Origin of the sequence: Marinomonas fungiae, from assembly GCF_001418205.1 — a bacterium.
GTDB classification, from domain to species: Bacteria; Pseudomonadota; Gammaproteobacteria; order Pseudomonadales; family Marinomonadaceae; genus Marinomonas; species Marinomonas fungiae.
The window spans coordinates 57,672-173,014 of sequence record NZ_LIQF01000004.1; the positions used below are offsets into that span (position 1 = coordinate 57,672).

Genomic DNA, 115,343 nt, shown 5'->3' on the forward strand with positions numbered 1-115,343 from the left:
ACGTCGGTGCCTTTGGCGTAGATGTTGGTGTCGTGCAGGTTGATTTCACCTGTGATGCGACAGCTGTCTACCAAGTCATTCATACGGTTAAAGCAACGTAGTAGCGTGGATTTACCACAGCCCGATGGGCCGATAAACGCGGTTACTTTTTTCTCAGGGATGATCATATCGATCCCTTTCAGTGCTTCTTTGTCGCCGTAGTAAAGGTGTAAGTCTTTAACGGAAAGACAAACTTTTTCGTCTTCAATGCGCAGCGCCTGCTGGCTACGTTGCATTGCTGAAATATCAATTGAGTGTGTATTGGTTGCGCTCATAATCGTCTCTCTCCGCCGTCTTACATTTCCAGCGATTTGTATTTTTCACGTAGGTGGTTACGGATGGTTACAGCTGCCAAGTTAAGCAGTGCAATCACGATGACCAATAATAGTGCCGTCGCGTAAACCAATGGACGCGCCGCCTCTACGTTCGGGCTCTGGAAGCCCACATCATAAATATGGAAGCCCAAGTGCATGAACTTCTGATCCAAGTGGATGAACGGGTAGTTGCCATCCAATGGTAGCGATGGTGCCAGTTTTACCACACCCACCAGCATCAACGGTGCTACTTCACCGGCAGCACGGGCTACCGCAAGAATCACACCCGTCATGATCGCCGGGCTGGCCATTGGCAAGACCACACGCCATAAGGTTTCTGCTTTCGTCGCCCCTAGTGCCAAAGAACCTTCACGTACGTTACGCGGAATACGTGATAGACCTTCTTCTGTCGCTACGATAACCACTGGTACTGTTAGCAGTGCTAGCGTGATCGAGGCCCACATTAGACCACCCGTACCGAACGTCGGTGAAGGCAAGGCCTCTGGGAACAAGGCTTGGTCAATACCAGAACCTAGGAAGTAAACGAAGAACCCCAGACCAAAGACACCGTATACGATCGATGGTACACCCGCTAAGTTATTTACTGCGATACGGATAATTCGCGTCACAAAACCTTGTGATGCATATTCACGTAGATAAACTGCCGCGACCACACCAAACGGTGTTACGAGTACAGTCATCAGCAATACCATCATCACGGTACCGAAAATCGCAGGGAAAACCCCCCCTTCAGTGTTCGCTTCACGTGGTTCAGCCGTTAGGAATTCCACCACTTTAGAACCGTAGAAGCCTATCTTTTCTGCAATGCCCATGGCATTTGGACGATAAGCACGCACGATTTTCGCGACTTGTAGCTCATGCTCGCTGCCATCCATTACCTGCACAACAAACGTATCACGGTTGATCTCAGCGTATAGATCAATCAAGCGTTGTTGCAGTGCTTGGTACAAGGCATCTTGCTCAGCGCGCTGGGCATCGATATCCGCCATTTTTTCAGGCGTCAGAGCATTGTTCAGCTCTAAACGACGTTGCTCAAGACGTAGACGCTCTAGCTTGTAGTTGATCGAGCCGATTTCGTCTTTTTCCACTTCGTGAATGTCGTCGTAAATCGTTGTCGCTCGCTCAATACTTTTCTCAAACGCCGCCCAGGTTGCCAACGCAGAATCCGTTGGCGTTAGGTCCGACGTTTGTGCCACAACTTGACCGTTTTCCTTGACCGCTTTTAGATAGCCATACAAGTTACCCCACTCGTGACGCTCCGCTGCGAACAACATCTCCGGCTTCGTTACGTCCGTAAAGTACTCATCAATGATCCAACGGAAGTCAGAGCCGTACACATCACGGTTACCGGTTTTCATCAAGGAACGCATCATCATGTCATGATGATCTTCGACATTAATGCCTGCTTCGCGCAGCTGTGCCGCCGGTACTTCGGCTGACTCAACGCGCTCTGCTACCAAGGTGTAAGTAGGGTTACCTGGTAAGCTGTAAGTACCTTGGTTAATGTCTGCTGGCCAGAAGTGCCCTAGACCACGTACCGCGATCAAGGCCAATAGACCGATTACCATGATCACACAGATCGCCACCGCGCCTGCGTTTAACCATACCCATGGATCACCAGACTTCACCCACTGGGATACGGTTTGATTTTTTAATTTCAGTTCATTACTCATTACAGCGATCCGTATTTCTTACGTAGGTGCTGACGCACGGATTCAGCGATGGTGTTCACAACAAAGGTGAAGGTAAACAACACAAACGCGGCCAAGAACAAGATACGGTAGTGCGAGCTACCCACTTCGGATTCAGGTACTTCCACGGCCAAGTTGGCGGCCAGAGTACGCATCCCTTCGAAGATGTTGAAATCCATGATTGGCGTGTTACCCGTTGCCATCAACACGATCATGGTCTCACCGACCGCACGACCCATACCGATCATGATGGCAGAGAAGATACCCGGGCTTGCTGTTGGTAAAACGACGCGCGTCATGGTTTGCCAGTAGGTTGCGCCCAATGCGAGAGAGCCTTGAGTCAGTGCTTTTGGCACTGAGAAGATCGCATCTTCGGTGATTGAGAAGATCGTTGGAATCACTGCAAAGCCCATAGCAAAGCCAACCACCAGCGCATTACGTTGGTCGAAGGTAATACCTAGATCGTTAGTGATGAAGCCGCGGATGTTGCCGTCAAAGAAGCTCAATTCGATTACTGGGCTCATCGCTACACAGAACCAACCAAGTAGCACAACCACAGGGATCAGCAACATTGGCTGCCAGCCATCTGGCACCATAAAGCGGACACTTTGTGGCATACGTGACCAGATAAAAGCGAATAGCAAAATGCCAAGCGGTAATACGATCAAGATGCTGAACGCGGCCGCTAGGTTTTCTTCTAAGAAAGGTGCAAAGAATAGACCTGCTAGGAAGCCTAGGATAACCGTTGGTAGCGCTTCCATTAGCTCGATCACAGGTTTTACTTTACGACGCAAACCTGGCGCCATGAAGTAAGCCGTGTAGATCGCACCACAGATCGCCAATGGCACCGCCATCAACATGGCGTAGAACGCCGCTTTTAACGTACCAAATGCCAATGGCATCAAGCTGTATTTTGGTTCAAAGTCGTTGTTCGCCGCAGAAGACTGCCACGTGTACGTTGGCTCTTGGTAACCTTCGTACCACACCTTGCCCCAAAGAGAAGACCAAGAGACTTCAGGGTGTTCATTATCTACCGCGAAGAAATGCAGACCTTTAGCGTCTTCTAGTAATAGACCGTTGGCACGAGGAGCAAAACTGATCATGGTCGCGCTTGCGTCACTGATGCGCTCATCAATGACCTGACGGCTAGAGGTCGCATTGAAGATAGATACCACACCGCGATCATCCAGCGTTGCGAAACCTTTACGACGATGTTCCATCGCCATGTCCACTAGACCAGTAGGATGCTTCACATCACGAATGTAAGTTAGGTGCTCAACATTGTTCTCATCGCGAACGTTGAACCATTGGCTGACACGACCCGCGCTGTCTGCCACCATCACAGATGACTGACCGAGTAGGTAACGCATCGACACCAATTGCGCATTGCCTTCAACAAGATCAATTTGATCTTTTAGTGTCACATCGTCCAGATCACGTAGATCAAATTCAGACATTTCACCTAGTTTGTTGGCAACGTACAAATAACGCTGATCACCCGAAATTAAAAGTGAATGCGTACCGGCAACAAACGGGATTTCCGTACTGGTTTCCGTCAGTTCAACTTCTTCAGTAATGAAGTTTACATCTTTCGTCACACGCGTGACTTGCGCCTGCTGATCGCCAACTACGGCAATCGTCATACGCTCGTCGTTGTTACGGATGCTAAGATGACGCGGCGCAAACTCCGCTACTTGAATACCTTCTGTACCATAAGGGAATTCAATGCTTGGGGTGATTAAACGCTCGCCGTCCGGATAAGTGGTTTTATACACTTGCTGAGCTACCAACACACGACCATCTGCGTAAGCGAAGGCCATCATGCGGCTGGTATCAGATTCCAAAGCAAAGGCTGTCGGCTCACCCAGCGGGTTCGCCTCTTTTTTAATGACACGTCCATCTGCCATATTGAAGTAAATCATGTCGCCATTTTCAGCCACACGGAAACCGACTTCAGTTTGCTCTTCTGAAGTTAGGTATAGACTTTTACCAGACTCAGCAGCTGGTAAAGCGTAGCTGTCTTTCTGCTCAATACTGGCACCAGAAAATAGCGGTGCGACCTCGTACATTAAGTAGAAACATATCAGTAAGACAGCCAAGATCACACTGCTACCACCAATGGCGATGCCAATGCCTGCCGTACGGTCTTTTAGCGCACGAACTTTACGATGACGCTTTAAAGCTGGCGTATCGAAGTCTAGTTCGGGTATTTTTTGATCCGCTTTTGTACTCATCCGAATTCACTTTTTATGACATTTTTGTGACAGCTCGCGACGCAACAAAAGCAGGAGAGACTTAGTCCCCCCTGCTCGTTCGCATCCTGCAAGCTTTCCCTAATATTCAGTTCTTACTGAATACCTAGATCAGATAGGTATTTAGCAGACACTTTAGCTGGTAGTGGGATGTAGCCGTCTTTCACAACAACTTCTTGACCCATTTTAGAAAGAACCATCTTCACGAACTCACGCTCTAGTGGCGCTAGTGGTTTGTTTGGCTCTTTGTTTACGTAAACGTAAAGGAAACGAGACAGTGGGTACTTACCTGTTGCAGCGTTATCAATAGTTGCTTCAACTAGCTCACCGCCTTCTTTCTTCGCGATTGGTAGAGCGCGTACAGAAGAAGTTTTGTAACCGATACCAGAGTAGCCGATACCGTTTAGGGAAGTAGACACTGACTGTACTACTGAAGCAGAACCAGGCTGTTCGTTTACAGAGTTCTTGAAGTCACCTTTGTAAAGAGCGTGCTCTTTGAAGTAACCGTAAGTACCGGATACTGAGTTACGACCGAACAATTGGATATCACGACCTGCCCAAGCACCATCTAGGCCTGCAGCACCCCAGTTAGTGATGTCTTCACTGTGACCACCCTTACGAGTAGAAGAGAAGATCGCATCCACTTCTGGAAGAGATAGACCTTTGATTGGGTTATCTTTGTGTACAAATACTGCTAGAGCGTCGATTGCCACTGGGATTGCAGTTGGCTTGTAGCCGTATTTTTTCTCGAAAGCTGCGATCTCTTTGTCTTTCATCATACGAGACATAGGACCGAAGTTAGATGTGCCTTCTGTAAGCGCTGGTGGCGCAGTAGAAGAACCAGCTGCTTGAATCTGAATGTTCACGTTAGGGTAAAGACGTTTGAAGTCCTCTGCCCAAAGTGTCATTAGGTTCGCTAGCGTGTCAGAACCAACACTAGAGATGTTACCAGATACGCCACTTGCTTTAGTGTACGCTGGTAGGTTTGCATCAACGTCTGCCATTACGTTAGCAGAAACGCCTGCTAGGGTAGACACTGCTAGAGTAGCAACTAATTTTTTCATCACTTCAACCTCAATGGTTATCGTCAGTTTGGTATGAATCGAAATCTTCGTTTAAGAGACCAAATAAGCTCGTTCTCATTCGATGTTGAAGACTATAAAGAGCCTTTGTGACAAAAATGTTAAAGACTGAAATAAACTGAATATTTTTTCGTCACCCAAAAAGTCCTTCAAAAAAGTAGTCAAAGCCCACAAAACAGTGCCTTTATGTTGGAAATAGCGCACAAATATTCCCAATAGCAAGGATATCCAATAGACTGACCGCTCGGATTTACTCCGCCTTTCTATTACAAAAGCAAAAACAGTCTGTGGGTTATAAAATGCTTAACAAAATCATTTGTGGTGCCGAGGGCATCTCCACCGTTGTGGGGAGATGTGTTGCTTGGCTTACCCTTTTAATGATGTTGCTAACTTGTCTGATCGTAGTCTTGCGCTACGGCCTAGGAATTGGCTCCATCGCCCTTCAAGAGTCTGTACTTTACATGCATGCCATGGTGTTTATGCTCGGCGCAGCGTACACCTTTAAAGACGACGAACATGTACGAGTGGATGTGCTTTACCGTGATTTTTCACCACGCAAAAAAGCCTGGGTGAACATTCTCGGTGGCTTGTTCTTCTTGCTACCGTTTTGTGCCTACACGGCTTACATGAGTATTGACTACGTTGCAGCGTCTTGGCGTGTGCTGGAAACATCACAAGAGCCAGGTGGTCTTCCATTCATTTACCTTCTCAAAACCCTAATTCCCATTATGATGGCGCTGCTGATTATTCAGGGCATTGCCGACATTCTTAAGAACCTAGGTGTGGTATTCAATAAACAGCAATTAACGGAGGCACAATAAGGTGGCTGAATTTTTACCTTTATGGCTGTTCGCCGGTGTCTGTGTCTTCCTCTTGTTTGGTTACCCCGTGGCCTTTTCCTTGGGCGGTACCGCGTTATTATTTGCCGCCGGTGGCGCCATGTTCGGGACCTTTGATGCGGTGTTCCTAGAAGCGTTACCCAACCGACTGTTTGGTATCGTGCGCAACGAAACCCTGATTGCCGTGCCGTTATTCGTATTAATGGGTGTATTGCTGGAGAAATCGAAACTCGCGGAACGCCTGTTAGATTCCATGGCGATGCTATTCGGTACCATGCGTGGTGGTCTGGGCATTTCCGTGATCCTAGTAGGTATGCTAATGGCAGCCAGCACTGGTATCGTCGGTGCCACAGTGGTCACCATGGGCATGATTTCATTGCCAACCATGTTACGCCGTGGCTATGACCCGGCCCTAGCGACCGGCACCATTTGTGCCACCGGTACTCTGGGGCAAATCATCCCACCATCGATTGCTTTGGTATTGTTAGGCGACGTCATGTCGAACGCCTTCCAGAAAGCACAGCTGCAGATGGGCGTGTTCTCACCGAAAACGGTTTCTGTAGGAGACTTGTTTGTCGGCGCTTTGATTCCTGGCCTGATCCTAGTCGTTCTGTACATTGCTTATGTCGCAGTGGTGGCTTGGCTACAACCTCACAAAGCGCCAGCTATTCCAAAAGAAGAGCTACGTCGCGGTATCGATGACTCCTCGTTAGCGATGGAGATCATCAAAGGTCTATTGCCACCACTATTACTGATCCTAGCGGTGCTGGGCTCCATTCTAGGCGGTCTTGCAACGCCAACGGAAGCGGCGGGGGTGGGCGCCTTCGGTGCTGCGATCTTGGCTTGGACGTCGGGTAAACTATCACTGAACACCTTAAAAGAAAGTGTAATGTCGACTACCAAGGTGACCGGCATGGTGTTCATGATTTTGATCGGCGCCTCATTGTTCTCCTTAGTGTTCCGCGGCTTTGGTGGCGAAGAGCTGATTCATGAGTTCTTTAACCAACTACCGGGTGGTGTCATCAGTGCGGTCTTGATCGTGATGTTGGTGATGTTTTTACTTGGCTTTATCTTAGACTTCATCGAAATCACCTTCGTAGTGGTGCCCATTGTTGCGCCCGTTTTGTTGGCTATGGGCCTAGATCCAATCTGGTTGGGTATTATGATGGCGATTAACCTACAAACGTCATTCCTAACCCCACCATTTGGTTTTGCCCTGTTCTATCTTCGTGGTGTCGCGCCACCAGAGGTGAAGACTCAGTCGATCTACAAGGGTGTGATTCCCTTTATTTTGATCCAGCTGTTTGTCTTGGTATTGTTGTCCGTATGGCCTGACTTGGCGACTTGGTTACCAGAAGTGGTCTACGCAGACTAATAAAAAGGAGATGCTATGAAAGCGATGCAAGTGAACGATTATGGTCCAGCGAGCGATTTAACGCTGGTGGATGCGGACAAACCAACAATTAATGCTGACCAAATTTTGGTTCAAGTGGGCGCATCAGGGGTCAACCCCGTCGACACTTACATCCGCTCTGGCAGCAACAACTACACGGCGTCATTCCCTCATACCCCAGGCAATGACGGCGCTGGCACCATTGTCGAAGTAGGCGCTAACGTCGCCAACTTTCAAATTGGTCAGCGCGTTTACTTCTCTCGTAACCTCACGGGCTCTGCCGCTGAGTTTGCCGTGTGTCTTCCGACCCATACTTTTCCTCTGGCCAATGCCTTGAGCTTTGCCGAAGGTGCCTGTTTGGGTATTCCTTACACTACTGCTCACCGCGCGTTATTTGGCCGCGCCCATGCGCAAGCCGGTGACAAAGTGCTGGTGCACGGCGCTACCGGAGCCGTCGGTCTTGCGACGGTTCAGTTAGCGCTGGCAGCCGGTATGCATGTGGTAGCCTCTGCGGGTACCATCGAGGGCGCCAATTTGCTACGCGCTCAGGGCGTGCAAGAAATCATTATGCACAATCAAGAAGGCTATCTTGCCCCTTACCAATCCTTGCAAAACGGTTTCGATGTGATCATTGAAATGCTCGCTAACCATAACCTTGATCAAGACCTAAAGGCGTTAGCCTTTGGTGGGACTGTCGCTGTGATTGGTAACCGTGGCACGGTGGACATTAATCCGCGTGATTTGATGGCTCGTGATGCCGCCGTCATTGGTGTGGCGCTGGCAAACGCCAAGCCAGAGGAACTGGCGCGCATTGCCAAAGCCATGCTGCCATTGTTCGAAAAAGGGGTGCTAAAACCTGTGGTCCGTCGCGAATATGCGTTGAACGAATTGGCTCAAGCCCATGAAGATGTGCTTAAAACGGGCGCGCAAGGTAACTTGGTCGTCGTGCTTTAAAATACCTTAAGGCACTTATTCGAACGCTCAAAGAGGGTATTCTATCGAGGATGCCCTCTTTTCATTTATGAATGTCACATCACTTTCTACTACTCAATCTCGAATCGTCTCGCTATACTTCCTGTTTTATGCTGAGCAAAAAGTAGGCGATTTAATTGACCCATTCTGATTCCGATGTATTCAGCTTACCCAGCGTGGCCGACACTCACGACCACAATTATCACCAATTAGTGGTGGTGCTGGATGGCAATACCGACTTTGATATCGACAGCAAAGGTGGCCGACAAATGCGTTCGGGCAGCGGCTGTATCGTGCCATCGTCTGAAGGACATCAGTTTGTCGGTTTAGGCGATAACCGCATCATGGTCGTGAACTTACCTGTGCCACCGCAAAAAGCCATCACCGATGAAGAATACGAAGTGGTGTCACGTTTGTTTGATCAAGCGGCCTACTTTGAGTTGAATCCACGTTTACAAGTGTTAGCTTCCGCGCTATCGGGCGAATTACAGCAATACCCAGAAGACCCCCTGTTGGCCCGTGCCTGTGGCAACACCCTACTCAGCGCCATTCGTCACCAGTTATCCAGCCAAGACATCAAAGCCCGCGGCCAGCAATTGGATATCGAAAAACTCGACCAATTTATCGAGTTAAATCTCTCTAAGCGTGTACAAATCAGCCAGCTAGCGAACTTCTGTTTTTTGAGTGTCAGCCAGTTCCATGAGCGCTTTAAAGAACGCACAGGCATGACTCCGCATCAGTATCTGATTCGTAAGCGCCTCGAACGAGCACAATATTTATTACGTGAAGGCTATCCGCCTGTACAAGTGGCAGAAATGAGCGGCTTTTCCAGCCAAAGCGCCATGACCAGCACCTTTTCGCAGACTCTTGGTATTACCCCCCTGAAATACCAAAAACAATTTCGTGGTCATTGAGCCGCCTCGCTGACGTTTATTGGCTCACTTTCGCTGCGCCATGACGATGTCTCTTGGCTATCGGACTTTCTTATAAAAAATTCCGATGATTACGAAAGACGCTGTCACCCTACTGTCACTATATTTCCCTCATCTGTACGAAGATCGCTTTTGTTGCACAGCGACTGCTTGAGATTTGACCAAGCTTTGCAACACTTAATGCATGGCATCTTCAAGCACCAACAAACGGTTTATACGGAAACTAGGCTTTCCGGTTGTCGTGGGAGAATCCGACTATGTTTAATGCGCTAGAGGTTTTACAACCGACCATTCTTGAGCAACCGCTTGACTCTCTTTGGTCACGCATCTCTCCGCTATACAGCGTCAATGAAGAAGAGTGGCTGTCAGAACTATTGAAGTTGGCTGAGCCAAGCGAAGAGCAGTTAAAAGCCAGCACTGATGCAGCCACCCATCTGATCGAGCAGGTTCGCAAAGACGACGAATCCATGTCTCTGATCGACTCTCTCCTGCTGGAATACAGCCTTGATACCAAAGAAGGCATTCTGCTGATGTGTTTGGCCGAAGCCCTCATGCGCGTGCCAGACAAAGAAACCGCTGATGCCTTTATTAAAGACCGCTTGAGTGTGGCCGACTGGGCATCACACGCGAACAACTCCGAATCGTTCTTCGTTAATGCGTCCACTTGGGGTCTTTTGCTAACGGGCAAAATCGTTACCATGGACGAAACTAAAGATGGCAAACCTGCCAACTTAGTTAATCGCCTTGTAAACCGTATGTCGGAGCCGGTGATTCGTAAAGCGATGAACCAAGCCATGAAAATCATGGGGCACCAGTTCGTACTAGGCCGTTCAATCAGCGAAGCCCTTTCTCGCGGCAAAAGCTACCGTGACAAAGGCTACACCTACTCTTTCGATATGTTGGGTGAAGCGGCGCTAACGCAACAAGATGCAGATAAATACCTAGCTTCCTACATGCAAGCAGTGGAATCTGTTGGTCAAGACACTTACGGTAAAGGTCACCGCCCAACGATCTCTATCAAACTGTCAGCACTGCACCCACGCTACGAAGTGGGCTGTGAAGAGCGTGTTATGACAGAGCTGTTTGAAAGCGTTAAGCAATTGATCACTCGTGCGCGCGCGCTAAACGTGGGCATCACCATCGACGCCGAAGAAGCCGATCGTTTAGAGCTGTCTCTACACCTATTTGAAAAACTGTTCCGCGACGAATGTACCAAAGGCTGGGGGCTATTCGGCCTAGTAGTTCAAGCCTACTCAAAACGTTGTTTACCGGTGCTGAACTGGCTAGCAGCCTTGGCCAAAGACGTGGGCGATCGCATTCCACTGCGTTTGGTGAAAGGCGCTTACTGGGATTCAGAGATCAAACTGTGTCAACAGCGTGGCCTAAGCGGTTACCCTGTCTACACGCGTAAAGAATCCACCGACGTATCTTACTTGGCGTGTGCGAACTTCCTATTAAGCGCCCACACTCGCGAGTGGATTTTCCCACAATTCGCTAGTCACAACGCCCACACCATTGCGACCATTGCGACCATTGCTGAGAAATTAGGGGCAACCACTAGCCAATTCGAATTCCAACGTCTGCACGGTATGGGCGATGCGCTGTACAACCGTCTTATCAAAGACAAAGACGTGTGTGTACGTATTTACGCCCCCGTGGGTAGCCACAAAGACCTGCTTCCATACTTGGTTCGTCGTCTGCTTGAAAACGGTGCCAACAGCTCATTCGTTCACCGTCTAGTGGACGCACGTTGCCCAATTTCAGAACTAGTGGATCACCCTGTTACGACGTTGAAGAGCCGTAAGACGCTACGTAACCCATTCATCAATCTACCAAAAGATATGTTTGCAGATCGTCAGAACTCTTTTGGTCCAAACATTGAGATTGAATCTGAGTGGCAACCCTTTAAAGCGTCTGTTGATGCCTTTATGGGCCAAGAGACACAATGGACAGCGTACCCAATCGTGGCGGGCGAAAACTTGGCAACGGAGACCATCCGAACGGTCGCGAGTCCATACGATCACAGCCTAAGCGTCGGTAAAGTCTACTGGTCAACCACAGAGATTGTGAACCAAGCGATCGACAGTGCGGATGCCGCCTTCCCAGCGTGGTCACAAACCCCAGCGACGGAACGTGCAGCCTGCCTAGAACGCATGGCAGAGCTAATGGAACAGAACTACGCGGAGCTGGTCGCTATCTGTCACCGTGAAGCGGGCAAAACCATCCAAGACAGTATTGACGAAGTTCGTGAAGCGGTCGATTTCTGTCACTACTACGCGCAACAAGCACGTCAGAACTTTGCTGCACCAAAACCGTTTACCAACTACCTTGGCCAAACGCAGCAAGCACAACTGACAGGCCGTGGCGTATTTGCCTGCATCAGCCCTTGGAACTTCCCGTTAGCGATCTTTACCGGTCAAGTCGTTGCCGCACTAGTGGCCGGTAACACGGTCGTCTGTAAAGCCGCAGAGCAAACGTCAATCATCGCTTTCCGTGCGGTACAAATGCTACACGAAGCAGGCATTCCAAAAGACGTATTGCAATTCCTACCAGGTAACGGTGCGACAGTCGGTACGCCAATGACTCAGCATAAACGTATTGCGGGTCTAGCGTTCACAGGTTCCACAGGTACCGCTCAGCTCATTAACCGTACGTTGGCTGCTCGCGGTGTTGCGCCAGTGCCAGTGATTGCTGAAACCGGTGGCCAAAACGCTATGATCGTTGATTCAACGTCTCTACCTGAGCAAGTGGTGCGTGACGCTGTTCGTTCCGCCTTCGCTTCTGCGGGTCAGCGTTGTTCTGCGCTGCGTGTGCTATTCGTACAAGCCGATATTGCTGATCGTGTGATTCCAATGATCGCGGGTGCTATGAAAGAGCAAAGCGTTGGCTTGCCATATTTGCACGCTACCGATGTCGGGCCAGTAATCGATCAGAAAGCACAAAAGATGCTGCTTGATCACATCGAGGTGATGAAGAAAGAAGGTCGTTTAATTGCGCAATCGGCCCTACCAGAGTGGGCTGACAAAGGCACATTTGTGGCACCAACAGCTTTTGAAATCAGCAGTATTGACCAACTAAAAGATGAGAAATTCGGCCCGATCCTGCACGTAGTACGCTACCAAGCCAAAGATCTTGACCAAATTATCGATACCATTAACAACTCAGGTTTTGGTTTAACCATGGGTGTTCACAGCCGTAACGAAACCACTTGTGCGCACATCGCTCAGCGCGCTCGCGTAGGCAACTTGTACATCAACCGTGACCAAGTCGGCGCGGTAGTTGGTGTGCAACCATTTGGTGGCCAAGGCTTATCGGGTACAGGCCCGAAAGCCGGTGGTCCACACTACCTACCACGCTTTGCAAAAGAGCAATTGGTATAACACGGCTGAGAGGAGACACAGAACATGACTATCGTAAAACCAATTCAAATCGATGTGGCAAACCAAGTATTTGAAGCTTGGGACAAACTGGGTGTTGCAGGCCGTGCGGAAAAACTTGAGCAAGCCATTTACAGCCTGAACCATGAACAAGCGCAAATGGCGCGTTGGCAGCTTGCTAACGCGCGCCATGAAATCGGTGAAGCGTTGCTGATGCCAGGCCCAACGGGGGAAAGTAACGTCCTATCGACTCATGGTCGCGGTGCTTTTCTAACGGCTATTCAACCCGGGCTGACGAATGAGCAAGCGAACGTAGGCTTAATTGGCCAAATGTTTGCCGCACTGGTTGCCGGTAACCCAATCATTACCGTGGGCCCCGAAGGCCAAGCGTTAATGGATAAAATGGCAAAATACTTACCAGAAGGCGTGGTTCAAAACGTAGCGGAATCCGCCATGGATTCGATCATTGAAGCCACCGACCTTGCGGGCGTTGCGATTGTATGTGATGCCCAAAAAGCACAACAACTGAGCTTACAGTTAGCGCAGAAAGACGGACTATTGTGCCAGCTTGTCGAAGAAACCAACGTTGGTAGTCTCAGCACAATTGCTGCGCCCCACTACATTCTACGCTTTGTAACCGAGCAAACGGTGTCGACCAATACAACCGCTATCGGTGGTAATGCCACGTTATTGGAACTGGGTAGTAAGGCGGAATAGTGCCTTAGCCTACCGTAAGAGGTAACCCCTGAAATGGTTTAGGCTGTGGGTTTAAGGTTAAGGTCTCCACCTAGTCGCACCACGTCAGAATTGTTTCAGAGCTTTAAGCCTGCTGTCACGACTTCCTCCCTAACAGAGCGTGCAGCGGGCTTTTTTTTGTCTTTTTTAGGATTCAATGTCACTCATTCATCGTAATAGGCAAGGCAAACTCGGTTACGGCCCGTCATTTTGGCCTCGTACAGCGCTTGATCAACGCGCTTAAAGGATTCTTCTAGCAAGCTTTCTGAAGCTAACTGAATAACCCCAATGGACACCGTCATCTGCACAGGCTGACCTTTCAATGTCACCATTTGGTCAGGTATATACTGACGTACTCGCTCGGCAGCTTGTTTGGCATCGGCCAATTCGTGGTGAGGCAGTAACACATAAAACTCCTCCCCCCCTATGCGAAACACGCGCGCATCTGGCGGAATCGACCGCTCAATACACTCCACTAAGAATTTCAACGCTTCATCACCACCAGAGTGGCCAAAGCGGTCATTAATCGATTTAAAGTGATCAATATCGATGGTAAGTAAACTAGAGGAGTGGTGCATCTGCTGCGCTTTTTGCAACACAATACTGACAGCCAAATTAAACTCGCGTCGATTCCCCACCCCCGTAAGCGGGTCCGTTCGACTGGCTTGGTCGAGCTGGCGCATCAGACGATTGCGCTCCGTAATATCGAGCATGGCTCCCACTTGGCCACCTTTATCACCGTTTTCTTTAAAGAAAACCGCTTTATTAAACTCAATTTCAAACAGCTCGCCCTTGGCATTTTTTACTGCCGCTTCATAGACTTGGGTTCCACCTGAAGCCAACAGTGCTTGGTCAGCCTGATAGTAGACATCGGCCAATTCTTTCGGGGCAATGTCATACACCGAATGGTTAACTATCTTGTCTTTTGGGATACCAATAAAGTCACTAAAGGTTTGATTGCAACCGCGATAGACATGGAATTCATCCTTGTAAAAGATCGGTACCGGAATCGCGTCGAGCAAGGTTTGGAGAATATTTTCCTGTTGCGAGGGGTTGTTATTATGCCAAGAGGCGCGGGCATTTTCTGAAACAACCCAAGCAGCGATACGCGTCAAATCATCAAAGGCGGCACTGTCGTTTACCCCCTGAGCAATCCATTTCAAAGCCTGACTAAAATCCCAACGATCCAGCAAGATGAGCACTTTTCGTGCCGCCATATAGGGCACATCCTCGGTGTTCAAGTCTGATTCATGCAAGATGATCAAGCTAGAGACCGGTGTATCTTGCAAAGCATCGATCCCTTGCCAGCTAAATTTATCAGGAACACGGGACAGTAAGCTCGTTAATGACTCCTTCCATGGAGCAAGCGCTTTTGAATAATAGAGAATGGAAGGGGTCATAAGCAAAAAGCCTGAAATAAACTAAAAGAATAGCCTAAAAGCTCAGACCGTTCTGGTCAATTTATAAGCTGTTTAATAATGCGACCTGTGTGTAGCATTATGTTAAATAAGTTATAGCTAATGAAAACCCCGCATCAGCGGGGCCTCCATTGTCTTACTTAAGACTTGTGTCTATTCAGCATCACGAGCGTTGATGTAAGCGCGTTCTGATACCGCATGCCATTGCGATACTTTACCCAAGAAAGCTTTAAACGACTCGTATACTTTGTTACTCATCTCATCGTTTGCCGCTACGCCTTCCAGCGTTTCTTGAGACGCTTGTTTCAGCGCTTTTAAGACATCGTCAGGGAACGGACGAAGGTCAACATTGTGCTCGTTAACTAACGTTTGCAATGCATCGTTATTCAAGGCCGTAAACTCATCTAACATATCCTGAGTGGCTTGACGCGAGGCCGAGCGAACAATGGCTTGTAGGTCTTTTGGTAGCGCTTCAAAGGCAGTCTTATTGACCAAAAGCTCCATCTCAGAGCCTGGCTCATGCCAACCTGGGTAGTAGTAGTATTTGGCCGCTTTGTACAAACCAAATGCTAGGTCATTATAAGGCCCCACCCACTCTGTGGCATCGATCGTACCGGTTTGCAGTGCGGTGAAGATCTCCCCACCTGGCAAGTTGATCGGTGAGCCGCCTAGCTTCTCAAGTACTTCACCACCAAGGCCCGGAATACGCATCTTCAGTCCATTGAAATCGTCGAGCGAGTTGATTTCTTTATTGAACCAGCCACCCATCTGTACCCCAGTGTTACCCGCTGTCAAAGGAAGCAGGTTAAACGGTTCGTACACTTCTTCCCATAGCTTCATACCGCCGCCATGGTAGATCCAAGAATTGATTTCTTGCGCTGTCATCCCAAAAGGTACCGCGGTAAAGAACTGGGCGGCAGGAGCTTTGCCTTTCCAGTAATACGCTGCACCGTGGCCTAGCTCAGCAGTGCCTCGGGATACCGCATCAAATACTTCTAACGGTGGCACCAACTCCCCCGCCGCATACACTTTTACTTTTAAACGGCCGCCAGACATCTCAGTGATATTATTGGCTAAGTATTCCGCGCCAGTCCCTAGACCAGGAAAGTTTTTCGGCCAAGTAGTGACCATTTTCCATTCAATAGTTTCTTGTTTAGCCGGCGCCGCCGCTTGTGTTTCCGTACTGCTGGATTGCTCAGAACCACCACAGGCAACCAAAGTTGCCGCTGTGATCCCAGCAAGCGTCCACTTGCTAAAAGCTTTTGCGTTGATCATTGATGTATCCCTCAGAAAACTTATTACATTATTCTTTTTGTCAGTTCACGACTGGGTTGTCTTGGAGTGAATCGGCCACTCTCCACCGAGCAGAAGATCATATTTCTTCCGCATTGGTGATTAAGGATACTATGCTTTGCATTCCTAGAGCTCAACACCTAGCTTAAAAATTGGCCAAAAAAAAGCCTCTTAGTTCAATCACTAAGAGGCTTTCGTCTGATATCTAAAACCGGTTAGTCGCCAGCGCGGGCATTGATGATGGCACGCTCAGAGATGTCGCTCCATTTCATGACTTTTAGTTTGAAGTCTTTCATTGAGTCATACACTTTTTGGCTCATAGGATCGTTAGCCGCCACTTTGTCCATCACAGTTTCTGTTGACGCTCGGAATTCCGCTAACACATCATCAGGGAAACGCTTTAACACCACACCATGCTCGTTAATCAGCGTTTCTAAGGCACTGTTATTCATCGCCATAAACTCATCAAGGATATCGGCATTGGTTTGACGTGCCGCCGCACGCACAATCAACTGCAGGTCTTCTGGCAAGGCTTCAAAGGCGTCTTTGTTGACCACGGTTTCCAGTGCTGAACCGGGCTCTTGCCAGCCTGGGTAGTAGTAGAACTTCGCCGCTTTGTAGAGGCCAAAGGCTAGGTCGTTGTATGGGCCAACGAATTCAGTCGCATCGATGGTGCCAGTTTGCAGGGCAGTAAACATTTCGCTACCCGGCATGTTCACGACGGTAACACCTGCGTCCGCAAGCACTTCACCACCTAGACCCGGCATACGCATTTTCAGACCATCAAGATCCGCTACCGAGTTGATTTCTTTGTTAAACCAGCCACCCATTTGTGTACCAGAGTTACCCGATGCCATCGGAATGACATTAAACGGTGCATACACTTCTTCCCACAGTGCTTGGCCACCACCATGAGACAACCAAGCGTTCATTTCCTGCGCTGTTAAGCCAAAAGGTACGGTGGTAAAGAATTGCGCCGCTGGCACCTTGCCCTTCCAGTAGTAAGACGCACCATGGCTGATCTGCGCTGTGCCACGAGAAACCGCATCAAAAGCCTCTAGCGCTGGCACTAATTCCCCTGCGGCATACACTTTGACATGAATACGGCCACCTGACATAGCATTGATGCTTTCCGCTAGGGCTTCGGCACCAGTCCCCAATGCAGGGAAGTTTTTCGGCCAAGTGGTCACCATTTTCCACTCAATGGTTTCTGGTTTCGCCGGAGCGGCCGCTTGTGTTTGCGTATTCTCTGATGGTTCAGAACCGCCACAGGCAACCAAACTGGCTGCTGTGATGCCGGCAAGCATCCACTTGCTAAAAGCTTTTGCGTTGATCATGGATTTATTCCTTAGGAAGCTAGTTACTTTATTTTTGTCATTAAAACCGAAGTGCACAGAGTTGTTTCATGCTCTTAGGCAATGATTCTATGTCCAGCACATGGGGATTCAAGGATACTATGTTTTGAGTAGAAATTGCTCAACAACCCTATTAGCAATTGGTATAAAAAAGCCCCTTAATTCAAAGTATTAAGAGGCTAAGTGTCATTAACTTTTAATCCACTTTAGTCAGCGGATCGAGCGTTAAGAATGGCGCGCTCAGAAATATCACTCCATTGCATGACATTCTGTTTGAAGTCCTTCATGGAGTCATAGACTTTTTGGCTCAATGGATCGTTAGCCGCCACTTTTTCCATCACCCTCTGCGTCGATGCGCGGAACTCCGCTAACACATCATCAGGGTAGCGTTTTAGGATCACCCCATGCTCGTTAATCAAGGTGTTCAGCGCACTGTTATTCATCGCGGTGTATTCATCTAAAATGTCCGCATTGGTTTGACGAGCCGCCGCACGCACAATCAATTTTAGATCTTCAGGTAGGGCTTCAAACGCATCTTTATTGATGAATGTTTCAACCGTTGAACCAGGCTCTTGCCAGCCCGGGTAGTAGTAGTATTTCGCCGCTTTGTAGATACCAAAAGCTAAGTCATTGTATGGGCCGACGAATTCTGTCGCATCAATGGTACCGGTTTGCAACGCGGTAAACATTTCGCTACCCGGCATGTTCACAACCGTTACACCCGCATCCGCTAGCACTTCGCCGCCTAGACCCGGCATACGCATTTTTAGGCCATTAAGATCCGCTACCGAGTTGATTTCTTTATTGAACCAACCGCCCATTTGCGTACCCGTGTTACCCGCTGCCATGGGGATAATGTTAAACGGTGCATACACCTCTTCCCAAAGCGCTTGACCACCGCCATGAGATAGCCATGCATTCATTTCTTGTGCTGTTAAGCCAAAAGGCACGGTAGTAAAGAACTGTGCCGCAGGCACCTTACCCTTCCAGTAATAGGATGCTGCGTGGCCAATCTGAGCCGTGCCACGAGACACTGCATCAAAGGCTTCCAATGCTGGAACTAATTCGCCAGCGGCGTAGACTTTGACCTTAATACGACCACCAGACATAGCGGTAATGCTTTGAGCTAGGTGCTCAGCCCCCGTGCCCAATGCAGGGAAGTTTTTCGGCCAAGTGGTGACCATTTTCCATTCAATAGGCTCAACTTTCGCAACCGGTGCAGCCGTTTGATTGGATTCAGTTGAAGCCGTTTCATTGCTGCCGCCACAGGCAACCAAAGATAAAGACAACAAACCAGCCAGCGCTAATTTGCCGAAATTCGCGATTTTTTTCATTGTTTCCTCAGAAAGCTAGTTAATCACTGCTCACACTCTGACGGTATGAGGCAGATAAATTCGACGCGTTAAAAGCCTAATGCTTCAACACGAATTGAACGAGATAAACGGCGGTATTTTTGTTTTTGTAGGCGTTTGAATGACACCGGAATCGGTGCATGCGGGAATGGTATGCTGGTTTGTTGAGCAACTCAACGAAATTCTAAGCAGGCGTTAGAATTTCGTTGAATCAGGCCACTAAACGCCTAAAAACAGGCTTTTTTCGAGTAATAATGGCACTTTAACGCTTAAAACGGGCTGGTGTAATACCATGTAATACGCTCACCGGTTTGCGCCGATTGCTCGGCTAGCTTCATGGCATATACCAACTCACAAGCATGACGTTTGGACACTGGTGCTTCACCACGACCTTGGATGGCATCGGTCAGTTGCTGATAGAAATCCACATAACGACCTGCACTGATGGACTCCTCTAAAGCACTGATGTGATCTTGGCTCGGCGCATGGTAGCGTACGGCTTTTTGCTCAGAACTGGCAAAATCGGTTTGACCTGGTAGCTCTCCAGCACGCAAAGCATCTTCTTGTGCATCTAAACCATAACAATGCCAAGAGCCCCCATCAAAGCGCGCGTTGTAGCGACGCATTTCACCCGCTTCAAATAAGCTCGCACCCAGTCGCACCCGAGATTTACCGTACCCCAACTCAATTTCAAAGCTATCCGGTGCAGCGCCACCATCACGCAATGTATCTATATTGGCTTGCACCCAGTCAGGTATACCCAAAAGTGCTAGAGCTTGATCCATTACATGGGGGCCAAGGTCCCAGAAGATCCCAGTGCCGACTCCCGGCTGCTCGCGCCAACGCTCTTGCACCAACGGACGGAAGCGATCGAAGCGACTTTCCAACTGTTTCAATTGGCCCAGCTCACCCGTTTCGACCAGCTCTTTTAAACGTAGGAAATCACCATCAAAGCGGCGGTTTTGATAGACACTAAAGACCAAACCGTTATCGTAGGCAATACGGCACAATTCTTCGATTTGCTCAATTTCCGTCACCGATGGTTTTTCTAGCAACACATGCTTACCAGACTTGAGCGCTAATTTAGCTTGTGGGAAATGCAGTTCGTTGGGTGTGGTAATCACCACTAGATCGATCTCATCGCCTGCAATCAGCGCATCAGCGTCATTTACCACAGTCACATCCGGCCAGTATTGATGCACCTTCTCTGCACTGGAGGAGCAAATATACGACAAGGTCATCTCGTCCTGATGCGCCACAAATGGCGCATGAAACACGCGGCCCGATAAGCCAAACCCAATAATGCCAACTCGAATGCTCATAGTGCAGTCCTCTACTACGGTCTCTTTGCTACATACTAGCAGGGTTTTGGTTGCTGGAGCGGTAGAGGCGCAAATCAAACACAAGACCCAGCCCTAAGAAGCTTAGAGAATGTATTTTAAAACTTCTGTACGAGAGTCTTTTAATTTATCGATCATCCCCGCACTATGGTTATTCATTTAAAACTAAACAGGGTTTAATCATGGCCGGCACTAACCTACTTGCACTGATTGATGATATTGCCTCTTTATTAGATGACATCGCATTGATGTCGAAAGTGGCAGCAAAGAAAACCGGCGCGGTGCTAGGCGATGATTTGGCACTGAACGCTCAGCAAGTGACAGGAGTGAGTGCAGACCGTGAGTTACCTGTGGTATGGGCGGTAGCGAAAGGTTCGTTGATCAATAAACTGATCTTGGTTCCCTTAGCCTTACTTATTTCCGCCTTTGCTCCTTGGCTGATTACACCATTGTTGATGATCGGTGGCTTGTACCTTTGCTTTGAAGGCTTCGAGAAAATTCTACACAGCTTAACCCATAAAAAAGAGCACAGTGATCAGCTTAACCTACCAGAGGGTACAGATTTAGTGGCCTATGAGAAGGATAAAATCAAAGGCGCCATTCGTACTGACTTTATCCTTTCCGCCGAAATCGTTGTGATTGCCCTCGGTACGGTACAAAGCGCAGCATTTGTCAGCCAAGTTCTGGTGGTGTCTTTGATCGCCATAGTGATGACGGTCGGTGTTTACGCCCTCGTTGCAGGGATTGTAAAGCTCGATGACCTAGGGCTTTACCTCAGTAAAAAACACCAAGACGGCTTACTCAACACACTGGGCATGGGGCTGGTAACCTTCGCACCTAAGCTTATGAAAACTCTATCTATTGTTGGCACCATCGCGATGTTCCTAGTCGGCGGTGGCATCATTGCCCATGCTTTACCTCATATCGAAGCGCCATTAGAATCCCTACCACCCGCTCTCGAAGCGGTTGTATCAGGCTTAGTCCCTATGCTGATTAACTTTGGTATTGGTTTATTGGCTGGCGCCTTGGTGTATCTGGCGTGGAAATATATGGTGGGACCTTTGGTATCGCGGGCTCGCTAGACCTCAGATGGTCTGAGTCTTGTATTCAATTTGCTTGCGCCTGTCTCGTCTCATTCTTCGACACCGACGCGTCAGCGCAAATCAAACACAGGACCCAGCCCTAATTAGATTCGAGTTTTTTCTCTAAACAAAGCTGCTGATGTAGAAGATCTACCTCTTTTATGATTTGAGGTATCAATTTTCCTTGTCGGTCGTACTCTCTTTGAAGAAATGGAGTCACCGCGATCGAGGCATGCTTGCTATTCTTGTACGTAAAACTATCAAACATCCATGAGATCATTTCCTCAGGCGCTTTCCCAAAACTGCAAGTGATCATTGAAGGAACGTTTGCCCAATGCTTCGTATAGTTGCACCAGTCACATAGATATTGATAGTCATCACCAGATATGAACTCTCTTAGAAGCGACGCAAGGCAATTGTTACCTCTGCTGTCTAATTGCTTCAAGACGCTATCGAATTTGATAACGTTTTCATTACCTGACAGCGATAAACAAAAGAATACGGTAGTTATGAGAAGATCCGAATTGCTGTGTAACACACGCATCAACGCTCTCATATTAGCTTCGCAGGCTAATTTAAACGTTGCATATTCTTCATCGTGTTCACCAAAGGCTCTGCGTATAGCTCGAATGACCTCTTGCTCTGATGACTCGCTGCTGAGCTTTTCTAGATAGCCATTTTTAGACCTTTTCAGCTCATGGTAGTGATACCAACAAATGTCTTTATTAAGCTCTACTGACTGTAAAGCATTCCAAGCCTTGTCATAATGTTCAACATCTAAGCTTGTATAGAGTCTTTGTTGTAACGCAGTTATATCCCAAGCTATCACTTCAACTGACGTTGCCATTGCCTAACTCTCCTTATTAAAACCTTCCCGTTTGCCTGATTTGCGCTGACGTGTCGAAGCTGAGGAACGAAGCAAAGACGTTGCGCAAGCAAATCAGGTTACGGGAAGAGGTCACCCACTTACTGTGAATGACCACCTAGCAAAACCCGAAACTACAAAACCTCTAACTTAGCAAACGACAACACCAACCACTTGGTGCCGGCGTCGTCAAAGTTCACCTGAACGCGAGCCTGTGGGCCTTGGCCTTCGTAGTTCACCACTAAGCCTTCACCAAAGATCGGGTGTTTCACACGGTCGCCCATGGAGACATTGGTGTCCGGTACGGTATGCCCTTGCAGGATGTTTTGATTCTGACGCTGTAAGGTTGCTGAATAGTCTGGGCGCTGCATGGACACTGGGCGAGCCACTTGCGAGCGTAGACGCACTTCTTCCAAACACTCTTGTGGAATCTCGCGAATAAAGCGCGATGGGCTGTTGAAGGATTCCGAGCCATACAAACGGCGGGACTCCGCATAGGTGATGTAGAGCTTCTGCATGGCGCGGGTAATACCCACGTAACACAAGCGGCGCTCTTCTTCGAGACGGCCCGGTTCTTCAAACGACATACGGCTTGGGAAAAGGTTTTCCTCCACACCTGCGAGAAACACTAATGGGAACTCCAAACCTTTGGCGGAGTGCAAGGTCATCAACTGTACCGAGTCTTGGTATTCGTCCGCTTGCGCTTCACCCGCGTCTAAGACTGCTTGATCCAAGAATGCCATCATTGGCGAGCTAAATTCTTCGTCGGTTTCAAGCCAGTTAAAGCCGCTGGCCGCGTTGACCAACTCTTTTAAGTTTTCAACACGGGCTTCGCCCTTCTCGCCTTTTTCCTTTTCGTGATAAGGAATCAGGCCCGCTTCAGCAATGATCTGATCAAAGATATCGCCCAAACCAAGATCAGGGTTCTGTAAGGTACCCGCCATGCCTTGGATCAACTGCATAAAACCTTTGATAGCGTTGGCTGCACGGGCTGGCAATAAGCCATGGGTGACGATCTGATCTGCCGCTTGCCACATGGAGCAGCCTTGGTCACGGGCCATTTCTCGGATAGTACCAATGCTGCGCTCGCCGATACCACGCGTCGGCACGTTGATCACACGTTCCATGGCGCCGTCGTCGTTTGGATCGATGGCCAAGCGCGCATAGGCCAGAGCATTTTTGATCTCTAAACGGTCGTAGAATCTGTGTCCACCGTAAATGCGATAAGCAATCTGTTCCCTAACCAGCACTTCTTCAATCACTCGAGACTGGGCATTGGAACGATACAAGATCGCCATATCTTTCAAGGCGGTGCCGTCATCGCGCCACTTTTTGATGATTTCAATAATAAAACGTGCTTCGTCTTGCTCATTAAAGCCTGCGTAGACTGAAATCGGCTCGCCTTCACCGCTGTCGGTCCACAGTTCTTTACCAAGGCGATCGTCGTTGTTGCTGATTAAGCCGTTGGCTGCTTTCAGGATATGGCCTGTGGAACGGTAGTTTTGTTCTAGACGGATGGTATGTAAGTCTTTGAAGTGCTTAGATAAGTTTTGAATGTTTTCAATCTTCGCACCACGCCAGCCGTAAATCGACTGGTCGTCATCGCCGACCGCAGTGATAGTGCCAGTCTCGCCGACCATCAAGCGCAGCCAAGCGTATTGAATGGTGTTGGTATCCTGAAACTCGTCCACCAGTACATGCACAAAACGCTGCTGGTAGTGCTTCAACAATGCCGGTGTGGTAAGCATTAGCTCATGAGCGCGCAGCAATAACTCACCAAAGTCGAGCAAGCCATTTTTCTCACAGGCTTCTTCATAGTGGTAATACATCTCGCGCATTCCGCGAGAGAACGGATCATGACTGTCAGGCACATGGGCGGCGCGGCGACCTTCGTCTTTCTGGGCGTTGATAAACCAACACACTTGCTTCGGTGGCCAGCGGGTTTCGTCGATGTTCATTTCTCGCATGATGCGTTTCACCAGACGCTGTTGGTCATCACTGTCCATAATCTGGAAGTTTTCTTTGAGACCCGCATCACGCCAATGGGCGCGCAACAAACGGTGGGCAATACCGTGGAAGGTGCCGACCCACATGCCTTGCGGTGGCACACCAACCAATTGCTCAATACGCCCCTGCATTTCGCGGGCGGCTTTATTGGTAAAAGTCACCGCCATCAGGCTGTAAGGAGAGATTTCGTAGGCGTGCATCAACCACGCAATCCGATGCACTAACACGCGGGTTTTGCCGGACCCCGCACCCGCTAGAACAAGGCTGTTTTGCAACGGTGCTGCGACCGCTTCCCGTTGCTTATCGTTTAAAGCGTCGAGAATAAAAGAAACGTCCATTGGAACCCGCCAATAAAAAATTCATAAAAATTAGGTTGATTTTTGACCAGCTTTGTTTTTTTCTAACAGCTGAAGTCTTGATGTCTGTCTATTTTGACTTTTTTCACCTGTCGATGACAGTGATGTGTGCATTTCTGTCATCCGGAATGGACCTAAGAGGAAAAAACGATGAGTACGCCAGCGGAAATTGTTTCCGAAGTAAAAACGAACTTGTTATACGCTTCCATCAGCCTTAAAAAAGAGGAAAATGAGCGCAATCAAAAGGAAGACAGCGCACGCATGCTGAAAGCACGTCGGGCCATTGAAGCGTATTTAGAAGAAAAACGCTTACATAATGCGATAGCTGACGGCTGGGACGAGTAATCTCCAGCAACTAATTTTAACTGGCAGTCCCTTTGGTCATGCCAATGGGGCTGCTTATCCTCCACAACCTAGATCTCAGCTAAAGATCTGGGGCAGTGTGTCTTTTGCACCTCTTTTATCTCCCCGCCATTTGTCAACTTTGGTCGCATTTGGGTACAGAATGCCGTTGTTTTTATAGCGAACAACGCAACTCTGGAGTACCATTACGGCTGGTTTTTTTAACGTTAACGCATAATAAAAACAGTACTTATAACCCTTGCGGGGAGTCACCATGTTCGAAAACATTCAAGTTGCACCAGCTGATCCAATTCTCGGCTTAAATGACGCTTATCGTAACGAAACAAACCCAAACAAGATTAACTTGGGCGTGGGTGTTTACAAAGATGAGCTTGGCGCAACACCTATCCTAAAGTGTGTTAAGCAAGCTGAAGAGCACTTAGTTGCCTCTGAGAAAACGAAAAGCTACTTGAGCATCGAAGGTACTGAAGCGTACCGTAAAGCAGTGCAAGAATTGCTGTTTGGTGCAGACCACGATGTCATCACGAAACAACGTGCTCACACGGCGCAATCTCCAGGTGGTACTGGTGCGTTACGTATTGCGGCTGAGTTTATTAAAAAACATATGCCAGGTGCGACGGTTTGGGTCAGTAACCCAACGTGGGCAAACCACCAAGCGATTTTCCAATCAGTTGGCCTAGAAGTGGGCAGCTACGCATACTACGATGCGGCTTCAAAATCATTGGATTTTGAAGCTATGTTAGCAAGCTTGTCTCAAGTACCAGCGGGTGACGTAGTGCTATTCCACGGTTGCTGCCACAACCCAACAGGTATCGATCCAACTACTGAACAATGGGCGCAACTGGCGAAGCTTTGCAGCAAACAAGGTTTCTTGCCATTGTTTGACTTCGCTTACCAAGGCTTCGGTGCAGGTTTGGAAGAAGACGCAGCAGGTCTGCGCGTTTTCCTAGAGCAAGCACAAGAAATGTTGATCGCCAACTCATTCTCGAAAAACTTCGGTTTGTACAACGAGCGTGTGGGCGCCATCACTGTGATCTGTGAAACGGCAGAACATGCGGACGCAGCTTTCTCTCAAGTGAAGCGTTGCATCCGTGCGAACTACTCTAACCCACCATCACACGGTGCGGCAGTCGTCACTGAAGTGCTAACTAACCCACAGCTACGCAGCTTATGGGAAATGGAACTTCAAGCAATGCGTGCACGTATCCAAGAAATGCGTAGCCTATTTGTGAGCACTCTGCGTGCAAAAGGCGTTGAGCAAGACTTCTCATTCATTTCACAACAGAACGGTATGTTCTCTTTCTCTGGTCTAAACCCAGATCAGGTAGCGCAACTACGTACTGAATTCGGTATCTACATTGTTGGCTCTGGCCGTATCAGCGTTGCGGGTATGACGAAAGACAATATGGAACCACTATGTGAAGCCATTGCGAAGGTTCTTGCGAACTAAGCACTGATCGCTTAATAATGAAAAGCCAGCTAGGGGCATTCCTTAGCTGGCTTTTTTATTGCTCAAAACTTGGAGTCCATCATGACCGCTACGTTAATCTACTGCTATGACCCTATGTGCAGCTGGTGTTGGGGTTTTCGTCCAACTTGGATTGCTCTGCAAAAAGCTCTAGCGAAGCGTATTGATCGGGAAGAGTTGGTCATTCAGCCGATGCTCGGTGGCCTTGCGCCAGACTCTGATGTGCCCATGCCTGAAGCGATGCGTCAAAAGCTTGAAGCCACTTGGCAACATATCGCTAGCGAATTGGGTACAGAGTTCAACTATGAGTTTTGGCGCAGTACAGAGCCGCGTCGCTCCACCTACCCTGCTAACCGCGCTTGCCTCGTTGCCCGCGATAAAAACCTCGAAGTAGAGATGTGTCATGCAATCCAACAGGCCTATTACTTGTCCGCCAAAAACCCATCAGATCTCAATGTGCTAGCGGACTGCGCTGAGCAAATCGGTCTGAATCGAGAGGGTTTTCTACACAGTATGAACTATGTACAACAACAAGCCTTGCTCGAAAAAGAGGTCGAAAGCGCCCGTAATATCGGCCTTAATTCCTTTCCTTCCTTAGCTCTGCTGACTGGTGATGAGCTATTACACATCCCGATCAACTACCAAGACCACAAACCCATGTTGGCACTTATTGAACAACGCTTGAAGCAAGTGAACGATTGATTTATAAAGCTTTATCCAACGCTTCCAACAGCTGTTTCATGTCTTCCTGGCTGGTGTAATGTACAAACGACAAGCGCAGTACACCGGTCTTAGGGTCGACACCTAATGCCTCCAGTAAACGCACTGCGTAGAAGTTTCCGGCGCCACAAATAATGCCTTGTTTCACCAGCTTAGTAGCAAGCTCCTGGGGCGTTTGTTCTGTTCCCAACAGAGACACGGTCGCTGTACGTTTCCTAAAGTCTGATGGCCCCACTAAAGTGAGCTTTGGATGCTGTGACACGTAATCAAGCAACTGTGGTAATAACGCCGCATCCGCATCCTGTAACAACTTACGCACATTACCTGCTCTGGCACTGATGTCTTTACTGCGCTCGAAGTGATGATCGTGTAGACGGTCAAAATAATCGATAACCCCTCTTGCTGCAGCCACTTGAGCATGATCAGGGCCTGCAGGGACAAACCATTTATGACGATACTCGCCGTTAAAGTAATGGCCTTGATTACCAAGTATCAGCGCCATTTCTTGACGAACCACCATCAATCCTAGGTGAGGGCCGAAAGCTTTGTAGAGAGAGAACAAGTAGATATCTGCTCCAAGGTCTTTCACATCGGGAAAACCATGGCCTGCATAAGCAACGCCATCGACGACAGTCCACACGCCAGCTGCTTTGGCCTTAGCACAGATCTCTTTGACTGGATTGATATACGCCACCACATTGGAGCAGTGCGTAAAGGCCAATAGTTTGGTTTTCTCACTAAAAAGTGTATCCAATTCCTTTGGATCTAACTGGCCTGTTACGGTGTCCACGCGCCACTCTTTAATGCTAATCCCACGCTCTTGAAGACGACGCCACACTCCAATATTGGCTTCATGATCTTGATTGGTAACGATAATCTCATCGCCAGCCTGCAAAACATGGGCAAAAGCTTGTGCTAAGACATAGGTATTTTGTGAGGTTGAAGGGCCAAGATGAACCTCTTCAGGTAAGACATTCAGATACCCTGACAAACGATCATGAGATTCATCCATTTGTCGCCCCGCATCCTGCGACACTGGGTGTAGGTGATATGGCTGAATTTTATTTTGATGGTAGTAGCGATTGAGGTGAACAATCACCGGTAAACAAGCATAAGAACCGCCGGCATTATCAAAAAACGCCTGACCCGCTAAAGTCGGTTCATCAAATGCGGGAAATTGTGATCGTACAAACTGCAAATCCAATGCGGACATCTCGAGTGCCTCCTACCCTGACTTATGTTATTAAGCAGTATAGAAGGACTCGCGAAAAATGCCCGCACGTACACAGGAAAATCCATTTTAGAGCAAAGTGTTAGCTCTTAACCAAAATCGTGGTTAATGAGATCAAGCATTGGATTGTAGAGGGTTTTGGGGGGCTTCTCAGCCTCACTTTCGGACGCTTTTTCAGTGACTGATGTAAAACTGTTGTCCTGCTCATCTTTCGGCAAAGGCAGGTCTTCTTCTTTGATCATCACATCCTCCAGCTCAAAATCGCTCGGTTCAAGTAAGAGCCCCGCCTCTTCTTTTACTGGGTTGTCCGTGACCGTCTGTTCGATGTCTTCTGGAGTAGGTTGTGATGCCACGATAGGCTCCGCCGTCTCTGCAACGGTCAGTACAAATCGAGCCAGCTGCTGCGCTAGTGATTCAATACCTTCGTAGCTAACGTTGACCGCGAGCCATTGCTCGGCCTCCGGTTGAGCAGACAAAAAGTAACCTGGCACCACACCATGACGATGTTTTGCCAATAACTGGGTCAGTTGAGCTTCCGATAATGCCTGATTTAATTGCAGCCACAGTGTTAGCCCCCCTTTGGCGCTGGCAAAACGCACCGTCTCGCCTAACGCGTTTTCAAGAATACTTTTTGACTTCTCAGCAACCGACCAGATTTGACGCGCGCGACGCATTAGTGAGTTACGTTGTGATGATTGCAAAGCATCCATCAAGGCCTGTTGCTGCGGATCACTTAACGCCAGATCTGCACTTAATAAGGCGCCCTCCAAAGCTTGGTATTGACCAGGGAGACACCAAGCAGCGTTTCGATCCACGCCTTTAGACTCTACTCCGCCGATGTACACCACTTGGTTTTTCTCATCGAGTGATTTGTAAGTCATCAAGGTAGAGGATTTGTACCCTAAATGAGAGGTCATATCCCATTCAATGGCCGGAACCTCCAGCTGCTGTAGAATCGCTAACCAACGACGCAAGCTCAGGTTAGAGATTTCACTGCCACTTGGGAAAGCAAACTGACTTGGAAACACCACCATCTTGATGCTGTCATCCCGTAAACAACGCACTGCTTCGTCCAAATCCACACCACGCTCACCGGCGGCCAATGTATAAACATTGCGCCCTAAGCTGATCAGCGTTGAGGTCAGACGCGGATCACAGGGCGTGATCACCAACACCGCATCGCTCACTTGGGTAAGTGTCTGTATTGCTTGGGTGTACATGGCAAGAGGCGAACGACCTAACCAAATATGCGAGGGATGAACATTGATAGCCACTTTACGTAAGTGCTCACTGACGGCTTCGCGTACAGCTAGATGCCCCTTACCTAATACCGGAAGATCGGACTCGGAGAGATTTTGTACAGGATTCAGAAATTCATCGCTTTGATCCACCATGGCCGCACGGTGTGATAAGGCCGACCAAGCCATCTTCTTGCTCAACGGCTCACTAAATTGCGTGACACGATCCCCAGCCAGCAAGTGAGCGTGCTTCACCGTGGGTTTATGACACACGAAATAGCCTGACTTAGGACGCGACTCGATCCAACCTTCCTCAGCTAAAATTTCGTAACCGTGGATCACGGTATTGAGGCTTAATTCCAGCTGTTTAGCCAGTTTTCGCAGAGACGGCATTTTGTCCCCAGGGGTCAATGCACCTTGGCTCATTTGCTCTAAAAACCAATCCACTACGCCTTTATATAGAAAGTCCGCCACGGTCTCTGTACCTTTAATTTGGAAATCTTTACATTCTGTATGAACCTTAGCGAATCACGCTGAAATGACAAGTGTTTCACGACTGTTACATGCAATATTACTGAGATTCACTAAATTTAAGGTACAATTTAGCCCTATTTTCAGACCGTAGTGGACACCTAGCGTATGGCATTTGATGCAAACCGACTTCGAGAGCAATTTCCGATCTTAAAATTGGAGGCCAATGATCACCCATTGGTGTATCTCGATAACGCCGCCACTACGCAAAAGCCTCAGGCCGTTCTCGATGCCCTCATAGCCTATTACACAACCAGTAATGCCAATGTCCATCGTGGTGCTCATTATTTAAGTGACCGCGCCACGACGCAGTTTGAGCAGGCTCGAGATCGTGTGGCTCACTTTATCAATGCAGAGCAAGCAGACCATGTGATCTGGACCAAAGGCACTACTGAGTCCATCAACCTAGTCGCCTATGGCTTGGAATGGTGCTTGAAACCTGACGATGAAATCCTGATTACCAGCCTTGAGCACCACGCCAATCTCGTACCTTGGCAACAGCTGGCCTTTCGTACAGGTGCCCGTTTGCGGGTTTTACCTCTGACATCAAAAGGCGAATGGGAGCCGGAATACGAGCGCTATTTTAATGAACATACCCGTATCTTTGCCTGCACCCAGATTTCCAATGCCATTGGTGTGAAAACACCGATCAAAGAGATGCTGGCTGCTGCCAAAGCGGTGAATGCCTTTACTCTGGTAGATGGCGCGCAAGCGGTTGCTCACTACCCAATTGATGTTCAGGACTTAGATTGCGATTTTTATGTCTTCTCTGGCCATAAAATGTATGGTCCAACAGGGATCGGCGTGCTGTACGGCAAGCCGCATGCGTTAGAAGTCCTGACTCCAGTGCAAACAGGCGGCGAGATGGTGCGCCATGTGACTTACAACAGCACCGAATTCAATGTCTTACCGTATCGTTTAGAAGCCGGCACTCCCCATATTGAAGGTGTTATTGGCCTAGCGGCAGCCTGTGATTTCTTAACCTCACAAGATCGTGAAGAGATGGTCCAATGGGAGCAAAGGCTCGCTCGTTATGTCTACGATGAGCTGAAGTTTAACACCGCCATTGAAATCTACTCGCCAGCCAGCGATACCACCGTGGTGTCACTCAGCGTACCGGGTATTCATACCATGGACTTAAACGGCTACCTAGACAGCCAAGGGGTCGCCGTTCGCGCGGGCAGTCACTGTGCTCACCCATTGATGGCACAATTAGGCGTCAGCAGTACCCTGCGCGCATCCTTTGCTTGTTACAATACCCTCTCGGAAGCCCGCCGCTTCTGTGATGTTTTACTCGAAGCCATTGAGATCCTAGGTGATGACTGATTTAAACTGCGACGCCATTCAAGCACGACTACAAGCCTGCACCAGCAAAGAAGCGACCTTCAAAGAGTTAGTAAGTCTCAGCAAACAGCTAAAGCGCCTAACCGATGCGGATAAGATCGAAGAGAACAAGGTAAAAGGCTGTGAAAGCGCCGTTTGGCTGGTTGAGCATCAAAACAATGGCCTTTGCACCTTTCAAGCGGACAGCGACGCCAAACTGATGCGCGGTGTTCTTATGGTCATCCTGAGCTTAGTAAATGGCCACAGCAAAGCCGAACTACAGCAACGAGACTTAATCGCCGAGCTTAGTGAGTTTAACCTGTCTAGCTACCTCACCAGCTCGCGTACTAATGGCGTGCTAGGTATTTTAAAGCAGATTCAGGCAAACGATCCCTCCAACCTTTGAATGTAAAACATTGGTAAAAGCTATAGCTTTCTCTAAATATGGTGGGCTAACATTCGACGTGCTAATTTTTATATCTAATATGGATGTTGTATGAAAAAAACTGTATATGTCTCGGAAGACTGCCAAAATAACCCCGTCAAATTTCTTGCCGCCGTTACTGATTTAGAGAACCTGCTACCTCAACTAAATCAAAGAGATGATGCTGAGTAAATTACCGAACGTTAAGCCAAAAGAAAAGAATCGAGTATATGAGCTATGTGCGTTACCTTTCAGGTAACAGAGCTCTCGGAATAAAGTTTTATGAATTAGCTGCTCAGCAAGTAGCTCAACCTTTATGGTATGCTTGGTCTTTGACTGACGAAGAGCTTAGAGATTTACTAGCGATTAGTAAGAAGTCATCCTCTATTTTCTCGAATCTTGGATTTTCTCTTGTAGGTACTCTTACAGTCCAAAATGCATCTGAAACATTAATTGATGCTTCTAAAAAGGCTTTAAAAGAGCTATTTCAGACAAAGCTAAATCCACTTTAAATATTAACTTAGGCAATAAGATTGCAAAAGGTTCTGGCGCAGCCTTTGCCTACGTAACGATCATGGCAACACTTCTATATCATAGTGCCGAACATGATAAGTCAAGAGCCTTAAAAGAACTGATACAGAGAGGAATTATAAGGATATCGGATGTTTGAAATAGTCGATTTTTTAGTTTTGGTTTTATTTCTGGCATTCTCTCTATACAGTTTAAAAAAAGCTTATAGTCAAAGGAATTATATCTTCGGAGAAAATAAACCTGCTATTTCTCAAAAAATAATTTACTCATACTACTTTGGCTGGGCTATAGGTTTGCCTACAGGCTATTTATACCAACTTAATATTTTAGAGTGGGCTTTAATCGTTATTTTTATTACGGCATTTTTTTATTTTCTAATCTCTATTGCTTTATTTTTGAAGCATAAAACCACTGATTCCAAGCCCGATAAATAGCAATCCCGTAATTCGATTAATGAGTACGATATGGTGTTTCAATAGATGAGACACCTTATCAATCGCCGATGATATCAATACATGAATGATCAAGGTGATCGCTACCAGCTCGATGGTGAGCATAACCGCATATGCCGCGAAATGCTCATTTGAGGGAATAAACATTGGAAAGAGCGCCCCGAAGAATACTAAGGTTTTCGGGTTCATCAGCGAAATCAGTACGCCATTTTTAAAGCTGTAACCCTGTGCGGCAATGGTTATTTCACTTTTGGCATAGTACAGCGCCTTACATCCTAAATAAGCAATATAACCACTGCATAACCAGGTCATTACCTGAAACGCCATTTCACTGGAATGAATCACTGCTAACAGCCATGTATTGGCCAGTAAAGATGCCAACATAAGCCCTGTGGCAATACCAAAAATCACGGGCAAGGTACGGCGAAGATTGTGGTTAATGCTGTTACTGACCACCGCCAAACCACCAGGACCTGGGGAGGCAGCTGACGCCAAACAAACGGCTAAAAAGGCTAACTGACTTTCCATAACGCTCTCATTGATCGATTAAGACCATTAGGTTAAGCCGATTGCACACTCTTATCTTGTAAAAAATTGCTGTTGGTAGGCGCTTGGCGAAATACCCATGGCACTGACAAAGGCTTTGCTGAAGTGACTTTGATCGTGGAAACCACACTTTAGCGCCACATCCACAGCGCTGATACCGTGCTTAAGTTGCGCTCGGGCGTGATGTAAGCGTTGCTGGATTTGAAATTGATGCGGGGTCAGTTGGTAACGGCGTTTGAATTCTTTGATAAGATGGAACTTACTGATACCCGCCTGTTGCGCCACCGCATCCAGGGACAGTTTCTGGTCATAGCAATCGGCCAGTAAATCGCGCACCCATTCGATATTGGATTGTGCCTTGCTCAACGTCAGTGCCGCACTTTGCTGGCTTTCTTGTAGTAACAAGTTGACCAGCAGCATTTCCCAATGCTCTTCCACATCCAAGGCTTCAGAACCGTGGGTCAGCTTATCCAACAAGCCGCGCATCTGCAGACTGAGACGCGCATCGTTGATCACACTTTGGCGAAAGTAAGGCGTTTGTGCCGAGCCAAACAATAAGTGGTTGAGCGCTCTCATACGCTCTTCAGATGGATATAACGCACGATAACGCCAACCGTCCCCTTTACCCTTAGAGCCGGTATGCAATTCATCTGGCGCGACAATAGAGAGTTGCCTCGGTAGCGCATTATGGCTCTCACCACGATGACTAAAATGCATCACACCAGCATCCACTACAGAAATAACAAAGCCTGCGTGGGCATGCTTACCAAATACCGTTTCGGTAAACTGCGCTTCAATCATTTCCAAGCCGCCTAGGGGCTGACTGGTAGAAACGTTGCAGAATTCGTTGGCGTGCATCCGGCCTCCAAGATAGCGTTACGTAGACTTCACACTACCAGCTTACAAGACAAGACTCTTGTAAAAAATTGCTTAGGCTTGGTTGGCTTTTACTGCCAACTTTTCCAAGACACGCCCTACCGCGACAAAGCCAAAGGTTGCCGTGACGACGGTGCTGGAGCCAAAGCCATTTTCGCAGTTCATCTTAGTTTCTGTATCCCCTTTCTCACGGGTTTCGCACACTGTACCGTCTGTCTGTGGGTATTTCAGTTGCTCCAATGAGTACACACATTCAATTTCAAAGCGTTTTTTGGTATCGCGTGGGAAGTTGTAGTGACGACGTAGGTAGTTACGCAGCTTAGCCGCCAACGGGTCTTGCTCAGTACGAGATAGGTCAGCAATCTGGACTTTAGTTGGGTCGATCTGACCGCCCGCGCCACCGACCGTAATTAGCTTACGCTTGTTACGCTTACACCAAGCGATCATGGCCGCTTTTGGCTTTAGGCTATCAATGGCATCAATGATGTAATCAAACGGCTGATCCAATAGCTCAGGGACGTTATCGGTGGTGATAAAGTCTTCCACGCAGTGTACTTGGCAGTTTGGGTTAATCAGCTTAATACGCTCGGCCATGGCATCGACTTTGGCTTTACCAATGGTGCCGTCTAGGGCGTGGATTTGGCGGTTGATGTTGGTGACACAAACATCGTCCATATCAATCAGCGTGATCTGGCCAATACCCGAGCGCGCCAAAGCTTCCGCGCACCATGAGCCCACCCCACCAATACCAATCACGCATACGTGGGCTTGTTGGAAAAACTCATAGGCTGTTTGGCCGTAAAGGCGGGCAATACCGCCAAAACGTTGATCATCACTCACTCTTGAACTCCTTGCAGAATCTCACCGATAAGGCAGAATGGCTTACAATGTCAGATCTAGCTAACAACCGATTCCGTTGAGTCATAGCAGTACCGACCGACGGACATCCCTGTCCGTGACGGTCGGATCGCCCATCCATGGGCTAAGTACTTGCTTTGACTCAACTTCATCTAAGCTATGATCGAAGCATCGGCACCATGCCATGTACGACAACTTCTACATCTATACGATTAATTAGGGTCTATGCTGCATCAAGTCTTAGAACAACTCGGCCTTACCGAGCGTGAAACCACTCTTTATCAAACCTTGCTAAAATTGGGGCCGGCCTCGATTCGTGATATCGCTGAGCAATCCGGTGTAAACCGTGGTTCCGCCTACGAGTCTTTGAAGCAGCTGCAAAGCAAAGGGGTGGTGAGCTATTTCCCGAAAGGTAAACGCCGTTTCTTTATGGCGGAGAACCCAGAGATTTTGCTCAACCTCGCCGAAGAGCGTCGGCAAAACCTCGAGAAGACCATCGATTCGCTGAAGCACACCATTATTCCAAGCTTGGTACAGTCCCAGCCGACCTTCCATCACACCGATGTGCGTTACTATGAAGGGGATGATGGCATCGAATGGGTATTGCGCGATATTTTAAACGTGGTGTCTCAGCAAGACCATAAAGAATACTGTGTATTTTCTTCGAAGCCGATCCGTCCGTATCTGTACCGTCCGTTTCCGACCTATACCAAGCAACGGATTAAGCTGGGCATCAAGGTAAAGGTAATCGCCCTCGGTGACGGTGGTGAAGACGCGGAGCTATCAGAGCGTAAATGGATCAAAACCGAAGACAGTGTTGACGCCAGCTACATCGCTATCTATCCGCCGAAGTGTGCCATTATTTCTCTGGCGCGGGACAACTTCCCCTCGGCGGTGGTGCTTGAGTCAAATGATATCGCCAAAGCCCAGCAGATTATCTTTGATACCCTATGGCGACTGTTGTAAGGCTCCAAAAAAAGCCCGAGTAAAGACTCGGGCAACAGAGGAATAACACGGCTAGGCCATGTTGGTTTGCTTAAAACGCATGTTTGCTTTTTAACCAGCGAGTTTGTCGACAATAATGCCGCGCTCGGCCATCAGCTCTTGAATATCGTAGATGCTGTTCGGGTCATCAATGGTCGATGGAATGGTAAATTCTTCACCTGAAGCAATTTGACGCAGCAGTTTGCGCAAAATCTTACCTGAACGAGTTTTCGGTAAACGCGGCACGACCATGGCTATTTTAAAACAGGCTAATGCACCAATTTCTTGGCGAACTAGAGCAGTGAGTTCCTCTTGAACACTTTCTGCTCGATCTTCGTAGCCATTTTTAAGTAGCACCAATCCAAGTGGCAATTGCCCCTTTAGATCGTCATTAATACCAATCACACAGCATTCCGCCACGGCATCGTGCATAGCGACCACCTCTTCCATCTCACCGGTGGATAAACGGTGTCCTGCCACGTTTATCACATCGTCAGTGCGCCCCATGATAAAGACATAGCCATCTTCATCGATGTAGCCGCCATCGCCCGAAGTGTAGTAACCCGGATACACGTCTAAATATCCGGATTTGAAACGATCTATGTCTCCCCAGATGGTCGGTAAACAGCTTGGTGGCAATGGACGTTTCAGTGCGATACTGCCCTGCTCCATAGGAGGCATCGGCTCCCCTTGATCATCCAATACACAAACTTGGAAGCCTGGCGATGGCACGGTGGAAGAGCCCGGTTTAGCGATCTTCATTTCAAGGCCAATCGGGTTGGCACAAATCGCCCAGCCGGTTTCTGTTTGCCACCAATGATCAACGATGCATTTTCCCGTTACCGCTTTGGTCCATTCATAAGTGGCTGGATCAAGACGCTCGCCCGCCATAAAGATCACGCGTAGGCCAGCCAAGTCCTCTTTGTTAAGCAGCTCAGCATGAGGGTCTTCTTTACGTATCGCACGGAAAGCCGTTGGCGCAGCAAACAGAGTTTTGACATCGTACTCTTTGCAAACGCGCCAGAACTCCCCGGCATTGGGGGTCATAATCGGTTTGCCCTCGTACATCACTGTAGTGCAGCCATAGATCAGCGGGCCATAGACAATGTAGGAGTGCCCTACCACCCAACCCACATCAGATGCCGCCCAGAACACTTCGCCCGGGCTCATGTTGTAGATCGCTTGCATAGAGTAATTTAGGGCTACCGCGTGGCCGCCGTTATCTCGCACTACGCCTTTAGGCTTTCCAGTGGTACCTGAGGTATATAGGATATAAAGCGGGTCTGTGGCTTTTACAGGCGTACAGTCGCAGGGAACAGCCTCTTGGACAAAGTCGTTCCAATCATAGTCGCGACCGTCTTGTAGCTCAGCAAGCTGTTGCTCTCGCTGATACACAATACAGGCTGTTGGTGCATGTTCTGCTTGTCGTAATGCCTCATCCAAAAGTGGCTTGTAGGACACTATACGACAGACTTCGATACCACAGGACGCGGTTACGATGGCTTTAGGTTTGGCATCATCAATACGCACGGCCAATTCGTGGGCAGCAAAACCGCCAAATACCACGGAATGAATCGCACCCAGACGCGCAACCGCCAACATAGCAATCAAGGCTTGCGGGATCATCGGCATGTAGATGACCACCGTATCGCCCTTCTCCACCCCTTGTTGCTTTAAGGCACCAGCAAACAATGAAACTTCGTTCAATAGCTCTTGGTAACTGAAAGTTTTCTTGGTATTAGTGACAGGGGAATCGTAGATCAATGCGGCTTGATCAGCACGGCCATTAGCAACGTGGTGGTCAAGAGCCAAGTAGCAGGTATTCAGCTCACCGTCCGCAAACCAACGATCCATACCATGCTCGTCTTGTGAGAGCACGGTTTTAGGAAATGTAAACCACTCCAACGCTTGCGCTTTTTCACGCCAGAACGCTTCTGGCTCAGCGCAGGAGCGCTGATATTCTATTTGATATGACATGCAGGCAGACCTTTTATGTTTATTCTTTGCCAAACCCAGATTGTTGACAATCTGAAGCGTCAAAATCAAATATAGACGAAATATTAGCCAAAAAATCTAATACTAAAGGCTAATATTTGAGTTTTTTCTATTTTTTGTCGACAAAAAAGCCTTTTTTGCGACTTTGCTCAATAAACTTTATACGTGCCACGGCCTCATTAAGCTCTTTTAGAGCGCGCGTATGATCAAGCTCATTGCTGGAACTCCCTAAGTGCTCTTCTGCATGCTGCTTCGCTGCTAAGGCTTCTTCCATATCCAGTTCACCAGCACGTTCTGCAAAGTCCGCTAAGAGAATCACTTTGTGCGGCTGTACTTCCATAAAACCGCCAGAAATAAACAGAATCTCCTCGGAACCATCCTCTTTTACAAGGCGAGCACTACCGGTCTTCAACACCGTTAGCAGGGGGGCGTGACCTGGATAAATACCTACTTCACCAAACTCTGCTTTGACAACGACGTACTGCACGGGATTGGAATACAGCGTACGTTCTACGCTGACAATGTCACATAAAATGGTATGGCTCATGAATGCTCCCTTTCTTTAGGCTTCATAATCAATACGGTAGAGAAATCGAAAGATTTCCGACTTCACGACACGTTACAACAATAAAGTGCCAGCAATATGGATGCCAGCGCATTTAGATCAAAAACTTGAGACATAAAAAAAGCAGCCATAAGGCTGCTTTTTAAGGACTGAACGTCATTACTTAGTATGACGGTATTGTTGGATCGTACGTAGACGAGCTACGGCTTCCGCCAATTCAGCCGTTGCACGGCTGTAGTCCAGATCAGATTGTTGCTGATTCAACAGATCTTGAGCATGTTTCTGCGCTTCAAGTGCTGCTGCCTCATCAAGATCGTCCGCGCGAACAGCGGTATCTGCTAAGACAGTTACACGGTGTGGCTGAACTTCTAGGAAGCCGCCAGACACGAAGATAACTTCTTGATCACCGTTTTGCTTAATCACACGAACAGGGCCTGGTTGCAACGTAGTCAACAACGGCGCGTGACCTGGGTAAATACCTAGATCGCCATAACTACCTGCAGCCACAAGAGTCTCAACTAAACCTGAGAAGATCTCTTGTTCAGCACTTACGATATCGCATTGTACTGTAAAAGCCATAAGGAGCCTCTTTTAGTCAGGCTGTGCTGGTAAGTAAATATTACTTACCAGCAGCGCGCGTAGATTAAAGTTTCTTAGCTTTCTCAACCGCTTCTTCGATGCCACCGATCATGTAGAACGCTTGCTCTGGAAGCTCGTCGAATTCGCCGTTTAGGATGCCTTGGAAGCCACGGATAGTGTCTTTCAAAGAAACGTATTTACCTGGAGAACCAGTGAATACTTCCGCTACGAAGAAAGGCTGAGACAAGAAACGCTGGATCTTACGAGCACGGTTTACTGTCTGCTTATCTTCTTCAGATAGCTCGTCCATACCTAGGATCGCGATGATGTCTTTCAGCTCTTTATAGCGCTGAAGAACCATCTGTACGCCACGCGCTACATCGTAGTGCTCTTGGCCGATTACTAGTGGATCAAGCTGACGAGAAGTAGAGTCTAGTGGGTCGATCGCTGGGTAGATACCCAAAGATGCGATGTCACGAGACAATACAACGGTTGCATCCAAGTGCGAGAACGTTGTCGCTGGAGATGGGTCAGTCAAGTCATCGGCAGGTACGTATACCGCTTGTACAGACGTGATCGAACCAGTCTTAGTAGACGTGATACGTTCTTGAAGTACACCCATTTCTTCTGCAAGCGTTGGCTGGTAACCTACTGCAGATGGCATACGACCTAGCAATGCAGATACTTCTGTACCCGCTAGCGTGTAACGGTAGATGTTATCTACGAAGAAAAGTACGTCACGACCTTCGTCACGGAATTTTTCTGCCATAGTCAAACCAGTCAAAGCAACACGTAGACGGTTACCTGGTGGCTCGTTCATCTGACCGTATACTAGAGATACTTTGTCGATTACGTTCGAATCAGTCATCTCATGGTAGAAGTCGTTACCCTCACGAGTACGCTCACCTACACCAGCGAATACAGAGTAACCGCTGTGCTCGATCGCGATGTTACGGATAAGTTCCATCATGTTTACGGTTTTACCTACACCGGCACCACCAAACAGACCAACTTTACCACCTTTCGCGAAAGGACATACAAGGTCGATTACCTTGATACCTGTTTCAAGCAGTTCACTGCTGTTTGACTGGTCAGCGTAAGATGGAGCAGGACGGTGGATAGACCAACGCTCTTCTTCACCAATAGGACCTTTTTCGTCGATTGGGTTACCAAGAACGTCCATGATACGACCTAGAGTTTTTGTACCAACAGGTACAGACACTGCTTTACCAGTGTTTTGAACTTCTAGGTGACGTTTTAGACCTTCTGTAGAACCCATGGCAATAGTACGTACGATACCGTCGCCTAGCTGTTGTTGAACTTCCAACACCAGCTCTTTACCCTCGATAGTGAGGGCGTCGTATACTTTTGGCACGTTGTCGCGTGGGAATTCCACGTCGATTACCGCACCGATAATCTGTACGATTTGTCCGCTACTCATGTTCGGATCCTCTTAATACCTTGATACCTTAAACCGCTGCCGCGCCGCCAACAATCTCAGAAATTTCCTGAGTAATGGCTGCCTGACGTGCCTTGTTGTATACCAACTGCAATTCATTAATGATTTCGCCCGCGTTGTCGGTTGCGTTTTTCATTGCCAGCATTCGAGCGGCTTGTTCACACGCAATGTTTTCAACAACGGATTGGTACACCTGAGATTCGATGTAACGAACCAAAAGATCATTTAGGATCTCGACTGCATCAGGTTCGTAGATGTAATCCCAGTGGTGTTTCAGTTCTGCATTTTCTTCTGCTTTAAGCGGCAAAAGTTGCTCGACATTTGGTTTCTGAGTCATAGTGTTAACGAACTCGTTAGACACCAGTACTAGACGGTCGATGCGACCTTCATCAAACGCATCCAACATAACTTTCACACTACCAACCAAACGCGATGCTTCAGGAGCATCACCTAGGCCAGTAACGGCTGCAGCTACTTTACCACCGTAGTTTCTGAAGAAAGACACAGCTTTTGAGCCAACGGCACAGATCTCAACTTCGATCCCTGCTTCGACATATTGCTTCATGTCTTTAATCGCAGCTTTGAACACGTTAACGTTCAAGCCACCACACAAACCACGATCACTGGATACGATGACGTAACCAACTCGCTTGATGTCACGCTCGGTTAGGTAACGGTGCTTATACTCAGGATTCGCGTTAGCCAAGTGACCGATCACTTGACGAATGCGATCTGCATACGGACGAGAAGAGGCCATACGATCCTGAGCTTTACGCGTTTTACTTGCAGCAACTTTTTCCATTGCGCGCGTAATTTTTCGCGTATTGTTAATGCTCCCAATCTGAGCGCGTATCTCTTTTCCGACTGCCATATTAGACCTGCCCTTGTGAGAATGTTAATTCACAACCTGCAGAGATGATCGGTGGCTGGCGAACCAGCCACCCAATCATTACCAAGTTTGTGTCGCTTTAAACTTCTCGATCGCTGACTTAAATGTGCCGGCGATTTCGTCGTTGTAATTACCAGTTTTGTTGATGTCTTGCATCATGGCAGCGTGTTCGCTGTTGATGTAGCTCAAGAACGCTTTTTCAAAACTAGCAATTTTGCTTGTTTCAACATCCGCAAGGTAGCCTTCGTTGGCAGCGTAAAGGATTACGCCCATGTCACCTACTGACATTGGACTGAATTGTGCTTGTTTCATCAATTCAGTTACTTGCTTACCGTGCTCAAGTTGCTTACGAGTCGCATCATCAAGGTCAGAAGCGAACTGAGCGAATGCCGCCAATTCACGGTACTGAGCTAGAGCAAGACGGATACCGCCACCTAGCTTCTTGATGATTTTCGTTTGCGCTGCACCACCTACACGAGATACCGAGATACCAGCGTTCATTGCAGGACGGATACCTGCGTTGAATGAGCTTGTTTCTAGGAAGATCTGACCGTCAGTGATAGAGATTACGTTCGTTGGTACGAACGCAGATACGTCACCACCTTGAGTCTCGATGATAGGTAGAGCAGTCAAAGAACCTGTTTGACCTTTTACTTCACCGTTAGTGAATTTTTCTACGTAGTCAGCGTTTACACGAGACGCACGCTCTAGAAGACGAGAGTGCAAGTAGAAAACGTCACCTGGGTAGGCTTCACGGCCTGGTGGACGACGTAGTAGCAATGAGATTTGACGGTAAGCCCAAGCTTGTTTCGTCAAGTCATCGTATACGATCAACGCGTCTTCACCGCGGTCACGGAAGTATTCGCCCATAGAACAGCCAGAGTATGGAGCCAAGAACTGCATTGATGCAGGATCAGCGGCACCCGCTACGACAACAGTGGTGTATGCCATTGCGCCGTTTTCTTCAAGCTTACGTACTACGTTTGCGATAGTAGATTGTTTTTGACCGATCGCAACGTACACACACTTAATGCCAGAGTCTTTCTGAGCAATGATAGTGTCGATTGCTAGAGCCGTTTTACCGATCTGACGGTCACCGATGATCAACTCACGCTGACCACGACCGATTGGCACCATTGAGTCAATCGCTTTGTAACCAGTTTGAACTGGTTGATCAACGCCTTGACGCGCGATTACACCAGGTGCAACCTTTTCTACTGCGTCAGTTAGTTGTGCTTTAACAGGGCCTTTACCGTCGATTGGGTTACCAAGCGCGTCAACAACGCGACCTAGTAGCTCAGGGCCTACTGGTACTTCAAGGATACGACCAGTACATTTTGCTTTTTGACCTTCTACAAGGTCTTGGTAGTTACCTAGTACTACGGCACCAACAGAGTCACGCTCTAGGTTCAATGCCATACCATAGACACCACCAGGGAACTCAATCATTTCCCCGTACATTACGTCAGCTAGACCGTGGATCAATACGATACCGTCTGCAACGCTGACAATTGTGCCCTCATTCTGGGCATCTGAAGACACATCAAGTGATTCGATGCGCTTCTTAATGATCTCGCTGATCTCAGATGGATTCAGTTGCTGCATGCTAAATTCCTCAACCCTGGTTTCTTAGTTGAAACCTTAGGAGTTTATCGCTTCGGCCAGTTTCGCCAGTTTTCCGCGTACTGAACCGTCGATGATTAAATCACCGGTACGGATTACCACGCCACCAATAAGGCTTGCGTCTGTTTCACTGGTTAAATTGACTTTACGATCCAATTTTGTACCCAGTGAAGCGGCCAGTGTTTGTTCTTGTTCAGCTGTCAACGCAAAAGCAGAGGTAACAACTACATCTACTGCTTTTTCGTAGTTCAGTTTGAACTGTTCAAATAACTCAGAAATCGCTGGAAGAAGCGTTAGACGCTTATTCTCTGCAAGGCTAAGCAAGTAAGCTTTTCCTGCATCAGTGATGACTTCGTTACACACTTCCGCTAGAGCCGTTGCCTTCTCTTGCGCACTAAAAGCCGGGTTTTGAAGGGCTACGTGTAGCTTTGGCGCTTCTGTAGCAGTAGCCAATATGCTTAGCATATTGGCCCACTCAGCTACTTGGCCATTCTCACGAGCGACTTCAAAAGCTGCTTTGGCGTATGGTCGCGCGACTGTTTTTAATTCAGCCATAGGACCCTCGCTTATAGCTCTTTGGCGAGTTGTTCAACGATCTCGCTGTGTGCTTTTACGTCAACGCTGGCACCCAAAATCTTCTCTGCACCGCTAAGAGCTAGAGCTGAAACTTGTGCACGTAGTGCTTCTTTAGCACGTACAACATCTTGTTCAATCTCTGCTTGAGCCGCATCACGTAGGCGTTTGCCGTCGCTTAGCGCTTGCTCTTTTGCTTCATCAATGATTTGGTTAGCACGTTTGTTGGCTTGTTCAATAATCTCGGCCGCTTGTTCCTTGCTTTCACGTAGTGTCTTAGTCGCTTGCTCTTGAGCTAGCTCTAGATCACGTGAAGCACGGTTAGCTGCTTCCAAACCGTCTGCAATTTTCTTGCTACGCTCTTCGAGCGCAGCAATGACTGGTGGCCACACAAACTTCATGCAGAACCACACAAAAATAGCAAACGAGATAGCTTGGCCTATTAGTGTGAGATTAATATTCACGCAAATATCCTCGCTCTAGTCGTTCAAAATTAATAAATCACTTCAAAGTAAAGCGACGTATTAGCCAGCAACCTGAGCAATGAATGGGTTTGCGAAAGTGAAGAACAATGCAATACCAACACCGATCATTGTTACGGCGTCAAGAAGACCCGCTACGATGAACATTTTAACTTGCAGCATTGGAACCATTTCTGGTTGACGCGCAGCGCCTTCCAAGAATTTACCACCAAGTAGACCGAAACCAATCGCAGTACCTAGGGCACCTAGACCGATAAGAAGGGCTACAGCAACAGCGGTTAGACCAACTACAGTTTCCATTTTAACTCCTAATTTTCACAGTTTTTTAAGATTAAAGGTTTAAAAAAATCGTTATACAACGCGATCTTAGTGATCTTCGTGCGCCATACTCAGGTAAACGATTGTCAGCATCATGAAGATAAATGCTTGCAGTACGATTACTAGAATGTGGAAGATCGCCCAAGGCACAGACAGAGCCCATTGAATGCCCCAAGGCAAGATCGCGATCAAGATGAAGATCAATTCACCAGCGTACAAGTTACCGAAAAGTCGTAGCGCTAGAGAAACAGGTTTAGCCAATAGACCTACACCTTCAAGCAATAAGTTGAATGGAATCATCCACTTACCGAAAGGTTGCAGCGTCAATTCGCCAACAAATCCGCTCACACCTTTTACTTTGATGCTGTAGTAAATGATCAAAGCAAAGACAGAAATAGACATACCAAGAGTCGCGTTTAGATCTGTTGTTGGCACCACACGGAAGTACGGAACACCCAACAAAGACGCTAAATGAGGTAAAAAGTCGACTGGTACCAAGTCCATGGTGTTCATCAAGAACACCCAAACAAAGATCGTTAACGCCAATGGCGCAATGACTTTGTTCTTACCGTGGAAAGTTTCTTTGACGCTCTTGTCAACGAATTCCACCATCAGTTCAACGAAGTTCTGTAAGCCAGAAGGAGTATCAACCGATACTTTCTTCGCCGCTTTACGGAATAACCAAAGGAATAGGATACCTAGGCCGATCGAGAACAACATTGTGTCCAGGTGAATCGCCCAGAACCCCATTGCCGCAGCTTCTTCAGCACCGTGAGCAATGCCCCACGTACCATCAGGATGTTGACCATAAGTCAAATTCTGAAGGTGGTGCTGTATGTAGCCAGACGCTGTGAGATTTTCACTTGCCATATTTACATCCACACTCTTTCAATGATTAAAACCGTCCCCATCTACTACTTATACTTATCAGTACTTGAGCAGTAGCGGGCTGAGCCAATGGCTCAAAATTGCAATGCCGAAGCCAGCGAATAACGCGCCTGGGGCAATGGGCTTGAGTAAAATAAATACGGCAGCTAATAGAATAGCTGTCAGCACCAATTTGCCTGCTTCACCTCGGTAAAAGGACTTCACCACGTCTTTCGCGGCGCGCGTCCCAGCATGTCCGAATACTCGCCATGCCATGTAAAAACTGGGAAGTACGCTGGCCAAAGCCCCCGCTAAAAACGAGTAGGCGTATAGACCATCGTAAATCACATAAATTCCAGCGCTAAGGCAAAAAACTAGCACGAGTTGTATTGCAATAAAGCGAAACACAGCACGTTTTTTAGCGGCTAATAAAGCACTCGCCTTCAGCGGTTTGCTATGAGCCATCGAATTCCCCTAGCTTGATGCACCATTGCAAAGCAAAAAATACGCATACAATGTGATCAATTTTAAAATCCGACGCATTATATGGGTTCTGTTGAGAGGGTTCAATACAAACACGGTATAGAAAGTGCACTATTAGCCTAATGTCTAGTGAATTGGGTGACTAGCGCACCAAATTAGCAATTAAACGCCAAAAAGCTCACTCATCATGGCCTCTAAATGGGCCTGATCACGGTACTCGATGACCAATTTGCCTTTGCCTTTTGCACTCGGCTGAATCTTTACATTGGACTGAATCTTGTCCGAAATTTTCGAAGCATGAGAAGAAAAATCCGGCAGTGCTGGCTTTTCTATTCTTTCTTCTGGATTTTGGTAGGTTTTCACCAATTTTTCCGTTTCTCGAACGGACAAAGACTTGGTGATAACAAGTGATGCCGCTTGAGCTTGATGCTCAGCTTCAAGTGCTAGCAGGGCACGCGCATGACCCATTTCAATGTCGCCATGTTCCAATAGTCGACGCACATCGGGGGTGAGATTAAGGAGGCGTAAAATGTTGGCAACCGCTGAGCGAGATTTGCCCACCGTATCAGCCACTTGTTGTTGTGTTAGGCTAAACTCTTCTACCAGACGCTGCAGCGCCATGGCTTCTTCAACGGGATTTAAATCTTCCCGTTGAATGTTTTCGATCAGGGCCAACACGACGGCATCAGAATCTTCCACATGACGAATAATCACTGGCACCTTGTCTAAGCCAGCAATTTTCGCCGCTCGCCAACGGCGTTCACCGGCAATGATTTCATAGCGTTGCTCGGCAATAGGACGCACGACGATGGGTTGCATGATACCTTGGTTTCGAATCGAGTTGGCGAGATCGTCCAATTGATTCGGGTTCATATCACGACGCGGTTGAAATTTCCCTTTGCTTAGCCAGTCCACAGGCAAGTATGTTAATCCTTGAATCGTGTTCTCAGTTTTAACATTACTGCCTTCACCAGTCTCCATTGCATCCAGAGCTGGCGCCGCTTTAGGCGCTAGTAAAGCATCTAAACCGCGACCTAATCCGCGCTTTTTCATCGTCATTCCAATCAACCTTTATTGTGAATCGGGCATTACGCCGCCACGGCACGTTTACGAATAAACTCTCCGGCTAGGGCAAGGTAAGCCACTGCGCCACGGGACTGTTTTTCATAATGCAGTACCGGTAAACCGTAACTCGGTGCCTCCGCTAAGCGAATATTACGCGGAATCACCGTATCAAATACTTTATCGCCAAAATACTCGACCAACTGTGTTGATACATCGTGGGTCAAGCTAGGGCGCGGGTCGTACATAGTACGCAATATGCCTTCGATCGTCAGTGCTGGGTTTAATGCTGTGGAGATCGTCTCAATGGTTTGCAACAAGGCAGTCAAACCTTCTAAGGCATAGTATTCACACTGCACAGGGATCAGCACCCCTTGCGCCGCCGCCAAAGCATTCACCGTCAGCATGTTCAGTGATGGCGGACAATCTAGCAGAATGTAGTCGAAGTCATTCTCCACTTCATACAAACCTGCACGCAAACGCGTTTCTTTGCTTGGTAAATCCAGTAGTACAACTTCGGCCCCCGTCAGATCACCATTGGCTGGCAATACTGTGTAGCCCGCCGTTTCACTGTAGGTCATGACTTCTTTAACACCATGGGTACCGACTAACACATCAAACACAGACTTTTCGAGTTCTTCTTTGTGCAGACCGCTTCCTGTGGTTGCATTGCCCTGAGGATCGAGGTCAATCAAAAGCACTCGGCGCTTCATAGCACCTAATGAGGCAGCTAAGTTGACACAAGTTGTCGTCTTGCCAACACCGCCTTTTTGATTGGTCACTGCGATGATTCGCGCCATAGTTTTACTATCCTTTGCGGGTCATGATCACCATATGACGTTCTGCATCAATGGTGGGTACAGTCAATGGTTGAATCTCTTGTACCGTTACTGTGTCTGGTAGTTGTGCCAACTCATCATGAGGATACACACCTTTCATGGCTAAGAAATTACCACTTGCCGACGGTAATGGTAAGCACCAATTAATCATGTCTTCAAGAGAAGCAAAGGCACGGGATGTGACGTGGTCGTAAACGCCTTGATGGGCATGATTTTCAACACGCTCATTCGCCACAGTTACGTTTTTCAAGCCCATTTCCATTTTTACTTGAGTCAAAAAACGTGTCTTTTTGCCATTGCTATCCAGCAAGGTAAAGTCATGCTCTGGCAAACAGATCGCGAGCACCATGCCAGGTAGACCTGGGCCTGTGCCCACATCAATAACTTTCTTACCAGTAATGAAAGGAAGGGTCGCAAGGCTGTCCAGTAGGTGTAAAGACACCATTTTGTCCGCATCGCGAATGGCGGTCAGGTTGTACGCCTTGTTCCATTTTTCCAGTAAACCTAGATATTGAACAAGACGCTCAACCGTCTCATCAGAAAGCGAGATGCCCATATCGTCGGCACCTCGTTTGAGGGTATCAAAATAACTCACAATGATTCCTAGAAATGCATACTAATGGATGCTGATTCTAGGCACTTTTGCTGCTCATGGCACGTTTTTTCAAGTGAACCAACAGTAAAGATACGGCGGCTGGCGTAACACCTTGAATACGAGAGGCTGCCGCTAAGGTCGCTGGGCGCGCTTCCGTCAACTTTTGTTTTACTTCATTCGACAAGCCGTCAATCACCGAGTAATCAATGTTTGCTGGCAACGGCGTATTTTCCTGGCGGCGTAGACGCTCAATATCTTCCGCTTGACGAGAAATATAACCTGCATACTTCACTGAAATTTGCACCTGCTCTGCAACTTGCTCAGGTACAGGCTGTTCTGGGGCATTTTTCAAGTTTGCGACGTCGGCGTATTCCACATTGGGACGTTTCAATAAATCCAGCAAGCTGTACTCGTGGCTAATTGGCGTTTCCAATTTAGGATTGATCGCTTCCGCCTCAGGCGTATTTGGCACAATCCAAGAAGATTTCATGCGTTGCGTTTCTTTTTCGATGGCCTCGCGTTTCTCGCAGAATGCTGCCCAACGCTGCTCCGATACCAAGCCCACTTCATGGGCTTTTTCAGTTAAACGCATATCGGCGTTGTCTTCACGCAGAATTAAGCGGTATTCCGCACGGCTGGTAAACATTCGGTACGGCTCTTTGGTGCCCATGGAGATTAGATCATCTACCAGTACACCAAGATACGCTTCGTCACGACGCGGAGTCCAAGCGTCTTTGCCTTGGGCTTGCAATGCGGCGTTCATTCCGGCCAACAAACCTTGCGCCCCCGCCTCTTCATAACCCGTCGTACCGTTAATTTGACCGGCAAAGAACAGGCTTTCCATATGCTTGGTTTCAAGTGAGTACTTCAGATCTTGAGGGTTGAAGTAGTCGTACTCAATAGCATAACCCGGGCGTGTAATGTGGGCGTTTTCCAGTCCTTTCATGGAACGAATCAAATCTAACTGCACATCAAACGGCAAGGAAGTCGAAATACCATTCGGATAAAGCTCATGGGTGGTCAAGCCTTCTGGCTCAATAAACACCTGATGCGAGTTTTTATCAGCGAAACGTACGATCTTATCTTCGATCGATGGACAGTAACGAGGACCAATCCCTTCAATCACACCAGCATACATAGGTGAGCGATCCATCCCGGCACGAATAATGTCGTGAGTTTGCTCGTTTGTATGCGTAATAAAGCAGTTAATCTGCTGTGGATGCAGTGCCCGGCTGCCCATGTAAGACATCACCGGCGTTACATCATCACCAGGTTGGGTTTGCATCACCGAAAAGTCGACAGTGCGGGCATCGATACGCGGTGGGGTTCCGGTCTTTAATCGGTCAATACGGAATGGTAACGCACGTAATTTCTGTGCCAAGCCAATCGATGCAGGATCACCGGCACGTCCACCCGAATAATTCTGCATGCCAACATGGATAATGCCGCCTAGGAAAGTGCCGGTCGTCAAGACTACGGTTTTACCTAAAAAGCGGATACCACTTTGAGTCACGACGCCACGAGCAGCGCCCTCTTCGACAATCAGGTCTTCACAAGATTGCTGGAATAACCAAAGGTTTTCTTGGTTCTCCAACATATGGCGAATAGCAGCTTTATATAAAATACGGTCAGCTTGTGCACGGGTTGCACGAACCGCTGGTCCTTTACGGCTGTTTAGCGTACGAAATTGAATACCTGCCATATCCGTTGCCAATGCCATGGCTCCGTCTAAAGCATCAATTTCTTTAACTAGGTGGGACTTCCCAATACCACCGATCGCAGGGTTACAAGACATTTGCCCCAGCGTTTCAATATTGTGAGTAAGAAGAAGGGTTTTTACACCCATACGTGCTGCAGCAAGAGCGGCTTCGGTACCAGCATGGCCGCCGCCGACTACAATCACATCAAAGCGAGTTGGGAAATCCACACAAACCTCGGTAATGAATAAAAAACGAACAGTTGATTTAACAAGGGCGCTAAGTATATCGGGTAAATTTCAAATTGAAAGAGACGTTCCACCCCATTAACCCGGTCATCAAAAATAATATAAGAATGATATATAGTGTTTTTTTTATGTTTAAGTTATTTATATACCAAGCCATTTTCTGTGGTTAACTTTAAAAAATCATTATACATCATTGATTTATACACATAAGAACTTGTTAAGTACCCCCCTATATTCCTGTGATGTGGATAACCTAATCCTGTGAATAAAAGTGTTAGTTATACAGTCTCTATTTTTTGACTTAAAACTGTCCCAACCTGTGCAAAACTTCTTATGCACTTATTACCGATGTTATCAACAGCGATTTTTTAAATTTTACCTATGCATAACTATATGATTATGTTGATATTTTTATCTTTTTTTGGTTATTCATACAGGTAAAAATCCAAAATTTAATCCACAGATAAAAAGTTGGATTTTTTTCATGTTCTCGCTTTTTAATCAAAAAAATTGTGAATAAAATTTCTTGACAGCCTGATCTAATGCACTGCCCACATTGTGAATAAAGCAAGAAACCAGCTTTATCTCGATTATGTGGATAGATTAATGGCTTGATTACTTGCACTTTTGTGTACAACTATCTATTTTTAGACGAGCGGTCTAAAAGAGGGTAAGTCAATGAATGCAGTACAACCTCGTCGAGGGCGACCTAAACAAAACGATTTGAGCTATAGCGATACACGTGAGGCTTTATTACAGGCGGGTGTCGTTTGGCTGACACAATCAGGTTTTCAGGGTACGGGGCTAGAGCCGATGTTACGTTCTGCCCAGGTACCGAAAGGCTCCTTCTACCACTATTTTGATAGTAAAGAGGCGTTTGCTTTAGCGGTGTTGCAGCGTTATCGCGACTACTTTGAAAAGAAGCTTGACCGTTACTTGCTCGACGAACAGCTACCACCGTTAACGCGTTTACGTAACTTTGTAGAATCAGCCAAATCTGGTATGGAGAAATATGCGTTTAAGCGCGGCTGTTTAGTAGGCAATTTGGAACAGGAAGCGACCGCTTTGCCTGAATCCTTACGCCAAGCGGTATTAGCAACCTATCAAAGTTGGCAAAACAAATTGGCTCAATGTTTGATGCTGGCTCAGCAGCAAGGTCTGTTGAGTCCTGATGCTGACGTGGAAGCTCTGGCGCACATGTTTTGGGTCGGTTGGGAAGGCGCTGTGGCTCGTGCTCGTTTGATGCAATCAAGCAGCCCACTGGTGCAATTTGAGAAATTCTACTTAGCGGGGCTGCCTCGTTAATTTTGTGTTTATGTTTAGACACTTGTTCGTTTTAGGAGAATAGTATGTTTAACGCTGTAGTGATTAATAACGATGAACAAGGTTACCGTGCCAGCTTAGGCATTGTATCAGAACAGGATTTACCTGAAGGTGATGTGCAAATTGCCGTCCAAGCCAGTACGCTAAATTACAAAGATGCGCTAGCAATAACCGGTAAATCTCCTGTGGTACGCCGATTCCCCATGGTGCCAGGTATTGATTTGGTCGGTAAGGTGCTATCGTCCAGCAGCGATCGCTTTCAAGTCGGTGATCAAGTGCTTCTAAACGGCTTTGGTGTGGGAGAAACACACTGGGGTGGTTTATCTGAGCGGGCGAACTTAAACAGTGATTGGCTGATTGCCTTGCCTAGTGCCTTTACCCCTGAGCAAGCCATGGCTATTGGCACCGCCGGTTACACTGCAATGCTCAGTGTGCTGGCGCTGGAGAAGCATGGTTTAACCCCTGCCCATGGTCCGATCTTAGTCACAGGAGCCAATGGTGGCGTGGGTAGCTACGCTGTACGCTTGTTGAGTACCCTTGGTTTTGATGTGGTGGTCAGTACTGGACGCCCTGAAGAAAGTGATTACCTAAAATCTTTAGGCGCGAGCACCATCATTGATCGCGCTGAGCTTAGTGGCTCGGGCAAACCTTTACAAAAAGAACGTTGGGCGGGCGTGGTTGATTGTGTAGGCAGCCATACCTTGGTGAATGCGTGTGCGAGTACCCGTTATGGTGGTGCTGTGACAAGCTGTGGTTTGGCACAAGGGATGGATTTCCCAGGCACCGTTATGCCTTTCATCTTACGTGGTGTGACGCTCTATGGGATCGACAGTGTGATGCGTCCGCTGGCGGATCGTGAAATGGCGTGGCAACGTTTAGCGGAATTATTATCGGCAGACGATTTAAGCAAAATCAGTACGACCATTAGCTTAGCAGAGAGCCTTGAGTACGCTGAAAAACTGATTTATGGCAGTGTTCGGGGACGTGTTGTGGTGAAGATGTAAGCTTCTCGACAGATAATAAAACGCCCACCTTAGTGGGCGTTTTTGCTTATTTACCGATACAGAAGGAGCCGAAAATGCGACCTAATAGGTCGTCACTGGTGAAGGCGCCAGTGATTTCGCTTAATGCCTCTTGCGCTTCTTTTAAATCTTCTGCGAGCAGTTCTCCTGCCCCATAGCCATGTAGCTGTTCAAAGCCGGCATCTAAAAAACGGTTGGCTTTTTGCAGCGCCTCAATGTGGCGGCGGCGGGCAATAAAGCCCCCTTCGGTGGTGCTATCAAAACCCATAACACTCTTCAAATGCGTTTTAAGTGTTTCAACCCCATCGTTGGTTTTTGCCGACAGAGAAATCACTGGTAGGCCGTTTACTTCTTCGTAGCCAGTGCTTTCTTTAGTTAAATCCACTTTATTGCGTACTAAAGTTAAGTGATCTTGGGCGGTTAATTGGCTCATAAACTCGGGCCAAATCTCATGAGGATCGTTGGAATGGACGGATTGACTATCGACCATCAGTAAGATGCGATCTGCCTTATGAATCTCTTCCCAAGCGCGCTGGATACCAATGCGCTCCACCTCATCGGGGCTATCGCGCAAGCCTGCGGTATCAATGATGTGCAGTGGCATACCATCGATGTGAATGTGCTCACGCAGCACATCACGGGTAGTGCCTTCAATAGACGTCACAATCGCAGAATCTTTTCCTGACAAAGCATTTAAGAGGCTCGATTTGCCAGCGTTAGGACGCCCTGCAATCACCACACTCATGCCTTCTCGTAACAAAGCGCCTTGGCTGGCTTCTTTCATCACTGCCTGCAGTTTATTGCGGATTTCTTCTAAGTCTGCAGCCACTTTGCCATCGCCAATAAAGTCGATTTCTTCTTCGGGAAAATCGATCGCGGCTTCCACATAAATACGCAAGTGGATTAAAGATTCTACTAGCTCATCGACTCGTTTTGAGAATGCTCCTTGCAAGGAGCGCAGAGCGCACTTGGCCGCTTGTTCCGAAGAAGAATCAATTAAATCAGCAATCGCTTCAGCCTGTGTCAGATCCATCTTATCGTTTAAAAAAGCGCGCTCTGAGAACTCACCAGGGCGGGCTAGACGAGCGCCAAGCGCTGTACAGCGGCTTAGCAGCATATCGATGATCACAGGCCCACCATGGCCCTGTAGTTCGAACACGTCTTCTCCGGTAAAGGAGTTTGGGCCTGGGAAGTACAGTGCGATGCCCATGTCTAACTGCTCGCCCTCGGCGTCTTTGAATGGCACGTAATGGGCGTAACGTGGCGTGGGTTCAAAACCTATGAAGGCTTTGGCAATTTCAAGACTGTTAGCGCCGGATAAGCGCACAATGCCCACCCCGCCGCGACCTGGCGCAGTCGCTTGAGCAACGATGGTATCTTGGTCTATGAGCTGTTGGAAATCTGACATAACGACCTGTGCAATCGAATAAAATTAAAAGCTTAGTGTAAGACGTTCATAGCAAAAAGGCCTCCCGAAGGAAGCCTTTTTCGAACATTTAGCCGGCTAGAATGCTTAGCCCTGACCTTTTTCGATGTTCTTCGTAATCACGTACTGCTGAATGATTGACAACGTGTTGTTGACTACCCAGTACAGTACTAGACCTGCAGGGAACCACAAGAAGAAGAAGGTAAATGCGATTGGCATAATCTTCATGATGCGGGCTTGCATTGGGTCTGGCGGAGTTGGGTTCAACGCTTGCTGACCTAGCATACTCAGACCCATTAGGATCGGCAGTACGAAGTAAGGGTCCATCGCTGAAAGGTCATGGATCCATAGCATAAATGGCGCATGACGTAGTTCAACCGATTCCATCAATACCCAGTATAGTGATAGGAATACTGGCATTTGTACCAAGATTGGAAGACAGCCACCCAATGGGTTGATCTTCTCTTTCTTGTACAGCTCCATCATCTTCTGTGACATCGCCTGACGATCGTCACCATGCTGTTCACGTAGGCGTGCTAGTTCTGGTGCGAACTTACGCATTTTCGCCATAGAGCGGTAACTTGCTGCTGACAGTTTGAAGAACAATGCCTTCACACAGACTACGATTAGAATGATCGCCACACCCCAGTTCACAACAAACGATTGAATCGCTGTTAGCAACCAGAATAGCGGTTTCGCTAGCCACCATAACCAACCGTAGTCTACGGTTAGGTCTAGGTTCTCAGCCGTAGCTTCAAGTTGATCTTGCAGTTTCGGACCCACGTAGAAGGTTGAGCTCAACGTGCCTTGCTGACCTGCTGGGATCTCGACGGCTTGACCGGTAAAGCCAATCAGGTTGAAGCCGTTGTTAGAACGCGCTTGTAACGTTACTTTTTGGCCTTGTTCTGGGATCCAAGCGGAAACGAAGTAGTGTTGTAGCAACGCTACCCAACCTTTACTGGTGGTTTCTTTCAATGGCTCTTCAGCCATATCTTTGAAAGACACCTTGCGGTATTTGTTGTTTTCATCCGACACCGCGCCACCTAGGTAAGGCTGTAAGCCCATATTAGTAGCGGTACTAGGGTCTTCAGAACTGTCACGTTTGATCTGCGCAAACAAATTACCACGCCAAGTGTCAGCGCTGGTGTTGTTTACTGTGATCAATTGACGAATTTGGTATTCACCTCTGGTGAAAACAAAAGTCTTGGTGTAGCTGATACCTTTGGCATCGGTAAAGTAAAGATTCACTTCCAGTGTATCTTGACCGTCTGCCATGGTGTAAGACGTCTGCTCTGTGCGGTAGGTTGGGCGCTGGCCGCTAGCATCCGGGCCGTCACGACCGATCAGACCACTTTGCGTCACATAAACACGCTCATCCCCATTATCCAAAATCACGAACGGCTCTTTGCCTTCAAGAGTTTTGTAATATTGCAATAGAGAAGCTTCGACTAAGTCACCACCCATTGGGTTGATGGCCACATCAAGCGTATCCGTCTTAACGTGAATCAGCTGACCCTTTGCAACAGGCGTTGCTTGATCTGGAATATCGGCGTTGCTCGCCACCAGAGTGGTATTGCTAGTGCTTGGAAGATCGGAATCTGCATTGGCTGCGGCAACTGTGCCGCTTGAAGTGCCTGCAGTTTGAGCCGTTGCAGCAGTGCCGTAGTCTTGGTTCCACTGCAGGAACAGCAGGTAGCCACTGACAAACAGCGCTCCCCATAAAAAGTAACGTCTGAAATCCATGGTATTCAACTAGTTTGTTTGGTTGGACAATGGAGGTGAAAACACCCTTTTAAAAATCACGCCGTATTAAACCAGTCTTTAGCTGAATTTTCAGCCTATTTCTGCTTTGAGTTGCGTTGTTTTTGCTCAGAATTTGGCTTTTGGGCTTTCTTAGCTAACTGTTTCCACGCTTTTTCTAAGCGTTTATGCAGTTCAGGGTTGTCGACTTCGCGAATTCCTTGACGTGCAAGGAAAATGATATCAAGACCATTTAATAGCTCTTGATGATGGCGAAACGAATCACGTACCACACGTTTGATGCGATTACGTCCGACGGCTCTCTTATCGGTTTTTTTCGACACTATTAAACCCAAACGACCATCTTTGGTGTGTTTGCGCGCTAGTAGAAGAAATTCGCCTGCGAAGACTTTAGAGGAGGTGTCGTTAAAGACGGATTGGTAATCCCCGGCATTCAGAAGTCTGACCTGCCGGGGAAAAGTAAAGCGTGACATCAAAGATTACGCGCTTAGAACCTTACGACCGCGAGCACGGCGAGCCGCCAATACTTTACGACCGTTTTTAGTTGCCATGCGTGCACGGAAACCGTGTGTACGCTTACGTTTTAGTACGCTAGGTTGGAAAGTTCTTTTCATTTCTATATCTCACTGAATCAGTGTCTGAGTGTGAGGGTTAGCGTCCGCCAAGCCTCTTGGTTTGATTACAAAATCAGGGCGCGGATTTTAGAGTGTTTGTCGGAACAATTCAATCAGGCTAAGACGCTTTTCTGTGAAAAATTTAACCAATGAATTCACTCAGTATTTACTCACAGCCTTATACCGTTGATGTGAATAAAATTTTAAATCCCTAAAGTATTTTATCAACAGCAAGCCGTGTAAAGTTAAAAATATGTTTTATTAACAGGGGGTTGTGGTTGAAAATGGTTGTGGGTAAAAATATTTCAAAGATACTGTTAATATGTGTGTAAGTTGTTGCTTTATGCACATAGAGATAATTTCATGCACTGCTGTGTGTAACTTATCTTGTTATTAACATTTTTAAAATTTAATAATTTCGGGTGGATAACATAATTTTTTGTGGATAACTGCCCACCCTCACGCTAAAATCCCCCTCTTGCTTAAAATTTAACGAATTTAAAAACTCAATCAGGGAGAGCGTTTATCGTGTCTTTGCAGTATTGGGAGCGCTGTCTTGTTACCTTGCAGGAAGAGTTTTCCACATCGCAATTCAATACTTGGATTCGTCCGCTACAGGCGGAGGAGGAATCCAATGGCGATCTGTGCCTGTATGCTCCAAACCGTTTTGTGCTCGATTGGGTCACAAATAAATACCAAGCGCGTATTAAAGAGTTGCTGTCTGAGTTTGCGGGAAATGAGCCGGCACCAAATTTAGTGTTATCGGTACGTCAGGCCGGTTTTGGCAAACCTACGTCACCACCATCTGCTCCAGTGTCAGTACCTAAAGCGCCAGAGCCGTCGCCTCGCATGGTTCCGGCTTCGGAAATGCCGTTTGAGTCAAATTACAGCCCAGGCTTTAGCTTGATGGAAGATGATAGAGACGGTCCGGAAATTGAATTCGAAGCGCCATTAAGTCTGGGTGATCACTACGTACGCCCAGAGCCGTATGAACAAGGTCAGCTACCGCTTACTCCACCGAATCGTAAAGTGGAAGTTGAAGGGGGTATCAACCACGGCGCTAATTTGAATAACTCGTTTACCTTCGAAAACTTCGTCGAAGGTAAGTCGAACCAATTAGCCCACGCTGCCGCTCAACAAGTCGCAGAAAATCCTGGTGGTGCTTACAACCCGCTGTTTATTTACGGCGGTGTCGGTCTAGGTAAGACCCACTTAATGCAAGCGGTCGGTACCGAGCTGATGCGTCACAACCCGAATGCCAAAGTGGTGTATCTGCATTCGGAACGCTTTGTGGCGGATATGGTGAAGGCGTTGCAACTGAACGCGATCAACGACTTTAAGCGTTACTACCGTTCGGTGGATGCCTTGTTGATTGACGATATTCAGTTTTTTGCGGGTAAAGACCGTACTCAGGAAGAGTTTTTCCACACCTTTAACGCTTTGTTGGAAGGCGGTCAGCAGATGATTTTGACCTGTGATCGCTATCCCAAAGAGATCCAAGGTCTGGAAGATCGCTTAAAGTCCCGTTTTGGTTGGGGTTTAACCGTTGCGATCGAGCCGCCTGAGCTAGAAACGCGTGTTGCCATTTTGATGCGTAAAGCAGAAGAAAGCGGTGTTAAATTATCTTATGATTCGGCATTCTTTATCGCACAGAAAATTCGCTCCAACGTACGTGAGTTAGAAGGTGCGTTAAAACGCGTGATTGCCAACTCGCATTTTACTGGCCGTTCGATTACGCCAGATTTCGTGCGTGAGTCGTTAAAAGACTTATTGGCCTTGCAGGATAAGTTGGTGAACATTGATAATATCCAGCGCATTGTCGCTGAGTATTACAAGATTAAGATCAGCGATCTGCTGTCGAAACGTCGCAGCCGCTCGGTAGCGCGACCTCGCCAAGTGGCCATGTCGTTGGCGAAAGAGCTGACCAACCATAGCTTGCCAGAAATTGGTGACGCCTTCGGTGGTCGTGACCACACGACGGCATTACACGCGATTCGTAAGATTAAAGAATTGCAGGATACGGATTCGGATATCCGTGAAGACTACAAACAATTGATGCGCATTCTGACCACCTAATTGGTCTAAGACATTGAATAAACGAGGAAAAGAATGAAATTTTCAGTCGTCCGCGAAACGCTACTTAAACCGCTACAATTGGTCGCGGGTGTCGTCGAGCGTAAACAAACGATGCCAGTATTGGCCAATGTTTTGGTAGAAGTAAAAGACCAAACTCTGACGTTGACTGGTTCAGACCTCGAGGTGGAGCTGGTTGGCCGCGCGCCACTTGATGAATGCCAAGAAGGTCGCATCACGGTTCCTGCTCGTAAGTTGATGGATATTTGTAAAAGTTTGCCAGATAGCGCTGTGATTGAGTTCACTGTCGATGAGCAAAAAGCGGTGATTCGCTCTGGCCGTTCACGCTTCAGCCTGTCAACTTTGCCTGCGGAAGAGTTTCCGAACATCCAAGACATGCAAGGCGATTTGGTGGTCAATATTGCCCAAAGCAGTGTGCGTAAGCTGATTGACCGCACTGGTTTTGCCATGGCCAACCAAGACGTTCGTTATTACTTAAATGGTATGTTGTTCGAAGTGGCTGATGGCCAATTGCGCGTGGTGGCAACCGATGGTCACCGTCTGGCAACGGCGATCGAAGATGCTCAAGTGAAGGGCGATCTGACACAAGTGATTGTTCCGCGTAAAGGTGTGTTGGAGCTGAACCGTCTATTGAATGACTCAGATGAAGAAGTAGAACTGACCATTGGCTCGAATCATATCCGTGCCAAAGTGGCTGACTATACTTTCACTTCTAAGCTTGTTGACGGCAAGTTCCCAGATTATCACCGCGTAATTCCGCGTAATAACGAAAAAGTGGTTGCAGCGGATCGTTTAGAGCTACGCCAAGTATTCCTACGTGCGTCAATCCTATCGAACGAGAAATACCGTGGTGTACGCTTAATTCTTTCAAACGGTATGTTGCAAGTGTTTGCCAACAACCCAGAGCAAGAAGAAGCCGAAGAATCGGTTTTGGTACAATACCAAGGCAGCAATCTAGAAGTTGGCTTTAACGTTGGCTACCTACTGGATGTGCTAGGCGTGATTGATTCACAAGAAGTTCGTATTTCTTTGAACGACTCCAACAGCAGTGCCTTGATCGAAGAAGGCCAAGGTCACGCGTCTCAGTACGTTGTGATGCCAATGCGTCTGTAATTGAAGCTAAGAGGGTGCGTCAGCGCCCTCTTGTTTTCATAAGCCTATTTATGCCACTGGCTCGCCTCGACATATCCCGTCTGCGCAACCTCACCCATATCCGTTTTGAACCCTCGCCGCAGGTCAACATCATTGTTGGCGAAAACGGCAGCGGCAAAACCTCGGTGTTGGAAGCCATCTATTTGCTATCGTTTGGCCGCTCTTTTCGCAGCCACAAACACAAAACCTATATCCAATACGAACAGCCTGAATGCGTGGTGTTTGCGCAGGTAGAACAAGGGTCTCAACATTTACCGGTGGGCATTAAGCGTACCCGCGATGGTGCGGTGGAAGTCCGTATCCAAGGTCGTGCGGCTCAGTCTGCGATTGAGCTGGCAGAATGCTTGCCGGTGCAGCTGATTAATCCCGATGCGTTTCGCTTATTGGAAGGCTCGCCTAAGATCCGCCGCCAATTTGTCGATTGGGGTGTGTTTCATTTTGATGAGCAATTTATTAATGGCTGGCGTGGCTGGCAAAAAGCATTAAAACAGCGGAATAGCTTGCTCAGACGTGGTAAAATAGCGCCCAATTTACTGGCGGCGTTTGATCAGGAGTTGATCCGCTTAGGTGAACAAGTCAATCAGGCTCGAAAAGCCTATGTGGCAGCGTTAACGCCCCATTTTGAAGCCGTGCTACAGCAGCTTGCGCCAAACCTTAATGTACAACTTGGGTTCTTCCAAGGCTGGGATGCCCAGCGCACGCTAAGCGAGGCCATTGAGCACAGTTATCAACGAGACATAGATGTTGGCTACACCAATACAGGGCCTCAGCGAGCCGATTTGCGCGTGAAAACGCTCACTGGTGATGCTTTAGATACCTTGTCCCGTGGTCAACAAAAGCTGGTGGTTTCAGCACTAAAAATTGCCCAAGGGCAATTACTGATCGAGCGAGGTCGGCAGTTAGTGTTCTTAGTGGACGATTTGCCCGCTGAATTAGATGCTAACCATCGCCGTAAACTGTGTCAGCTGCTGGAATCATTGGATAGCCAAATTTTTATTACTAGCGTTGGGCCAGATAGTATGGATTTTACTTGGTCTGATCAGATAGATGTTCGTCACTTCTCCATGAGACAAGGCGAATTGTCCCGAAACGCACAGGAGAGTTAAATGAGTGAAAATAGTTACGATTCGTCCAGTATCAAGGTGCTTAAGGGGCTAGACGCTGTACGTAAGCGCCCTGGCATGTACATCGGTGATACGGACGATGGTACCGGCCTACACCACATGGTGTTTGAGGTGGTGGATAACTCCATCGACGAAGCGCTGGCGGGTTACTGTGACACCATCAAAGTCATTATCCACCCAGACGAGTCGATTTCGGTATCGGACAATGGCCGTGGTATTCCTGTTGAAATTCACCCTGAAGAAGGCGTGTCTGCAGCCGAAGTTATCATGACGGTACTGCACGCGGGCGGTAAGTTTGACGACAATTCCTACAAGGTTTCCGGTGGTCTGCACGGTGTAGGTGTATCGGTTGTAAACGCTCTATCTGAAACCGTCACTCTGACGATTCGCAAAAACGGTAAAGTGTACGAGCAGAACTACGCACATGGCGTACCGCAAGCTCCTCTTGCCGTGGTGGGCGACTCAGATGGCAAAGGCACGACGGTACACTTTAAGCCGTCGGCCGAGACGTTCTCAAATATCCTATTTGTCTACGACATTCTAGCCAAACGTCTACGTGAACTGTCCTTCCTTAACTCTGGTGTGGCGATTCATCTAAAAGACGAGCGTACAGGTAAAGAAGAATTCTTTAACTACGAAGGTGGTTTGAAGTCATTCGTTGAACACTTGAACACCAACAAACAGCCCATCAACGAAATCTTTCACTTTATGTGTCAGCGTGACGACCTAGAAGACGGTATCGCGGTGGAAGTAGCACTACAGTGGAACGAAGGCTTCCAAGAAAATATCTACTGTTACACTAACAACATTCCACAACGTGATGGCGGTACCCACTTAGCCGGTTTCCGTGGTGCCTTGACACGTACCTTGAACAACTTCATCGAAGCGGAAGGGTTGGCGAAGAAACAAAAAGTCGCGACTACTGGTGATGACTGTCGAGAAGGTTTAACGGCGATTGTTTCGGTTAAAGTACCGGATCCTAAGTTCTCTTCTCAGACCAAAGACAAGCTAGTGTCGTCGGAAGTAAAAACCGCGGTTGAGCAAGAGATGAGTAAGCGCTTTGCTGAGTTCCTATTGGAAAAACCAAACGAAGCGAAAACCATCGTTAACAAGATGCTAGACGCCGCCCGTGCTCGTGAAGCCGCGCGCCGTGCCCGTGATATGACGCGCCGTAAAGGTGCGCTAGACATCGCCGGTCTGCCAGGTAAATTGGCCGACTGTCAGGAGAAAGATCCTGCGCTTTCTGAAATCTACCTAGTGGAGGGTGACTCTGCAGGTGGTTCAGCGAAACAAGGTCGTGACCGCCGTACGCAAGCGATCCTACCGCTAAAAGGTAAGATTCTAAACGTAGAAAAAGCCCGTTTCGATAAGATGCTGGCTTCAGCAGAAGTCGGCACTCTCATTACAGCCCTAGGTTGTGGTATCGGCCGTGACGAATTTAACGCCGACAAACTGCGTTACCACAGCATCGTTATCATGACCGATGCCGACGTCGACGGTTCGCACATCCGCACGCTGTTGCTGACTTTCTTCTTCCGTCAAATGCCGGAAATCATCGAACGTGGCCACATCTTTATTGCGCAGCCACCGCTGTTTAAGATCAAACGTGGTAAGCAAGAGCAGTACATTAAAGACGAAGCCGCATTGGAGCAGCATTTGATCGAAGTTGCTTTGGATGGCGCACAATTCTTTGTCCATGCAGATGCGCCAGGCATCCAAGGCGAAGGCCTATCGAAGCTGGTACGTGATTACATTCGCATCGAAGAAGACATTGAGCGTATGTCTCGTGTGTACCCGAAAGATGTTATGAATAAGCTTTTGTACTGCAAAGAGCTCACTGTTGAACAGCTTTCTGATGAAGCGACAGTAACGTCATGGGTTGATGCGCTCAGTGCGCAGATGCCAGTGGACGTTCGTACCGGTTTCCGTTTCGACTTTGGCGTTGAGAAAGACTCTGAGCGTAACCAATTCCTACCTGTGGTAGATATCATGTCTCACGGTGTCAGCACTCGTTACCGCTTTGAATCGGCATTCTTCACCTCTGCGGATTACAAACGCATTGTGGCGATGGCGCAAACCATCGACGAATTGTTTGAGGAAGGCTCTTTCATTCAACGTGGTGAACGAAGCGAACCTGTGACCACCATTGAAGGTATGAAAGCGTGGTTGATGAAGGAAGCGTCTCGCGGCCTAACCATCCAGCGATACAAAGGTCTGGGCGAGATGAACCCTGAGCAGCTTTGGGAAACCACTATGGACCCAGATGCACGTCGCATGTTGCGTGTGACCATCGATGACGCGGTGGCCGCGGATCAGATGTTTACAACCCTGATGGGCGACGAAGTAGAACCACGTCGTAACTTTATCCAAGATAACGCCCTATCGGTTGCCAACTTGGACGTGTAAACATCCTGTTGGCGAAACCCTTTAAAAAGCCAGTGTCATCGACACTGGCTTTTTTATTGGCTGTCGCAAGCGCCTGCTAAGTTTGATCGCTTTTGTTTTGCGAGCAAATGTGGGCAATTGCTGCATTCGCTCTTGCCATGGCAACGGTAAATCAAACAGCAGGTTTTACGCTGAAAGCGCTCCCCATTGATTGTGACAGATCTTAAGCGTTCGGCCGTTTTAGGCACGTTAAGCCCCATCAACTGACACCATTTTTGACCTTGTTGATAGACCCACTCGGCTTTATTAGGTACAGATAGCGTGACTATCTCCTGATAGGCCAGACGCTCTAAGGTAACAAAAAGAGTGTCGGCTAGTACCGCCATCAGTAGTGGCAGGCGTGCCTGAGTTTGTTCGTTCAGTACTTTCGCATAGCGTTCACAGAGCTGTTTTAGGATCGGTGCAACTGTCTGAATGGCCTTATCAGTACTTGTATGGTGTGAAAATGCTCCGTCTTTTGGGAGTTGAAAGCCAATGGCGTAGTTGTGTTGTTGCTGTAAGGCGATGCGGTCGAGCGAATCGAGACTGATGTTTAAGTGGTAGGCACTGAGTAGCGTCAGTGATACTGGTTGCCAGATCAGCATACCCCAGGTACGTAATCGCCAAAAAGGCATACCTGCTTCGGGTGCGCCTTGTTCAATGGCGTACACTAGCTGAGCAATACCTTGCTGCGGTCGCTCAGCATCAATGCAAGCGCTCTCTTCGATCTGCTCCACTTGGGTAAAGCCCGACACCATAGTGCTTGTTAGGTTAGTAAGTGCTTGCATTATTTCTTGCACATTTTTGTTGCAAGCGGTATCACTCAGCATGGTCGCAGACATAAAAAAGGCTTGGTTATCTCATCGTATTTCATTTAATGAAAATCATTATCAATAAAATGTATAAGAATGCCAAGCCTGTTTTGATCGATGTTAAAGCGTAGCCGCTTTACTCGATACGAATCCCATTAAGACAGAGCCACTTTGATGCTGTCTTGAATGGGCGTTGTTGGACGACCAATTAGCTTAGACAGAGTTTTGCTGTCATCGAATAAACCGCCTTTTGATGCGCCGACATCAGAATCCGCTAAGATGTTGGCAAAGCCTTCTGGCAAGCCCACTTGTACCAATACTTTGGCGTATTCTGCTTCTGGTAGGTCTTGGTAAACCACTGCTTTACCACTGATATCAGCAATGTAAGACGCGTATTGCGCCAAGGTAAAAGCTTCATCCCCTGCTAGCTCGTAAACTTTGCCCGCTTGATTTTCTGATGTAATCGCTACGGCAGCGGCTTCGGCGTAGTCTGCACGAGCGGCAGTCGAGTATTTACCCACTCCTGCGCTACCCAACACCGCACCATGCTCCACGGCCATACCAGCACTCATGGTGTAGTTTTCTGAGTACCAGCCATTACGTAGCAGTACGTGTGGTACGCCAGAAGCTTTCAGTGCCGTTTCGGTTGCAACGTGCTCTTCTGCTAGGGCTAATGGCGATGTGTCGGCGTGAAGAATGCTGGTGTAAGCAATCAGCTCAACACCTGCTTCTTTGGCGGCGTCAATCACGTTTTGGTGTTGTACGGCACGTTGGCCCACTTCGCTTGAAGACACTAAAACAACACGTTTTACACCTGTCATGGCAGCTTTAAGAGAGGCTAGATCTGTGTAATCCGCTTTACGAACCACGACACCTTGCGCTGTTAGTACGCTGGCTTTTTCTGGACTGCGCACTGCGGCAACGATCTCACTTGCGGCTACGCCTTTTGCTAATAAGCTTGAAATCACTAGATGACCTAATTGACCTGATGCACCTGTTACTAAAATCATACTGTTCTCCTATCGGGATGGTTAGTGAATGAGATATAGGCTAGACTATTAGCTAACTTTTAGTAAGTACGTACAAAAAGGTAAGTATGAAAAAAACGGATTTAAGTATCAGTAACCACATTGAGGCTAAATTTGATCGTGGTGATGTGTTTTCCGATAAATGCCCTTCACGGGAAATATTACGACATGTGACGGGCCGTTGGGGCATGCTGGTGTTTGTCGCATTGCGTGGTGGTACACCAAAACGTTTTAGTGAACTGCGCCGTACCATTAAAGGTGTCAGTGAAAAGATGCTGGCACAAACGCTACAGCAATTAGAAGGCGATGGTTTTATAAAACGGATTGTCTATCCTGTGGTGCCGCCTCATGTGGAATACGAGTTGACGCCATTGGGCCTAGAGTTTGGTCAGCGGGTAATTGATTTGGTCGGTTGGTTAGAAGATAACTTGCTTGAGATTCTGGATCAGCAACAAGCTTCAGCGTAAAGCTACTACTTTGCTGCACGAGCTGTGCAGCAAAGTGAGTGTGGGCTTACTGATATTTGTGTAGCGTAGCGATGGCAAAGGCAGCTAGGTCGGTGTAGACATCAAAGTAGAAATCGATTTCCTTGTACTGAGTATCACGGCCTTTCCCCGTTAACACCAATACCGGTGCGCAGCCACGAGCATGGCCTGCTTGTAGATCACGTAGCGAATCTCCCACCATAATGGCTGGGGCTTGAGTGAAGTCGACGCCCAGTTTTGCTTCAATGGCTTCGATCATACCGCTCTTTGGTTTACGGCAGTTACAAGCATCATCAGGGCCGTGTGGGCAGTATTCAATCCCTTCAATGTGACCGCCCTCTGCCGTCAGTAAGCTTTGCATCTTATCGTGCATGGCATGCAGAGTCGCCTCGTCGTAATAGCCGCGCGCGATCCCCGATTGGTTGGTCGCAATAAATATCTGAAAGCCTGCTTTGCTCAGCGCGGCCATGGCTTTAATGCTGCCCGGCAGCGGGATCCATTCATCAACGGATTTTACGTAGGCGTCGGAATCTTGGTTGATGACGCCATCACGATCGAGAATGATAACGGGCTTGTTATTCGCCATAAAAGTGTCTACCTCAGATAAATGAACTGCATTAAGTGGTAGTATAATGGTTTCAGGTTGGCTTGGGTGAGTTTTCACGTGAAACAATACGCGACTTTGCCCCTGCATTTTTACAGCCAATGATCTTGTGTGAACCAATTAAGTAGGTGTTATGTCCGATCAAGTTTCCACCTCGCCAATGACGAAGTTTATTAAGACCATGGGGAAATTGCCGTTCCCATTCGTTCGCTCTATGGGGCGCTTTGCTGGGTTATTGGGACTGCGTTTTGATCGTCGCACACGCCGTGCTATCGATCGTAACCTAGAGCTTTGTCTACCGCACTTAGATAAAGAACAGCGTGTTCGCTTGCGTAATAGCCGCCTGCAGCACATGGGGCAAACCTTTGCGGAAATGGGTCATCTATGGACTCGTGATGTGAAGTTCATTCTTGATCTGTGTTACGAAGGTGAAGGCGCACAAGCGTTAAGAGAAGCGGTACAAGGCAAAGGTGGTGTCATTGTTTTAGCACCGCATATTGGCAACTGGGAAGCCGTCAATGTTTTTGTCAGCTCGATTCGCCCAATGACAGCCATGTATCGTCCTAATAAAGATGAAAGTCTGGATGCGTTTATTTTGGAAGCTCGCAACCGTGCTGGTGGTGAGCTGGTACCGACCAATCGTCGAGGCGTTATGCAAATCGTTAAAGCGTTAAATGCTGACGGTGTGGTGGGTATGTTGCCAGATCAGGTGCCGCAGCAAGGCAGTGGTGAGTTTGCCCCCTTCTTTGGTCACCAAGCGTATACCATGACCTTAGCCAGTCAGTTGGCTCTGAAAACGGGTGCGAAGGCGTTTGTGGTGGGCTGTATTCAAACTAAGAAAGGTTTTGAAGTGACTGCCTTTGAAGTGGACCAGCGCTTCTACGAGGAAGATCCAGAGACATCCCTCACCGGCCTAAATGCTTCGATTGAGCAACTCGTACAACGCGCACCGGGCCAATACCAGTGGGAATATAAACGTTTTAAAGTACAACCCCATGGGGCGTTAAATCCTTATAAAGAACATGACCATATCTAATCCTTGTTCTAGCTAGGCACACGAAATAGAAAAAGGGGCGACATTCAGTTAGCCCCTTTTTCGTTATTGCTCGGCAATATCTGAAAACACGGTTTGCCGACAGACGGCGGCCAAATCCTGTGGCGCCAGTCCGATATCAAAGCCGCGTTTACCGCCGCTGACATAGATCTTAGCCAGTGATTCGGCACTGCTATCAATCACCGTCACTAAGGCTTTTTTCTGCCCCACAGGGCTGATGCCGCCAACGATATATCCCGTTAAACGCTCCGCGTCTTTGGGCTCTGTCATACGTAGCTTTTTCACTTTCAGTGCGGCCGCAGTACGCTTTAAATTGAGCTTGCCTGTTACTGGCACAATCGCAACGAATACGTCTTTATCATCTGTAACCAATAAAGTCTTAAAGACTTCTTCCGGTGCAAGACCAAGCTTTTCGGCAGCTTCCTGACCAAAGTTCTGACAGTTTGGATCGTGATCGTATTCATGCTGAGTGAAAGCAATCTTGCGTTTTTTGAGCGTTTGCGTAGCCGGTGTCATTGAGTCTTTCCTTACTTCTGCCAGAACATTGGAGTGAATAATACCAACAAGGTGAAGACTTCTAAACGCCCAAGCAACATGGCAAAACACAGCATCCATTTTGATGGGTCATTAATCGAGGCGAAGTTTGCTGCTACTTCTCCTAGACCTGGCCCTAAGTTGTTTAGCGTTGCAGCTACTGCTGACCAAGCCGTCACTTGGTCAATGCCGGTGGCCATCAAACCAATCATTAGGATCACGTACACCAACAAGTAAGCTGAGAAGAAGCCCCAAACGGCAGACACCACTCGCTCTTGAATCGCTTTTCCTCCAACCTTAACGGGAATCACTGCGTTGGGGTGTACCAGACGTTGAATCTCACGAAAGCCCTGTTTCAGGATTAATAGGATACGAATTACCTTCATACCACCACCAGTCGAGCTGGCACAGCCACCGGCGAAGGAAGTCACAATCAAAAGGAATGGCAGAAAGTGCGGCCAGACCGAGAAGTCAGAGGTGCTGAAGCCAGCTGTGGTCGCAATCGACACACTCTCAAAAATGGCGTAGCGCAGCGACGTTTGCCAATCGAAGGTGGAGGTTAGAATCAGTACCAAGGTTGACAGTGAAATGGCACTGCCTAACAGGAAAAAGAAGAAACGTGCTTCTGGATCTTTGAAGTAATGCCAAACACTGCGCGTACGCCAAGCATAGAAATGTAGGCCAAAGTTCAACGCCGAGATCACCATAAAGATCGTACAGATGATTTCAATGGTGACACTGTTGAAGTAACCAATGCTGGCATCATGAGTAGAGAAACCACCGATGGCCACGGTAGAGAAACTGTGACATAAGGCATCAAAGAAGCTCATGCCTGCTGCCCAGAATCCTAATGTGCAAACCACCGTGAGGGTGGCATAAATGTACCAAAGCGCTTTGGCGGTCTCAGCAATACGCGGAGTTAACTTAGAATCTTTTACTGGGCCAGGGGTTTCGGCACGGTACAACTGCATCCCCCCAACGCCCAGCATCGGCATGATCGCTACGGCTAAAACGATGATCCCCATGCCGCCTAACCATTGTAACCATTGGCGATAAAATAAAATCGACTGAGGCAAATCATCAATGGCCGTGAGGATGGTTGCCCCAGTGGTCGTTAGTCCAGAAAGAGATTCAAATAAAGAGTCTGTAAAACTCAAGTGTGGATCGGTGGCAAGAAAAAATGGCACCGAACCGAATAGCCCCAGTGTTGACCAGAACAAGACGGTGACCAAGAAACCATCCCGGATTCTCAAATCGCCACGATGCTTGCGGAACGGAAACCATATCACTAATCCACTCACCAAGTTGATCAGCAAGGCTGAGAGGAACGCCTGTAACGCCCCGTCCTGATAGATCAAAGAAACAATGATCGGCGGCAACAGCGTTAAGCTGAAGATCATGATAAGCAAACCGATAACGCGCAGGATTATCTGAATATGCATGCACTGGCCTTATGAAAAAAATGTCCCAGCCGAAGCATGGGACGTTATTAAATGAAAGTCTGTTTAGTGTTAGAAGAAGCTTAAGCCAACTTGGAACAGCTGCTCTACAGCGGGTATTTGCTTCTTATTAGAGACGAAAATAATCACGTGATCCTCTGCTTGAATCACGACCTCGCCGGTGGCCAGAATCACCTCATCCCCTCGTACAACTGCACCAATCGTGGCACCTTCCGGTAAATTAATATTCGCGATTGAACGACCGACTACTTTGGAGGAACGGTAATCACCGTGAGCCACCGCTTCTAGCGCCTCTGCTGCTCCTTTGCGCATGGAGTGTACATTGACCACATCACCACGACGAATATAGGTTAGCAAGGAACTGATAGTGGTGTGTTGCGGCGAAACGGCAATGTCGATCATACCTTCCTGTACGATGTCGACGTAGGCAGGGTTGTTGATAATGGTCATCACTGTGCGTACGCCCAATACCTTAGCTAGCATAGATGACATGATATTGGCTTCGTCGTTGTTGGTGATGGCGCAGAATACATCGGTCGATTCGATGTTCTCTTCCAGCAAAAGTTCCTGCTTCGACGCGTCACCATTTAAGACGATGGTGTTGTTTAAGGTTTCCGATAGGTAACGGCAGCGTTCGGGGTCACGTTCGATAATCTTCACGCGATACTCTTTCTCTAGGCTCTGGGCCAAGCGCTCACCGATGTTACCGCCACCAGCAATAATGATACGACGGTATGGTGTATCTAACGGGCGTAGCTCACTCATCACGTCCATTACATCACGCTGGGCGGTCAGGAAGAACACTTCATCGTTGGCATGAATACAGGTGTTACCGTCAGGCTTTATTGATTGACCGTTACGATAGATCGCCGCAATACGGGTTTGGATCGACGGCATGTGTTCCCGTAGATAGCTGATTGGACGATCGATCAGTGGGCCGCCCTTTTCTGCTTTCACGACCACTAGCTGTACTTTGCCCTCGGCAAATTCCATTACCTGCAGTGCACCTGGGTAACGAATTAAACGGCTTAAATGTTTGGTGACCTCTTTCTCCGGACTGATACGTACATCCATCGGTAAGGCTGTGTCGGCAAAAATCTTAGGGTATTTGGAGTAGGCATTGGAGCGAATACGGCCGATTTTAGTGGGCGTCTTAAATAAGGTGTAAGCCACTTGGCAGGCGATCATGTTGGTTTCATCTTGGTTGCTGACAGCGATTAGCATGTCGGCATCATTACAGCCTGCTTGGTCCAACACGTCTGGGTGGGAGCCACTGCCATGTACCGTTTGAATATCTAGGCGATCCTGCAACTCGCGCAGACGTGTCATGTCGGTATCGATGACGGTAATGTCATTGTCTTCGTTCGCTAGGTTTTCCGCTAGCGTTGCACCCACTTGGCCTGCGCCAATAATTATGATCTTCATGGTCAGCCTTAGAGCTTTGCGCTCATCCCACGTTTAATAACGTCCCCAAAAGTTTGAGGTCATAGTGTCTAATTCTAAACGTGAACGAAGAAAGATTTAATGCTGTTTGTGCGAATAATGCATATATTTTGAAGCAATACGACATCCCTTTTTGTTATAGAGGATGTCGTATGAAGTGTACTTACTGTTTTTGTAACAGACAGTAGTAAAAGCCATCTTGGCCATTGAGGGTTGGAAAGATTTGCATACCATGGGAGACGGATTTCCCGAAGTCCACACTAAGCGTTGGTGCCAGCGTATTTAACGGTAATTCTTGCGCATCTTGGGTTCGTTCCAAGAAGCTTGCCATCTGTTGCTCATTTTCCTCGGGCATCAAAGAACAGGTTGCGTACAGCAGGTAACCGCCCTGCTTTAGGGTTTTCCAAGTTGCATCGAGAATACTGGCTTGGATGTCCACCAACGCACTGATGTCATCTGGTTTACGATTAATCTTAATATCAGGGTTGCGACGAATCACGCCGGTTGCCGAACATGGCGCATCTAATAAGATTTTGTCGAAGGCTTGCTTGTTCCACCACTCTTCTGGTTTGCTGGCATCGCCACAAATCAATTCTGCCGAAACACCCAAGCGTTCGAGATTGGACTCAATTCGGGCTAAACGCCAAGGCTCTAGCTCCACTGCTGTGAGATCAAGTTCAGGCGCCAACTCAAGTAAATGACCTGTTTTGCCACCCGGTGCGGCGCAGGCGTCAAGTACACGTTCACCTGCACTGGGTGCTAATAAGCTGGCAGCAAGCTGTGCGGACTCATCTTGAACACTGGCATCCCCTTTATCGAAATTAGGTAACATTGAAACCGGCAAAGCAGATTCTAGGTACAAACCTGATACCGAAAAAGCTGTTTCACGTGAAACAGTATCTTTTTCTTCGAGTAATTCCTTATATGTTTCACGTGAAACATGGGATTCGTTGACTCGAATACACATAGGAGGATGAGCATTAGTGGCTTCGACAATAGCCTCGAACTCTGTCTCCCACTTCTTGAAGCGTTTCACTAACCACTTTGGTAAGTTGTACGCCATCGATGGCTGGGAAGCCAGATTCTCTAGGATGTCATCACGCTCACGTTGATAACGACGTAACACCGCATTCATCAATTTTGTCGCCCACTCTTTATCAAGTTGACGACATAGCTCAACCGACTCATGCACCGCGGCATGGTCTGGGGTGCTCATGTGCTCGATCTGATAAAGCCCCATCAACAAGGCGGCATACAGATCCAAGTCTTTCTCTTCAAACGGCTTACTTAGCAAGCTTAGGGCGATGGTATTTAACTGCGGGTAGTAACGACAAACACCAAAGCAAAGCTCTTTTGCTAGCCCCTGCTCATCGTAATCAACGTCCGCAATGTGCTTGCTGATTTGTGTTGATAAAGAACCGCGTTGTAACAAAACTTGTTCAAGTATTTTGGCACTGACTAAGCGAGCGGGTTGGCTCATGCGTTACTCCCAAGTAGCTTGCCAACTTGTAGTTGGTCTTTGAATTTGCCATTTAAGGCATCTTGTACAGACATGCGCTTACCACCTGGGAATTGTAATTCGGTGATTAAGATAGAGCCTTTGCCCGTTGTAACGACAATGCCTTCCTTGCTCACCAGAGTGATCTCACCGCATTCAAAGTCTTGGTCTTCTGTGTCCAATAGCTTCGCCGCATGAATTTTCATCACACCAACAGGTGTCTGTGTGTAGGCACCTGGCCAAGGCAGGAGGCCACGGATGCGACGACTGATCGTGATTGCATCTAATGTCCAGTCGACTTCACCCTCTTGTTTAGTAAGCTTTTCTGCATAACATGTCAGGTCTTCATTTTGTTTTTCTGGGGACACCTGACCTGCGCGAATGGCTTCTAAGCCTTCGATTAGCGCTTCACCTCCCAGTACTGCTAGGCGATCATGTAAGATGCCTGACGTGTCTTCCGGTTTGATGTCACATTCTTTCTTCAGCAACATATCGCCAGTATCTAAGCCCACATCCATCTGCATGATGGTGATGCCGGTGATGCTGTCTCCTGCAATCACGGCACGATGGATCGGTGCCGCACCACGCCAGCGAGGCAGTAGCGAAGCATGCACATTGATACAGCCAAGTTTCGGTGTCTCTAAAACGGCTTTTGGTAAAATTAAACCGTAAGCGGCGACGATCATGATATCGGCATTTAGATCCGCTAAAGCTTGGCGGTCGGCTGCGTCTTTGAAGTTCAAGGGTTGGTAAACTGGGATGTCGTGCTCAAGCGCTAACTGTTTCACAGGGCTGGCGACCAGTTTTTGACCGCGACCTGCTGGTCGATCCGGCTGAGTGTAAACAGCGATGACTTCGTAACGGTTTTGACTGGCAGCATCTAGCACTGCTTGTAAGCTGGCTGCGGCGAAATCTGGCGTTCCGGCAAAGACTATACGTAGAGGTGTGTTTGAGTCGAGCGATGTGAAGTTAGTCATGGTGGTCTTATTCTGTCTTATGTAACAAAAAAATCAGGCCGTAGCCTGATTTTTAGAATGCTCATGGTGGGAGACGGGTTCGGCTTGCGTTGCTATCTCCATGGCGCCAAGTGAGAGTTAGGCGCGTTTCTTTTGCGCTTTCTGCAACTTGGTTTTAATGCGGTTGCGTTTTAATGGGGACAGGTAATCCACCATTAATTTGCCATCCAAATGGTCGATCTCGTGCTGGACACATACCGCCATCAGCTCGTCGGTATCCATTTCAAATGGTTTGCCGTGACGGTCCAATGCTTTAACACGTACCTTCGCTGCGCGGTAGATATGCTCGTAGAAACCAGGGACGGACAAACAACCTTCTTGGAATTCATTTGGCTCTTCATCTAATACATCAAACTCAGGGTTGATGAAGACGATTGGCTCATTGCGTTCTTCGGAAAAATCCATCACTACTAGACGGTAGTGGAAATCTACCTGAGTGGCAGCGAGGCCCACGCCATTTTCTTCGTACATGGTTTCAATCATATCGTCGATCTGTGTCTGCAGCGCATCATTGAACTCGGTAATCGGTTCTGCCACTGTGCGCAAACGCGGATCGGGATATTCTAGAATAGGTAATACAGCCATATGCTTTCATGTCTCTCTTAATCAATGCCTAGCTGATAAATCTGGGTCAGCCAGCTGAATTTCAATGCTCTTATTGTAACCTATTAATGTGCAAATGAGTGTACGAGACTGGCTAAATTTTATGCAATATGCTTAAATACAGCGCAATTTTTCGGTGCTCCCGCACCCTGTTTTTACTTTTCCTGCTTTAATTTCCAATGCTCGCAAAGGATTGCCGCATGAACGCTCTTCACAATGGATTTTCGCAACGAGACTGGCTAGCGCTGAGTTTTATGCCTGGTATTGGTCCAAGCCGCTTAGCGAGTCTTTGGACGTATCTTTCTGCTTGGTCCGAAAATCAAGAAGGCGCGGATCTATTTGATCCCATTCCCAATACCGTTTCTGGCGCTCAAAGTGTCGATTATCAAGTGTTGCGTGCTCTAGGTTGGTCAGAGCGTACCGCACGGGCTGCTCTGTTATATCTACAACACGGCAAGCTGCCCTACGATGTGGAAGATAATTTTATTCTGACAGCGCGTTGGTTAGAAGAGCCTGATCAGCATGTCGTTTTTCGCGACGATCCTAATTATCCTACTTTGCTGCAAAATATCGCGGTGCCACCGACCTGCCTATTTGTCAAAGGTAGCAAGCAGGCTTGGGCCAATCCTTGCTTAGGGGTTGTGGGAGCACGCAATGCATCAGGCTACGGAAAGAAAATTGCTGAAAGCTTTTCGCAGCAGTTAGCCGAAGCGGGTTACAGTATTTGCAGTGGTGGAGCGAAAGGCATTGATAGCTTTGCTCATCAAGGGGCTTTGAACGCTCAGAAAGCAACCGTCGCAGTGATGGGCACAGGTCTACTCAACCTGTATCCAAAACAAAATATCGCGCTGTTTGAGCGCATTACTGCCACCGAAGGTGCACTGATCAGTGAGTACCCACTGACGACCGCTCCTCGACCACAGCTGTTCCCGCCCCGCAATCGCATCATCAGTGGTATGAGTCATGGCGTGTTAGTCGTAGAAGCGTCTGAAAAAAGTGGCTCGTTAATCAGTGCTCGTTATGCGTTGGAAGAAAATCGTGAAGTGTTTGCCATCCCTGGTCGTATCGGTGATCCACAAGCCAATGGCAGCAATCAATTGATTCGCCAAGGTGCGAACTTAGTGTTAGGCATTGACGATATTATGGCGGAACTGCCCAGAAGCTTGCGTCAGCCTGCGCTAGAGAATACGATTACAGATAAGGGTGAATTGCCATCCAATTTATCGAATTCCGCTTCTGATGTGCTAGAGATGCTTAGTACGGAGCGTGTGGCGTTTGATTTTGATGCGTTGATTAGAAAAACAGGATTGGGGGCCTCGGCGCTATCGCAAACGCTGATGGAGCTTGAGTTGAGCGGAATGGTAGTGAATGCTCAGGGGCAATATCAATATGCCCCCTAAGCGATGCAGATAGCGAGATAAGTGGATTAGAAAGAGCTGAAGATGTCACGTTTCAATTGTTTAATATCGCGGCGTTCTTTCTTATTTGGCTTATGATCAGCCATGATACGACCGCCAAATGATTTGTGCTCTACTGCACGACGCTCACGTTTTTCGATCGATTCTTTGGTTTCTGCATAAAGCAGTTGCGCCTCGGGTGCACCACGACGCTGTTCACTCAGTCCTTTGACTTCAACCGTCACTTCCTCCCAGCCTTTACGGATGGTAATTAAGGCCCCCATTTCAACATTTCGCGCGGCTTTACCCTTGGCATTGTTGTACATCACCTTGCCGCCGTCGATGGCTTCCTTACAAAGTGTACGGGTTTTGAAAAAACGCGCGGCCCAAAGCCATTTATCTAATCTTACTGCTTGTGATTCTGACTGTTTTTCTGCTTTACTCATAAGTTAGACACACGATAGATGAAACGAAAGAATTAGTACCATTATGATGGATGTAAGTCGTCACCCTACTTTTCAGGCACTACAGCAAATAATACACGATGCCGCAGATGCAATCATGGAGATTTATCAGAAAGCTGACCTTGGGGTTGAGCATAAATCTGATGACAGTCCTGTGACGGCAGCTGATATTGCGGCCAACGGGATTATTATGGCTGGCCTTCGAGCACTCACGCCAGAGATTCCAATCCTTTCGGAAGAAGCGGTCGTGCCGTTTGAAGAGCGTAAAACTTGGACGCAGCTGTGGGTGGTGGATCCGTTGGATGGTACCAAGGAATTTATCAAGCGTAACGGCGAGTTCAGTATCAATATCGCGTTGGTGCAGGATGGCAAGCCAATACTTGGTATTGTCTATTTGCCGACAACACAAGAAGGTTATTTCGGGGTCACAGCAAGCTGGAATGGCCTTGAACCCTGTGCGGTGAAATGGCATCACGGTGAATTTGAGCCCATTTCGCTGCGAGAGCCACGTGAACCTATTGTCGCCATGACCAGCCGAAGCCATGGCCCTGCTCTGCCAGTAGATCTTAAAGAGACGCTTAAAGAGACCTATGAGCAAGTACGCGAGTTACCAAAAGGCAGCTCAATCAAAGGTTGTCGTATTGCTGAAGGCATTGCCGATTTGCACCTGCGTCGTGGCCCCACTAGCGAATGGGACACGGCCGCACAGCAAGCCATTATTGAGGCCGCTGGTGGTCAACTTGTGGCACCAAGCGGCAAACCTTTCCGTTATAACCAACGTTCAACTCTACTCAATGGTCACTTTATTGTGGCTGGTCCTGAAATCACACCGGTGATATTAGACTGGTACCAACAAAACGATCAGGATAACAAAGACAATTAGCTTAGCCTGTTATCATTGCCCTTGCTTCAGGCGCGTTAATATACGTGCCTGAGCTCTTTGAATGAACTCTTCGCGCTGCGGCTCTGTAATTGAGCGTGCAATAGATACGGTTCCAACCAAGGACACGACGGTTTCTTCTGCCAAGTTTTGTGGTGAGTTGAGTCCCCGCTTAGCCAAAATAGTCGACAAGCGATTGACCAAGTTATCAAAACACTCTTGGTAGGTTTGTCGCACGGTTTCATCTTGATGGGCTGCATCCGTTACTAAAAACTCTAGCGGTGAAGGCTTATTGGAGTTCGGTCTACTCCAGCTCAGATAACGTGTGATCAATGCTTTTAAATGCCTATCTTTCAGCTCGGTACGTTTCTCCGAGCGCGCCCAAAAGCCTTTCGCGGTAGCGAACTGTAGTGCGGCTTCATAAAGCGAGCTTTTGCCTGAAAAATGCGCATAGAACGCCCCGTGAGTCATATTGGCCTGTTTCATAATTTGGCTCAATGTGACGCGGTCAAATCCCTTTGAACAAAACAAGGTCGCTGCGGCCTGCAAAATACGCTGCCGCGTTTGTTCTTTATGCTTTGGCGAATAAGACATATAGCTTCCAGTTAAATATTATCTTGATCATAAATAGATCAACTCTAGCATAAGAGCTTTCTTGAGTACGCAAACAAATGTGGAGAAACTCGATGTTAGCAAACCAACGTTATGTCATCACAGGAATGGGGATTGTTTCACCGCTGGGAATCGGTGTGGACGCCGTCTGGAAGCGACTCATCCAAGGTGAATCTGGCATTCGCCTTCTGCCAACAGATTTGTCTGAGGGACTAAATACACACATTGCGGGGCAGGTGCCAAGTCATACCGAGCTCGACAACGGACTGAACGAAGATGATTATCTGTCTCCAAAAGATCGTAAACGTGTCGATCTGTTTACCTTATTTGCCATTGCTGCCGCCGAGGAAGCCTTAGCACAAGCGAACTGGAAACCTGATACAGAAACAGACCGACAAGCCACGGCCACCATTATTGGTACTGGCATCGGTGGTTTACCAACCATTACCAACGCTGAGAAAGTACGTATAGCTCAGGGTGCGAGACGACTCTCACCATTTACCGTGCCGGCTTTTTTGGCGAATCTAGCCGCTGGTAATGTGTCAATTCGCTTTGGTTTTAAAGGGCCACTTGGCACACCTGTTACCGCGTGTGCGGCGGGCGTTCAAGCCATTGGTGATGCCCTACGTTTGCTAAAAACGGGTGAAGCAAAGGTGGCATTAGCGGGTGGTACGGAAGCTTGTATTGATCCTTTATCATTAGCAGGCTTTGGTGCCCTGAAAGCACTTTCTACCCGTAATGATACGCCAGAGAAAGCGTCACGACCTTTTGACCAAGATCGGGAAGGTTTTGTCATGGGAGAAGGAGCTGGTCTAGTTGTATTAGAAACTCTGGAGCATGCCCTAGAGCGTGGCGCAACACCGTTAGCGGAGATTGTCGGATACGGCACCAGCAGCGATGCGTATCATTTAACCGCAGGTCCTGAGAGTGGCGAAGGCGCAGCGAGAGCGGTGCAGCAAGCGATTTCCATGGCAGGGATTCAAGCGTCTGACATTGGCTATGTGAATGCTCATGCCACCTCCACACCCGTTGGTGATCGTGGTGAAATTAATGCCCTACGTAGTGTATTTGGCGAGGCTGTCACAGAGGTGGCTATTTCCTCGACTAAATCGGCAACAGGGCATTTATTAGGCGCCGCAGGTGGCGTGGAAACGATTTTCAGTGTTCAGGCTCTGCGTACCGACACCCTACCCGCTACGCTCAACCTAGATCAACCTGAGGACAGCATGGCAGATCTCGATCTCATTCCGAAAACATCCCGCCAGCAAGCCGTCGACTACGTGCTTTGTAACGGTTTTGGCTTTGGCGGCGTTAATGCAGCCTTGCTATTAAAACGTTACCGTAGTTAACGCAATAAACAAAAAAACCGCTTAGATTTCTCTAAGCGGTTTTTTGTAACGATTGATGCGATTTAACGTTCGCTATCCCATCATCTTATTCGGCAACCAAGTCACCAATTCTGGGTTGAACATCACGATGATCAATACCAATAGCTTGATCAATACGAACGGTGTCACCGAACGGTAGATGTCCAACATGGTGATACCTGGCGGCGCAATGCCTTTTAGGTAGAACAAGGCGAAACCATAAGGCGGTGTTTGTACCGCGATTTCGATGTTCAGAATCATTAAGATACCAAACCAAATTGGGTCAAAACCTAGTGATACGGCGATCGGTGTGAAGATCGGTGCACACATCAAAACGATGATGAACTCGTCGATGATAAAGCCCAGTAACAGCATGATCACTTGGAACAAAATGATCACCATCATCGGTGGTAAACCAAGGTCCTGAGTGAAGCCCGCTACCATGTTCTGTACACCCATCAATAGATGGAAGTTACTGAATACGGTGGCACCAAAGATGATCCACATGGCCACACTGACCAGTACCGCAGCGCGCAGGCCGGCGCTTTGTACCATTTTTGGCTTAAAGCGCTTAAAGAAAATCGCTAGGATGATAGCACCCACTACACCGATGGCACCGGATTCGGTTGGCGTTGCGATACCCATGATGATACTGCCCAATACAGCAACGATCAGTAGTAATGACAAACCACCATCGCGGGCAGTGAGTAGCTTCTGTTTCGTGGTTAGCGGCACATCTGGCACTTCATCAAGCGGTGCTTTCTTTGGGTTTAGCTTACAAGAAATCACTACGTAGGCGATCAGTAGAACGATGGTAATCGCTGCTGGCACTAAAGCACCGATAAACATACGACCCACAGAGTTCTGCGTTGAAGATGCGAACATGATCATCGGGATACTGGGCGGAATCAGGATGCCCAGACCACCACCTGCCATGATGACACCTAGCGCTAGGCGTTTGTCGTAGCCACGCTCTAGCATTGGGCGCAGTGCGATACTGCCCGAGGTCATGATACCGGCACCAATGATACCGACCATGGCCCCGATCATTGAACAAACGATGATAACGCTGATGGCTAGAGAGCCACGAACTTTACCGATCACCATTTGGCTGGCACTGAACATGGCATCACCAATGCCTGAGCGCGTTAGCAGCTGTCCCATGTAGATGTACAGCGGAATGGCGAGCAGGATAAAACTGAAGTAAGTGCCTTCTAGGGTGGTTGGGATCACGTTAAACAGTGCGTCACCCCAAGTAATATAACCTACCGCCATGGCAATACCGCCAAGCGCTAAGCCAACCTGCGCACCCAGCGCAAAACTCACTAAAATACAAACTAACAGGACGCCTGTTAATACTTCAATACTCATCATTATGCGTCGTCCTCGTCTTCGAAATTGTATTCTGGTAGTAAACGTTTACCAGTAAACAGATGCACCGCATCGTCTAACCAATCGCTGGAAAGCTGTGCGATCAGCAACGCGCTAGCAATGGAAATCATGACCCAAAAGTGGTGCATATGAGGTGCCCACTCACTTTGACGACGGTAATTGAATTCAAGAGCCTCTTCGAATTTACCTATGCTCATTTTACAGACGATCACTAGGAAGAAGATGCCCAGCGCAAATGAAAATAGGTTAAATAAGCTACGGATTCTTGGGGAAACCTTGTTGTAGAGAATGTCTACGTTGATGTGGCCACGGCGTTGTTGCGCGTAAGCACCACCCAACGCGGCAATGTAGCCAAACATAAACAAAGATAAGTCATAAGCCCAAATGGTCGGCTTATTTAGGAAGTAGCGAGAAAATACTTCGAAAGCTACGACAAACGCCAAGGCAGGCATGACATAAGAAACAGATTTACCGACGAATTCCACCACATGGTGAACCGCACGGCAATAAAGCCTCATCGCAGTCAATAACATGGAAATGTACCTCGAGGTTAAACAAAAAAGGCGAGCGCGTAGGCGCTCGCCTCTATAGGGAGAGTCGATTACTTCTGCTCAGCGCGAAGTACATCGATTAGACGTTTGCTGTACTCGTCAGAGGCAGCGTATTCGTCCCAAAGACCTGCACCGGCTGCTGCCCATGCTTTTTTGTCGGCTTCGCTTGGCTCTGGAGACCATTGCAAGCCTTTTGCTTCCATCTCAGCAACCGCTTCCGATTCCCATTGCTTAGACTTCGTTAGCTGCTCTTCTGCGTGTGTTTTAGTCGCAGCGCGAACTTCTTCTTTCTGTTCGTCAGTTAGCTTGTTCCAAGCGTTGCGGTTAACAACGATTGGCAGTACTTGCGCGCCTGCTAGTGGTAGGCGGTACATGTACTTCGCTACTTCAACGTGGTTACCGTCACGGTGGTCGATCATGTTAGAACCGATAGAGCCGTCGATAACACCAGTAGAAAGAGAGGTGTAGATTTCTGACCACGCTAGGGATACAGGAGACGCGCCTAGGTTACGTAGGAACTTACCGTATGCGCCTGGCGCACGGATTTTCAAGCCTTTGAAATCTTCAACAGAGTTGATTGGCTCTTTGGTGATGATGTAAACCGGTGGTTGGATGTATGGGTCAAGCCATACTAGACCTTGTGAACCGTACGCTTCAGTCAGGATTTTGTCCCAGCCTTTGTCGTAGAACAATTCGTGAAGTTCATCAGTGTCTGCCGTACCACCAGGAAGACCGATCTCAACCACACCCGCTGGAAGCTCACCAGCGTGCATAGATTGGAATGGTGCGCCCATCGTCACTAGACCTGACTTAACTGCGCCTAGGATACCTGTTGTACCCACACCTTCACCCGAGTAAAGCACTTGTACTTTAACCGCGCCATCAGTATTGGTCTCGATGTTCTTCGCTAGGTTTTCGTAAATTTCACCGAATGCTGTGCCACGACCGTAAAGGTTGGCAAAACGCCAGTTTTGGTCAGCAGCGTGAGCTGATGTTGCTACCGCGCCAGTACCAATAGCGACAGCAAGAGAACTCGCGACTAAATGTTTTTTTACTTTTTGTAATGTTTTTAACATGAGTAACCTCTTGAATGAGAGTTGCTAATTTAGCCACGTCCTCCCCGACGATGGCGGCTTGGCAATGGATACTTCCAAAAAGCTTGCACAAATTAAACCGTACAAAATCCACCTAAAGTTTTGTCGCGATCAAACAAATCCAATCTTTTTAAAAGCCGTTATAAATCAGAAGTATAGTGCATTAATCTGATTTTTTATGCCCTATTTTGGTACCAAAATGACACTTTGATGATTCTCCTATAAACATCTAGTAATTTGATTATTAAAGCATTTTCTAGCAAGAGTTAGGAATTGGTTTGACTAAAAAATGTTCAGATATAAAAGAGGGGAATATTGCACCGTAATGGTGCAGAACTTAAAAAAATAGGGGAAGCAGTGCTTCCCCTATTTATGGGTGATTCATTCGAAAAAATGAATGTCTAGTTAATTTCAAATTGTGCAATTTGTCGAGTCAGGCTAGAAACATTGTCATGAATTTCTTGCCCTGAAGACTTAATGTTATGGGTGGCGTTGTAATTGTGTTCAATGCTTTGAGCAATGTCATCCATGTCCTTAGCCATCGTTTGAGTGGTGAGTACCACCTCTTGAATGGCAGACGAAATAGCCTGTGTATGCTGAGCGGCATCTAAGGTCAAATGCTCCACTTGGCGAATGGTTTGCACTGCACTTTCGCCCTTCTGCTTACCTTCTTCAACCTGCTTTAAGCTGGTTGCCATGGCCGCAATGACGTGCTGCGTCTCCGTTTGAATGCCTTCTATCTTGCTCGTGATGCTGCTGGTCGCTTGCACTGTTTGTTCTGCTAGTGTGCGCACTTCATCGGCGACCACTGCAAAACCACGACCCGCTTCGCCTGCACGAGCGGCCTCAATGGCGGCGTTCAATGCCAACAAATTAGTTTGCTCAGCGACACCAACGATCAAGTCGATCACGGAGTCGATCTCTTTCGAGCGCTCACCTAATTTGGCCACCATGCTATGAGTATGCTCAATGGAGCCGGCTACCGATTGAATCGAATCGATGGCGTCGCCAATGACTTTGGCGCCAGTCTGTGCGGATTGATGAGCGTTGTTAGCGGCCTCATTTACTTGCTGTGTCATGTTGCCAACATCGGCTGCCGTGTGTGAAATTTCTTCCGTTGCGGTTGCCAAAGTATTACTACGATCACGAATCTGCTCACTGCTCGACACGATTGTAAAGGCATCATCGCTCAAGCGATTAGCGGTGCTCACCAAGATTTCATTACTGGCACGCAGCTGACCAACCAGCTGGCTCAAACTGTCGGTCATGACATTTGATGTGATTAGAATTTGATCCATCTCATCGTTGCGATTTAGGCCATTCTCACTGTGACGTAACAGTTTGCCCGCCGCGACTTCTTGTAAACGCTTCAGGATGGTCTGAATCTTCTGACTGAGATTATGAATCATGGTGGCGATGATTGCGCCGATCAATAACGTTAGGACGATGCCACCGATAATCAGATTTAGACGAGCGTTGCTCGCAGTCGTCTGGGCTTCCTGCTGGGCTTGTTCTAATAGTGGGGTTCTCAGATAAGACGTGGTTTCACTCAGTATCTGCGAATTCTGCTCACGCACTTTAACTAATTGGTTGCTCAGTTGTTGCAGTGATAACGCGTATTCGGCGACAGGCGTTGCTGCACTACGGTATTGTTCTAATAGCGGCCCGAAGACATCGCCAAAGCCAATTTCGTTAACCTGCTCTACGAGAGCATCCAAGGCGGCAAACCAAGCCACTTGGCTATCTTCGCTGGTGTAGGCTAAGAAGTCTTTTTCGCGAGTACGCACTTCTTTAAAGCTCGATGCGAAGCGAGCGAGTAGCTTTAGCTTTTCTTCTGCAGTAGCGGCTTCTTGGTTCAGTGTTAATAAGGCACCCGTTTGGTTATTAGTGCCCAACTGTTGCGTCAAATCCAATGATTGCTTCATGCCGTCCAAGTAGGCTGGCAAGCTTTCTTGCATGGCTCGTACATTCTGTTTGGACGTGTTATCTAGGAATGGGTTAGCCAGTATCTGCTGCAATGCATCTTCTTGATTAAGCACATCAAGCTCTTGGTATAAGTTGGCCATACCTGACTGTTCAGGATCATCCGCGTGTCGCTCAAACTTAAGTAAGGTGATTTCTAAGTTGCTTAATTCAGCATAAGCATCGGCAATACTGTTGGCTTTTAAGCCAGCTTGCTGCATTTGTTGGAAGTTCATCACAGCGTATAAACCAAAGCCTGCGAAACCCATACAAACCAATACTAAGATAGCGATCAGTTTTTGACGTACAGAAAGTTTTAACAATACAAACACTCCTAATCAGAGATTAACATTGAGGGCAAAACTATATCAGCTTTATGTAAAGAATATTTAAAAAAAAGCCCGAGTCAGACTCGGGCCAAGAAGAAAGTACGAAGATTCTCAATTAAGAAGCATGAAAGGGTCTTCTTAACAAACTGAAATGGATCAATCAGGGTGATGCCATTCATGCATTTCAGAGTTCAAACAATAGATAAAGCGGGTCATTAATGAAACGCCAGTGTCTAAACCTAAAGTTAGGCATTGACCAAACTAAGTCCTTTGACGCAATAATGAAGAGCTAAATGTATACCGCGCTAGTCATGGGGCTAGCTCGCGAGATCGGATATACTGGGGTTCATTGGCATAGGCTGGAAGAAAGAGGGTGTGATGAGCGCGAACAACTATTCGCTGGGCCAAGTAGGTGACTACGAGATCAAGCAGTTAAAAGTGTTTAAAACCGTAGTCGACTGTGGCGGGTTTTCAGCCGCCGAGACCATGTTGAACATTGGCCGTTCGACTATTAGTTTGCACATATCAAACTTAGAGTCGCGTCTAAACCTAACGCTTTGTAAACGTGGCCGTGGTGGTTTCTCGCTCACCCAAGAGGGTGAAATCATCTATCAAATGACCGAGAACCTGCTTGAGTCCCTAGATGCCTTCCGTATCACGGTAAACAACTTAAATGCCAGCTTAACCGGCCGCTTACGCATCGCTATGTCTGACTCGGTCAGTCTAGATCCTCGCTGCCGCTTTCCTGAACTGGTCGGTGATTTTACCGATCGTGCGCCTGAAGTGACGCTGAATATGAGTATTTCTTCAATGGCTCAAATCGAGCGCACCATTCTCAATGATGAAGCGGATGTGGGTTTTATCCCCTATCACCGCAAGCTGGATGGGCTTGAATACATCCATTTATACAGCGATGCTTGCCATATTTATGTGGCCAAAAATCACCCCTTAGCCAAGATGAATGAAACACAGCAAGAGCAAGAGGTAGATTCCTTCCCAGCATCCCATGCTGGCTTAAAGCCCCATGAAGGCGTGTCAGAGCAGATCTCTAATATGAATTTGTCTGCGATTTCCTACTTCTACGACACCCGTTTGGCGCTGATCTTATCAGGTCGTTACATTGGTTTCCTGCCGGAAAGCTACGCCAAAGACTATATTGAACGGGGTGAGATTGTCGCCGTAGCGACGAAGCTGCGTCACTACACACTAGGCATGGCGGTAATCTTCAAGAAAACTGCCCAACCGAACAAACCCCGCGAGTTATTCCTGCAAGTGCTGCGTGAGCATCTGGCGCAGGGCAAATCAGAGCCGGCGCCGTATTAGAGAGAATCTGTGCCGGGCTGACCAAAGGCAGTAGCTAACGATGAATGTATTCATTCGATGTATTTCCAAGGAAGGTGTAATCCATGCACAATACAAAATCCAGCATATCGGTAATAAAAGAGTTATTTACACGATTACTGGTATCATCTTTTTTCATATTTTTACTAATAACGACGATCACTCTAATAAGAGGGATAGCCTCAGATATTAGACACCCTCTTAGTAGTGATGACTGGTTATGGGTAATTTATTTTCTTATATTTTGGAATGGAGTTCCTGCCTTTATTGCTTCGGTAATTTCTGGGTTGACAAGGCTCACTGATTTTAAAAGCTATATGATATGCGTTTTTATTCAAATGCTAGCTTTTTACATTTATATGTACAAGGCGGCTAATATAGAGGGAAATGAGCTAGCAAGCTCTCCTTTTATACTGCTTATATATATGGCTATTCCGTTGGCTCTTATTTATTACCCGGTGTTCTTTTTTAAGAAATCATGGATTTATAAATTTTTAAAACAAGTGTTGAAGCAATAAAAAAGCCCCTATCCAAAGTCGGGTAGGGGCTAAAAGTACAAGACATTCTACCGCAGGGGCGTGTCCTGTGAACGGAAGTCTAGGTGGACTAAACCGTTAAAACTGACATCTTAAACAAGCTCTTTGAAGATACGCTTGAAGATTTCCATACCTTCGTCGATGATTTCCATTTCAATCGTCAACGCAGGTAGGAAGCGGATAACGTTGCCGCGGATACCACAAGATAGAAGCACTAGGCCGTTTTCAGCCGCTTTTGCAGATAGACCTTTCGCTAGTTCTGGGTATGGTTTCGTTACGTCACCGTCGTGTACGAATTCAACCGCGATCATAGCGCCAGCATTACGCACGTCGCCGATGATTTGTGGGTATTCTGCTTGTAGACCTTTTAGGTGCTCTACAAAGCGCGCGCCAACTTGGTTCGCACGGTCGCATAGTTTCTCTTCTTCGATCACGTCGAATACCGCAAGACCTGCCGCACAACCTACTGGAGAACCACCGTAAGTACCGCCTAGACCACCAGGGATTGGTGCGTCCATGATCTCTGCTTTACCAACAACCGCTGCGATTGGGAAACCACCTGCGATACCTTTTGCAGCGGTCATCAGATCCGCTTCGATACCTGCTTGTTCGTGGCAGAACATAGTACCTGTACGTGCGAAGCCCGCTTGGATCTCGTCTAGGATCAGTAGAATGCCGTGGTCATCACATAGCTTACGTAGTTTCTGTAGGAAGCTTGCTGACGCCATGTAGAAACCACCCTCGCCTTGTACTGGCTCGATGATGATTGCTGCAACGCGAGAAGGCTCGATATCACAAGTAAAGCGCATTTGCAGGTCAGCAAGTGCTTGCTCTTCAGTGATACCTAGGTATTCATTTGGGTATGGAATGTGGTAAATGTCGCTTGGGAACGGACCGAAACCGATTTTATAAGGGTTTACTTTACCCGTTAGACCCATGGTCATGTTGGTACGGCCGTGGAAACCACCGTTGAATGCGATGATGCCAGGACGGCCTGTGTACGCGCGAGCGATTTTCACACAGTTTTCAACCGCTTCAGCACCGGTCGTTACGAAGATAGATTTCTTCGGTGTATTACCTGGTGCAGCTGCGTTTAGTTTCTCTGCCAGAGCAACAGCTGACTCGTATGGGCTAACCATGACGCAAGTGTGAGTAAAACGCTCAAGTTGTGCTTGTACAGCGGCTTTAACTTTAGGGTGGTTGTGACCCGTGTTAACCACTGCGATACCGGCACCGAAGTCGATGTGACGGTTGCCTTCAACGTCCCAAATTTCAGCGTTTAGGGCACGATCTACGTACACAGGAGCCATGTTACCTTGGCCACGTGCAATGGCGTTTACTTTGCGTTCTTGTAAGCTAGCGTTGTTCATTTGTCTTGTTCTCTCTGAATTAGAAAGCAGACACGCTAGAGCCACACTCCAGCATGTCTTGTGTTGCGAAAAGTCGGCTTATTTAATGCCGCCCATGCATAGATATTTCACTTCCACGTACTCGTCGATACCGTACTTGGAACCTTCACGGCCACTGCCAGACTCTTTCACACCACCAAATGGCGCAACTTCGCTGGAAATAATGCCTTCATTAATGCCCACCATGCCGTATTCCAGACCTTCAGAAACACGCCAGATACGGCCGATATTTTGGGAATAGAAGTAAGATGCCAAACCAAATGGGGTATTGTTTGCCATCTCTACTGCTTCTTCTTCCGTATGGAAACGGAACAACGGCGCCACAGGACCAAAGATCTCGCTTGAGAAAATGGTCATATCAGGCGTTACACCTGTTAGGATCGTTGGTTCGAAGAATTGCTCGCCTGCTTGTGTTGCTTTTGCGCCACCGATCAATGCTTTCGCCCCTTTGCTCACCGCATCATTAACAAGCTCTTCAACCTTGTTTACGGCGGCTTTGTTGATCAAAGGACCGATGTTCACGCCTTCTGCGAAACCGTTGCCTGTTTTGAACTCTGCAACACGCTTCGCCAATTTCTCAGCGAAGGCATCGTAGACAGCGTCTTGTACAAGAATACGGTTGGCACAAACACAGGTTTGACCGGCGTTGCGGTATTTGGAAGCAATCGCGCCTTCTACCGCTGCATCAAGATCAGCGTCATCAAATACGATGAAAGGTGCGTTGCCACCTAGCTCCATGGAGGTGCGTTTTACGGTTTGCGCACATTGAGATAGCAACAATTTGCCGACTGGTGTTGAACCAGTGAAACTCAATTTACGCACGATAGGGTTGCCAGTTAGTACGCCGCCAATCGCCTTAGCGTCGGTACCCACTACCACGTTTAGGACACCCGCTGGGATGCCTGCTTGATGCGCCAACTCGGCAAGCGCAAGGGCACACAGTGGTGTTTCTTCAGATGGTTTGATAACGATCGTACAGCCCGCTGCAAGTGCAGGACCGGCTTTACGCGTAATCATGGCAATTGGGAAGTTCCAAGGGGTGATCGCTGCAACAACGCCCACACCTTGCTTGATGGTTAGGACACGCTTATCGTTGGCGAAAGATGGAATGACATCTCCGTACAAACGACGTGCTTCGTCAGCAAACCAATCGATGAAGGACGCGCCGTATAGCACTTCGCCTTTCGCTTCAGCGAATGGTTTACCTTGTTCTAGAGTCATTAGCTTGGCTAGGTCTTCTTGGTTATCAAGAATCAGCTGGTTCCACTTGCGAAGCAGCGTTGCACGCTCTTTCGCTGTTTTACCTTGCCATGCTTTTTGCGCAGCATTCGCAGCTTCCACAGCGCGCGTTGTTTCGTCAGCTGCAACATCAGCCACGTCAACAATGTGCTCACCCGTTGCCGGGTTAATCACCGCGAAGGTTTTACCAGAATCAGCCGCTACCCACTCACCGTTCACATAAGATTGGTTTTTCAGTAGGTTTGGTTGAGCTAATGTTACTTGCATAATAACTCCAGACTCATATTGAGATATTTTTGTTCGAACACTATTTGTTCGTAATGATTGGATAGTAGGAGATCAATACGCCTGAAAAAATGTGAAGCTATCAATGCTTTGTTTGATGCTTCTCAAACATTAGAAATCCCTACAGCGTGCATACAAATATAGGCCCTACCCAGCGGTATATTTAGTGCAAATGATATTTATTTGTAATTGATAATGGTTTTCAAATGTGGTTCCATTTCTTTATTGAGCATAAGGTGTTGTGATTTTTGCAACGTTTTAAAGTATAGATATGGAATCCATCCACAATGGGAATCAAAACTTTCTTAGTCACACCCGTGGCGGCCGCGATTACTTTGCCGTCTATTTCGCCTAAATCGGCGCTACGCTTTTCGGTGCTAGCCTACGCCATGGCTTATGGTGTATCGGCGACAGCGGCCAGTGAGGCGGTGCAGTTGGATACTTTGTCGGTGCAATCCAGTGTGATTGGCTCATCGGATGAAAAGGATGTCGCGGAATATCCAGGTAACCGTACCATCTTGAGCCAAGAGCAGCTTAAGAAAACCGCTGCGACCTCCATTGATGGCTCGTTGCAGCAGGTACCGGGCGTAAAAGTCCAAGATGAGACGGGTACGGGGGTTTTGCCCAATGTGTCAGTACGGGGCTTAAGCGGCAGCCGCAGTGAGCGGGCGCAGTTTTTAATGGATGGCGTACCGTTAACTTTGGCGCCATATGGGCATACCGGACAGTCGGTGTTTCCGGCAACCTTTAACACCTTGGACCGTATTGACGTGGTGCGCGGTGGTGCTGCAGTGCAATATGGTCCGAATAACGTGGGTGGTGTGATTAACTTGGTGACCAAACCCATTCCAAACCAATGGGAAACCCAAATTAGCAATCGTATTAGTGCTTACGAAGACTCTGATAATCTAATGAATAACCTGTATCTGCGTTCTGGCGGCTGGTTGAGTGATGATTTTGGGATTCAGTTTTCAGCCAATACATTAAATGGTGACAGTTATCGTGAGCATTCTGATACCGATGTCACCAACTTTGATATCAAAGCCGATTGGCTGATTTCCGAGGATAAAGAGCTGCAGGCGTTTATTCAGCGCTATGATGCCGATATGGAAATGCCGGGCGCGCTATCTCCAGAAGCGTACCAAGCAGATCGTCAGCAATCACAGCGTCTTAATGATGATTATGAAGCCACGGCCACCCGTTGGCATCTAAAGTATCTACAGGATTTGGATTGGGGTAATCGCTCACAGCTTGAAGTACTTACCTTTGGTCATCACGATACCCGTAATTTTATCTGGGGCTTTAATACGGCTGGTGGGCATTGGGCCGACCCTGCGCAGCCGTCTACAGATATTCGTAATTCTCCACGCGAGTTTGATGTTTACGGTGTCGAGCCTAAATTGTCGATGTCGTTTGGTTCACAAAACACACTGACACAGAATCTAATCCTTGGTATGCGCTATGTGAATGAGAGTATCGACTATCATTTACTGCAAACCAATATTGCCACAGGGAATGTGACCGAACCTCGTGACTGGCGCTTGGAAACCGATGCGGTGGCGGCCTATGTGAGCGACGAGTTTGGCTTGATGAACGGCCGTTTAAAAATTACTCCGGGGTTGCGCTTTGAATCAGTGCATATGAATTTCGAAGATGCGAACAGCGGTGCCAAGGACTCGAATCAAATCAATGAAGTGCTGCCAGGGATTACGGCTGCCTACCATGTTACTGATGAATGGGTTGCTTATGCCAATGCTCAAAAATCACTACGCGCGCCACAAATTGCTCAAGTACGTGGTGCGGGTAAGGAAGAAGGCGAAGTGTCTTGGAACTACGAGCTAGGCGCACGCTTTACGCAAGGTCAAAGCAGCTTTAACGCCGCCCTATTCCAAGTCGATTATAAAGATCAGCTACAATGGCAAAGTGCGACGCAAACCTTTGATAATATTGGTGAAACACGTCATCAAGGGGTGGAGCTTGCTGGACAATACAGCGCCCAAAATTTGCCTGGCCTAAGTCTTGGTTTGGCGTATACCTACCTAGATGCAACCTCTGAGGAAGAAGGTCCAAACAAAGGTAATGAGTTACCTTACGCCTCTAAACACCAAGTCTCTTGGGATGCGACCTATGACTTCTCTGGCTACCTATCGACGTTATCGGGTTTCTACTACAGCGACGCCTACTCGGATAACGCCAATACAGCAGAGGAGGATGCAACTGGTGCGACAGGAAAAATTCCGTCTTACACAGTTTGGAATGTTAACGTGAGCAAAGAGCTGTACCAGCAGGACAATACCACGCTCAGTGTCGATTTCTCAGTCAATAACCTGTTTGATGAGGAATATTACTTCCGCGGCGTGGATACCAGCCCTGTCGGACGCTACCCAGGTCTAGGTCGTTCCTACAACGTGACAGCTAATCTAACTTTCTAAGGCTAAGCTGTTAAAAAGCCCCGCGAAGATAACGGGGCTTTTGGCCTTGGCTGGGAGCTGCGATCAAGTCACAGTTAAGCTTCTTTAAGATTGCCCATGCACAAGTATTTGATTTCAACGTAGTCATCAATACCGTATTTTGAGCCTTCACGGCCATTGCCAGACTCTTTAACACCGCCAAATGGTGCGACTTCGGTCGAAATACCACCTTCGTTAATGCCGACCATACCATACTCCAAAGCCTCGGATACACGCCAAATTCGGCTTAAATCTTGGGAATAGAAGTAAGATGCCAAGCCAAATGGGGTATTGTTGGCGCGTTCAATCGCCTCTTTTTCGTCTTTAAAGCGATACAGCGGTGCGACTGGACCAAAGATCTCGGTTGAAAAAATGTCCATGTCATCGTTTACGTCAGTCAGTACTGTGGGCTGATAAAAACGCTCATTACCAGTTGATGAATGACCACCGACGGCCACTTTTGCACCTTTGCTGGTTGCATCATCGACCAGTTCAGCCACTTTCTTCACGGCCCCCTGATTAATCAATGGTCCAAGATCCACGTTCTCTGTTAAGCCATTCCCTGCTTTAAGCTCAGCGACACGTTTAGTGAGTTTTTTCGCAAATTCATCATAGATGCCGTCCTGCACCATGATGCGATTGGCACTGATGCAGACTTGTCCTGCATTACGGAACTTACAGCCAATTAAACCTTCGACTGCCGCATCAACGTCGGCATCCTCAAATACAATAAACGGCGCGTTACCGCCTAATTCCATCGAAGTGCGTTTCACGGTATCCGCACATTGTGCTTGCAGAGTTTTACCGATTGGCGTAGAGCCAGTGAAACTGAGTTTGCGAACGGTAGGGTGGCTAGTCATAACGCCACCTACATCTTTTGAGCTGCTGCCGACAATGATATTTAACACCCCAGCCGGTACTCCTGCTTGATCGGCAAGCTCTGCTAGGGCCAGGGCACTCAAAGGCGTCTCCTTCGATGGGCGCGCCACAATGGTACAACCCGCTGCTAGTGCTGGGGCGACTTTACGGGCAATCATGGCATTAGGAAAGTTCCAAGGTGTAATTGTCGCCACCACGCCTATGGGCTGTTTGATGGTTAGTACACGCTTACCCTCGGCAAACGTTGGTATCACATCGCCATTGATCCGACGGGCTTCATCGGCAAACCAATCAATAAATGATGCACCGTACTGAATTTCACCTTTGGCTTCTTTGACGGGCTTACCCTGTTCTAACGTCATGATCTTAGCGAGATCATCTTGGTTATCCAAAATCAACTGATACCATTTACGGAGGATGGCTGAGCGCTCTTTAGCAGTTTTCTTGCGCCATGATTTAAGAGTCTCGTCAGCAGCCTCTATGGCACGGGTCGTTTCGTTCGCCCCACAGTCTGCAAGTTCAGCGATGGTTTCGCCATCAGCTGGATTAGTCACGGCAAACGTTTTGTTGGTGTCAGCATTAACCCACTGACCGTTAATGTAAGATTGGCGACGAAGTAGATTTGGCTGTGCGAGTGAAACGTCCATAATAACTCCTAGCTCATAGCAAGTATGATCGACTCAAGCAGTGGCTTGAGCATGTGAATGTCTTAGCAACCTAAATGAGATCACAGGTAAACAGTGCCTCAGTTACTAACGATTAAACTCACTATAGCGCGCCAGCAGACCAAGTTTTGCTCAAGAAAAATGAAACCATGCATAAGAAAATCGCAAATGGGTTTATCAAAGTGCACACAGAACACTTGAGCTGTTGTACTTTTTATTGGGTATAATCCGCCTAAAACTAATATGTATAGAATCATGAAAGGAGATTCCCTTGACCCCGAAGCGAGCTGTGGTTAGACAAAGCCTGCCAGATGTTATTGTTGCTGATCTGCGTCAGCGCATCCTATCTGGCGATCTAGAAGAAGGGGCTTTGATTCGCCAAGAAATGCTCGCGGAAGAATACGATGTTTCGCGTATGCCAGTACGTGAAGCGCTCAAGCGCTTAGATGCTGAAGGCCTTGTCGTATTTCAGAATAATCGTGGCGCCACGGTGACCAAGCACACCTTAGAAGAAATCGCCGAGATCTTTGACCTGCGTACGCTGTTAGAAGTCGACTTGTTCCAGCGCGCCATCCCGAAAATGACCGAGCAAGACTTTGCTGAGTGTGAGGATTTGCTTAAGCAGATGGACGCGTCTTATAACGCGGGTGCCGTTGCAGATTGGGGGCCGCTCAACACCCAATACCATCAATGTTTGTATCGTGCAGCGGGACGTCAGCTTACCGAAACGCTGCTGGAGCGCGTGACGCTACAAGCCACACGCTATGTGGGATTGCATATCGACATTACCAATCAGCGTGACCAAGCGCGCCACGATCATCAAGCGCTATTCAACCATGCTAAAGCCCGCGATGTGGCAGGTGCTACGGAAATGCTGCGTGCCCACCTCATCAATACCAAACATCAGGTATTAGAATGGGTACAGAAAGGCCGCGAGCAGACTTAATTTCAGATTACAGCCGCCAAAATCAATTTTTAGCTCTACGCGCAAGCGCTAGAAGTCGCTGAAAAATTGTTTTGGTGGCTTCCTCAAAGCATGACAGGGTATTCATGTATCCTGAGTAGAGAAGCAAAACCTCTTTCCCTCCTTTCTCCATTTTTCATCTATTCTTCCCTTGTATCACTGAGCTATATCGTCAACAATGAAATTGGATACAAAATACAAATAACTGTTTGCATACGGAGTGCTCTATGACGTTTCATCCTCACGGTAAATTTCTCATTGCGGGACAATGGCTTGTAACAGAACATCGTTTCGAATCCGTACCTGTTTACGGCACTCCGGTCAGTTATTGTAAAAGCCGAGTTGAGGATGTGAGCGCGGCAGTCGAAGCCGCGGAAGCTGCGTTTTACGCCTACAGTCAAACTTCACGTTTAGAGCGCTCCAAGTTTCTGCATACCATAGCGGATGAGATTGAAGCCCGTGCGGAGCAGATTACTGCGATTGGTTGCGCTGAGACTGGCTTGCCAGAAGCGCGTTTACAAGGTGAACGAGGACGCACCTGTGGTCAGCTGCGTCTGTTTGCCGAGTATATTTTATCGGGCACCTATCTTGATCGTCGTTGTGATGAAGCATTGCCATCGCGCATCCCTTTGCCTCGACCGGATTTAAAACTGATGCAGCAACCGATTGGTCCAGTGGCGGTGTTTGGTGCGTCCAATTTCCCGTTAGCGTTTTCGACCGCTGGGGGGGATACGGCGTCGGCGTTGGCGGCGGGTTGTCCGGTGGTGGTCAAAGGCCATCCTGCTCACCCTGGTACGGGAGAGATTGTTGCCGAGGCGATTCACGCAGCGATTGAAAAGTGTCAGATGCCCGCAGGCGTGTTCTCGTTTCTGCAAGACAGCGGCGAAAGCTTTGCCATGGGGGAAGCCCTTGTGACGCACCCGCTGATCAAAGCGGTAGGCTTTACCGGCTCCTTAAAAGGTGGCCGTGCGCTCTTTGATCTGTGTGCGGCACGTCCTGAGCCGATTCCTTTCTTTGGTGAGCTCGGCTCGATTAATCCGATGTTTATCTTCCCTCATGCGTTGGGCAATCGCTGCGAGGCCTTAGCCCAAGGTTGGGCCAATTCACTCACCATGGGCGCGGGACAGTTCTGTACCAATCCTGGCGTCGCCGTGGTGATGAAAGGGGATACTGCAGAGCAATTTGTTTCTATGATGAGTAATAGTTTGTCATCTGTACCTGAGCAAACCATGCTAACTCAAGGCATTGCCGAAGCGTATCGTGCTGGACAGCAGCGAATGGCAGCGCAAGATGGTGCGCTGGAGGTGTTAAGTTCACAGTGCCAAGGTCGCAGTGCAATGCCTTTCTTATATCAAACCACGGCAAAGCAATGGCTGGCGAATAAAGAGTTAGCCCATGAGGTATTTGGGCCATTGGGCATTGTGGTGATGGCCGAGGATCTGGCTGAATTTGAGCTTGTCGCAGAGCAACTGGAAGGGCAGCTCACCACCACCTTACATATTGATGAAGCGGATTACCCTGCCGCGAAGGGCTTGATGCCTATTTTGGCGAGAAAATCGGGACGTGTACTGGCGAATGGTTTTCCGACCGGTGTCGAGGTCTGTGACAGCATGGTTCATGGCGGACCTTACCCTGCCTCGACCAACTTTGGCGCGACCTCGGTGGGCACCATGGCGATTCGTCGCTTCCTACGCCCAGTGTGTTTCCAAGACATTCCCACGGCATTATTACCAGAAGACCTGATCTTCGCCTCATTAGATTAATCTTTTGATGAGGTTCTTTTAAAAACGACGCGCTTTCCTGTTAGAAAGCGCGTCGTTGTTTGGCTTTAGACTTTGAGTTTCAGTAGGTCGTCGTAAAGCGCTTTGGGAATCTCTAAAGCGTTACGCTCTAAGTTAAACGCCTGTGCGGCTTGACGACGTTGTGACGGCAAGCGCGCCCCTTGGTCAATCACATCCGCAAATAAGCGCTCAGCGCGTTCATTATTTTCCGCCACACGGCCACCGCTTAACAGATTCGGATCAAACGCCAAGATGATCTCGCCATGATACGGGGCTTCGGGTTTGCCTTCGGCAAATTCCATGCTTTCTTTACTGGTTAAGTCATCAATTAATGGCCCTGCCATCAACTCAATCATCAATGACAGCGCTGAACCTTTATGGCCACCAAAGGTCAGCATGGCACCGTGCATGGCGGCTTCGGCATCTGTGGTGGGCTTGCCTTCGTGGTCAATCGCCACGCCTTCTGGCAGAGGCTTGCCTGCACGGCGATAAAGCTCAATTTCACCGCGAGCAAATTGGCTGGTGGCAAAGTCAAAGGTAAATGGTGCTTTGCCTTGGCGCGGCCAGCTAAAGGCAAACGGGTTGGTGCCCAATAAACCGCGTGTGCCGCCCGCTGGAGCGACCCATGCGTGGCTGGGTAGCATGGCCATGCCAGCAAGACCTGCTTCAGATAGCTTTTCTACTTCCGGCCACAGGGCTGAGAAATGAAAGCAGCGGTTGATCGCCAACGCTGCAATGCCGTTGCGTTTGGCTTTTTCAATCAACAATGGCATGGCGGCCTGCATGGCGAGCAACGAAATCCCATCGTTTGCGTTAGCGCGTACGACAGCTGGCCCTGCATCGATGATAGTCGGTTCTGCGGTACCACTGGCGCGGCCAGAACGAATGCTCTCGACACACATAAACAGGCGATATAAACCATGGGAATGGCAATCGCCCAGTTGGTTGGTATAGATAATATCGGTGATGGCGCGGGCATGGGCTTGGTTAAAGCCATTGCTGGTCAGTACGGATTCACTTAGCTGACGAACCTCTTCTAGGCTTAGAGTAATGTTCTCACTCATTTCAATTCCTTAAAAAATAGTTTAAAAGCGCTGCGCTGAGAAAGGCGCGATATCGATAGCTGATGGGCGCTGATGAATCAAATCACTGACGATTTCAGCGGTGCCCGCCGATTGCGTTAAGCCCAAATGCCCATGACCAAAGGCGTACACTACGAGGTCGGAGCGGCTCGATCGACTGATAACCGGTAAACTGTCTGGCATCGACGGACGAAAGCCCATCCATTGCTCGCCGCCTTCGGTTTTCAGTGTTGGCATAAAGCGCTTGGCTTTATCGAGTAGCATTTGTGAGCGCTGATAATTCGGGGGCAGTGTTAAGCCACCCAGCTCTACTGCTCCCCCCACTCGGATTTGGTCACCTACTTTAGAAACCACAAAGCCATGATTGCTAAAGGTGATATGGGTTTTCAAATCAAACGCGCCTGCGGGCAAGGTGGTGTTGTACCCTCGCTCAGTCTCCAATGGCAAACTGTCACCAATGGACGCCGCTAAAGTTTTTGACCAAGCCCCTGCTGCGACAACGACTTGCTGCGCTTGATAGTTACATGTCTGCCCTTTTACAAAGACTGAATCGCTTTTTAATTCAATGAGTTGGGCGTGATCATTGAGTATTTGACCTGTGCCATCGACAAACGCTTGCGATAAGTGAGTAAGCCACTTGGCTGGATGCACGGTATTTTTCCATTCTGGAGTGAAGCCTGCGTGGGTGAAGCTTTTATCGAGGCCTGGCTGGATCGCGGCAATGGCTTCGGGGCTTTCCAAAAGCTCGAATGTTACCCCATGCTGCTTGCGCGTTTGCCATCCCGCCAAAGACGCTAGGAACTCTTTCTCCCCCTGATACAGCTGCAACTGCCCTTCTCGGCGAATAAGATGTTCCGCTTGAGTCGTCTCTATTTGGCGTTCAAGGGCCGCTTTGGACAAATTCATCAAGCTGGATTGCGCACTTAGGGCCTGATGATAGCGGTCTTTCCAGCTGGCACGCCAAAAATGCAGCATCCATGGCAAAATAGAGAGCGCATAGCGCGGAGGAATGGACAAAGGCCCTAATGGATCGAGCAACCATTTCGGCGCTTTACTCATAATACCTGGGGTTGCCAAAGGAATGACATCGGCAAAGGCAAACGCGCCTGCGTTGCCCATCGAGGTACGCGCTTTGGGATCTTGATTGTCTAAGACCGTGACCTGTTTGCCTTCACTTTGCAGTTTTAATGCGATGCTAATGCCGATAATGCCAGCGCCTATCACCAGTACCTCGGTTTGGATCGGTGTGGCGGTACTCATAGCTCTACTCCACAACGCAATGGGTCGCTGGGGTTGTTGATCATCTTAGCTTCACGCGTCACAAACGCCTGTCCGGTAATCTTAGGGATCACAGCTTGCTTTGTTGAGTCTGCCCATTGGTAGCTCAAGGTATAGCCACTGCCAATGGTGCTTTCTTGATAAATTTCTGCTCCCTCTGCTAAACGGCCATCCGCAGCCAGACAAGCTAAGCGCGCGGAGCTTCCGGTACCGCAGGGTGAACGGTCATAGGCGTTATCAGGGCACAGGACAAAATTGCGACTGTGACCCGCCTCGGTGAGAGCTGGGCCATAAAATACAATGTGATCGATAATGCCGCCATGCGCACCAGTTAAGCCTTTGGCATAGAGGTTTTCGCGCACTTTGATGCCCGCTTCCGTGAGCTCGCGTAGATGTTTTGGCGTCACGGGGACGGGGCTTTGATCAATGATAAAAAACCAGTTGCCACCGTAAGCAATATCGCCCGTCACCGTACCAAGTTCTGGAATATCAAGGCTAATGGCTCTTTTGAAGCGATAACTTGGGATATTTTGCACCGTTACCGTATTGGCATCTGACAAGGTGACTTCGACCACCCCTACTGGTGTTTCAATACGATGCGTCCCAACGCCGATTTTGCCTAGATACGCCAGGGTCGCGGCGACCCCCATGGTGCCATGGCCGCACATACCAATTACAGCGGCGGCATCAAAATAAATCACGCCGGTAACACAACTAGGGTCATTAGGCTCGACCAATAGCGCGCCGACCATGGCTTCTTGACCGTAGGGTTCTGAGGTTAAAGAGCGGTAAAAATCCCGATATTCTGTGGCCAATACTTTGGCTTGTTCTGCCAGTGTACCCTTGCCAAGGTTTGGACCGCCCTCTACAACGACTCGGGTCGGTTCACCTTCTGTATGACTGTCGATTACCAACATTCTAAAAGCACTCCCCCTTGTTTGATCCAATCTCGGAACCAAGCTTTAAATAAAGCGTATTGCTGCTCACAGTAATGACGTTGGGCGGCGTTCAATTCATCGGTCGCATTAAAGTGTAAGCGATACTCCGGTTCGCCATTGAGTTCAAGTAAGTATTTGAAGAACAGCACCAGCTCAGGGCCTTCGTCAAAGCTGGCTAGCACGGACATGGCCTCTTCGAGTTCCTTAGCGCGCAAACGCGCTTCAGCGTTGCCTTGAGCCGCTCGGCGAGAAAGCTCTGCTAGTAACAGTACTTCTTTCGGTAAAGCAGTACCAATGCCAGTGATGGCGCCAACGGCACCACAATTGACAAAACCATGATAGACCGCGGTGTCTACGCCGACCATCAACAATACATCGTTGTCTTGAGAGGTGATATTTTCCGCTGCATAGCGTAAGTCTTCCGCGCCGCCAAATTCCTTAAAACCGACCAAGTTAGGATGCTCAGCACGTAAGCTGAAGAACAAATCTGCGCGTGTGGCAAAGCCATACACGGGGCTGTTGTAGATAATCGATGGCAAGCTTGGTGCGGCGTCTAGAATTGCTTTAAAGTGGTGACGCTGGGCTGCAATAACACTGCCGCGAGACAGCACTCGTGGAATCACCATCAAACCCGCCGCGCCAACTTTTTCCGCATGAGCAGCCAGTGCTACCGCGGATTTGGTATTGATCGCCCCCGTGCCGACAATCACTGGAATGCCTGCCTGCACCAAGCGCTCTACCCCTTCCATTCGTTCTGCGTCGCTGAGTAAGGGCCAATCCCCCATGGAACCGCAATAAACCACTGCGGACATGCCGGCTTCGATCATCTCGTGGCCTTTTTTGACCAGAGCATCGAAGTCTGGTGTGCGATCTGCGGTGCAGGGCGTCATCAATGCTGGCATCACACCGTGAAAGACTTGCGTGTTCATGGAACTCTCCTTGGAATGTTATGTATTTTGGATACAAAATACATAACATTCCATGAAGGCGTCAATCGACTTTGTAACATTGATTTCATGTAGTATGTCTATTTCAATTTAACCTTTTGATAAATATGCAAAAAAATAAGATTTATAAACATTCATACGGTTTCGCTATAGCGTCTCAGTAGGCGATCGGTTAAAAATGAATCTATCAAATGATGGTTTTTTAAACACGGAAATGAACGATGGATATGAAGTCAAAGCTTGAAGCTGCTACTAAGGTTGAAAATCCAACGAAGGTTGCGATCTTGGATGCCGCTCTAAGTGCCATGCTGAAATACGGCTACAAGGCAATGAGTTTTCGTGATCTTGCCGCGGAAGTCGGTATCAAAAGTGCTAGTGTGCATTACCATTTCCCGACCAAGGGAGACCTGAGTGCGGCCGTGATGCAGCGCTACAGCGAAGATTATGCCGAGCGTTTGGTGTTACCGAAGAAAAAACGCCAAGCGGCGCAAAAGGCCTTAAATAAATTTATTGATGACTTTAAAGCGAATGTCGTCGATCAAGATCATGTCAGCCTGTGTACTGTGCTTGCTGCGGAGAAGAGTTTGTTGGATGAGGCAACGTTACAAGCCATGTCGGAATTTTACGCTATGAAATTCGACTGGCTAGCGACGATAGTGTCTTATATGAAAAAAGGCTGGATGCCTACCGAAGAAGCGCAAGCCTATGCCAGCCAGATTCTTGCCAGCTTACATGGCGCATCGGTGCTGGTGAGCGCCACAGGCAATGTTGAACACTTTGACATGGCCGTGGCGCCGTGGCGTAAGTTGGTTGATCGCTTAGCCTAATGATAAGGGCCAGATATAAATAAACCTGCTCTTAAACAAGCAGGTTTATTTAATCGGAGGGCAAATACGCGTTACGACTTACTGGTTGTATAAATCCCTTCGTCGAGTTCTTTTTCACTCTTAGCAATCAAAGTAGACACCATGATATCGCCGCAGACATTCACGGTGGTTCGGGCCATGTCTAGGATTCGGTCGATACCCGCAACAATGGCGAGCCCTTCTAATGGCAAACCAACGGTCGTCAGTACCAGCGATAACATAATCAAACCTGCACCAGGCACGCCTGCGGTACCAATCGAAGCCAGAGTCGAAGTTGCGACGATCAAAGCATAATCGGCAAACTCTAAATTTATGCCAAATGCTTGGGCGATGAACAAGGCACACACACCTTGATACAGCGCCGTGCCATCCATATTGATCGTTGCGCCCAACGGCAGGACAAAGCTTGAAATACTCGATGATACGCCCAGCTCTTCTTGGGAAGCTTTGATGCTCGCTGGCAGCGTGCCGGCACTGCTACTGGTGGTGAATGCTACCGCAGCAGGTGTGATAATGCCTTTTAGATAGTGGATCGGGTTAAGTCGCCCTAATAGAGACAGCAAGCCACTGTAAAATACGACGATTAACAGAATGCTGCCTAAGTAAGCGACCGAAATCACTTTGATAAGCGGCAGTAGAATGTCCAAGCCATATTTGCCCGATACCCAAGCCATTAAGCCGAATACGCCGTAGGGTGCAAGCTTCATAACCAGCCCCGTTAAGGTGTACATAGCCTCTGCTAAGCTTTCAAAGAGAGCAATCGCAGGTTTGGCTTTCTCGCCAGTCAGCGTCAGTGCCACGCCTAAACCCAGAGCAAAGACGATGATTTGCAGAATATTGCCCGCCGCCATGGCGTCCACAGGGTTGGTTGGAATCATAGCCAGCAGCGTTTGGATTAAGGTTGGCGCTTCTTTAACCACCTGATCCGTACTGGTTACTTGCATATCCAATCCTGCGCCTGGGGTAAAAACTGTACCTAGTCCAAGGCCGATACTGATGGCGATAGCCGTAGTCCCAAGATAAAGGACGATCGCTTTCAAGCCCACTCTGCCCATTTTCGTAGTGTCTTGCATGGAGGTAACACCGACCACTAGAGAACAAAAAACGAGCGGTACAATCAGCATTTTGATGGCTTTAATAAACAGTGTACCAATGGGTTTTAAAACCTCGGCATCGTGACCAAATATGGCCCCCACGGCCACACCAAGTACCATACCAATTAAGATTTTTTGCCATAGGGGAATAGCGCCCCACCCACCACGTTTTCGGGAGTTATGAGTTGTTTGCATAGTGATTCCTTCGCTTTCTTTGTTGTAATGTTTTGTTTTTTGCGCCCTATGCCTATGGCAAACCTTGTGCCAGAAAGTTAATGCGAAGGTAATTGATTGATTTTTATAAAGAAAAATTGACGCTTGATGCGTAGCGACATACTGGAATGGGTATGCAAAGTGTTATAGGAATTTCGTCAAAACGATAAAAGACTTTATTTATCAATAAGCTAGATGGCTATGCCAGAAGTTATATCTATAACTTCTGGCATAGGTGTTTAAGGAGCGCTTTTCTTTAAACGCTTGTTAAGCGCTGGTTGTGAGAGACCAATAAGACGTGCGGCAAGGGACTGATTGCCTTGGGCTCTGGTCATGGCTTCATCGATCAATAACTGGTTGATTTCTTGTACGGTTGGCAGCGGTTTCTCGCTGGGAAAATACACGCGATCTGAAGCGTTAGCGGAGGTATCGAGCGTTTTGCTTTCGCTATGGATTACTTGCCGAAAGACATCCATCGACAACACGCGGGCTTTATGGCGGCTCACTGCATCGTAAACCAACGCTTTTAGCTCGCGAATATTCCCCGGCCAGTGATAGTGACTCAGTAATGCATAAAGTTCTTTGGGAGCGGTAGGCGTGCTTTTGCTTAACTCCTTTGCAGCCTCGGCAAGGAAGTAATCCAACAAAAGTGGCAAGTCATCGAGTCGCTGACGCAGGGGAGGCACTTCTACATGGTGTACCTTAAGGCGGTAATACAAGTCATTACGGAAATCGTTGCTGGCCAGCTTGGCTTCTAGATCTTGATGGGTGGCGGCGATGATGCGTGCGCGAAGGCGTTTGGGGCGATCACTTCCTAATGGGTAATATTCGCCTTCTTGAATAAGACGCAGTAATTTTACTTGTGAAGCAGGGCTTAAATCACCAATTTCATCTAAAAACAGGGTGCCGCCTGTGGCTTGTTCTATCATGCCTGAGCGAGCTGTATCCGCTCCAGTGAAAGCCCCCCGGCGATGACCAAATAGGGTATCTGAAAAGACATTATCATCGAGACCCGCGACGTTGACGCTAATAAGTGGTCCATGACTGCGGCTCAGTGTATGAATGGCTTGTGCAATTTGTTCCTTGCCGACCCCGCTCTCACCACTGATGAGCACGGGTTGAAGGCTGGTACTAATGGACTCTAGGTACTGAAAAATCGCTCTCATGGCCTTATTTTGTGTGATGACCTGAGCGAAAACCTCTGGTTGCTCTAGAGTATCGCTGAGTACCCGTTGTCGTAGGGCTTGGTTCTCTGCTTGCATTTGCTGCATTTGCACGGCGCGTTTAATGCCGTCGATTAAGCGTCGTTCTTCGGTGGTTTTGACATAATAGTCAAACGCGCCGGAGCGGATGCAATCCATGGCGGTTTCAAGCTGATTTAGACCACTGATAATGATGACACTGATATCTGGGTGCTGAGCGCTGATTTGACTAAGTAACTCTTCGCCCGATAGGTATGGCATAGTCAAATCCAACAGCACGATGCCGATCGGATGTGTGGCCAACATGGACATGGCTTGCCGACTGTCTTGGCAGCGATATAGGTGGCTAAAGCCTGCTTGGCGTTCCAAAGCGACGCTCATACTGCGTAAAAATGCTTCTTCGTCATCGACTAATAGAATTCCCCGCTGCGGGTAGCAACTAGTGTGCATGGCTAAGCTCCTGCGTTACCGAAAAAGTGAGTAAGGCCTGTGTCCCCTGTCCAGGTGTTGAGGTAAACGTGAGTTGGCCTTGGTGTTCTTGAATAATTCGGCTTGAAACCGAAAGCCCTAATCCTGTGCCACCCTCTTCACGGCGTGTAGTAAAGAACGGATCGCAAAGACGTTCAAGAAACGCTGGCTCTATCCCTCGTCCTTGATCTTCAATCACGCATGCAAGCGTTGTCGGGGTGGACATGTAGGTGCGGATACTAATGCTTTGTCCCGTATGTTCCAGCGCTTGGCAAGCGTTGACGATCAGGTTAATCAACACTTGTTCAATCCGCTGTCCATTGCCATATAAGGGCGGTAGGTTTGCACCATACGAGACGTTGAAATGATCGGTACTCTGACGAATGGTTTTATCGACTAGGCGGATGGCGAGTGCCAGCACCTTGTTTAGGTCGACTAACTCGAAGGTGGTATCAGGTGCTTCGCGAGCAAAGTCCTTTAAATCATCTACTATATGGCGAATCTTTTGTGAGCCAGCCAGCATATCTTGCAACATAGCTGGTAGCTCTTCGCGCAGTTGCGAATAAGGCAGCCCCGCCAAATAATAGTTACCATGCTGCTGGTAATACTCGTCAAGAATAGGTTCGACATCGTCGAGGAACTCTTGGAGTACGGGTAAGTTGAGTAACAGTAGACTGCTAGGATTGTTGATCTCATGGGCTACGCCCGAAACCAATACCCCTAAAGACGCCATTTTATCTGCTTGAACCAATTGGCGTTGCTGTTGTTTAAGTTCCAACGTGCGACGATTCACCTCCTTGGTAAGCATCCGATTCCACACCATAATCACGGCTAGAATGAGCAACAGGATAGCGCAGATTACCGCCGTGACTTGGCCAATTTGACGCCATGGGATACCTTGATTTGCGTTCAAGGGGCCGAGCCATTTATCGTAAATCTGTTGTTGTTTGCCAGTGTTTTTCAGTATGGCTAAGCCTTCGCTGAACTGAGCTAGCAACTCGGCATTGTTTGCGAGCGTGGCATAGCCATAATGTTTGCCGTTAAAGGGGCGCCCGATGGGTTCAATATTGGACAGTGAAAGCTCTTTCCCCAAATACAACCCTGGTAAATTTGCTACGGCGGCATAGTCGTGTTGTCCTGATGCCAACAAACGCAAGGCTTGAGCATGGGATTCTACTAGAATCAGTTTGGCGTTAACGAAGTGCTGTGCGAAGTAATCGTGCATCACCCCCCCTCGTTGGACAATCACCTCTTTACCTACTAATTGTTCTAGGTCGGTAATTTTCGTACTGCCTAGCCGAGCAAAGATAGATTGGTGAACCAAGGCATGAGGTGGCGCAAAGGCGTAACGTCCGCTGCGTTCCTCTGATGCAACCATGCCTTGTACCACGTCAATGTCTCCAGCCTCTAAACGCTTGCGCATCTGATTCCACGGGCCTAACTCAATTTGGACATCCATGCCCATCACCTCAGCGACAGCCCGAGTGAGCTCCGTGTTGTAGCCATCTGGCTCTCCTGCACTGTTGATAAATTCGTAGGGCGGATAGTTCGAATCACCTCCCACGCGTATCGTTTGAGCTGATACGGTACTAGCTAGCATGATGCAAAGAAGGCTATTAACAAGGCGCAAAAAGGGCATAGAGTGTTTCTGTGTAGGTGATTAGCAAGCGATTGTAGCATGAAGTCTTGCGGGTCGCGGTTGGCCAATTCCCAACGTTTTTGCGTTCTTTCAAGGGCGGGAACAGTGTTAGAATGCTGCTCAAACATGAGCATGAATGGGAGCCGAATGTGGGCGCAGTAACTGAGCAAAACATCAATGCCGTCAAAGAATTCTTAATGGGCCTTCAAGACCGTATTTGCCAGCGTCTTGAAACGTTTGAGCCAAGTGCGCGCTTTCATGAGGACGCTTGGCAACGGGATAATGGTGGTATGGGGCGTACACGCGTGCTAGCGGGGGACGTCATTGAAAAAGGTGGCGTGAACTTCTCTCATGTGAAAGGTGACAAACTGCCCCCGTCTGCTACGGCGGATCGACCTGAATTAGCGGGTGGTAGCTTTGAGGCCATGGGGGTGTCTTTGGTCATCCACCCGCGTAACCCTTACGCCCCAACTTCCCATGCCAACGTACGTTTATTTGTCGTGCACAAAGAGGGGTTAGAGCCGGTTTGGTGGTTTGGTGGGGGTTTTGATCTGACCCCTTATTACGGTGATGATGCAGACTGTATCCAATGGCACCAGCAAGCGTTCGACTCCTTGGCGCCATTTGGCGAAGACTACTACGATCGTTTTAAAGCTTGGTGTGACGAGTATTTCTTCTTAAAACACCGCCAAGAACATCGTGGTATCGGAGGTGTTTTCTTTGATGATTTCAATGAGTTACCGTTCGACGAAAGCTTCGCATTGATGCAAGCGGTGGGCAATGGCTACATCGAAGCCTACGCCCCCATTCTTGCTAAACACAAAGACACGCCTTACGGTGAGCGCGAGCGTGATTTCCAACTGCATCGCCGTGGTCGCTATGTCGAATTTAACTTGGTATTTGACCGTGGCACACACTTTGGTTTGCAAAGTGGCGCGGGTCGTACAGAATCAATCCTGATGTCTTTACCACCAGAAGTAAAATGGACCTATGGTTATGAGCCTGAAGTAGGGAGTCCCGAAGCAGTGCTGACGGATTACTACCTGACAGGCCGTGATTGGCTGGGTCGGCAGACGTCATAACGCAACAAGAAATGAGCCCATAGGGCCTTAAGTACAAGTTTTAGAGGTGTATAGTGGAACAGCTCGCGGTAATCGGTAACCCAATAGAACACAGTAAATCCCCAGACATTCACCACGCGTTTGCAGCGCAAACGGGTTTGGCAGTTAATTACCGTAAGATTTTGGGTGATTTAGAAGGCTTTGAGCAGCAAGTACGTGACTTTTTCTCTGCTGGCGGCTTGGGTATGAATGTCACCGTACCATTTAAACAGCGTGCTTTTGATATGTGCGATAAACTGAGTAAACGCGCAGAGCAAGCCGGTGCAGTGAACACATTGATGATGGGCAAAAACGGTGAACTGTACGGTGATAACACCGATGGCGCTGGCATGGTGCGCGATATTGTTAAAGTGCTTGAGCAACCGTTAAAAGACAAACGAGTCCTAATCATTGGGGCGGGCGGCGCTGTACGCGGTGTGCTGGGACCCTTGATGGCACAAAATCCGGATATTGTCGTCATTGCGAACCGAACGGTCGAGAAAGCCGAAGAACTGGCGCTGCTTTTCAACTGCGACTATTCAAGCTTTGATGATCTAAAAGGCCCTTTCGATATTATTATCAATGGCTCTTCTGCCAGCCTTGGCGGCGAGCTTCCTCCTTTGAAAGATAGCCTCGTGAACAATAAAACATGGGTCTACGATATGGTCTATGGCGCTGAACCAACCGTATTTATGCAGTGGGCATTTGCCCGTGGTGCTCAGGGGGCAGATGGTTTAGGAATGCTGGTTGGTCAAGCGGCAGAAGCTTTTTTTATGTGGCTGCACCAGCGACCAGATCAAGCATCAGTGATTGAAAAGCTTCGTGCTGAGATGTAAGGCTGTCAGCGTTAAGATCATAAACTCTCCTCGCACTGACTAAACGGCACATCCCTGTGCCCATTAGTTAGCGTCTTCATCCTGACGACTGTGCTCAGATGAGTTTATGATCTTATCTCAGCGTCAACTATTATGTTGCTCGAACCAGTAAAATGCTTTTTGGCTTAGCAATTAATCGAAGAGCCGCCATCAGGATGACGGCATCGGCTAACCAGCACAAGGATGTGCTGTTGAGCCGAGATTGTTAAGACAGAGAGCAAAAGTCAGTCTCGGAGGTTTTATGAAAGCACAATGGTTTGCATCGGTAGCGGATATTGGCTACGAGCGTTGGCAAGAAGCCATTGGCGAGACCTCCTACCCATTCGCTCAGTATGCCTTCTACCAAGCTCTCGAAGAACATAACTGCCTCGGTGATGGCACGGGTTGGTATCCAGAATACTTACTGGTGATGGAAGACGATGATGCGCCGCTAGCGATCGCGCCGACCTTTCTGAAAACCCACTCCCACGGGGAGTTTGTGTTTGATTGGTCATGGGCGGAAGCGTATGAACGCTATGGTTACCACTATTACCCCAAGCGTATCTGGGCTGTGCCCTATTCGCCCGTCACTGGTCCGCGATTATTTACGCATCTTGATCCCACCGGTAACACCGAAGAATACGCCGCCATTTACGCAGCGCTGGCACCCGTGCTGACACAAGCTAACCAAGAGCGTCAGTTTTCCAGCTGGCATCTACTGTTTTGCCGCGAACATTTAGCCAAGCACTTAAGCCAATCGGACGATTACCTACACCGTATTTCGTGCCAGTTTCATTGGTTTAATAAAGGCTATCAGTCCATGGAAGACTACTTGAGTCACTTCTCAAGCCGTAAGCGTAAAAGTGCCCGTAAAGAGCGAGACAAAATCGCTCAACAAGGGCTTCATCTGGTACGAAAGCTAGGATCAGAACTCACCCCTGAAGACGTGCAATTCTTCTATATTTGCTACCAAAGCACCTACGCCAAACGCGGTCAGACAGGCTATTTAAGCGAAGCTTTCTTCCAACAGCTAGTGAAAAGCATGGCCGAGCAGATTTTGCTTGTGTTGGCTTATAAAGGCGATCAACCAGTAGGCGCATCTTGGTGTTTCTTCGACGATCACTCACTTTACGGCCGATATTGGGGTTGTATCGAAGAATTTGACTGCCTGCACTTCGAAGCGTGTTACTACCAAGGCATCGAATTCTGCATCGAAAAAGGGTTACAGCATTTTGATCCAGGCACTCAAGGTGAACACAAAATCGCCCGCGGCTTTGAACCTGTCTTCAGCCATAGTATTCACTACATCGAGAATCCCGGCTTTCGCGACGCGATTGGCAATTTCTGCAAAGAAGAAGCCGAAGCCGTGCGTGGCTACCATCAAGATACCCACGAATTATTGCCGTTTAAGCAGAGTTAGCTCCCTCTTGGGCTTGGGCATACTCCCTCAATTGGCTTACGCACATCTCCGGTCGTGCCTCCCTTCGACCGTCAGCGCCAATTAAACGCATGGGATTCTGCTAACAGCTCTTCATAGGATTGCATGTCTTAATGAGGTAAAGCTAGATTTAAAGCTCTGGTGTGACTTTCTTGATAAGTTTCGGGTGAAGACAGAATCCTAAGCCTTAAGACCAGCCGTCAGGATGACGGCGTAGGCTCAATCGGCACATGGATGTGCCGTCTGAGCCGTCTCGAAGGCTGGATTTTGTCTCTTTACCGAGGAGCTTAAAAACTCTGATGCGGGCCAAATACTTCGTAATGGATACGATCATCGCTGACCCCAAGGCTTAGTAGCTGCTCTTTGATAAACATCATAAAGCCCACTGGGCCACATAAGTAGAAATCACCATCCGCCAGCGGCAGTATTTCAGAGACCTGTCCTAGCTGCATTTGGCCAGCCAAGACGCGCTCCGCGTTCTCTGGTGCGCCGTTTTCTAACCAAGTGTAGTGAGTCAGGTTGAGTGTTTGAGCTAGACCTTCAACATGTTCTGCAAACGAGTGTTGCTGTGCGTTGCGGCAAGCGTGTAGGTAGAAAATTGGGTTTTGGCTACCTTGTGCGGCTAACGTATCTAGCATGGCGTTCATCGGAGTTAAGCCTACGCCCGCGGAGATTAAAACCACTGGACGTTGACGCTCTTGGTAGTGGAAGTCACCTGCTGGTGGCATCAACTCGACTTCGTCACCCTCTTCGATGCCATCGTGTAGATAGTTAGAAACCACGCCGTTTTTCACATCGTTCAGTTCACGTTTAACACTGATACGGTAGCTCTGGCCGTTCGCCGCAGTGGAAAGACTGTATTGGCGGATTTCATCGTATTCGTGATCCGTTGGGTGTACTTTGATGCCTAGGTATTGGCCTGGTAGGTAATCAACGACATTACCACCATCAGTGGGTACAAATGTGAAGCTAGTGACCAATTCGGATTCAGCTTGTTTTTTCGCCACGCGGAATTTTCGGAAGCCTTCCCAGCCGCCATTCTTCGCCGCATTGGCTTTGTATAGGTCGCCTTCGACTTGAATAAAGATATCGGCGAGTTGCTGGTAAGCGGCGCTCCATGCTGCTTCGATCTCAGGTGTGAAGGCGTCGCCTAATAGCTCGCGTAGCGTCTCGATTAGATGGTGGCCAACGATCGCGTATTGGTTTGCTTGAATGTTGAAGCTGGTATGTTTGTGGGCAATACGCATGACTGCACCAGTCAGGACTTCTAGGTTATCAATATGGGTTGCATAGGCCGCGATGGCATTGAACAGCGCAGCTGGCTGACGACCTGTCGCTTGGTGTGACATGTTGAACACGTCTTTTAGCTCAGGGTTATGAGTAAACATACGATTGTAAAAGTGTTCAGTAATGGCCGTGCCAGCAGAGGCTAGTACAGGAATCGTCGCTTTTACGGTATCGATATGAGTTTGCGATAGCATAGGAGGTCTCCGCTATAAATTTGGTTGTTTAATCAGCCCGATGAAGAGAGCCAGTTACTCTGCTTATAGCGAATTCAATGCCAACTTTTAAAATCTTTAAAAATCAGTGTGTTAGATATTTTTTAAACTAATTCAAGTCAATATGACTTGTTTTATAAGATGTCATTATGATCTCTTTGAGTCAATATGACCTATCTATCACATTCTAAGAGCTGAGCCGATGATTTCTAGTGATACCTTACTGCGTTTTGCCCTTGATCTTGCCAGTGCAGTGACCCTCGAGGATCGCTTTGAACGTTTGATCCGCGCAATTCGCGCAACGGTGGCCTGCGATGCCGTGGTCCTGTTAGAGCGTAAAGGAGAACAACTACTGCCGTTGGCACAGCAAGGCTTGATGGACGATGTGATGGGGCGTCGTTTTAACATCGATGAACATCCGCGCTTTACCGAAATTTGTGGTGCCTATCACCCCGTGCGCTTTCCCACAGGTTGCACTCTGCCGGACCCTTACGATGGCATGGTGTCGGGCTTTGATGATGGCTTGCCTGTACACGCCTGCATGGGCATTCCGCTTTACGTGCAAGGTAACATGCTTGGCGTGGTGACCCTCGATAGTATGACGCCAGGGGTGTTCGATAGCTTGGATTCTCGCGCTTTGGATATTGTTGGCACCATGGCGGCCATGAGTTTAAACACGGCCATGCTGCTGGCGCGCTTGGAGCAGAAATCGAAACACGCGCAGGAGCTATTGGTCGAGTTGAGTGAAGAGGCGCTCAATAAAGAAGCCACGGAAATGGTAGGACAAAGCCAAGCGATGCAGACTTTAAAGCAACACCTCGAGCTGGTGGCACCAGCGGATTTGGCGGTACTGATTGAAGGCGAAACGGGGGTAGGTAAAGAATTAGTCGCGCGCACGCTGCATCGTTCATCGAAGCGTGCTCAAGCGCCAATGGTGTATGTAAACTGCGCGGCGATCCCTGAAAATCTAATCGAAAGCGAGCTGTTTGGACATGTCAAAGGTGCGTTTACCGGTGCTGACCGTGATCGGGTTGGTAAATTCACCCTCGCCCACGGTGGTACATTATTCCTTGATGAAATTGGCGAGCTGCCGCTCGAAGCGCAAGGCAGCTTGTTACGCGCGATACAGAACCAAGAAATCCAAGCGGTCGGCAAAGATAAGATCGAATACGTCGATGTACGCATCATTGCTGCGACCAATCGAGATTTGAAACAGGAAGTGGCGGAAAAACGTTTTCGCGCCGATTTGTATCATCGTCTAAGCGTGTTCCCAATCGCCGTGCCGCCACTGCGAGAACGAAATGGCGATGTGCTGTTGTTAGCGGGGTTCTTTGCCGAACAGCTGCGTCGTAAGTTTGGTTTGCAGCAAGTGACGTTATCTCCGCAAGCCAGTGATTGGCTCAAAGCCTACTCGTGGCCGGGTAATGTACGCGAGCTTGAACATGTCTTATCACGGGCGACCTTGTTGGCTAAAAGTAATACAAATCAGGGGATTACGAGGATTGAACCGATGCATTTAACGGGGCTGGTGGATGCTTTTAGCTCACAAGAAACGCCTGAACGAGTGCTTCCATCTCCAGTGCATTTAGATACAGCTGAAATCCAAGACTTAAAACTGGCAACAGAGGATTTTCAACGACGTGCGATTGAGCAAGCCCTAGATCAGGCCCAATTAAACTGGGCGCAAGCGGCACGATCATTAGGAATGGACCGTGCAAACTTGGTTCGTTTAGCTAAACGTTTAGGGATAGAAGTGACTAAGCAGCGCAGTTAAAACCGACTGTATGGCTCCACAGAGCCATTAAGACTCTTGAGCGTGCGTTGCTTGGCTGACCTGTTGTATACGCCCTGCTGGAACACTAAATGCAGCCACAAGGTATTCACGTAGATCTTCAGGATAGCCTAGATCACTGATCGCGTCTGACATGCAGTTGAGCCACATTAGCCGCTCTTTATCGTTCACTTTTAGGTGCGCGTGGGCACGCGGTAGGGCGATTTGGCCGTATTTCTGAGCGTACAGACGCTCGCCACCTAACCAACCGTGTAAGAACAGAATCAGTTTGTCGATCGACGTATCTATTGGCTGCGGGTGCATATCGAATAGCGGACGGTAAGCTGGCACTTCGGCCATGATGCGGTAAAAGTTATGAACCAGTTTGGTGAGACCTTCCATACCGCCAACGGCCTGTAACGTTGCATCTCCATCACCATAAGTTGGATTAGAGGTTGTCTCAGTCATTTTTCTTCTCTGCCGCAGCGGCCTTTTCTGCCTTCGCTTTATCCATTTTTACCGAGTTGCGGTAGCCACCTAATGCCGCCAAAGCACCGATGATCAAACTCATATACATCGGAATCTCAAACAACATGGTGATACTAACGAAGACACAGCCGACTGCTAGGCCTTCTAAAATAGGTTTTAATGTTTTTTTCATCACAATTCCCCAAAATTTTCGTCGCCGATTTTAGCAAAATCCCATCCAGTTTAAAGCAAATTGTGGAAAAAACGCCCAGTTATCCAGATGTCAATACGCTTTGAGGAAAAGGCAGAGAGGCATCACGTTTTTGTGGATAAGCAAATTTTTAACGTGAGTTGTGGATATAAACAGTGAAAATTTGCCTTTCGAGCAGTTGAAAACTGTCTAAAATAGCCCTTTTTGTGTATAAAGCCTTGTTATGTCCACAGGCAAAGTTTTGTTTAGTCGTGTGCATAGTTAGACCAGTTATCCACATAAAATGGATATCCACAGATCATGGATTTTCGAGGCTTGGCTTGAGTTTTCAACAGCTTGTAAAGCGCTTTCAAAAAGATGGCGAGTTAAACCAAAAAATTTGGCGCATGGCGTGGCCACCAATGGTGTCCAACATCACCACGCCATTATTAGGCTTGGTCGACACTGCTGTCGTAGGCCATTTAGGTACCGCGATACATTTGGGGGCGGTGGCGATTGGCGCGAGCATCTTTAGTTTCTTGTTTTGGGCATTTGGTTTTTTGCGAATGGGCTCAACGGGTTTAACTGCACAGGCGTTGGGTCGAGACGATGGTCGTCAAATACGTGCCCTACTACTGCAATCTCTCGCGATGGGTGTTGGCATTGGTCTGTTATTGATCCTGTTTCAAACCCCAATTATCGAGTTAGCGATTTACTTTATGGCACCCAGTGCCGAGCTAGAGCCGTGGGCAAGGGCTTATTGCGAGGCGCGCATCTACAGTGCCCCTGCGGTGCTGGCAGGCTATGCCCTGATGGGCTGGTTCTTTGGCGTACAGTATTCCAAAGGGCCGCTTTGGATGCTGTTGGTGATTAACCTAGCCAACATGGTGCTCGACTACGTTGCAGTATACCAGTGGAATATGGCCAGTGTCGGTGTCGCATGGGCGACGGTTGCTTCCCAGTATCTGGGGGTGGCGTTTGCGTTGTTACTGGCTTCTAAGCAGTTACAACGTTTTGAAGGTCATGTGCCGTTGATTGACCTGTCTAAGTGGCGCACTTACATCGAGTTAGTACAGGTGAATCGCTATTTGTTCGTGCGCACCATTCTTCTGTTAACCGTTATGACCTTTTTTACCGCCCAAGGCGCTCGACAAGGGGATGCAATTTTGGCGGCTAACGCGGTGTTAATGACTTTTCTGATGATCATCTCTAACGCCCTAGATGGCTTCGCATTCTCAGTGGAAGCTCTATGCGGTGAGTCTATAGGGCGTAAAAATCGCAAACTGTTCCAAACAGTGATTCGTTTATCGACCTACTGGGCGGTGGTTGCTGCCGTGATTTTAATGGTGATCTTCACTGTCTTTGGCGGCATGATCATTGATCTACTGACCAGTGTCGAGTCGGTGCGCGCCGAGGCAAAACTGTACCTACCATGGTTGATTGCTTTCCCTCTGTTGGGTATTTGGTCCTATATGCTCGATGGTATTTTTATCGGCACAACCAGTGTGAAACAGATGCAAAACACCATGATTATCAGTGTCTTAGGTGTCTTTTTTCCACTCTGGTTTATTACTCAAAGCCTTGGTAACCACGGCCTTTGGCTGAGTATGGCACTGTTCTTTATCGCGCGGGCGGTCACCCTTTGGTGGTGTTACCGCCGTAATTTACAACAAGGTGTTTGGTTCAGTTCATAGTGTTCTCACTGCGTCGCAAAGAACGCTGAATACGTGACTCTTCATGGCGTATCTTGAGCAGATTATCTTCGACAAACACTAGATGGGTATGCACGGCGGCACGGGCTTCATCGGCTTTGCCCGCCATAATCGCTTCATACAAGGTTTTATGGTGAGCCATAATGTGCTGGCGGGCATCTGGCTTATCAAACAAGTTGGTCAGGTTGGCCGAAATACTTTTCTCTAAGGTAGAGCATAGGCCACGTAATGTATGCAGCAATACCACATTGTGGGCACATTCGGCGATGGCCATGTGGAACTCGGTATCTAGCTTGGATTCTTGGCTCGCATCTTCTTTTAGATTGGCTTCCACTAAGGCGTCATAACGCTTGGTGAGCATGGCTTTATCCGCTTCAGTGGCGCGCAAAGCCGCGTAATAGGCCGATAACCCCTCTAACGCATCACGAAACTCTAGCTGATCGTACAAGAATTCATCGTGGGCGCTGAGCAACTCTAATAATGGATCGGTAAAGGATGAGCCAATCTGCTCCGACACATAGGTGCCGCCACCATGTTTTGAATATACCACTCCTCGCGCGGCCAGCTTTTGCAGCGCTTCACGCAAAGACGGGCGCGACACCTCAAAACGTTCGGCGAGTTCGCGCTCGGGCGGTAATTTTTGCCCTGCTTTAAAAGTACCGTCCAGAATCATACTTTCTAGCTCTTGCATAATAAGGTCAGACACCTTGGTCTGTTTGGCACGCTGAAAAGGACGATTATTCATAGTTTTGTTCCTGTGAAAGCTTTGTCTTTAAAGGAAAAAATATCTTTGGTCTTACCAATTTTGTAGTTATTAACAGATTGGTCTGAATTTGTGATTAAGTTAAAAATTGGTAAAACCACTCATAAATTCGAGAAAAATGTCACTAAATTCTTATAAATTGAATGTTTGACTTTCTGACGAAAGGTTTTTATTGTCTTGAAACATAGCAAAGGTAAATTGGTATTACCACTT

100 protein-coding genes (1 of these 100 only partly in view) are annotated in these 115,343 nt (G+C 48.1%); 36 read left to right on the forward strand and 64 right to left on the reverse strand.

The genetic code is table 11. From position 1 onward, the window contains the following. The 4 genes from pstB to ASC49_RS07310 form a co-directional block, all read right to left on the reverse strand. Positions 1-314 carry the 5' end (the start) of a phosphate ABC transporter ATP-binding protein PstB gene (gene pstB / locus ASC49_RS07295; protein WP_055462586.1) on the reverse strand. It extends 517 nt beyond the left edge of the window, so 314 of the gene's 831 nt are visible here — the first part of the coding sequence; it begins with the start codon at positions 312-314; its stop codon lies off the left edge, out of view. Positions 315-334: 20 nt separating this feature from the next. Further along, positions 335-2,047 (reverse strand): phosphate ABC transporter permease PstA, encoded by a 1,713-nt coding sequence (gene pstA, locus ASC49_RS07300; protein WP_211262029.1) that lies wholly within the window; start codon positions 2,045-2,047, stop codon positions 335-337. Further along, on the reverse strand, positions 2,047-4,299 hold the full coding sequence (locus tag ASC49_RS07305) for an ABC transporter permease subunit (protein ID WP_055462587.1): 2,253 nt from the start codon (positions 4,297-4,299) through the stop codon (positions 2,047-2,049). Before ASC49_RS07305 ends, pstA begins: the two co-directional genes overlap by 1 nt. Positions 4,300-4,412: 113 nt before the next feature. Next, positions 4,413-5,381 carry a PstS family phosphate ABC transporter substrate-binding protein gene (locus ASC49_RS07310; protein WP_072242067.1) on the reverse strand — a complete coding sequence of 323 codons (969 nt, stop codon included), beginning with the start codon at positions 5,379-5,381 and terminating at the stop codon, positions 4,413-4,415. A gap of 317 nt (positions 5,382-5,698) precedes the next feature. Here ASC49_RS07310 and ASC49_RS07315 point away from each other — a divergent pair, with 317 nt between their 5' ends. From ASC49_RS07315 to ASC49_RS07340, 6 genes are all read left to right on the forward strand, one after another. Continuing rightward, the gene (locus ASC49_RS07315; RefSeq protein ID WP_055462588.1) at positions 5,699-6,220 is read left to right on the forward strand and encodes a TRAP transporter small permease subunit; all 522 of its coding nucleotides are present in this window, start codon (positions 5,699-5,701) and stop codon (positions 6,218-6,220) included. A 1-nt stretch (position 6,221) separates the two neighbouring features. Further along, on the forward strand, positions 6,222-7,613 hold the full coding sequence (locus tag ASC49_RS07320) for a TRAP transporter large permease (RefSeq protein ID WP_055462589.1): 1,392 nt from the start codon (positions 6,222-6,224) through the stop codon (positions 7,611-7,613). 15 nt (positions 7,614-7,628) lie between these two features. After that, positions 7,629-8,585, forward strand: a complete 957-nt coding sequence (locus ASC49_RS07325) for an NADPH:quinone reductase (RefSeq protein WP_055462590.1) — start codon at positions 7,629-7,631, stop codon at positions 8,583-8,585. Positions 8,586-8,740: 155 nt separating this feature from the next. Beyond that, positions 8,741-9,517 (forward strand): AraC family transcriptional regulator, encoded by a 777-nt coding sequence (locus tag ASC49_RS07330; protein WP_055462591.1) that lies wholly within the window; start codon positions 8,741-8,743, stop codon positions 9,515-9,517. Positions 9,518-9,792: 275 nt separating this feature from the next. Next, positions 9,793-12,915 carry a bifunctional proline dehydrogenase/L-glutamate gamma-semialdehyde dehydrogenase PutA gene (gene putA, locus ASC49_RS07335; RefSeq protein ID WP_055462592.1) on the forward strand — a complete coding sequence of 1,041 codons (3,123 nt, stop codon included), beginning with the start codon at positions 9,793-9,795 and terminating at the stop codon, positions 12,913-12,915. Between the two features lie 24 nt (positions 12,916-12,939). Continuing rightward, positions 12,940-13,629, forward strand: coding sequence for a hypothetical protein (locus ASC49_RS07340; RefSeq protein ID WP_055462593.1), 690 nt, complete (start codon positions 12,940-12,942; stop codon positions 13,627-13,629). 182 nt (positions 13,630-13,811) lie between these two features. Here ASC49_RS07340 and ASC49_RS07345 read toward each other — a convergent pair whose 3' ends face one another. The 5 genes from ASC49_RS07345 to ASC49_RS07365 all read right to left on the reverse strand — a co-directional run bounded on the left by ASC49_RS07345 (position 13,812) and on the right by ASC49_RS07365 (position 20,387). Then, a complete protein-coding gene (locus tag ASC49_RS07345; RefSeq protein WP_055462594.1) occupies positions 13,812-15,047 on the reverse strand; it encodes a GGDEF domain-containing protein in 1,236 nt (411 codons plus the stop codon). A 171-nt stretch (positions 15,048-15,218) separates the two neighbouring features. Further along, positions 15,219-16,340 (reverse strand): TRAP transporter substrate-binding protein, encoded by a 1,122-nt coding sequence (locus ASC49_RS07350; RefSeq protein WP_055462595.1) that lies wholly within the window; start codon positions 16,338-16,340, stop codon positions 15,219-15,221. Between the two features lie 233 nt (positions 16,341-16,573). Continuing rightward, positions 16,574-17,695 (reverse strand): TRAP transporter substrate-binding protein, encoded by a 1,122-nt coding sequence (locus ASC49_RS07355; RefSeq protein WP_055462596.1) that lies wholly within the window; start codon positions 17,693-17,695, stop codon positions 16,574-16,576. Between the two features lie 224 nt (positions 17,696-17,919). Further along, positions 17,920-19,047 (reverse strand): TRAP transporter substrate-binding protein, encoded by a 1,128-nt coding sequence (locus ASC49_RS07360; RefSeq protein WP_055462597.1) that lies wholly within the window; start codon positions 19,045-19,047, stop codon positions 17,920-17,922. 287 nt (positions 19,048-19,334) lie between these two features. Continuing rightward, complete coding sequence (locus ASC49_RS07365) at positions 19,335-20,387, reverse strand: Gfo/Idh/MocA family oxidoreductase (protein ID WP_055462598.1); 1,053 nt, start codon at positions 20,385-20,387, stop codon at positions 19,335-19,337. Positions 20,388-20,587: 200 nt separating this feature from the next. On the opposite strand from ASC49_RS07365, the gene ASC49_RS07370 reads away from it, so the two are divergent. Further along, complete coding sequence (locus ASC49_RS07370) at positions 20,588-21,487, forward strand: DUF808 domain-containing protein (protein WP_055462599.1); 900 nt, start codon at positions 20,588-20,590, stop codon at positions 21,485-21,487. 100 nt (positions 21,488-21,587) lie between these two features. Here the strand turns inward: ASC49_RS07370 and ASC49_RS07375 are convergent, their stop codons facing one another. Both ASC49_RS07375 and uvrD read right to left on the reverse strand, forming a co-directional pair. Further along, positions 21,588-22,334: a hypothetical protein gene (locus ASC49_RS07375; protein WP_055462600.1), complete on the reverse strand. Its 747-nt coding sequence runs from the start codon at positions 22,332-22,334 to the stop codon at positions 21,588-21,590. Between the two features lie 152 nt (positions 22,335-22,486). Beyond that, on the reverse strand, positions 22,487-24,697 hold the full coding sequence (uvrD, locus tag ASC49_RS07380; RefSeq protein ID WP_055462601.1) for a DNA helicase II: 2,211 nt from the start codon (positions 24,695-24,697) through the stop codon (positions 22,487-22,489). 168 nt (positions 24,698-24,865) lie between these two features. Between uvrD and ASC49_RS07385 the strand changes: the two genes are divergently transcribed. From ASC49_RS07385 to ASC49_RS07400, 3 genes are all read left to right on the forward strand, one after another. Next, positions 24,866-25,060 carry a PA3496 family putative envelope integrity protein gene (locus ASC49_RS07385; RefSeq protein WP_055462602.1) on the forward strand — a complete coding sequence of 65 codons (195 nt, stop codon included), beginning with the start codon at positions 24,866-24,868 and terminating at the stop codon, positions 25,058-25,060. Positions 25,061-25,331: 271 nt separating this feature from the next. After that, positions 25,332-26,528: an amino acid aminotransferase gene (locus ASC49_RS07395; RefSeq protein WP_055462604.1), complete on the forward strand. Its 1,197-nt coding sequence runs from the start codon at positions 25,332-25,334 to the stop codon at positions 26,526-26,528. An 81-nt stretch (positions 26,529-26,609) separates the two neighbouring features. Further along, positions 26,610-27,248: a DsbA family protein gene (locus ASC49_RS07400; protein WP_055462605.1), complete on the forward strand. Its 639-nt coding sequence runs from the start codon at positions 26,610-26,612 to the stop codon at positions 27,246-27,248. A gap of 1 nt (position 27,249) precedes the next feature. On the opposite strand, the gene ASC49_RS07405 is transcribed toward ASC49_RS07400, so the two are convergent. Together ASC49_RS07405 and ASC49_RS07410 are read right to left on the reverse strand one after the other, a co-directional pair. Then, positions 27,250-28,479: an aminotransferase class V-fold PLP-dependent enzyme gene (locus tag ASC49_RS07405; protein WP_055462606.1), complete on the reverse strand. Its 1,230-nt coding sequence runs from the start codon at positions 28,477-28,479 to the stop codon at positions 27,250-27,252. A gap of 107 nt (positions 28,480-28,586) precedes the next feature. Next, the gene (locus tag ASC49_RS07410) at positions 28,587-30,209 is read right to left on the reverse strand and encodes an aminotransferase-like domain-containing protein (RefSeq protein WP_055462607.1); all 1,623 of its coding nucleotides are present in this window, start codon (positions 30,207-30,209) and stop codon (positions 28,587-28,589) included. Positions 30,210-30,374: 165 nt separating this feature from the next. Here ASC49_RS07410 and ASC49_RS07415 point away from each other — a divergent pair, with 165 nt between their 5' ends. The 4 genes from ASC49_RS07415 to ASC49_RS19585 all read left to right on the forward strand — a co-directional run bounded on the left by ASC49_RS07415 (position 30,375) and on the right by ASC49_RS19585 (position 32,978). Next, positions 30,375-31,592 (forward strand): aminotransferase class V-fold PLP-dependent enzyme, encoded by a 1,218-nt coding sequence (locus ASC49_RS07415; RefSeq protein WP_055462608.1) that lies wholly within the window; start codon positions 30,375-30,377, stop codon positions 31,590-31,592. After that, complete coding sequence (locus ASC49_RS07420) at positions 31,585-31,995, forward strand: SufE family protein (RefSeq protein WP_055462609.1); 411 nt, start codon at positions 31,585-31,587, stop codon at positions 31,993-31,995. Before ASC49_RS07415 ends, ASC49_RS07420 begins: the two co-directional genes overlap by 8 nt. 248 nt (positions 31,996-32,243) lie before the next feature. Next, positions 32,244-32,525 carry a hypothetical protein gene (locus ASC49_RS07425; protein ID WP_055462610.1) on the forward strand — a complete coding sequence of 94 codons (282 nt, stop codon included), beginning with the start codon at positions 32,244-32,246 and terminating at the stop codon, positions 32,523-32,525. 150 nt (positions 32,526-32,675) lie between these two features. Then, on the forward strand, positions 32,676-32,978 hold the full coding sequence (locus ASC49_RS19585) for a hypothetical protein (RefSeq protein WP_072242068.1): 303 nt from the start codon (positions 32,676-32,678) through the stop codon (positions 32,976-32,978). On the opposite strand, the gene ASC49_RS07430 is transcribed toward ASC49_RS19585, so the two are convergent. The 3 genes from ASC49_RS07430 to tcdA form a co-directional block, all read right to left on the reverse strand. Then, positions 32,934-33,524 (reverse strand): LysE family translocator, encoded by a 591-nt coding sequence (locus tag ASC49_RS07430; protein ID WP_055462611.1) that lies wholly within the window; start codon positions 33,522-33,524, stop codon positions 32,934-32,936. The genes ASC49_RS19585 and ASC49_RS07430 overlap by 45 nt on opposite strands. Before the next feature lie 51 nt (positions 33,525-33,575). After that, on the reverse strand, positions 33,576-34,400 hold the full coding sequence (locus tag ASC49_RS07435; RefSeq protein ID WP_055462612.1) for a helix-turn-helix transcriptional regulator: 825 nt from the start codon (positions 34,398-34,400) through the stop codon (positions 33,576-33,578). Positions 34,401-34,472: 72 nt separating this feature from the next. Further along, positions 34,473-35,258, reverse strand: a complete 786-nt coding sequence (gene tcdA / locus ASC49_RS07440; protein WP_055462613.1) for a tRNA cyclic N6-threonylcarbamoyladenosine(37) synthase TcdA — start codon at positions 35,256-35,258, stop codon at positions 34,473-34,475. A gap of 243 nt (positions 35,259-35,501) precedes the next feature. On the opposite strand from tcdA, the gene ASC49_RS07445 reads away from it, so the two are divergent. Then, on the forward strand, positions 35,502-36,242 hold the full coding sequence (locus tag ASC49_RS07445) for a TrmB family transcriptional regulator (RefSeq protein WP_055462614.1): 741 nt from the start codon (positions 35,502-35,504) through the stop codon (positions 36,240-36,242). Between the two features lie 90 nt (positions 36,243-36,332). Here ASC49_RS07445 and ASC49_RS07450 read toward each other — a convergent pair whose 3' ends face one another. The 15 genes from ASC49_RS07450 to mnmG all read right to left on the reverse strand — a co-directional run bounded on the left by ASC49_RS07450 (position 36,333) and on the right by mnmG (position 50,516). Beyond that, the gene (locus ASC49_RS07450) at positions 36,333-38,270 is read right to left on the reverse strand and encodes a propionyl-CoA synthetase (protein ID WP_281175776.1); all 1,938 of its coding nucleotides are present in this window, start codon (positions 38,268-38,270) and stop codon (positions 36,333-36,335) included. A 94-nt stretch (positions 38,271-38,364) separates the two neighbouring features. After that, positions 38,365-38,802 (reverse strand): F0F1 ATP synthase subunit epsilon, encoded by a 438-nt coding sequence (locus tag ASC49_RS07455; RefSeq protein WP_055462616.1) that lies wholly within the window; start codon positions 38,800-38,802, stop codon positions 38,365-38,367. 177 nt (positions 38,803-38,979) lie between these two features. Continuing rightward, positions 38,980-39,399, reverse strand: a complete 420-nt coding sequence (locus ASC49_RS07460; protein ID WP_055462617.1) for a F0F1 ATP synthase subunit epsilon — start codon at positions 39,397-39,399, stop codon at positions 38,980-38,982. Between the two features lie 64 nt (positions 39,400-39,463). Further along, positions 39,464-40,840: a F0F1 ATP synthase subunit beta gene (gene atpD, locus ASC49_RS07465; RefSeq protein ID WP_055462618.1), complete on the reverse strand. Its 1,377-nt coding sequence runs from the start codon at positions 40,838-40,840 to the stop codon at positions 39,464-39,466. A gap of 28 nt (positions 40,841-40,868) precedes the next feature. Beyond that, the gene (atpG, locus tag ASC49_RS07470; RefSeq protein ID WP_055462619.1) at positions 40,869-41,729 is read right to left on the reverse strand and encodes a F0F1 ATP synthase subunit gamma; all 861 of its coding nucleotides are present in this window, start codon (positions 41,727-41,729) and stop codon (positions 40,869-40,871) included. A gap of 78 nt (positions 41,730-41,807) precedes the next feature. Next, on the reverse strand, positions 41,808-43,352 hold the full coding sequence (gene atpA, locus ASC49_RS07475) for a F0F1 ATP synthase subunit alpha (RefSeq protein WP_055462620.1): 1,545 nt from the start codon (positions 43,350-43,352) through the stop codon (positions 41,808-41,810). A gap of 36 nt (positions 43,353-43,388) precedes the next feature. Then, complete coding sequence (locus ASC49_RS07480; protein ID WP_055462621.1) at positions 43,389-43,925, reverse strand: F0F1 ATP synthase subunit delta; 537 nt, start codon at positions 43,923-43,925, stop codon at positions 43,389-43,391. Positions 43,926-43,936: 11 nt separating this feature from the next. After that, a complete protein-coding gene (locus tag ASC49_RS07485; protein ID WP_055462622.1) occupies positions 43,937-44,407 on the reverse strand; it encodes a F0F1 ATP synthase subunit B in 471 nt (156 codons plus the stop codon). 60 nt (positions 44,408-44,467) lie between these two features. Beyond that, positions 44,468-44,725 carry a F0F1 ATP synthase subunit C gene (gene atpE / locus ASC49_RS07490; protein ID WP_055462623.1) on the reverse strand — a complete coding sequence of 86 codons (258 nt, stop codon included), beginning with the start codon at positions 44,723-44,725 and terminating at the stop codon, positions 44,468-44,470. Between the two features lie 66 nt (positions 44,726-44,791). Continuing rightward, a complete protein-coding gene (gene atpB, locus ASC49_RS07495) occupies positions 44,792-45,613 on the reverse strand; it encodes a F0F1 ATP synthase subunit A (RefSeq protein WP_055462624.1) in 822 nt (273 codons plus the stop codon). A gap of 57 nt (positions 45,614-45,670) precedes the next feature. After that, positions 45,671-46,075: an ATP synthase subunit I gene (locus tag ASC49_RS07500; RefSeq protein ID WP_055462625.1), complete on the reverse strand. Its 405-nt coding sequence runs from the start codon at positions 46,073-46,075 to the stop codon at positions 45,671-45,673. Positions 46,076-46,255: 180 nt separating this feature from the next. Then, positions 46,256-47,152 (reverse strand): ParB/RepB/Spo0J family partition protein, encoded by an 897-nt coding sequence (locus ASC49_RS07505; RefSeq protein WP_055462626.1) that lies wholly within the window; start codon positions 47,150-47,152, stop codon positions 46,256-46,258. Positions 47,153-47,181: 29 nt separating this feature from the next. Continuing rightward, positions 47,182-47,955 (reverse strand): ParA family protein, encoded by a 774-nt coding sequence (locus ASC49_RS07510; protein WP_055462627.1) that lies wholly within the window; start codon positions 47,953-47,955, stop codon positions 47,182-47,184. Positions 47,956-47,962: 7 nt separating this feature from the next. Beyond that, a complete protein-coding gene (gene rsmG / locus ASC49_RS07515; protein ID WP_055462628.1) occupies positions 47,963-48,589 on the reverse strand; it encodes a 16S rRNA (guanine(527)-N(7))-methyltransferase RsmG in 627 nt (208 codons plus the stop codon). Positions 48,590-48,626: 37 nt separating this feature from the next. Further along, positions 48,627-50,516: a tRNA uridine-5-carboxymethylaminomethyl(34) synthesis enzyme MnmG gene (gene mnmG / locus ASC49_RS07520; protein ID WP_055462629.1), complete on the reverse strand. Its 1,890-nt coding sequence runs from the start codon at positions 50,514-50,516 to the stop codon at positions 48,627-48,629. A gap of 696 nt (positions 50,517-51,212) precedes the next feature. On the opposite strand from mnmG, the gene acuR reads away from it, so the two are divergent. Next, a complete protein-coding gene (gene acuR, locus ASC49_RS07525) occupies positions 51,213-51,839 on the forward strand; it encodes an acrylate utilization transcriptional regulator AcuR (RefSeq protein WP_055462630.1) in 627 nt (208 codons plus the stop codon). Between the two features lie 44 nt (positions 51,840-51,883). Next, the gene (acuI, locus tag ASC49_RS07530; RefSeq protein WP_055462631.1) at positions 51,884-52,861 is read left to right on the forward strand and encodes an acrylyl-CoA reductase (NADPH); all 978 of its coding nucleotides are present in this window, start codon (positions 51,884-51,886) and stop codon (positions 52,859-52,861) included. 46 nt (positions 52,862-52,907) lie between these two features. On the opposite strand, the gene mnmE is transcribed toward acuI, so the two are convergent. The 4 genes from mnmE to rpmH form a co-directional block, all read right to left on the reverse strand. Next, positions 52,908-54,287, reverse strand: coding sequence for a tRNA uridine-5-carboxymethylaminomethyl(34) synthesis GTPase MnmE (gene mnmE / locus ASC49_RS07535; protein WP_055462632.1), 1,380 nt, complete (start codon positions 54,285-54,287; stop codon positions 52,908-52,910). A gap of 105 nt (positions 54,288-54,392) precedes the next feature. Then, positions 54,393-56,048, reverse strand: a complete 1,656-nt coding sequence (yidC, locus tag ASC49_RS07540) for a membrane protein insertase YidC (RefSeq protein WP_055462633.1) — start codon at positions 56,046-56,048, stop codon at positions 54,393-54,395. Positions 56,049-56,143: 95 nt separating this feature from the next. Continuing rightward, complete coding sequence (gene rnpA / locus ASC49_RS07545; RefSeq protein WP_055462634.1) at positions 56,144-56,539, reverse strand: ribonuclease P protein component; 396 nt, start codon at positions 56,537-56,539, stop codon at positions 56,144-56,146. A gap of 6 nt (positions 56,540-56,545) precedes the next feature. Further along, a complete protein-coding gene (gene rpmH / locus ASC49_RS19590; RefSeq protein WP_072242069.1) occupies positions 56,546-56,680 on the reverse strand; it encodes a 50S ribosomal protein L34 in 135 nt (44 codons plus the stop codon). Between the two features lie 528 nt (positions 56,681-57,208). On the opposite strand from rpmH, the gene dnaA reads away from it, so the two are divergent. The 4 genes from dnaA to gyrB are packed head-to-tail and all read left to right on the forward strand — an operon-like array spanning position 57,209 to position 63,456. Continuing rightward, a complete protein-coding gene (gene dnaA / locus ASC49_RS07550; protein ID WP_055462635.1) occupies positions 57,209-58,756 on the forward strand; it encodes a chromosomal replication initiator protein DnaA in 1,548 nt (515 codons plus the stop codon). A gap of 33 nt (positions 58,757-58,789) precedes the next feature. After that, positions 58,790-59,887, forward strand: a complete 1,098-nt coding sequence (dnaN, locus tag ASC49_RS07555; protein WP_055462636.1) for a DNA polymerase III subunit beta — start codon at positions 58,790-58,792, stop codon at positions 59,885-59,887. Positions 59,888-59,937: 50 nt separating this feature from the next. Beyond that, positions 59,938-61,032 (forward strand): DNA replication/repair protein RecF, encoded by a 1,095-nt coding sequence (gene recF / locus ASC49_RS07560; RefSeq protein ID WP_055462637.1) that lies wholly within the window; start codon positions 59,938-59,940, stop codon positions 61,030-61,032. After that, positions 61,033-63,456 carry a DNA topoisomerase (ATP-hydrolyzing) subunit B gene (gene gyrB, locus ASC49_RS07565; RefSeq protein WP_055462638.1) on the forward strand — a complete coding sequence of 808 codons (2,424 nt, stop codon included), beginning with the start codon at positions 61,033-61,035 and terminating at the stop codon, positions 63,454-63,456. A 53-nt stretch (positions 63,457-63,509) separates the two neighbouring features. On the opposite strand, the gene ASC49_RS07570 is transcribed toward gyrB, so the two are convergent. Beyond that, on the reverse strand, positions 63,510-64,316 hold the full coding sequence (locus tag ASC49_RS07570; RefSeq protein ID WP_055462639.1) for a (2Fe-2S)-binding protein: 807 nt from the start codon (positions 64,314-64,316) through the stop codon (positions 63,510-63,512). 125 nt (positions 64,317-64,441) lie between these two features. Further along, entirely contained in the window at positions 64,442-65,296 is an 855-nt protein-coding gene (locus tag ASC49_RS07575; protein WP_055462640.1) for an SDR family oxidoreductase, read from the reverse strand. A gap of 86 nt (positions 65,297-65,382) precedes the next feature. Here ASC49_RS07575 and ASC49_RS07580 point away from each other — a divergent pair, with 86 nt between their 5' ends. Next, positions 65,383-65,781, forward strand: coding sequence for a winged helix-turn-helix transcriptional regulator (locus ASC49_RS07580; protein WP_055462641.1), 399 nt, complete (start codon positions 65,383-65,385; stop codon positions 65,779-65,781). A 46-nt stretch (positions 65,782-65,827) separates the two neighbouring features. On the opposite strand, the gene gmhB is transcribed toward ASC49_RS07580, so the two are convergent. Continuing rightward, entirely contained in the window at positions 65,828-66,385 is a 558-nt protein-coding gene (gene gmhB, locus ASC49_RS07585) for a D-glycero-beta-D-manno-heptose 1,7-bisphosphate 7-phosphatase (protein ID WP_055462857.1), read from the reverse strand. Positions 66,386-66,536: 151 nt separating this feature from the next. Here gmhB and ASC49_RS07590 point away from each other — a divergent pair, with 151 nt between their 5' ends. Further along, positions 66,537-67,439, forward strand: coding sequence for a lysophospholipid acyltransferase family protein (locus tag ASC49_RS07590; protein ID WP_055462642.1), 903 nt, complete (start codon positions 66,537-66,539; stop codon positions 67,437-67,439). Between the two features lie 63 nt (positions 67,440-67,502). On the opposite strand, the gene ybaK is transcribed toward ASC49_RS07590, so the two are convergent. The 6 genes from ybaK to def all read right to left on the reverse strand — a co-directional run bounded on the left by ybaK (position 67,503) and on the right by def (position 73,993). Continuing rightward, positions 67,503-67,973, reverse strand: a complete 471-nt coding sequence (gene ybaK, locus ASC49_RS07595) for a Cys-tRNA(Pro) deacylase (RefSeq protein ID WP_055462643.1) — start codon at positions 67,971-67,973, stop codon at positions 67,503-67,505. A gap of 11 nt (positions 67,974-67,984) precedes the next feature. Then, on the reverse strand, positions 67,985-69,433 hold the full coding sequence (locus tag ASC49_RS07600; protein ID WP_055462644.1) for a TrkH family potassium uptake protein: 1,449 nt from the start codon (positions 69,431-69,433) through the stop codon (positions 67,985-67,987). A 69-nt stretch (positions 69,434-69,502) separates the two neighbouring features. After that, positions 69,503-70,876 carry a Trk system potassium transporter TrkA gene (gene trkA, locus ASC49_RS07605; RefSeq protein WP_055462645.1) on the reverse strand — a complete coding sequence of 458 codons (1,374 nt, stop codon included), beginning with the start codon at positions 70,874-70,876 and terminating at the stop codon, positions 69,503-69,505. Between the two features lie 181 nt (positions 70,877-71,057). Beyond that, positions 71,058-72,374 (reverse strand): 16S rRNA (cytosine(967)-C(5))-methyltransferase RsmB, encoded by a 1,317-nt coding sequence (gene rsmB / locus ASC49_RS07610; RefSeq protein ID WP_055462646.1) that lies wholly within the window; start codon positions 72,372-72,374, stop codon positions 71,058-71,060. Then, positions 72,371-73,369, reverse strand: a complete 999-nt coding sequence (gene fmt / locus ASC49_RS07615) for a methionyl-tRNA formyltransferase (protein ID WP_055462647.1) — start codon at positions 73,367-73,369, stop codon at positions 72,371-72,373. Before fmt ends, rsmB begins: the two co-directional genes overlap by 4 nt. Positions 73,370-73,486: 117 nt before the next feature. After that, entirely contained in the window at positions 73,487-73,993 is a 507-nt protein-coding gene (gene def / locus ASC49_RS07620; RefSeq protein WP_055462648.1) for a peptide deformylase, read from the reverse strand. A 218-nt stretch (positions 73,994-74,211) separates the two neighbouring features. On the opposite strand from def, the gene dprA reads away from it, so the two are divergent. Continuing rightward, complete coding sequence (gene dprA, locus ASC49_RS07625; protein WP_055462649.1) at positions 74,212-75,411, forward strand: DNA-processing protein DprA; 1,200 nt, start codon at positions 74,212-74,214, stop codon at positions 75,409-75,411. A 26-nt stretch (positions 75,412-75,437) separates the two neighbouring features. Here the strand turns inward: dprA and ASC49_RS07630 are convergent, their stop codons facing one another. Then, a complete protein-coding gene (locus tag ASC49_RS07630) occupies positions 75,438-75,854 on the reverse strand; it encodes an RNA-binding S4 domain-containing protein (protein WP_055462650.1) in 417 nt (138 codons plus the stop codon). 43 nt (positions 75,855-75,897) lie between these two features. Here ASC49_RS07630 and cysQ point away from each other — a divergent pair, with 43 nt between their 5' ends. Continuing rightward, complete coding sequence (cysQ, locus tag ASC49_RS07635; protein ID WP_055462651.1) at positions 75,898-76,755, forward strand: 3'(2'),5'-bisphosphate nucleotidase CysQ; 858 nt, start codon at positions 75,898-75,900, stop codon at positions 76,753-76,755. Positions 76,756-76,767: 12 nt separating this feature from the next. Here cysQ and ASC49_RS07640 read toward each other — a convergent pair whose 3' ends face one another. Next, positions 76,768-77,346: a TetR/AcrR family transcriptional regulator gene (locus ASC49_RS07640; RefSeq protein WP_055462652.1), complete on the reverse strand. Its 579-nt coding sequence runs from the start codon at positions 77,344-77,346 to the stop codon at positions 76,768-76,770. 92 nt (positions 77,347-77,438) lie between these two features. On the opposite strand from ASC49_RS07640, the gene fabF reads away from it, so the two are divergent. After that, positions 77,439-78,713, forward strand: a complete 1,275-nt coding sequence (gene fabF, locus ASC49_RS07645; RefSeq protein WP_055462653.1) for a beta-ketoacyl-ACP synthase II — start codon at positions 77,439-77,441, stop codon at positions 78,711-78,713. A 72-nt stretch (positions 78,714-78,785) separates the two neighbouring features. Here the strand turns inward: fabF and ASC49_RS07650 are convergent, their stop codons facing one another. The 4 genes from ASC49_RS07650 to ASC49_RS07665 form a co-directional block, all read right to left on the reverse strand. Continuing rightward, complete coding sequence (locus tag ASC49_RS07650; RefSeq protein ID WP_211262030.1) at positions 78,786-80,105, reverse strand: TRAP transporter large permease; 1,320 nt, start codon at positions 80,103-80,105, stop codon at positions 78,786-78,788. Next, positions 80,105-80,656: a TRAP transporter small permease subunit gene (locus ASC49_RS07655; protein ID WP_055462654.1), complete on the reverse strand. Its 552-nt coding sequence runs from the start codon at positions 80,654-80,656 to the stop codon at positions 80,105-80,107. The genes ASC49_RS07650 and ASC49_RS07655 overlap by 1 nt, the downstream gene beginning before the upstream one ends. A gap of 68 nt (positions 80,657-80,724) precedes the next feature. Continuing rightward, positions 80,725-81,750, reverse strand: a complete 1,026-nt coding sequence (locus tag ASC49_RS07660) for a TRAP transporter substrate-binding protein (RefSeq protein ID WP_055462655.1) — start codon at positions 81,748-81,750, stop codon at positions 80,725-80,727. 419 nt (positions 81,751-82,169) lie between these two features. After that, on the reverse strand, positions 82,170-84,053 hold the full coding sequence (locus ASC49_RS07665) for a methyl-accepting chemotaxis protein (protein ID WP_055462656.1): 1,884 nt from the start codon (positions 84,051-84,053) through the stop codon (positions 82,170-82,172). Between the two features lie 384 nt (positions 84,054-84,437). On the opposite strand from ASC49_RS07665, the gene ASC49_RS07670 reads away from it, so the two are divergent. After that, the gene (locus tag ASC49_RS07670) at positions 84,438-85,382 is read left to right on the forward strand and encodes a LysR family transcriptional regulator (protein WP_055462657.1); all 945 of its coding nucleotides are present in this window, start codon (positions 84,438-84,440) and stop codon (positions 85,380-85,382) included. 646 nt (positions 85,383-86,028) lie between these two features. On the opposite strand, the gene gabT is transcribed toward ASC49_RS07670, so the two are convergent. Together gabT and ASC49_RS07685 are read right to left on the reverse strand one after the other, a co-directional pair. Beyond that, on the reverse strand, positions 86,029-87,306 hold the full coding sequence (gene gabT / locus ASC49_RS07680) for a 4-aminobutyrate--2-oxoglutarate transaminase (RefSeq protein WP_055462659.1): 1,278 nt from the start codon (positions 87,304-87,306) through the stop codon (positions 86,029-86,031). Between the two features lie 78 nt (positions 87,307-87,384). Beyond that, entirely contained in the window at positions 87,385-88,851 is a 1,467-nt protein-coding gene (locus ASC49_RS07685; RefSeq protein WP_055462660.1) for an NAD-dependent succinate-semialdehyde dehydrogenase, read from the reverse strand. Between the two features lie 305 nt (positions 88,852-89,156). Between ASC49_RS07685 and ASC49_RS07690 the strand changes: the two genes are divergently transcribed. Then, positions 89,157-91,301, forward strand: coding sequence for a TonB-dependent receptor family protein (locus ASC49_RS07690; RefSeq protein WP_082443760.1), 2,145 nt, complete (start codon positions 89,157-89,159; stop codon positions 91,299-91,301). A 74-nt stretch (positions 91,302-91,375) separates the two neighbouring features. Here the strand turns inward: ASC49_RS07690 and ASC49_RS07695 are convergent, their stop codons facing one another. Then, a complete protein-coding gene (locus ASC49_RS07695; protein ID WP_055462661.1) occupies positions 91,376-92,845 on the reverse strand; it encodes an NAD-dependent succinate-semialdehyde dehydrogenase in 1,470 nt (489 codons plus the stop codon). Positions 92,846-93,134: 289 nt separating this feature from the next. Here ASC49_RS07695 and ASC49_RS07700 point away from each other — a divergent pair, with 289 nt between their 5' ends. After that, on the forward strand, positions 93,135-93,809 hold the full coding sequence (locus tag ASC49_RS07700) for a GntR family transcriptional regulator (RefSeq protein WP_055462662.1): 675 nt from the start codon (positions 93,135-93,137) through the stop codon (positions 93,807-93,809). A gap of 245 nt (positions 93,810-94,054) precedes the next feature. Continuing rightward, complete coding sequence (locus tag ASC49_RS07705) at positions 94,055-95,590, forward strand: aldehyde dehydrogenase (NADP(+)) (RefSeq protein ID WP_055462663.1); 1,536 nt, start codon at positions 94,055-94,057, stop codon at positions 95,588-95,590. Between the two features lie 65 nt (positions 95,591-95,655). Here the strand turns inward: ASC49_RS07705 and ASC49_RS07710 are convergent, their stop codons facing one another. Genes ASC49_RS07710 through ASC49_RS07725 form a run of 4 tightly spaced genes read right to left on the reverse strand, consistent with a single transcriptional unit; the run spans position 95,656 to position 99,835 of the window. Continuing rightward, positions 95,656-96,672 carry an Ldh family oxidoreductase gene (locus tag ASC49_RS07710; protein ID WP_055462664.1) on the reverse strand — a complete coding sequence of 339 codons (1,017 nt, stop codon included), beginning with the start codon at positions 96,670-96,672 and terminating at the stop codon, positions 95,656-95,658. Between the two features lie 21 nt (positions 96,673-96,693). Beyond that, complete coding sequence (locus ASC49_RS07715; RefSeq protein ID WP_055462665.1) at positions 96,694-97,950, reverse strand: NAD(P)/FAD-dependent oxidoreductase; 1,257 nt, start codon at positions 97,948-97,950, stop codon at positions 96,694-96,696. Next, positions 97,947-98,885 carry a 4-hydroxyproline epimerase gene (locus ASC49_RS07720; RefSeq protein ID WP_055462666.1) on the reverse strand — a complete coding sequence of 313 codons (939 nt, stop codon included), beginning with the start codon at positions 98,883-98,885 and terminating at the stop codon, positions 97,947-97,949. Before ASC49_RS07720 ends, ASC49_RS07715 begins: the two co-directional genes overlap by 4 nt. Then, a complete protein-coding gene (locus ASC49_RS07725) occupies positions 98,876-99,835 on the reverse strand; it encodes a dihydrodipicolinate synthase family protein (protein WP_055462667.1) in 960 nt (319 codons plus the stop codon). The genes ASC49_RS07720 and ASC49_RS07725 overlap by 10 nt, the downstream gene beginning before the upstream one ends. A gap of 239 nt (positions 99,836-100,074) precedes the next feature. Here ASC49_RS07725 and ASC49_RS07730 point away from each other — a divergent pair, with 239 nt between their 5' ends. Beyond that, complete coding sequence (locus tag ASC49_RS07730) at positions 100,075-100,680, forward strand: TetR/AcrR family transcriptional regulator (protein WP_055462668.1); 606 nt, start codon at positions 100,075-100,077, stop codon at positions 100,678-100,680. Positions 100,681-100,751: 71 nt separating this feature from the next. On the opposite strand, the gene ASC49_RS07735 is transcribed toward ASC49_RS07730, so the two are convergent. The 3 genes from ASC49_RS07735 to ASC49_RS07745 form a co-directional block, all read right to left on the reverse strand. Further along, a complete protein-coding gene (locus ASC49_RS07735; RefSeq protein ID WP_055462669.1) occupies positions 100,752-102,008 on the reverse strand; it encodes a dicarboxylate/amino acid:cation symporter in 1,257 nt (418 codons plus the stop codon). A 257-nt stretch (positions 102,009-102,265) separates the two neighbouring features. Then, positions 102,266-103,678, reverse strand: coding sequence for a sigma-54-dependent transcriptional regulator (locus tag ASC49_RS07740; RefSeq protein ID WP_055462670.1), 1,413 nt, complete (start codon positions 103,676-103,678; stop codon positions 102,266-102,268). Beyond that, positions 103,668-105,335, reverse strand: coding sequence for a transporter substrate-binding domain-containing protein (locus ASC49_RS07745; protein ID WP_055462671.1), 1,668 nt, complete (start codon positions 105,333-105,335; stop codon positions 103,668-103,670). Before ASC49_RS07745 ends, ASC49_RS07740 begins: the two co-directional genes overlap by 11 nt. 149 nt (positions 105,336-105,484) lie before the next feature. On the opposite strand from ASC49_RS07745, the gene hemF reads away from it, so the two are divergent. The 3 genes from hemF to ASC49_RS07760 all read left to right on the forward strand — a co-directional run bounded on the left by hemF (position 105,485) and on the right by ASC49_RS07760 (position 108,709). Continuing rightward, complete coding sequence (gene hemF / locus ASC49_RS07750) at positions 105,485-106,417, forward strand: oxygen-dependent coproporphyrinogen oxidase (RefSeq protein ID WP_281175777.1); 933 nt, start codon at positions 105,485-105,487, stop codon at positions 106,415-106,417. 53 nt (positions 106,418-106,470) lie between these two features. Then, on the forward strand, positions 106,471-107,271 hold the full coding sequence (gene aroE, locus ASC49_RS07755; protein WP_082443762.1) for a shikimate dehydrogenase: 801 nt from the start codon (positions 106,471-106,473) through the stop codon (positions 107,269-107,271). A 280-nt stretch (positions 107,272-107,551) separates the two neighbouring features. Beyond that, positions 107,552-108,709, forward strand: a complete 1,158-nt coding sequence (locus tag ASC49_RS07760) for a GNAT family N-acetyltransferase (protein WP_055462674.1) — start codon at positions 107,552-107,554, stop codon at positions 108,707-108,709. 305 nt (positions 108,710-109,014) lie between these two features. Here ASC49_RS07760 and hmpA read toward each other — a convergent pair whose 3' ends face one another. Beyond that, complete coding sequence (gene hmpA / locus ASC49_RS07765; RefSeq protein WP_055462675.1) at positions 109,015-110,208, reverse strand: NO-inducible flavohemoprotein; 1,194 nt, start codon at positions 110,206-110,208, stop codon at positions 109,015-109,017. A 220-nt stretch (positions 110,209-110,428) separates the two neighbouring features. Between hmpA and norR the strand changes: the two genes are divergently transcribed. Then, positions 110,429-112,000, forward strand: coding sequence for a nitric oxide reductase transcriptional regulator NorR (gene norR, locus ASC49_RS07770; protein WP_055462676.1), 1,572 nt, complete (start codon positions 110,429-110,431; stop codon positions 111,998-112,000). A 27-nt stretch (positions 112,001-112,027) separates the two neighbouring features. Here norR and ASC49_RS07775 read toward each other — a convergent pair whose 3' ends face one another. Then, positions 112,028-112,465, reverse strand: a complete 438-nt coding sequence (locus ASC49_RS07775) for a group II truncated hemoglobin (protein ID WP_055462677.1) — start codon at positions 112,463-112,465, stop codon at positions 112,028-112,030. Continuing rightward, a complete protein-coding gene (locus ASC49_RS07780) occupies positions 112,458-112,658 on the reverse strand; it encodes a hypothetical protein (RefSeq protein ID WP_055462678.1) in 201 nt (66 codons plus the stop codon). Before ASC49_RS07780 ends, ASC49_RS07775 begins: the two co-directional genes overlap by 8 nt. A 404-nt stretch (positions 112,659-113,062) precedes the next feature. On the opposite strand from ASC49_RS07780, the gene ASC49_RS07785 reads away from it, so the two are divergent. After that, the gene (locus ASC49_RS07785; protein ID WP_055462860.1) at positions 113,063-114,349 is read left to right on the forward strand and encodes an MATE family efflux transporter; all 1,287 of its coding nucleotides are present in this window, start codon (positions 113,063-113,065) and stop codon (positions 114,347-114,349) included. Here the strand turns inward: ASC49_RS07785 and ASC49_RS07790 are convergent. After that, positions 114,339-115,112, reverse strand: a complete 774-nt coding sequence (locus ASC49_RS07790) for a GntR family transcriptional regulator (RefSeq protein WP_055462679.1) — start codon at positions 115,110-115,112, stop codon at positions 114,339-114,341. The genes ASC49_RS07785 and ASC49_RS07790 overlap by 11 nt on opposite strands. Positions 115,113-115,343 lie beyond the last annotated feature (231 nt).

Excerpts from the sequence above, each read along its gene's own strand:
- pstA (WP_211262029.1), bottom strand. The coding sequence starts at position 2,047 with ATGAGTAATGAACTGAAATTAAAAAATCAAACCGTATCCCAGTGGGTG.
- ASC49_RS07305 (WP_055462587.1), bottom strand. The coding sequence starts at position 4,299 with ATGAGTACAAAAGCGGATCAAAAAATACCCGAACTAGACTTCGATACG.
- ASC49_RS07310 (WP_072242067.1), bottom strand. The coding sequence starts at position 5,381 with ATGAAAAAATTAGTTGCTACTCTAGCAGTGTCTACCCTAGCAGGCGTT.
- ASC49_RS07315 (WP_055462588.1), top strand. The coding sequence starts at position 5,699 with ATGCTTAACAAAATCATTTGTGGTGCCGAGGGCATCTCCACCGTTGTG.
- ASC49_RS07325 (WP_055462590.1), top strand. The coding sequence starts at position 7,629 with ATGAAAGCGATGCAAGTGAACGATTATGGTCCAGCGAGCGATTTAACG.
- putA (WP_055462592.1), top strand. The coding sequence starts at position 9,793 with ATGTTTAATGCGCTAGAGGTTTTACAACCGACCATTCTTGAGCAACCG.
- ASC49_RS07340 (WP_055462593.1), top strand. The coding sequence starts at position 12,940 with ATGACTATCGTAAAACCAATTCAAATCGATGTGGCAAACCAAGTATTT.
- ASC49_RS07345 (WP_055462594.1), bottom strand. The coding sequence starts at position 15,047 with ATGACCCCTTCCATTCTCTATTATTCAAAAGCGCTTGCTCCATGGAAG.
- ASC49_RS07350 (WP_055462595.1), bottom strand. The coding sequence starts at position 16,340 with ATGATCAACGCAAAAGCTTTTAGCAAGTGGACGCTTGCTGGGATCACA.
- ASC49_RS07355 (WP_055462596.1), bottom strand. The coding sequence starts at position 17,695 with ATGATCAACGCAAAAGCTTTTAGCAAGTGGATGCTTGCCGGCATCACA.
- ASC49_RS07360 (WP_055462597.1), bottom strand. The coding sequence starts at position 19,047 with ATGAAAAAAATCGCGAATTTCGGCAAATTAGCGCTGGCTGGTTTGTTG.
- ASC49_RS07365 (WP_055462598.1), bottom strand. The coding sequence starts at position 20,387 with ATGAGCATTCGAGTTGGCATTATTGGGTTTGGCTTATCGGGCCGCGTG.
- ASC49_RS07370 (WP_055462599.1), top strand. The coding sequence starts at position 20,588 with ATGGCCGGCACTAACCTACTTGCACTGATTGATGATATTGCCTCTTTA.
- ASC49_RS07375 (WP_055462600.1), bottom strand. The coding sequence starts at position 22,334 with ATGGCAACGTCAGTTGAAGTGATAGCTTGGGATATAACTGCGTTACAA.
- uvrD (WP_055462601.1), bottom strand. The coding sequence starts at position 24,697 with ATGGACGTTTCTTTTATTCTCGACGCTTTAAACGATAAGCAACGGGAA.
- ASC49_RS07385 (WP_055462602.1), top strand. The coding sequence starts at position 24,866 with ATGAGTACGCCAGCGGAAATTGTTTCCGAAGTAAAAACGAACTTGTTA.
- ASC49_RS07395 (WP_055462604.1), top strand. The coding sequence starts at position 25,332 with ATGTTCGAAAACATTCAAGTTGCACCAGCTGATCCAATTCTCGGCTTA.
- ASC49_RS07400 (WP_055462605.1), top strand. The coding sequence starts at position 26,610 with ATGACCGCTACGTTAATCTACTGCTATGACCCTATGTGCAGCTGGTGT.
- ASC49_RS07405 (WP_055462606.1), bottom strand. The coding sequence starts at position 28,479 with ATGTCCGCATTGGATTTGCAGTTTGTACGATCACAATTTCCCGCATTT.
- ASC49_RS07415 (WP_055462608.1), top strand. The coding sequence starts at position 30,375 with ATGGCATTTGATGCAAACCGACTTCGAGAGCAATTTCCGATCTTAAAA.
- ASC49_RS07420 (WP_055462609.1), top strand. The coding sequence starts at position 31,585 with ATGACTGATTTAAACTGCGACGCCATTCAAGCACGACTACAAGCCTGC.
- ASC49_RS07425 (WP_055462610.1), top strand. The coding sequence starts at position 32,244 with ATGAGCTATGTGCGTTACCTTTCAGGTAACAGAGCTCTCGGAATAAAG.
- ASC49_RS19585 (WP_072242068.1), top strand. The coding sequence starts at position 32,676 with ATGTTTGAAATAGTCGATTTTTTAGTTTTGGTTTTATTTCTGGCATTC.
- ASC49_RS07430 (WP_055462611.1), bottom strand. The coding sequence starts at position 33,524 with ATGGAAAGTCAGTTAGCCTTTTTAGCCGTTTGTTTGGCGTCAGCTGCC.
- ASC49_RS07435 (WP_055462612.1), bottom strand. The coding sequence starts at position 34,400 with ATGCACGCCAACGAATTCTGCAACGTTTCTACCAGTCAGCCCCTAGGC.
- ASC49_RS07445 (WP_055462614.1), top strand. The coding sequence starts at position 35,502 with ATGCTGCATCAAGTCTTAGAACAACTCGGCCTTACCGAGCGTGAAACC.
- ASC49_RS07455 (WP_055462616.1), bottom strand. The coding sequence starts at position 38,802 with ATGAGCCATACCATTTTATGTGACATTGTCAGCGTAGAACGTACGCTG.
- ASC49_RS07460 (WP_055462617.1), bottom strand. The coding sequence starts at position 39,399 with ATGGCTTTTACAGTACAATGCGATATCGTAAGTGCTGAACAAGAGATC.
- atpD (WP_055462618.1), bottom strand. The coding sequence starts at position 40,840 with ATGAGTAGCGGACAAATCGTACAGATTATCGGTGCGGTAATCGACGTG.
- atpG (WP_055462619.1), bottom strand. The coding sequence starts at position 41,729 with ATGGCAGTCGGAAAAGAGATACGCGCTCAGATTGGGAGCATTAACAAT.
- atpA (WP_055462620.1), bottom strand. The coding sequence starts at position 43,352 with ATGCAGCAACTGAATCCATCTGAGATCAGCGAGATCATTAAGAAGCGC.
- ASC49_RS07480 (WP_055462621.1), bottom strand. The coding sequence starts at position 43,925 with ATGGCTGAATTAAAAACAGTCGCGCGACCATACGCCAAAGCAGCTTTT.
- atpE (WP_055462623.1), bottom strand. The coding sequence starts at position 44,725 with ATGGAAACTGTAGTTGGTCTAACCGCTGTTGCTGTAGCCCTTCTTATC.
- atpB (WP_055462624.1), bottom strand. The coding sequence starts at position 45,613 with ATGGCAAGTGAAAATCTCACAGCGTCTGGCTACATACAGCACCACCTT.
- ASC49_RS07500 (WP_055462625.1), bottom strand. The coding sequence starts at position 46,075 with ATGGCTCATAGCAAACCGCTGAAGGCGAGTGCTTTATTAGCCGCTAAA.
- ASC49_RS07505 (WP_055462626.1), bottom strand. The coding sequence starts at position 47,152 with ATGACGATGAAAAAGCGCGGATTAGGTCGCGGTTTAGATGCTTTACTA.
- ASC49_RS07510 (WP_055462627.1), bottom strand. The coding sequence starts at position 47,955 with ATGGCGCGAATCATCGCAGTGACCAATCAAAAAGGCGGTGTTGGCAAG.
- acuR (WP_055462630.1), top strand. The coding sequence starts at position 51,213 with ATGAATGCAGTACAACCTCGTCGAGGGCGACCTAAACAAAACGATTTG.
- acuI (WP_055462631.1), top strand. The coding sequence starts at position 51,884 with ATGTTTAACGCTGTAGTGATTAATAACGATGAACAAGGTTACCGTGCC.
- mnmE (WP_055462632.1), bottom strand. The coding sequence starts at position 54,287 with ATGTCAGATTTCCAACAGCTCATAGACCAAGATACCATCGTTGCTCAA.
- yidC (WP_055462633.1), bottom strand. The coding sequence starts at position 56,048 with ATGGATTTCAGACGTTACTTTTTATGGGGAGCGCTGTTTGTCAGTGGC.
- rnpA (WP_055462634.1), bottom strand. The coding sequence starts at position 56,539 with ATGTCACGCTTTACTTTTCCCCGGCAGGTCAGACTTCTGAATGCCGGG.
- rpmH (WP_072242069.1), bottom strand. The coding sequence starts at position 56,680 with ATGAAAAGAACTTTCCAACCTAGCGTACTAAAACGTAAGCGTACACAC.
- dnaN (WP_055462636.1), top strand. The coding sequence starts at position 58,790 with ATGAAATTTTCAGTCGTCCGCGAAACGCTACTTAAACCGCTACAATTG.
- recF (WP_055462637.1), top strand. The coding sequence starts at position 59,938 with ATGCCACTGGCTCGCCTCGACATATCCCGTCTGCGCAACCTCACCCAT.
- gyrB (WP_055462638.1), top strand. The coding sequence starts at position 61,033 with ATGAGTGAAAATAGTTACGATTCGTCCAGTATCAAGGTGCTTAAGGGG.
- ASC49_RS07570 (WP_055462639.1), bottom strand. The coding sequence starts at position 64,316 with ATGTCTGCGACCATGCTGAGTGATACCGCTTGCAACAAAAATGTGCAA.
- ASC49_RS07575 (WP_055462640.1), bottom strand. The coding sequence starts at position 65,296 with ATGATTTTAGTAACAGGTGCATCAGGTCAATTAGGTCATCTAGTGATT.
- ASC49_RS07580 (WP_055462641.1), top strand. The coding sequence starts at position 65,383 with ATGAAAAAAACGGATTTAAGTATCAGTAACCACATTGAGGCTAAATTT.
- gmhB (WP_055462857.1), bottom strand. The coding sequence starts at position 66,385 with ATGGCGAATAACAAGCCCGTTATCATTCTCGATCGTGATGGCGTCATC.
- ASC49_RS07590 (WP_055462642.1), top strand. The coding sequence starts at position 66,537 with ATGTCCGATCAAGTTTCCACCTCGCCAATGACGAAGTTTATTAAGACC.
- ybaK (WP_055462643.1), bottom strand. The coding sequence starts at position 67,973 with ATGACACCGGCTACGCAAACGCTCAAAAAACGCAAGATTGCTTTCACT.
- ASC49_RS07600 (WP_055462644.1), bottom strand. The coding sequence starts at position 69,433 with ATGCATATTCAGATAATCCTGCGCGTTATCGGTTTGCTTATCATGATC.
- trkA (WP_055462645.1), bottom strand. The coding sequence starts at position 70,876 with ATGAAGATCATAATTATTGGCGCAGGCCAAGTGGGTGCAACGCTAGCG.
- rsmB (WP_055462646.1), bottom strand. The coding sequence starts at position 72,374 with ATGAGCCAACCCGCTCGCTTAGTCAGTGCCAAAATACTTGAACAAGTT.
- fmt (WP_055462647.1), bottom strand. The coding sequence starts at position 73,369 with ATGACTAACTTCACATCGCTCGACTCAAACACACCTCTACGTATAGTC.
- def (WP_055462648.1), bottom strand. The coding sequence starts at position 73,993 with ATGGCTGTATTACCTATTCTAGAATATCCCGATCCGCGTTTGCGCACA.
- dprA (WP_055462649.1), top strand. The coding sequence starts at position 74,212 with ATGAACGCTCTTCACAATGGATTTTCGCAACGAGACTGGCTAGCGCTG.
- ASC49_RS07630 (WP_055462650.1), bottom strand. The coding sequence starts at position 75,854 with ATGAGTAAAGCAGAAAAACAGTCAGAATCACAAGCAGTAAGATTAGAT.
- cysQ (WP_055462651.1), top strand. The coding sequence starts at position 75,898 with ATGATGGATGTAAGTCGTCACCCTACTTTTCAGGCACTACAGCAAATA.
- ASC49_RS07640 (WP_055462652.1), bottom strand. The coding sequence starts at position 77,346 with ATGTCTTATTCGCCAAAGCATAAAGAACAAACGCGGCAGCGTATTTTG.
- fabF (WP_055462653.1), top strand. The coding sequence starts at position 77,439 with ATGTTAGCAAACCAACGTTATGTCATCACAGGAATGGGGATTGTTTCA.
- ASC49_RS07650 (WP_211262030.1), bottom strand. The coding sequence starts at position 80,105 with ATGATGAGTATTGAAGTATTAACAGGCGTCCTGTTAGTTTGTATTTTA.
- ASC49_RS07655 (WP_055462654.1), bottom strand. The coding sequence starts at position 80,656 with ATGTTATTGACTGCGATGAGGCTTTATTGCCGTGCGGTTCACCATGTG.
- ASC49_RS07660 (WP_055462655.1), bottom strand. The coding sequence starts at position 81,750 with ATGTTAAAAACATTACAAAAAGTAAAAAAACATTTAGTCGCGAGTTCT.
- ASC49_RS07670 (WP_055462657.1), top strand. The coding sequence starts at position 84,438 with ATGAGCGCGAACAACTATTCGCTGGGCCAAGTAGGTGACTACGAGATC.
- gabT (WP_055462659.1), bottom strand. The coding sequence starts at position 87,306 with ATGAACAACGCTAGCTTACAAGAACGCAAAGTAAACGCCATTGCACGT.
- ASC49_RS07685 (WP_055462660.1), bottom strand. The coding sequence starts at position 88,851 with ATGCAAGTAACATTAGCTCAACCAAACCTACTGAAAAACCAATCTTAT.
- ASC49_RS07690 (WP_082443760.1), top strand. The coding sequence starts at position 89,157 with ATGGGAATCAAAACTTTCTTAGTCACACCCGTGGCGGCCGCGATTACT.
- ASC49_RS07695 (WP_055462661.1), bottom strand. The coding sequence starts at position 92,845 with ATGGACGTTTCACTCGCACAGCCAAATCTACTTCGTCGCCAATCTTAC.
- ASC49_RS07705 (WP_055462663.1), top strand. The coding sequence starts at position 94,055 with ATGACGTTTCATCCTCACGGTAAATTTCTCATTGCGGGACAATGGCTT.
- ASC49_RS07710 (WP_055462664.1), bottom strand. The coding sequence starts at position 96,672 with ATGAGTGAGAACATTACTCTAAGCCTAGAAGAGGTTCGTCAGCTAAGT.
- ASC49_RS07715 (WP_055462665.1), bottom strand. The coding sequence starts at position 97,950 with ATGAGTACCGCCACACCGATCCAAACCGAGGTACTGGTGATAGGCGCT.
- ASC49_RS07720 (WP_055462666.1), bottom strand. The coding sequence starts at position 98,885 with ATGTTGGTAATCGACAGTCATACAGAAGGTGAACCGACCCGAGTCGTT.
- ASC49_RS07725 (WP_055462667.1), bottom strand. The coding sequence starts at position 99,835 with ATGAACACGCAAGTCTTTCACGGTGTGATGCCAGCATTGATGACGCCC.
- ASC49_RS07730 (WP_055462668.1), top strand. The coding sequence starts at position 100,075 with ATGGATATGAAGTCAAAGCTTGAAGCTGCTACTAAGGTTGAAAATCCA.
- ASC49_RS07735 (WP_055462669.1), bottom strand. The coding sequence starts at position 102,008 with ATGCAAACAACTCATAACTCCCGAAAACGTGGTGGGTGGGGCGCTATT.
- ASC49_RS07740 (WP_055462670.1), bottom strand. The coding sequence starts at position 103,678 with ATGCACACTAGTTGCTACCCGCAGCGGGGAATTCTATTAGTCGATGAC.
- ASC49_RS07745 (WP_055462671.1), bottom strand. The coding sequence starts at position 105,335 with ATGCCCTTTTTGCGCCTTGTTAATAGCCTTCTTTGCATCATGCTAGCT.
- ASC49_RS07760 (WP_055462674.1), top strand. The coding sequence starts at position 107,552 with ATGAAAGCACAATGGTTTGCATCGGTAGCGGATATTGGCTACGAGCGT.
- hmpA (WP_055462675.1), bottom strand. The coding sequence starts at position 110,208 with ATGCTATCGCAAACTCATATCGATACCGTAAAAGCGACGATTCCTGTA.
- norR (WP_055462676.1), top strand. The coding sequence starts at position 110,429 with ATGATTTCTAGTGATACCTTACTGCGTTTTGCCCTTGATCTTGCCAGT.
- ASC49_RS07775 (WP_055462677.1), bottom strand. The coding sequence starts at position 112,465 with ATGACTGAGACAACCTCTAATCCAACTTATGGTGATGGAGATGCAACG.
- ASC49_RS07780 (WP_055462678.1), bottom strand. The coding sequence starts at position 112,658 with ATGAAAAAAACATTAAAACCTATTTTAGAAGGCCTAGCAGTCGGCTGT.
- ASC49_RS07785 (WP_055462860.1), top strand. The coding sequence starts at position 113,063 with ATGGCGTGGCCACCAATGGTGTCCAACATCACCACGCCATTATTAGGC.
- ASC49_RS07790 (WP_055462679.1), bottom strand. The coding sequence starts at position 115,112 with ATGAATAATCGTCCTTTTCAGCGTGCCAAACAGACCAAGGTGTCTGAC.